This is a genomic window from Pseudomonas sp. RC4D1 (assembly GCF_018390395.1).
Taxonomy (GTDB): Bacteria; Pseudomonadota; Gammaproteobacteria; order Pseudomonadales; family Pseudomonadaceae; genus Aquipseudomonas; species Aquipseudomonas danubii.
On record NZ_JAHBAW010000002.1, the window covers coordinates 1,961,382 to 2,055,454 of the forward strand.

At 63.2% G+C, this 94,073-nt stretch carries 89 protein-coding genes, 2 tRNA genes and 2 pseudogenes (1 of these 93 only partly in view); 63 read left to right on the top strand and 30 right to left on the bottom strand.

Annotated features, from left to right (window positions below):
* The 12 genes from KHO49_RS24610 to KHO49_RS24665 all read left to right on the top strand — a co-directional run.
* Positions 1-179 carry the final stretch of an NAD(P)/FAD-dependent oxidoreductase gene (locus KHO49_RS24610; protein ID WP_102880897.1) on the top strand. The gene continues 808 nt to the left of window position 1, outside the view, so 179 of the gene's 987 nt are visible here — the last part of the coding sequence; the start codon falls outside the window, past its left edge; its stop codon occupies positions 177-179.
* Complete coding sequence (locus KHO49_RS24615) at positions 176-391, top strand: TIGR02450 family Trp-rich protein (protein WP_102860270.1); 216 nt, start codon at positions 176-178, stop codon at positions 389-391. Before KHO49_RS24610 ends, KHO49_RS24615 begins: the two co-directional genes overlap by 4 nt.
* 120 nt (positions 392-511) lie before the next feature.
* Entirely contained in the window at positions 512-1,462 is a 951-nt protein-coding gene (locus KHO49_RS24620; RefSeq protein ID WP_213665937.1) for a YbgA family protein, read from the top strand.
* 3 nt (positions 1,463-1,465) lie between these two features.
* Positions 1,466-2,398 (top strand): MerR family transcriptional regulator, encoded by a 933-nt coding sequence (locus tag KHO49_RS24625; RefSeq protein WP_110652232.1) that lies wholly within the window; start codon positions 1,466-1,468, stop codon positions 2,396-2,398.
* A gap of 13 nt (positions 2,399-2,411) precedes the next feature.
* Complete coding sequence (gene phrB / locus KHO49_RS24630) at positions 2,412-3,857, top strand: deoxyribodipyrimidine photo-lyase (protein WP_110652231.1); 1,446 nt, start codon at positions 2,412-2,414, stop codon at positions 3,855-3,857.
* Positions 3,850-4,275 carry a nuclear transport factor 2 family protein gene (locus KHO49_RS24635; RefSeq protein ID WP_102860266.1) on the top strand — a complete coding sequence of 142 codons (426 nt, stop codon included), beginning with the start codon at positions 3,850-3,852 and terminating at the stop codon, positions 4,273-4,275. Before phrB ends, KHO49_RS24635 begins: the two co-directional genes overlap by 8 nt.
* Positions 4,272-5,042, top strand: coding sequence for an SDR family NAD(P)-dependent oxidoreductase (locus KHO49_RS24640; RefSeq protein WP_110652230.1), 771 nt, complete (start codon positions 4,272-4,274; stop codon positions 5,040-5,042). The genes KHO49_RS24635 and KHO49_RS24640 overlap by 4 nt, the downstream gene beginning before the upstream one ends.
* Entirely contained in the window at positions 5,039-6,286 is a 1,248-nt protein-coding gene (locus tag KHO49_RS24645; RefSeq protein WP_102880903.1) for an NAD(P)/FAD-dependent oxidoreductase, read from the top strand. The genes KHO49_RS24640 and KHO49_RS24645 overlap by 4 nt, the downstream gene beginning before the upstream one ends.
* Positions 6,283-7,098, top strand: coding sequence for a DUF1365 domain-containing protein (locus tag KHO49_RS24650; protein WP_110652229.1), 816 nt, complete (start codon positions 6,283-6,285; stop codon positions 7,096-7,098). Before KHO49_RS24645 ends, KHO49_RS24650 begins: the two co-directional genes overlap by 4 nt.
* The gene (locus KHO49_RS24655) at positions 7,085-8,356 is read left to right on the top strand and encodes an SAM-dependent methyltransferase (RefSeq protein ID WP_102880905.1); all 1,272 of its coding nucleotides are present in this window, start codon (positions 7,085-7,087) and stop codon (positions 8,354-8,356) included. The genes KHO49_RS24650 and KHO49_RS24655 overlap by 14 nt, the downstream gene beginning before the upstream one ends.
* On the top strand, positions 8,349-8,864 hold the full coding sequence (locus tag KHO49_RS24660) for a DUF2878 domain-containing protein (protein ID WP_110652228.1): 516 nt from the start codon (positions 8,349-8,351) through the stop codon (positions 8,862-8,864). The genes KHO49_RS24655 and KHO49_RS24660 overlap by 8 nt, the downstream gene beginning before the upstream one ends.
* Positions 8,865-8,918: 54 nt before the next feature.
* Positions 8,919-9,224: a YkgJ family cysteine cluster protein gene (locus KHO49_RS24665; RefSeq protein WP_102880907.1), complete on the top strand. Its 306-nt coding sequence runs from the start codon at positions 8,919-8,921 to the stop codon at positions 9,222-9,224.
* Positions 9,225-9,234: 10 nt separating this feature from the next.
* On the opposite strand, the gene murI is transcribed toward KHO49_RS24665, so the two are convergent.
* The 5 genes from murI to hemA are packed head-to-tail and all read right to left on the bottom strand — an operon-like array spanning position 9,235 to position 13,955.
* A complete protein-coding gene (gene murI / locus KHO49_RS24670; protein WP_102880908.1) occupies positions 9,235-10,026 on the bottom strand; it encodes a glutamate racemase in 792 nt (263 codons plus the stop codon).
* Positions 10,019-10,774, bottom strand: coding sequence for a molybdopterin-synthase adenylyltransferase MoeB (locus KHO49_RS24675; protein ID WP_110652290.1), 756 nt, complete (start codon positions 10,772-10,774; stop codon positions 10,019-10,021). The genes murI and KHO49_RS24675 overlap by 8 nt, the downstream gene beginning before the upstream one ends.
* Complete coding sequence (prmC, locus tag KHO49_RS24680) at positions 10,768-11,598, bottom strand: peptide chain release factor N(5)-glutamine methyltransferase (protein ID WP_110596332.1); 831 nt, start codon at positions 11,596-11,598, stop codon at positions 10,768-10,770. The genes KHO49_RS24675 and prmC overlap by 7 nt, the downstream gene beginning before the upstream one ends.
* On the bottom strand, positions 11,599-12,681 hold the full coding sequence (gene prfA, locus KHO49_RS24685) for a peptide chain release factor 1 (protein WP_102860257.1): 1,083 nt from the start codon (positions 12,679-12,681) through the stop codon (positions 11,599-11,601).
* The gene (gene hemA / locus KHO49_RS24690) at positions 12,681-13,955 is read right to left on the bottom strand and encodes a glutamyl-tRNA reductase (protein ID WP_102880910.1); all 1,275 of its coding nucleotides are present in this window, start codon (positions 13,953-13,955) and stop codon (positions 12,681-12,683) included. Before hemA ends, prfA begins: the two co-directional genes overlap by 1 nt.
* A 183-nt stretch (positions 13,956-14,138) precedes the next feature.
* On the opposite strand from hemA, the gene KHO49_RS24695 reads away from it, so the two are divergent.
* From KHO49_RS24695 to ychF, 8 genes are all read left to right on the top strand, one after another.
* A complete protein-coding gene (locus KHO49_RS24695) occupies positions 14,139-15,863 on the top strand; it encodes a tetratricopeptide repeat protein (RefSeq protein WP_102860254.1) in 1,725 nt (574 codons plus the stop codon).
* Between the two features lie 4 nt (positions 15,864-15,867).
* A complete protein-coding gene (lolB, locus tag KHO49_RS24700; protein ID WP_170001508.1) occupies positions 15,868-16,485 on the top strand; it encodes a lipoprotein insertase outer membrane protein LolB in 618 nt (205 codons plus the stop codon).
* A 1-nt stretch (position 16,486) separates the two neighbouring features.
* Positions 16,487-17,338 (top strand): 4-(cytidine 5'-diphospho)-2-C-methyl-D-erythritol kinase, encoded by an 852-nt coding sequence (ispE, locus tag KHO49_RS24705; RefSeq protein ID WP_102880912.1) that lies wholly within the window; start codon positions 16,487-16,489, stop codon positions 17,336-17,338.
* A gap of 36 nt (positions 17,339-17,374) precedes the next feature.
* Positions 17,375-17,449: transfer RNA gene (locus tag KHO49_RS24710), tRNA-Gln, on the top strand.
* A gap of 48 nt (positions 17,450-17,497) precedes the next feature.
* Complete coding sequence (locus KHO49_RS24715) at positions 17,498-18,439, top strand: ribose-phosphate pyrophosphokinase (protein ID WP_003171603.1); 942 nt, start codon at positions 17,498-17,500, stop codon at positions 18,437-18,439.
* Positions 18,440-18,578: 139 nt separating this feature from the next.
* Positions 18,579-19,178: a 50S ribosomal protein L25/general stress protein Ctc gene (locus KHO49_RS24720; protein WP_102880913.1), complete on the top strand. Its 600-nt coding sequence runs from the start codon at positions 18,579-18,581 to the stop codon at positions 19,176-19,178.
* Between the two features lie 168 nt (positions 19,179-19,346).
* A complete protein-coding gene (gene pth, locus KHO49_RS24725; protein WP_213665938.1) occupies positions 19,347-19,931 on the top strand; it encodes an aminoacyl-tRNA hydrolase in 585 nt (194 codons plus the stop codon).
* A 23-nt stretch (positions 19,932-19,954) separates the two neighbouring features.
* On the top strand, positions 19,955-21,055 hold the full coding sequence (ychF, locus tag KHO49_RS24730) for a redox-regulated ATPase YchF (protein WP_102880915.1): 1,101 nt from the start codon (positions 19,955-19,957) through the stop codon (positions 21,053-21,055).
* A gap of 58 nt (positions 21,056-21,113) precedes the next feature.
* Here the strand turns inward: ychF and KHO49_RS24735 are convergent, their stop codons facing one another.
* On the bottom strand, positions 21,114-23,168 hold the full coding sequence (locus KHO49_RS24735; protein ID WP_110652226.1) for a TonB-dependent receptor domain-containing protein: 2,055 nt from the start codon (positions 23,166-23,168) through the stop codon (positions 21,114-21,116).
* 201 nt (positions 23,169-23,369) lie between these two features.
* Positions 23,370-24,557: a 4-hydroxybenzoate 3-monooxygenase gene (pobA, locus tag KHO49_RS24740; protein WP_213665939.1), complete on the bottom strand. Its 1,188-nt coding sequence runs from the start codon at positions 24,555-24,557 to the stop codon at positions 23,370-23,372.
* A 191-nt stretch (positions 24,558-24,748) separates the two neighbouring features.
* Here pobA and KHO49_RS24745 point away from each other — a divergent pair, with 191 nt between their 5' ends.
* Both KHO49_RS24745 and KHO49_RS24750 read left to right on the top strand, forming a co-directional pair.
* Positions 24,749-25,639 (top strand): helix-turn-helix domain-containing protein, encoded by an 891-nt coding sequence (locus KHO49_RS24745; protein ID WP_102880918.1) that lies wholly within the window; start codon positions 24,749-24,751, stop codon positions 25,637-25,639.
* A 219-nt stretch (positions 25,640-25,858) separates the two neighbouring features.
* Complete coding sequence (locus KHO49_RS24750) at positions 25,859-26,794, top strand: SphA family protein (protein ID WP_213665940.1); 936 nt, start codon at positions 25,859-25,861, stop codon at positions 26,792-26,794.
* A 49-nt stretch (positions 26,795-26,843) separates the two neighbouring features.
* Here the strand turns inward: KHO49_RS24750 and KHO49_RS24755 are convergent, their stop codons facing one another.
* Positions 26,844-28,679, bottom strand: coding sequence for a sigma-54-dependent Fis family transcriptional regulator (locus KHO49_RS24755; RefSeq protein WP_213665941.1), 1,836 nt, complete (start codon positions 28,677-28,679; stop codon positions 26,844-26,846).
* A gap of 519 nt (positions 28,680-29,198) precedes the next feature.
* Here KHO49_RS24755 and KHO49_RS24760 point away from each other — a divergent pair.
* Genes KHO49_RS24760 through KHO49_RS24780 form a run of 5 tightly spaced genes read left to right on the top strand, consistent with a single transcriptional unit; the run spans position 29,199 to position 33,771 of the window.
* Complete coding sequence (locus KHO49_RS24760; protein ID WP_110596326.1) at positions 29,199-30,674, top strand: aldehyde dehydrogenase family protein; 1,476 nt, start codon at positions 29,199-29,201, stop codon at positions 30,672-30,674.
* Between the two features lie 48 nt (positions 30,675-30,722).
* The gene (locus tag KHO49_RS24765; RefSeq protein WP_102880922.1) at positions 30,723-31,058 is read left to right on the top strand and encodes a c-type cytochrome; all 336 of its coding nucleotides are present in this window, start codon (positions 30,723-30,725) and stop codon (positions 31,056-31,058) included.
* A gap of 10 nt (positions 31,059-31,068) precedes the next feature.
* Positions 31,069-31,758, top strand: coding sequence for a hypothetical protein (locus tag KHO49_RS24770; RefSeq protein ID WP_110652221.1), 690 nt, complete (start codon positions 31,069-31,071; stop codon positions 31,756-31,758).
* Positions 31,759-31,771: 13 nt separating this feature from the next.
* Complete coding sequence (locus KHO49_RS24775) at positions 31,772-33,340, top strand: FAD-binding oxidoreductase (protein WP_102880924.1); 1,569 nt, start codon at positions 31,772-31,774, stop codon at positions 33,338-33,340.
* Between the two features lie 59 nt (positions 33,341-33,399).
* On the top strand, positions 33,400-33,771 hold the full coding sequence (locus KHO49_RS24780) for a c-type cytochrome (RefSeq protein ID WP_110596324.1): 372 nt from the start codon (positions 33,400-33,402) through the stop codon (positions 33,769-33,771).
* 96 nt (positions 33,772-33,867) lie between these two features.
* Here KHO49_RS24780 and KHO49_RS24785 read toward each other — a convergent pair whose 3' ends face one another.
* Together KHO49_RS24785 and KHO49_RS24790 are read right to left on the bottom strand one after the other, a co-directional pair.
* Positions 33,868-35,085 carry an MFS transporter gene (locus KHO49_RS24785; protein ID WP_102860240.1) on the bottom strand — a complete coding sequence of 406 codons (1,218 nt, stop codon included), beginning with the start codon at positions 35,083-35,085 and terminating at the stop codon, positions 33,868-33,870.
* Between the two features lie 87 nt (positions 35,086-35,172).
* Positions 35,173-36,081 carry a LysR substrate-binding domain-containing protein gene (locus tag KHO49_RS24790; RefSeq protein WP_102880927.1) on the bottom strand — a complete coding sequence of 303 codons (909 nt, stop codon included), beginning with the start codon at positions 36,079-36,081 and terminating at the stop codon, positions 35,173-35,175.
* A 226-nt stretch (positions 36,082-36,307) separates the two neighbouring features.
* On the opposite strand from KHO49_RS24790, the gene KHO49_RS24795 reads away from it, so the two are divergent.
* The 7 genes from KHO49_RS24795 (at position 36,308) to KHO49_RS24825 (ending at position 42,939) form a co-directional block, all read left to right on the top strand.
* The gene (locus KHO49_RS24795) at positions 36,308-37,426 is read left to right on the top strand and encodes an ABC transporter ATP-binding protein (RefSeq protein WP_110596323.1); all 1,119 of its coding nucleotides are present in this window, start codon (positions 36,308-36,310) and stop codon (positions 37,424-37,426) included.
* A gap of 15 nt (positions 37,427-37,441) precedes the next feature.
* Entirely contained in the window at positions 37,442-38,362 is a 921-nt protein-coding gene (locus tag KHO49_RS24800) for an ABC transporter permease (protein WP_102880929.1), read from the top strand.
* The gene (locus KHO49_RS24805; RefSeq protein WP_110596322.1) at positions 38,359-39,168 is read left to right on the top strand and encodes an ABC transporter permease; all 810 of its coding nucleotides are present in this window, start codon (positions 38,359-38,361) and stop codon (positions 39,166-39,168) included. The genes KHO49_RS24800 and KHO49_RS24805 overlap by 4 nt, the downstream gene beginning before the upstream one ends.
* Before the next feature lie 27 nt (positions 39,169-39,195).
* The gene (locus KHO49_RS24810) at positions 39,196-40,230 is read left to right on the top strand and encodes an ABC transporter substrate-binding protein (RefSeq protein WP_213665942.1); all 1,035 of its coding nucleotides are present in this window, start codon (positions 39,196-39,198) and stop codon (positions 40,228-40,230) included.
* 71 nt (positions 40,231-40,301) lie between these two features.
* Positions 40,302-41,765: an amidase gene (locus KHO49_RS24815; protein ID WP_213665943.1), complete on the top strand. Its 1,464-nt coding sequence runs from the start codon at positions 40,302-40,304 to the stop codon at positions 41,763-41,765.
* 77 nt (positions 41,766-41,842) lie between these two features.
* Positions 41,843-41,919: transfer RNA gene (locus tag KHO49_RS24820), tRNA-Met, on the top strand.
* A 180-nt stretch (positions 41,920-42,099) separates the two neighbouring features.
* On the top strand, positions 42,100-42,939 hold the full coding sequence (locus tag KHO49_RS24825) for a 5'-nucleotidase, lipoprotein e(P4) family (RefSeq protein WP_213665944.1): 840 nt from the start codon (positions 42,100-42,102) through the stop codon (positions 42,937-42,939).
* A 58-nt stretch (positions 42,940-42,997) separates the two neighbouring features.
* Here KHO49_RS24825 and KHO49_RS24830 read toward each other — a convergent pair whose 3' ends face one another.
* From KHO49_RS24830 to KHO49_RS24845, 4 genes are all read right to left on the bottom strand, one after another.
* Positions 42,998-45,478, bottom strand: coding sequence for a TonB-dependent siderophore receptor (locus tag KHO49_RS24830; protein ID WP_213665945.1), 2,481 nt, complete (start codon positions 45,476-45,478; stop codon positions 42,998-43,000).
* A 119-nt stretch (positions 45,479-45,597) separates the two neighbouring features.
* On the bottom strand, positions 45,598-46,539 hold the full coding sequence (locus tag KHO49_RS24835) for a FecR domain-containing protein (protein WP_253085007.1): 942 nt from the start codon (positions 46,537-46,539) through the stop codon (positions 45,598-45,600).
* 2 nt (positions 46,540-46,541) lie between these two features.
* Positions 46,542-47,054, bottom strand: coding sequence for a sigma-70 family RNA polymerase sigma factor (locus tag KHO49_RS24840; protein WP_213665947.1), 513 nt, complete (start codon positions 47,052-47,054; stop codon positions 46,542-46,544).
* Between the two features lie 144 nt (positions 47,055-47,198).
* The gene (locus KHO49_RS24845) at positions 47,199-48,167 is read right to left on the bottom strand and encodes a cytochrome-c peroxidase (protein WP_306408978.1); all 969 of its coding nucleotides are present in this window, start codon (positions 48,165-48,167) and stop codon (positions 47,199-47,201) included.
* Between the two features lie 271 nt (positions 48,168-48,438).
* On the opposite strand from KHO49_RS24845, the gene ggt reads away from it, so the two are divergent.
* The 9 genes from ggt to KHO49_RS24890 all read left to right on the top strand — a co-directional run bounded on the left by ggt (position 48,439) and on the right by KHO49_RS24890 (position 55,333).
* The gene (gene ggt / locus KHO49_RS24850) at positions 48,439-50,274 is read left to right on the top strand and encodes a gamma-glutamyltransferase (RefSeq protein ID WP_213665948.1); all 1,836 of its coding nucleotides are present in this window, start codon (positions 48,439-48,441) and stop codon (positions 50,272-50,274) included.
* A gap of 156 nt (positions 50,275-50,430) precedes the next feature.
* On the top strand, positions 50,431-50,871 hold the full coding sequence (locus tag KHO49_RS24855) for a GNAT family N-acetyltransferase (RefSeq protein WP_213665949.1): 441 nt from the start codon (positions 50,431-50,433) through the stop codon (positions 50,869-50,871).
* A gap of 463 nt (positions 50,872-51,334) precedes the next feature.
* Complete coding sequence (locus tag KHO49_RS24860; protein ID WP_213665950.1) at positions 51,335-51,601, top strand: DUF3077 domain-containing protein; 267 nt, start codon at positions 51,335-51,337, stop codon at positions 51,599-51,601.
* A 115-nt stretch (positions 51,602-51,716) separates the two neighbouring features.
* Positions 51,717-52,028, top strand: coding sequence for a type II toxin-antitoxin system HigB family toxin (locus KHO49_RS24865; RefSeq protein ID WP_072450953.1), 312 nt, complete (start codon positions 51,717-51,719; stop codon positions 52,026-52,028).
* Positions 52,025-52,396 (top strand): helix-turn-helix domain-containing protein, encoded by a 372-nt coding sequence (locus KHO49_RS24870; protein WP_102880946.1) that lies wholly within the window; start codon positions 52,025-52,027, stop codon positions 52,394-52,396. Before KHO49_RS24865 ends, KHO49_RS24870 begins: the two co-directional genes overlap by 4 nt.
* Positions 52,397-52,543: 147 nt before the next feature.
* Positions 52,544-53,356 (top strand): MerR family transcriptional regulator, encoded by an 813-nt coding sequence (locus KHO49_RS24875; RefSeq protein WP_110596313.1) that lies wholly within the window; start codon positions 52,544-52,546, stop codon positions 53,354-53,356.
* 133 nt (positions 53,357-53,489) lie between these two features.
* On the top strand, positions 53,490-54,206 hold the full coding sequence (locus KHO49_RS24880; protein WP_123393937.1) for a purine nucleoside phosphorylase YfiH/LACC1 family protein: 717 nt from the start codon (positions 53,490-53,492) through the stop codon (positions 54,204-54,206).
* A complete protein-coding gene (locus tag KHO49_RS24885) occupies positions 54,203-54,691 on the top strand; it encodes a GNAT family N-acetyltransferase (protein ID WP_213665951.1) in 489 nt (162 codons plus the stop codon). The genes KHO49_RS24880 and KHO49_RS24885 overlap by 4 nt, the downstream gene beginning before the upstream one ends.
* Before the next feature lie 60 nt (positions 54,692-54,751).
* A complete protein-coding gene (locus KHO49_RS24890) occupies positions 54,752-55,333 on the top strand; it encodes a DUF4234 domain-containing protein (protein ID WP_110652209.1) in 582 nt (193 codons plus the stop codon).
* 8 nt (positions 55,334-55,341) lie between these two features.
* On the opposite strand, the gene KHO49_RS24895 is transcribed toward KHO49_RS24890, so the two are convergent.
* The 3 genes from KHO49_RS24895 to KHO49_RS24905 are packed head-to-tail and all read right to left on the bottom strand — an operon-like array spanning position 55,342 to position 57,346.
* Positions 55,342-55,695, bottom strand: a complete 354-nt coding sequence (locus tag KHO49_RS24895) for a gamma-glutamylcyclotransferase family protein (protein ID WP_213665952.1) — start codon at positions 55,693-55,695, stop codon at positions 55,342-55,344.
* Between the two features lie 31 nt (positions 55,696-55,726).
* Positions 55,727-56,821, bottom strand: a complete 1,095-nt coding sequence (ddlA, locus tag KHO49_RS24900; protein ID WP_213665953.1) for a D-alanine--D-alanine ligase — start codon at positions 56,819-56,821, stop codon at positions 55,727-55,729.
* 45 nt (positions 56,822-56,866) lie between these two features.
* On the bottom strand, positions 56,867-57,346 hold the full coding sequence (locus KHO49_RS24905) for a GNAT family N-acetyltransferase (RefSeq protein ID WP_123393932.1): 480 nt from the start codon (positions 57,344-57,346) through the stop codon (positions 56,867-56,869).
* Between the two features lie 196 nt (positions 57,347-57,542).
* Here KHO49_RS24905 and KHO49_RS24910 point away from each other — a divergent pair, with 196 nt between their 5' ends.
* The 4 genes from KHO49_RS24910 (at position 57,543) to KHO49_RS24925 (ending at position 61,928) form a co-directional block, all read left to right on the top strand.
* Positions 57,543-58,352, top strand: a complete 810-nt coding sequence (locus KHO49_RS24910) for an AraC family transcriptional regulator (protein WP_213665954.1) — start codon at positions 57,543-57,545, stop codon at positions 58,350-58,352.
* Positions 58,353-58,432: 80 nt separating this feature from the next.
* On the top strand, positions 58,433-58,819 hold the full coding sequence (locus KHO49_RS24915) for a cupin domain-containing protein (RefSeq protein ID WP_102880955.1): 387 nt from the start codon (positions 58,433-58,435) through the stop codon (positions 58,817-58,819).
* A gap of 257 nt (positions 58,820-59,076) precedes the next feature.
* Positions 59,077-59,691: a biliverdin-producing heme oxygenase gene (locus KHO49_RS24920; protein WP_213665955.1), complete on the top strand. Its 615-nt coding sequence runs from the start codon at positions 59,077-59,079 to the stop codon at positions 59,689-59,691.
* A complete protein-coding gene (locus KHO49_RS24925) occupies positions 59,688-61,928 on the top strand; it encodes an ATP-binding protein (protein WP_213665956.1) in 2,241 nt (746 codons plus the stop codon). Before KHO49_RS24920 ends, KHO49_RS24925 begins: the two co-directional genes overlap by 4 nt.
* A 35-nt stretch (positions 61,929-61,963) precedes the next feature.
* Here KHO49_RS24925 and KHO49_RS24930 read toward each other — a convergent pair whose 3' ends face one another.
* The gene (locus KHO49_RS24930; RefSeq protein WP_102880958.1) at positions 61,964-62,863 is read right to left on the bottom strand and encodes a LysR substrate-binding domain-containing protein; all 900 of its coding nucleotides are present in this window, start codon (positions 62,861-62,863) and stop codon (positions 61,964-61,966) included.
* A gap of 102 nt (positions 62,864-62,965) precedes the next feature.
* Between KHO49_RS24930 and KHO49_RS24935 the strand changes: the two genes are divergently transcribed.
* Positions 62,966-63,895: a DMT family transporter gene (locus tag KHO49_RS24935; RefSeq protein WP_213665957.1), complete on the top strand. Its 930-nt coding sequence runs from the start codon at positions 62,966-62,968 to the stop codon at positions 63,893-63,895.
* Between the two features lie 7 nt (positions 63,896-63,902).
* Here KHO49_RS24935 and KHO49_RS24940 read toward each other — a convergent pair whose 3' ends face one another.
* A complete protein-coding gene (locus tag KHO49_RS24940; protein WP_102880959.1) occupies positions 63,903-65,309 on the bottom strand; it encodes an MFS transporter in 1,407 nt (468 codons plus the stop codon).
* 96 nt (positions 65,310-65,405) lie between these two features.
* Here KHO49_RS24940 and KHO49_RS24945 point away from each other — a divergent pair, with 96 nt between their 5' ends.
* Positions 65,406-66,290, top strand: a complete 885-nt coding sequence (locus KHO49_RS24945) for a LysR family transcriptional regulator (protein ID WP_102880960.1) — start codon at positions 65,406-65,408, stop codon at positions 66,288-66,290.
* 66 nt (positions 66,291-66,356) lie between these two features.
* Here KHO49_RS24945 and KHO49_RS24950 read toward each other — a convergent pair whose 3' ends face one another.
* Complete coding sequence (locus KHO49_RS24950; protein WP_213665958.1) at positions 66,357-66,962, bottom strand: flavin reductase family protein; 606 nt, start codon at positions 66,960-66,962, stop codon at positions 66,357-66,359.
* Between the two features lie 161 nt (positions 66,963-67,123).
* Between KHO49_RS24950 and KHO49_RS24955 the strand changes: the two genes are divergently transcribed.
* From KHO49_RS24955 to KHO49_RS24965, 3 genes are all read left to right on the top strand, one after another.
* Positions 67,124-67,897 carry an SDR family oxidoreductase gene (locus KHO49_RS24955; RefSeq protein WP_102860213.1) on the top strand — a complete coding sequence of 258 codons (774 nt, stop codon included), beginning with the start codon at positions 67,124-67,126 and terminating at the stop codon, positions 67,895-67,897.
* 110 nt (positions 67,898-68,007) lie between these two features.
* Entirely contained in the window at positions 68,008-68,913 is a 906-nt protein-coding gene (locus KHO49_RS24960) for a LysR family transcriptional regulator (RefSeq protein ID WP_102880962.1), read from the top strand.
* Positions 68,914-68,970: 57 nt separating this feature from the next.
* The gene (locus tag KHO49_RS24965) at positions 68,971-69,498 is read left to right on the top strand and encodes a GNAT family N-acetyltransferase (protein WP_102880963.1); all 528 of its coding nucleotides are present in this window, start codon (positions 68,971-68,973) and stop codon (positions 69,496-69,498) included.
* A 56-nt stretch (positions 69,499-69,554) separates the two neighbouring features.
* Here the strand turns inward: KHO49_RS24965 and KHO49_RS31615 are convergent, their stop codons facing one another.
* From KHO49_RS31615 to KHO49_RS31630, 4 genes and pseudogenes are all read right to left on the bottom strand, one after another.
* Complete coding sequence (locus tag KHO49_RS31615) at positions 69,555-70,100, bottom strand: methyl-accepting chemotaxis protein (protein WP_258010339.1); 546 nt, start codon at positions 70,098-70,100, stop codon at positions 69,555-69,557.
* Positions 70,098-70,871 (bottom strand): annotated as a pseudogene (locus KHO49_RS31620) (PAS domain-containing protein); the annotation flags it as partial. The pseudogene KHO49_RS31620 and the gene KHO49_RS31615, both read right to left, overlap by 3 nt.
* Positions 70,872-71,061: 190 nt before the next feature.
* Positions 71,062-71,595: a methyl-accepting chemotaxis protein gene (locus tag KHO49_RS31625; protein WP_240322062.1), complete on the bottom strand. Its 534-nt coding sequence runs from the start codon at positions 71,593-71,595 to the stop codon at positions 71,062-71,064.
* 12 nt (positions 71,596-71,607) lie between these two features.
* A pseudogene (locus KHO49_RS31630) lies at positions 71,608-72,378 on the bottom strand (PAS domain-containing protein); the annotation flags it as partial.
* A gap of 222 nt (positions 72,379-72,600) precedes the next feature.
* Here KHO49_RS31630 and KHO49_RS24980 point away from each other — a divergent pair.
* Positions 72,601-73,095 carry a RidA family protein gene (locus tag KHO49_RS24980; RefSeq protein ID WP_102860208.1) on the top strand — a complete coding sequence of 165 codons (495 nt, stop codon included), beginning with the start codon at positions 72,601-72,603 and terminating at the stop codon, positions 73,093-73,095.
* Positions 73,096-73,111: 16 nt separating this feature from the next.
* Here the strand turns inward: KHO49_RS24980 and KHO49_RS24985 are convergent, their stop codons facing one another.
* Complete coding sequence (locus KHO49_RS24985) at positions 73,112-73,444, bottom strand: DUF2790 domain-containing protein (protein WP_102860207.1); 333 nt, start codon at positions 73,442-73,444, stop codon at positions 73,112-73,114.
* A 329-nt stretch (positions 73,445-73,773) separates the two neighbouring features.
* On the opposite strand from KHO49_RS24985, the gene KHO49_RS24990 reads away from it, so the two are divergent.
* The 3 genes from KHO49_RS24990 (at position 73,774) to KHO49_RS25000 (ending at position 76,299) form a co-directional block, all read left to right on the top strand.
* On the top strand, positions 73,774-75,102 hold the full coding sequence (locus KHO49_RS24990) for an OprD family porin (RefSeq protein ID WP_102880966.1): 1,329 nt from the start codon (positions 73,774-73,776) through the stop codon (positions 75,100-75,102).
* Between the two features lie 177 nt (positions 75,103-75,279).
* Positions 75,280-75,498 (top strand): hypothetical protein, encoded by a 219-nt coding sequence (locus KHO49_RS24995; RefSeq protein WP_213665959.1) that lies wholly within the window; start codon positions 75,280-75,282, stop codon positions 75,496-75,498.
* A gap of 342 nt (positions 75,499-75,840) precedes the next feature.
* Complete coding sequence (locus KHO49_RS25000; RefSeq protein ID WP_102880968.1) at positions 75,841-76,299, top strand: REP-associated tyrosine transposase; 459 nt, start codon at positions 75,841-75,843, stop codon at positions 76,297-76,299.
* 326 nt (positions 76,300-76,625) lie between these two features.
* On the opposite strand, the gene KHO49_RS25005 is transcribed toward KHO49_RS25000, so the two are convergent.
* The 3 genes from KHO49_RS25005 to KHO49_RS25015 all read right to left on the bottom strand — a co-directional run bounded on the left by KHO49_RS25005 (position 76,626) and on the right by KHO49_RS25015 (position 82,416).
* Positions 76,626-79,763, bottom strand: a complete 3,138-nt coding sequence (locus KHO49_RS25005) for a CusA/CzcA family heavy metal efflux RND transporter (RefSeq protein WP_213665960.1) — start codon at positions 79,761-79,763, stop codon at positions 76,626-76,628.
* Between the two features lie 26 nt (positions 79,764-79,789).
* Positions 79,790-80,968: an efflux RND transporter periplasmic adaptor subunit gene (locus KHO49_RS25010; RefSeq protein WP_170004415.1), complete on the bottom strand. Its 1,179-nt coding sequence runs from the start codon at positions 80,966-80,968 to the stop codon at positions 79,790-79,792.
* Between the two features lie 197 nt (positions 80,969-81,165).
* Positions 81,166-82,416: a TolC family protein gene (locus tag KHO49_RS25015; protein ID WP_213665961.1), complete on the bottom strand. Its 1,251-nt coding sequence runs from the start codon at positions 82,414-82,416 to the stop codon at positions 81,166-81,168.
* A gap of 384 nt (positions 82,417-82,800) precedes the next feature.
* Between KHO49_RS25015 and KHO49_RS25020 the strand changes: the two genes are divergently transcribed.
* Positions 82,801-83,475 carry a heavy metal response regulator transcription factor gene (locus KHO49_RS25020; protein WP_102860200.1) on the top strand — a complete coding sequence of 225 codons (675 nt, stop codon included), beginning with the start codon at positions 82,801-82,803 and terminating at the stop codon, positions 83,473-83,475.
* 177 nt (positions 83,476-83,652) lie between these two features.
* The gene (locus KHO49_RS25025) at positions 83,653-84,069 is read left to right on the top strand and encodes a lysozyme inhibitor LprI family protein (RefSeq protein WP_102880972.1); all 417 of its coding nucleotides are present in this window, start codon (positions 83,653-83,655) and stop codon (positions 84,067-84,069) included.
* A 32-nt stretch (positions 84,070-84,101) separates the two neighbouring features.
* On the opposite strand, the gene KHO49_RS25030 is transcribed toward KHO49_RS25025, so the two are convergent.
* Both KHO49_RS25030 and KHO49_RS25035 read right to left on the bottom strand, forming a co-directional pair.
* On the bottom strand, positions 84,102-85,421 hold the full coding sequence (locus tag KHO49_RS25030) for an MFS transporter (protein ID WP_102880973.1): 1,320 nt from the start codon (positions 85,419-85,421) through the stop codon (positions 84,102-84,104).
* A 70-nt stretch (positions 85,422-85,491) separates the two neighbouring features.
* Entirely contained in the window at positions 85,492-85,749 is a 258-nt protein-coding gene (locus tag KHO49_RS25035; protein WP_213665962.1) for a helix-hairpin-helix domain-containing protein, read from the bottom strand.
* Positions 85,750-85,863: 114 nt separating this feature from the next.
* Here KHO49_RS25035 and KHO49_RS25040 point away from each other — a divergent pair, with 114 nt between their 5' ends.
* The 5 genes from KHO49_RS25040 (at position 85,864) to KHO49_RS25060 (ending at position 93,978) form a co-directional block, all read left to right on the top strand.
* Positions 85,864-87,282, top strand: a complete 1,419-nt coding sequence (locus tag KHO49_RS25040) for a short-chain fatty acid transporter (RefSeq protein ID WP_102880975.1) — start codon at positions 85,864-85,866, stop codon at positions 87,280-87,282.
* Positions 87,283-87,477: 195 nt separating this feature from the next.
* Positions 87,478-89,178 carry an acid phosphatase gene (locus KHO49_RS25045; RefSeq protein ID WP_110652195.1) on the top strand — a complete coding sequence of 567 codons (1,701 nt, stop codon included), beginning with the start codon at positions 87,478-87,480 and terminating at the stop codon, positions 89,176-89,178.
* A 192-nt stretch (positions 89,179-89,370) separates the two neighbouring features.
* Positions 89,371-91,068 carry a molecular chaperone HscC gene (locus KHO49_RS25050; protein WP_170004423.1) on the top strand — a complete coding sequence of 566 codons (1,698 nt, stop codon included), beginning with the start codon at positions 89,371-89,373 and terminating at the stop codon, positions 91,066-91,068.
* 11 nt (positions 91,069-91,079) lie between these two features.
* Positions 91,080-92,696: a J domain-containing protein gene (locus KHO49_RS25055; protein WP_213665963.1), complete on the top strand. Its 1,617-nt coding sequence runs from the start codon at positions 91,080-91,082 to the stop codon at positions 92,694-92,696.
* Positions 92,697-92,805: 109 nt separating this feature from the next.
* Entirely contained in the window at positions 92,806-93,978 is a 1,173-nt protein-coding gene (locus tag KHO49_RS25060) for a hypothetical protein (protein WP_102880979.1), read from the top strand.
* Positions 93,979-94,073 lie beyond the last annotated feature (95 nt).

Sequence of the window (94,073 nt, forward strand, 5' to 3'; positions counted from 1 at the left end):
TTAGCCTGGCCCATCGCTGGCTCTACGCCAGACCGGCCGCCAGCCATGAATGGGGTGCCCTGGCCGATGCCGACCTGGGGCTGTACGTATGTGGCGACTGGTGCCTGTCCGGCCGGGTCGAAGGCGCTTGGCTCAGTGGCCAGGAAGCCGCACGCCGTTTGCACGAGAGCCTGCAGTGAATCGACTCAACCCGCGCAAACTGCTGCTGTCGAAATGGACAGCAGCCCACCCGCAACACCGCGAGAAACACTTTCTAGTCACTGAGCTTTTCTGCGACGAAGAAGGCACCGTGCTGGACATCGAACTGCAAGCCGTACTCACCCGGCGCAGCCAGCGCCTAAGCTGGCAAACCCTGCTCAACGACAGCGACTGGCGAATGGGCTGGCAGTAATTCGACAACCTGCCGGGCAATACCTGTACAAATAAATTGACTTGTACAACTTTAATTCTATGATGAAGACAAGTTGTACAACGTTTCGTTTTTGTACAGGTAAACCCCGGAGGTTGCATCATGTCCGCCAAGCCGAAAATTGCCATCAGCGCCTGCCTGATGGGCGTCGAGGTCCGCTACAACGGTGGGCACAAGGAGTCTCGCCTGTGCAGCCGAGTACTCAGCGACTACTTCGATTTCGTGCCCCTGTGCCCGGAAGTCGCAATCGGCATGGGCACCCCCCGCGAACCTATTCGGCTGGTCGGCGACCCTGAGCAACCCCGGGCCGTAGGCACCGTGGACGCCAGCCTGGATGTCACCTTGCCCCTGGCGGAATACGGCGAGCGCATGGCGGCCCAGGTAAATGACATCTGTGGCTACATCTTCATGCAGAACTCGCCATCCTGTGGTCTGGAGCGGGTCAAGGTGTACCAGGTCAATGGCATTCCCCATAGAAACGGCGGCCGGGGCATCTACGCCCAGGCATTCTGCGCACAGCACCCCGATCTGCCGGTGGAAGAAGCCGGACGCCTGAACGACCCGGTCCTGCGGGAAAACTTCCTGACCCGGGTCTACGTCTATCGCGACTGGCAGGCACTGCTCAAGCAAGGCTTGACCCGCCGCGCCCTCACCGACTTCCACTCGCGCTGCAAATACCTGCTGATGGCTCACCATCCCGTGCAGTACAAGACCCTGGGCAATCTGCTGGGCAGCATGGGCAAGGGCGATCCGAACCTGATCGGCCCGCGCTATTTCAGCGAACTGATGGCGGCCTTGAGCAAATGCGCGACCCGGGGCACCCACAGCAATGTGCTGCAGCACCTGAGCGGCTATCTCAAGCAGTCCATCAGCCCCGAAGACAAGCAGGAAGTGCAACACGTGATCGGCCAGTACCGCCACGGCATCGTGCCTCTAGTCGTGCCGCTGACCCTGCTCAAGCACCACTTTCGCCAGCACCCCGATCCCTACATCGCCCAGCAGCTGTACCTGCAGCCACACCCGGAAAACCTCAGCCTGCGCAACGCGATCTGAGCCATGAAACAACCCGCTCAAGAAGCCGACAACAGCGCCCAGTACCGCAGCGCCCTGGATCAGGGTTGGCTGCCGATTCGCGAAGTGGCGCGCCAGACCGGGGTCAACGCCGTGACCCTGCGGGCCTGGGAGCGCCGCTACGGATTGATCGTGCCCTTGCGTACGCCCAAGGGTCATCGCCTGTATTCCCAGGATCAGGTGCTAGAGATCCAGACCATCCTTACCTGGCTCAATCGCGGGGTCGCGGTCAGCCAGGTCAAGCACCTGCTGGACAGTGCCCCCACCGCCAGCACACCGGCCGAGAATGACTGGCAGCGCCTGCGTCAGACCCTGAGCCTGGCCATCAGCCAATTGGCCGAACGCAAGGTCGACGACACCTTCAACCAAGCCATGGCGCTGTACCCACCCCGCACACTGTGCGAACACCTGCTGATGCCGCTGCTGGCGGAGCTGGAGCAACACTGGCAGGGCCAGTTCGGCAGCCAGATGGAACAGGTGTTTTTCTACTCCTGGCTGCGCAGCAAGCTGGGCGCGCGGATCTACCACAACAACCGCCAACTGCAGGGCCCACCGCTGCTGCTGGTCAACCAGTCGGACCTGGCCCTGGAACCCCATCTATGGCTGACCGCCTGGCTGGCCAGCAGTGCCGACTGCCCGGTGGAGGTCTTCGACTGGCCGCTGCCCGGCGCCGAACTGGCCCTGGCCATCGAACGCCTGCAAGCCCGCGGCCTGCTGCTGTATTCCAGCAAGGCGCTCAATCCTGCGCTGTTGCCCAGGCTGCTCAACGGCATTGCCTGCAAAAAAATCATCGCCGGACCCGCGGTGTGCATCCACCCCGACGACTGGTCCGTATGTATCACTGAAATCGCTGATCTGTACCTGGCCCAGGACCCGATCTCGGCCTGCCAGGCGCTGCTTGAGCGAGGACTCTTTTGAACCGGGAATCAGCATGCAATTGATCTGGCTGCGCAGCGACCTGCGCCTACATGACAACACCGCCCTCTGCGCCGCCACCCAGCGTGGCCCCACCGTGGCCGTGTACCTGCTGAGCCCGGAACAATGGCAAGCCCATGACGATGCCCCCTGCAAGGTCGACTTCTGGCTGCGCAACCTGCAGCACCTGAGCACTGCCCTGGGCCGGCTGAACATTCCTCTGCTGATTCGCAGCGCAGCCACCTGGGACCAGGCGCCCCACGTCCTGCTGGAACTGTGCCGGCAACTGCAGGTACGCATGCTGCACTTCAACCAGGAGTACGGCATTCACGAGAGCCGCCGCGATGCCGCCGTGACCAGGGTCCTGGAAGAAGCCGACATCAGCGTCCAGGGTTACCTCGATCAGTTACTGTTCCAGCCCGGCAGCGTGCTGACCCAGAGCGGCGGCTACTTCCAGGTGTTCAGCCAGTTCCGCAAGGTCTGCTACAGCCGCTTGCACAGCGCGCTGCCAGCCCTGGTCGCCAGCCCCAAGGCGCAATCGCCGCTGTCGATCCAAGCCGATCCTGTACCCCGCCATATCGATGGCTTCCCACGCCCCAGCCAGTCACTGCGTGATCTGTGGCCGGCAGGTGAAGATCAAGCCCTGGGCCGTCTGCAACAGTTCACCGACGAGCAGATCGACTACTACCAGAGCGAACGCGACTTCCCGGCCAAGCCCGGCACCAGTCAGCTTTCACCCTACCTCGCCGCCGGGGTGATCTCGCCCCGCCAGTGCTTGCACGCTGCTTTGCGCTGTAACCAGGGAGAGTTCGAAAGCGGTAATCCCGGGGCCGTCACCTGGATCAACGAACTGCTGTGGCGCGAGTTCTACAAACACATCCTGGTGGGCTACCCACGGGTTTCCCGGCACCGTGCCTTTCGCCCGGAAACCGAAGCTGTGGCCTGGCGCGACGCCCCTGAGGAACTCGCCGCCTGGCAGGAAGGCCGCACCGGCCTGCCGATCATCGACGCCGCCATGCGCCAACTGCTGGAAACCGGCTGGATGCACAATCGCCTGCGGATGGTGGTGGCCATGTTCCTGACCAAGAATCTGTTGATCGACTGGCGCGAGGGCGAGCGTTTCTTCATGCGCCACCTGATCGACGGCGACCTGGCAGCGAACAATGGCGGCTGGCAGTGGAGCTCCTCCACCGGCACCGACGCCGCGCCCTACTTCCGCATCTTCAACCCTGTAAGCCAGTCGGAACGCTTCGACGCCGAAGGACGCTTCATCAAGCACTGGCTGCCACAACTGGCGGGGTTGAACAAAAAAGATATCCACAACCCCGGAGCCATGGGCGGCCTGTTCGCTGTCGCCGATTACCCGGCGCCTATGGTCAACCTGTCGATGTCCCGGGATCGGGCATTGGCGGCGTTCAAGGCGCTGCCTTCGCGCCAGGATGTGGGAGGCGCCCATGAGTGACTTCCTCGACCGCTTCGCCCGGGATTTCGCCAGCCTCGACAAGCACAGCCTGCAACGCCTGGACCAGCTCTACAGCGAGGACATCCAGTTCACCGACCCGCTGCACGAGGTCAATGGTCTGCCACGCTTGCGGCATTACTTTGCAGAGCTGTACGCCAATGTCAGCGAACTGCGCTTCGAATTCCACGGTGTCGACACCTGCACCGAAGGCCAAGGCTATCTGCGCTGGACCATGAGCTACCGCCACCCGCGCCTCAAGGGCGGCCAGATGATCCGGGTCCCCGGCTGCTCGCACCTGCACTGGCGCGACGGCAAGGTCTACCGTCATCGGGACTATTTCGACGCCGGTGCCTTGCTCTATGAACATCTGCCGCTACTCGGTGCGGTGATTGCCTGGTTGAAAAGGAGGCTCGGATGAACCCTGCAATGCCACGGCGGATCTGGCTCACCGGCGCCAGTAGCGGCATCGGTGCGGCGCTGGCCGAAGAACTGCTCAAGACTGGCGCCCAATTGGCCGTCAGCGCTCGCTCGCGCGAGCCCCTGGAAGCGCTGGCCCTGCGTTATCCGGGCCGAGTGCTGGTGGTGCCCGGCGATCTCACCGACGCCCTGCAGGTGCGCGAGATCGGCAAGCGTATCGCCCAGGCCTGGGGCGCACTGGACACCGCGATCCTCAATGCCGGGACCTGTGAATACATCGAGGTGCAGCAATTTGACGCGACGCTGATCGAGCGCGTGCTGAGCAGCAACCTGCTGTCCGCCAGCTATTGCATCGAGGCTGCTCTACCGCTGTTGCGCGCCGGCAATCGCCCGCATCTGATAGGGGTGGCCAGCTCCGTGACCTACCTGCCGCTGCCTCGGGCCGGCGCCTATGGCGCTTCCAAGGCAGCCTTGCGCTATCTGCTGCAATCCTTGCGCATCGACCTGGCTGCCGAGGGCATTGACGTCACCGTGGTCAGTCCGGGCTTCGTCGATACCCCGCTCACCGCGCGCAATGACTTTGCCATGCCCATGAGCTGGCCCGCCGCCAAGGCTGCGCGGCATATCCACAAACGCCTGTCACACCGGGATCTGGAGATCGCTTTCCCCGCCCCGTTCATCTTCGGCCTCAAGCTGCTGTCCTGGCTGCCCGGCCGCCTGCAACTGGCCATCGCCAAACGCCTGGCCCGCACAGGGAGTGCATCGTGAAAATCGCCATTATCGGTAGCGGCATTGCCGGCCTGACCTGCGCCTACGTCCTGAACCGTCGCCATGACATTCGGGTTTATGAGGCCGGCAGCTGGATCGGCGGTCACACCCATACCGTGGATGTCAGCCTGAACGGCGAGACCCAGTCTGTGGACACCGGTTTCATCGTCTTCAACGACTGGACTTACCCCAACTTCATCCGCCTGCTGGGACAGATCGGGGTCAAGTTCAAACCCACCGAGATGAGTTTCTCGGTGTGCGATCCCGCCTCGGGCCTGGAATACAACGGCAACAACCTCAACAGTCTGTTCGCCCAGCGACGCAATCTGCTATCGCCCGGGTTCTGGGGCATGCTGCGGGACATCCTGCGCTTTAACAAAGCGTCGCTGCTCGATTTGCAGCAACAGCGGATCGCCGCCGACACCACACTCGGCGACTACCTGAAAAGCCAGGGCTACGGCGAGCGTTTCATCCAGCACTACATCGTGCCCATGGGCTCGGCGATCTGGTCGATGTCACGGGTGCAGATGTTGGGCTTTCCCCTGCAGTTCTTTGTGCGCTTCTTCAAGAACCATGGCTTGCTGTCGGTGAATAACCGTCCGCAGTGGTGCGTGATCGAAGGTGGCTCAAGCCGCTACATCGAACCGCTGACCGCCTCGTTCCGCCAGCACATCCGCCTCGACTGCCCGGTGCAACGAGTCGAGCGCGACGAGGCTGGCGTGCTGATCCACAGCGCCGCCGGCAGCGAGCGCTTCGACAAGGTAGTGTTCGCCTGTCACAGCGACCAGGCCCTGCAACTGCTGGCCAGCCCCAGCCAGGCCGAGCGAGAGATTCTCCAGGCCCTGCCCTACGCCGACAACGACGTGGTGCTGCACACCGATACCCGGCTGCTGCCCCGCCGGCGCCTGGCCTGGGCCAGCTGGAACTACCGCCTGGACGCCAGCGGCGAGAAAGCCGCCGCCGTCACCTACGACATGAACATCCTGCAAGGCCTGAAGAGCGACACCACCTTCTGCGTCAGCCTCAACCAGACCGCAGCCATCGATCCGACGCAGATCCTGGCCCGCTTCACTTACGCCCACCCGCAATACAGCCTCGATGCGGTGGCGGCCCAAGGCCGCTGGAATGAACTGCAAGGCGCCCAGCACAGCTTCTACTGCGGCGCCTACTGGGCCAACGGCTTCCACGAAGACGGCGTGGTCAGCGCCTTGCGCGTGGCCCAGGCCTTTGGTGAACAACTGTGAACAGTGCCCTGTACAGCGGCTGGATCAGCCACCGGCGCTTTGCCCCCAAGGGCCATGCCTTCCGCTATCGCATCGGCCTGCTGTACCTGGACCTGGATGAGCAGGACAGGGTGCTGGGGCTTTCGCCCCTGGCAGGCCAGAGTCGCTTCGCGCCGTTCGCCTTCCGTGAAAGCGACTACCTGACGTCCTTCACCGGCCAGGGCATGCGCCTGATCGACGCGGTACGCCAGCAAGTGGCGCAGGCGATAGGTCATGTGCCCGGGGGCGCAGTTCGCCTGCTGACCCAGGTACGCAGCTGGGGCCTGGCGTTCAACCCGGTGAGTTTCTTCTACTGCTTCGAGGCCGACGGGCAACTGGCAGCGATACTCTGCGAGGTCACCAACACCCCCTGGCGCGAGCGCTACCACTATGTACTGCCGGCCCGCCCAGGCAGTGCCACGGCTCCCGAGCACCAGCACTTCGCCGTGGCCAAGGCCTTTCACGTGTCACCGTTCCTGCCCCGGGACCTTGAGTACCGCATGAGCTTCAGCCCACCAGCCGAGCGGCTCGGGGTGCACATGGCCGACTGGCAGGGCGAGTCCAAGGTGTTCGACGCCACCCTCAGCCTGCAACGCCAGCCCCTGGATCGCCGCAGCCTGCACCGGTATCTGCTGCGCTTTCCGTGGATGACCGCCAAGACCTGCCTGGCCATCTACTGGCAGGCCCTGCGCCTGGCCGGCAAAGGCATCAAGTTCTTTCCTCACGAGGCCGCCGACGGCGCCTATCGCACAGCCGCTGTACAACCCAAGGATCGCCGCCATGAAATCCTCTAGCGTATCGGCCAGAACTACCCTGTTCAGCACCCACAGCCTCACTGCCAGCCTGCTGCGCCGTGGCGTACTGCGACAATTGGCGCAACTCAAGCACGGACAACTGCTGATCATCGAAGACGGCGAGCGCCTGGTCTTTGGCAGCGACAGCGCGACCCTGATCGGGGAAATCCATATTCATGACAGCAGCGCCTGGGGGCTGGTAGCCAGCAGCGGTTCGATCGGCGCCGGTGAGGCCTTTATCCACGGCTACTGGAGCACCCCGGATCTGACGGCAGTCATCCGTGTATTCGTCAGCAACCTTGAGGTACTGGACGCCATGGAAGGCGGCCTGGCGCGACTCGGTCGGCCCCTGGTGCGCGGCCTGCACTGGCTCAATCGCAACACCCGCAAAGGCTCGCAGAAAAACATCGCCGCCCATTACGACCTTGGCAACGAGCTGTTCGAGCAGTTTCTCGACCCCACCATGATGTATTCCGCCGCACAGTTTCGCAGCGATGAAGACAGCCTGGAGCAGGCCCAGTTGAACAAGCTGGAACGCATCTGCCAGAAACTCGCCTTGCAGCCCGAGGATCACCTGCTGGAGATCGGCACCGGCTGGGGCAGCATGGCGCTGTATGCGGCCCAGCATTACGGCTGCCGCGTGACCACCACCACCCTGTCCAAGGAGCAGTTCGCCTTTACCCGGCAACGCATCGACGCCGCCGGCCTGCAGGATCGGATCACCCTGCTGCTGGAGGACTATCGCGACCTCACCGGGCAATACGACAAGCTGGTGTCCATCGAGATGATCGAAGCCGTGGGCCATCGCTTCCTGCCCACCTACTTCAAGCAGTGCGCGCAGTTGCTGAAAAGCAACGGCCTGATGCTGCTGCAAGCCATCACCATCCGCGACCAGCGTTATGAACAGGCGAAGAACGGCGTGGACTTCATCCAACGCTACATCTTCCCTGGCGGCGCCCTGCCCAGCGTGCAAAAGATGCTCGAAGTGGTCGGTCGCGACACCGACATGAATCTGCTGCACATGGAGGACTTCGGCCTGCACTACGCTCGGACCCTGCGTCTGTGGCATGAGAACTTCCGTCGCGCCCACAGCCGCCTGAGCGAGCTGGGCTATGACCAGTACTTCCTGCGGCTGTGGGAGTTCTACCTGTGCTACTGCGAAGGCGGCTTCCTGGAGCGCAGCATCGGCACCGCGCAGATGCTCCTGGCCAAACCCTCGGCAGTGCCACAACCTTTGCTGGGCCGTTTCGATGCGTAAGCAACTGGCCAACGCCCTGCTGTTCCAGCTGGGCTGGTTCATCTGCGTGCTGTCTGGCGACAGCGCCTGGCTGCTGCTGGGGGTGGCGATCCTGCTGGCGCATTTTCGCTGGATCGGCAGTTGGGCCGGGGAAAGTCGGATGATTGTCGGCGTCGCCCTGATCGGCATCACCCTGGACAGCTTCCTGCACTGGCTGGGGGTGTTTCAGTTCCAGCAAGTAAGCCTGCTGATTCCCCTATGGCTGATGCTGCTCTGGATCTTGCTGGGCACCACCCTGCGCCACTGCCTGGCATGGACGGCACGTCCCTGGTGGCTGGCCAGTATCCTCGGGGCGCTGTGCGGACCACTGTCCTATTACGCCGGCGGCCGCTTGGCCGGAGTGACCTTTGCCTATGGCCTGTGGCCTACCTTGCTGGGGCTGGGCCTGCTCTGGGGAGTACTGCTGCCGCTGTTTCACGTGCTTGCGCGTCCCACCGAAGAAGCACCGCAACCGGCCCCTCAGGACTGAGCGTCCGTCAGGGCTCTCACACAGCCCTGGCCCACTGCCTTACACTGCGCGCCTATGACTAACATCCCCGTTACCCCCATCCCCGAACCGGCCATCAGTTGCTCGACCTGCGCCGCTTGCTGCTGCCAGCTGGAAGTGATGCTGATCACTGACACCGGGGTGCCCGAGCGCTTTATAGAAACCGATGACTGGGGGGGCGAAGTCATGCGCCGCCTGGACGACGGCTGGTGCGCAGCACTGGATCGCGACAGCATGCGCTGCACTATCTATGAGTTGCGGCCGCTGATCTGCCGCGAGTTCGAACTGGGAGAGGCGGACTGCCTGAGCGAACGCCGGGGAATCGCCACGGCATATCGCTGAACCGTTTTTTTCACGACTCGAAACGCTGAACGCTACCAGGACTTTTCCACAGCAGAGGAAGCACCTGGGCAAAGTGCGTGACATCGCCACTGGTCCAGAAGCGCGCCTCACGGGCGACTCCTCGCGCACGCAGGTCACTCTCGTCTAGCAGGCGCTGCAACTGCCGGGCAACCGCCGCACCGGTGTCGATCAGGCTGATGTGGGCAGGCAGCATCTGCGCCAGCACCGGCTTGAGAAACGGGTAATGGGTGCAGCCCAGGATGATGGTGTCGCAACCGGCGGCCAGCAGCGGTTCGACATAGCCCTGCAACAGCTGGCACAGAGCGCTGCTGTTGAGGTCGCCGTTTTCGATCATTTCCACCAAGCCGGGGCAGGGCTGGGTGACCACCTTCACATCAGCGGCAAAGCGATCGAGTAAGGCGGCGAACTTGGCGCTCTGCAAGGTGCCGGTGGTCGCCAGCACGCCGACCACGCCGCTGCGGGTCGCGGCCGCTGCGGGCTTGACCGCAGGTTCCATGCCGACGATGGGCCAGTCCGGGAAGTCCCGGCGCAGCTCGGCGACCGCGGCCACGGTCGCCGTGTTACAGGCCAGTACCAGCGCCTTGGCGCCCTGCTCGCGGAAAAAGCGCGCCATCAGAGCACAACGCTGGCGAATGAACTCGGGAGTCTTTTCACCGTAGGGGATATAACCGCAGTCCCCCAGGTAGAGCAGCGACTCTTGAGGCAGCAGTTGCTGTATTTCCGCCAGCACCGAGAGGCCGCCGACACCGGAATCGAAGACTGCTACCGGAGCCTCACCCATGGCGACTACCACAAACGGTGCAGCCCGGATCGCGCTTGACCCGCAGCTCACGGAAACGCGTGCCCAGGGCATCGATCAATAACAGTCGACCCACCAGAGGCTCACCAAATCCGGCCAGCAGCTTCAGGGCTTCCAGCGCTTGCAGACTGCCCACGGTGCCCACCAGCGGGCCAAGTACCCCGGCTTCACTGCAGGTCAGCTCGGCTTCGCTGCCATGCCCGTACAAGCAGTGGTAGCAAGGGCTTTCCGGGTGCCGCGGGTCGAACACCGACAACTGCCCTTCCAGGCGAATGGCCGCGCCGCTGACCAGAGGCTTGCCGGCGGCCACGCAGGCAGCGTTCACCGCCTCGCGAGTGCCGAAGTTGTCACAGCAATCGAGGACCAGATCCACCGCAGCCACCGCAGCGGCCAAGGTGTCTTCATCCAGTGCCACGGGGTGAGGCACCAGGCGGATTTCCGGATTGAGGGCGGACAGCCGGCGCATGGCCGAGTCCACCTTGCTGACCCCGACACTGGCGCTGTCATGAATGATCTGGCGTTGCAGATTGGTCACATCCACCGTGTCGAAGTCCGCCAGGTGCAGTTCACCGATACCGGCAGCGGCCAGGTACAAGGCTGCGGGGGCACCCAGGCCGCCGAGACCGACGATCAGTACCCGGCTTTGCTTGAGGCGCAGTTGGCCGTCGATATCGACGTGCTGCAACAGAATCTGCCGGCTATAACGCAGCAGCTCCTGATCCGTCAGCACGGCAAGCACCCAAGGCTGATGCGCTCATGCCCACCCAGGTCGACGCGACTGTGGACCTCGATAAAACCCTGGGCCGTCAACAATTCACGCACGGCTGCTGCCTGGTCGTAGCCGTGCTCCAGCATCAGCCAGCCGCCGCCTTCCAGATGTTGCGGAGCCTGGGTGACGATCAGGCGCAGGTCGTCCAGGCCATCCTTGCCCGCCACCAGGGCACTTTCGGGTTCGAACCGCACATCGCCGGCCACCAGATGGGGATCGGCCTCGGCAATATAAGGAGGGTTGCTGACGATCAACTGGAAGCGCTGGGACTCGACGGCGCTGAACCAGTGACTGCTGAGCACGGTGACGTTGTCCAGTTGCAGGCGCTGGCGGTTGCGCTCGGCCAGGGCCACGGCTTCCAGCACCCGGTCCACAGCCGTGACCTTCCAGGCTGGACGTTCGCTGGCCAAGGCCAGGGCGATGGCGCCGCTGCCGGTCCCCAGGTCGAGGACCTTGGCCGGAGTCGCTGGCAGCAGTTCCAACGCCGCCTCCACCAGCAGCTCCGTGTCGGGACGCGGGATCAGGGTGTGCGGTGCCACTTCAAGATCCAGTTTCCAGAAGCCCTGCTGGCCGAGGATGTAGGCCACCGGTTCGCCGGAACGGCGTCGTTGCAGGTATTCAGTGAACAGCAACACGGCCTCGCTGGGAACGATGCGCTCAGGCCAGGTATGGAGAAAACTCCGCGGCTTGCCCAGGGCCGCTGCCAGGAGCAGTTCGGCATCCAGGCGCGGCGTCGGCGAATCGGGTAATTGGGCTGCGCGCAGCAGGCTGGCGATGATGGTCATTTACTCACCCAATGCCGCAAGTTGATCGGCCTGATACTCAGCCAGCAGCGGTTCAATCACGGCCTCGACGCCCCCGGCGAGGATTTCGTCCAGGGAATACAGGGTCAGGTTGATCCGGTGATCGGTGACCCGGCCCTGAGGGAAATTGTAGGTACGAATACGCTCGGAGCGATCCCCCGAGCCCACCAGCAGCTTGCGCTCGCTGGCGATGGCATTGGCCGCGGCGCTGGTCTGCTGGTCGTTGAGCTTGGCCGACAGCCAGGACATGGCCCGGGCCCGGTTCTTGTGCTGGGAGCGCTCTTCCTGGCACTCCACCACGATGCCCGAAGGAATGTGGGTGATGCGGATCGCCGAGTCGGTCTTGTTCACGTGCTGACCGCCGGCGCCCGAAGAGCGGTAGGTATCGATGCGCAGGTCCGCCGGGTTGATCTCGATGGCTTCCTGTTCGTCCGGCTCGGGCAGCACCGCCACGGTGCACGCCGAGGTGTGGATGCGACCCTGTGATTCGGTGGCCGGTACCCGCTGCACACGGTGCGCGCCGGACTCGAACTTGAGCTTGCCGTAGACGTTCTCGCCTTCGACCCGGGCAATGACTTCTTTATAGCCGCCGTGCTCACCCTCGTTTTCCGAGAGGATCTCCAGCCGCCAGCCACGCCGCTCGGCGTAGCGCGAATACATGCGGAACAGGTCGCCGGAAAAGATCGCCGCTTCGTCACCGCCGGTGCCGGCGCGGATTTCCAGGAACACGTTACGCCCGTCGTTGGGGTCCTTGGGCAGCAGCATGCGTTGCAAGGCGCTTTCCAGTTCGGCCAATTGCTCCTTGGCCTCGCGCACTTCCTCGGCGGCCATTTCCCGCAGGTCCGGGTCATTGTCCTTGAGCAGCGCCTGGGCACCCTCGAGGTCGGCCTGGACCTTGAGCACCTGTTTGTAGGAGGCGACGATCGGCTCGACTTCCGCGTATTCCTTGGAATAGGCGCGGAACTTGGCCTGATCGGAAATGACCTCAGCATCGCCGAGCAAGGCGGTCAGTTCCTCGAAACGATCCTGGAGAATGTCCAGCTTACTGAGCAGTGACGCTTTCATTACGGGGTTTTATCCGATGAGCCCTCACCGAGGGCAAAGAGTTCTTGAGCCATGGCCAACGCATCGAGGCGGCCTTCGGCGGACAGCTTTTTCAGCTGCACGCTCGGCGCGTGCAGCAGTTTGTTGGTCAGGCCACGGGCCAGTTGGGCCAGTACATCCTCGGCGCTGGAGCCATTGCTCAGCAGGCGCAGAGCCTTCTGCAGTTCTTCATCACGCAGGCGCTCGCTCTGCTGACGATAGGCCTTGAGCACATCAACCGCCGCCAATTCACGCAGGCGCACCATGAAATCCTCGGCGCCGATGTTCACCAGCTCCTCGGCTGCCTGGGCCGCGCCCTGACGGCTCTTGAGGTTTTCCGCGACCACTTCGTGCAGGTCATCGACGGTGTAGAGGTAAACGTCGTCCAATTCGCCGACTTCAGGTTCGATATCCCGGGGAACGGCGATATCCACCATGAAAATCGGCTTGTGCTTACGCAGCTTCAGCGCGCTTTCCACCGCCCCCTTGCCAAGGATCGGCAACTGGCTGGCAGTGGAACTGATCACGATATCGCTGTGCACCAGCTCTTGGGGAATGTCCGACAACAGCACCGCGTGGGCGCCGAACTGCTCGGCCAGGAGGCTGGCCCGCTCCAGGGTGCGGTTGGCCACGACGATGCGCTTGACCCCAAGGTCGTGCAGATGGCGGGCCACCAGGGTAATGGTCTCACCGGCACCGATCAGCAACGCCTGACTGCGCTGCAGATCGCTGAAAATCTGTTTCGCCAGGCTCACCGCAGCAAAGGCCACGGACACCGGGTTCTCACCAATGGCGGTATCGGTGCGTACTTGCTTGGCGGCACTGAAGGTAGCCTGGAACAGCCGGCCCAGCAGCGGGCCGACGGTGCCGGCCTCACGGGCCACGGCGTAGGCGGACTTCATCTGCCCGAGAATCTGCGGCTCGCCCAGCACCAGCGAATCCAGCCCCGACGCCACCCGCATCATGTGACGAACTGCCGCATCATCTTCATGCACATAGGCACTGGCACGAAGCTCGTCTAGGCTCAGGTGGTGATATTCCGCCAGCCAGCGCAGCACCACATCCGCAGAAAGATGATCCTGTTCTACATAAAGCTCACTGCGATTGCAGGTGGAGAGGATCGCAGCTTCGCGGCTGTCGGTGAGTCGGCAGAGCTGCTGCAAGGCCTCAACCAACTGCTCAGGGGTAAAGGCCACGCGCTCGCGGACGTCTACAGAAGCAGTCTTGTGGTTAATACCGAGTGCAAGGAAGGCCATTCAAGGTCGCTGATGATGTCGAGAAGCCGGCAATTGTCCTACTTCGACCGACGCAGAACAACTACCGCCGACTATTGTCCTAATAGACTGCCTCTGTTCTGGCATCCCGTTGAGTCTCGGTTATGTTTGACCGAAGGCTTGTGTCATGATGATCCGACCGCAGGTTAGTCGCCCTCTTCCTATATGAATAGATCTTCCGCGTTGCTCCTCGCCTTTGTCTTCCTCAGTGGTTGCCAGTCACTGGCCCCCGTTTCATCGGACGCTACGTCGCCGGTGGAAGACAGCACCCCCGCCCCTGAAAAGCCCAAGGTCTATTCATCGTTCAGCGAAGACACCATCTTCAGCCTGCTGAGCGCTGAACTGGCGGGCCAGCGCAATCGTTTCGACATTGCCCTGGACAACTACGTGACCCAGGCCATCAACACCCAGGATCCGGGCATCTCCGAGCGCGCCTTTCGCATTGCCGAGTACCTGGGAGCCGACCAGGCAGCCCTGGACACTTCGCTGATCTGGGCCAAGAACGCTCCAGACGATCTGGAAGCACAACGGGCTGCCGCCATCCAGCTGGCCCGCGCCGGTCGTTATGACGACTCCATGCTCTATATGGAGAAAGTTCTGCAGGGCAAGGGCGACACCCATTTCGACTTTCTTGCGCTGTCGGCTGCCGATACCGACCAGGACACCCGCAATGGCCTGATGAAAAGCTTCGATCGCCTGCTGCAGAAGCACCCGCACAACAGTCAACTGATCTTCGGCAAGGCCCTGTTGATGCAGCAGGATGGCGACGCCAAGGATGCCCTGAGCTTGCTGGAGCAGAATCCGCCGGAAGACGGCGAGGTGGCGCCGCTGCTGTTGCGCGCCCGTCTGTTGCAGAGCCTGAACCGCGGCAAGGAAGCCCTGCCGCTGCTGGAAAAAAGCATCCGCAAATACCCGGACGACAAGCGTCTGCGCCTGACCTACGCCCGCATGCTGGTGGAACAGGACCGCATGGAGGACGCCAAGACCCAGTTCTCCAGCCTGGTTCAGCAGTACCCGGAAGACGATGAACTGCGCTATTCACTGGCGCTGGTGTGCCTGGAGGCCAAGGCCTGGGAAGAGGCCAAGGGTTACCTGGAAGACCTGATCGCCCGGGAAAGCCACGAAGACTCCGCACACCTGAACCTGGGACGAATCGCCGAAGAACTCAATGATCCGCAAGGCGCCCTGATCGAATACGCCCAGGTCGGACCGGGTAACGATTACCTGCCAGCGCAACTGCGTCAGGCCGATATCCTGATGAACAACGGCCGTACCGACGAGGCGCAAAAGCGCCTGGTGGCAGCCCGCGATGCCCAGCCCGACTACGCCATCCAGCTGTATCTGGTCGAAGTCGAAACCCTGTCGGCGAACAATCAGGGCGATCGCGCCTGGAACGTTATTCAGCAGGCGCTGCAACAGTATCCCGATGACGTGAACCTGCTCTATACCCGTGCCATGCAGGCGGAAAAACGCAATGACCTGGCACAGCTGGAAAAAGACCTGCGCCTGATCATCCAGCGCGAGCCGGATAACGCCATGGCCTTGAATGCCCTGGGCTACACCTTGTCGGACCGCACGACCCGCTACACCGAAGCCAAGGCACTGATCGAGCAAGCCCACCAACTGACCCCGGAAGACCCGGCGGTGCTGGACAGCCTGGGCTGGGTAAACTTCCGCCTGGGCAACCTCGACGAGGCCGAGCGCCTGCTGCGCCAGGCCCTTGAGCGCTTCCCCGACCAGGAAGTCGCGGCGCATCTGGGCGAAGTGCTGTGGAACAACGGCAAGCAGCGCGAGGCCAAACAGATCTGGAGCAAGTTCATCAAGGATCAGCCCGATAGCCCCGTATTGCGCGACACCATCAAACGCCTGACCGGATCAGAGACTCTTTAAGACTATGTTTTTGCGCCACGTAATTGTTTTCAGCCTTATCGCCCTGCTTGCCGGCTGTGCCGGTTTTGGCGCCCGCGAGTCAGTCCAGGGCCAGGGCAACGCTGCCCAATGGCGTCAGCACAAGGAACTGCTGACCGGCCTCGATGGCTGGCAGATCAACGGCAAAATCGGTATTCGCGCGCCCAAGGATTCCGGCAGCGGCACGCTGTTCTGGCTGCAACGCCAGGACTATTACGACATTCGACTGTCCGGTCCGCTGGGTCGTGGTGCTGCACGCCTGACCGGTCGCCCCGGCCAGGTCAGCCTGGAAGTGGCCAATCAGGGTCGTTACGAAGCGGCCAGCCCGGAAACTCTGCTTGAAGAGCAGATGGGCTGGAAACTGCCGGTCTCCCACCTGGCCTGGTGGGTTCGCGGTCTGCCTGCCCCAGACAGCAAAAGCCGCCTGACCCTGGATGGCGACAGCCACCTGGCGAGCCTGGAACAGGATGGCTGGCAAGTGGAATACAGCAGTTACTCCGAACAGAACGGCTACTGGCTGCCCGAGCGCATCAAACTGCATGGCAGCAACCTTGACGTCACCCTGGTGATCAAGGAATGGCTGCCACGCAAGCTGGGGCAATGACATGTCCTTGGAAAAGCTGACCCTGCCCTCCCCGGCCAAACTTAATCTGATGCTGCACATTCTGGGTCGCCGTGAAGACGGCTACCACGAGTTGCAGACGCTGTTTCAATTTCTTGACTATGGCGATGAAATCACCTTCGCTCTCCGCGATGACGCAGAGATTCGCCTGCACACCGAGTTCGACGGCGTGCCTCACGACAGCAATCTGATCGTCAAGGCGGCGAAAAAGCTCCAGGAACAGTCCGGCTGCACCCAGGGCATCGATATCTGGATCGACAAGATCCTGCCCATGGGCGGCGGCATCGGCGGCGGCAGTTCCAATGCCGCCACTACCCTGCTGGGCCTCAATCATCTCTGGCAACTGGGCTGGGATGAAGATCGACTGGCTGCATTGGGGCTGACCCTGGGGGCCGACGTTCCAGTTTTCGTACGTGGGCACGCTGCGTTCGCTGAGGGCGTGGGTGAAAAACTCACCCCCGAATACCCCGAAGAACCCTGGTACCTGGTGCTGGTCCCGCAAGTGTCTGTAAGTACAGCAGAAATTTTTTCCGATCCGCTGTTGACACGTGACACTCCGCCCATTAAAGTGCGCCCCGTTCCCAAGGGAAACAGCAGAAATGACTGCCTTCCGGTAGTCGCAAGGCGTTATCCAGAAGTACGTAACGCATTGAATTTGCTAGGTAAATTTACCGAAGCAAAACTGACTGGAACTGGAAGTTGTGTGTTTGGGGGCTTCCCAAGCAAAGCTGAAGCTGATAAAGTCTCGGCCCTTCTTACAGAGACCCTTACAGGGTTTGTAGCAAAAGGAAGCAACGTTTCGATGTTGCATCGCAAGCTGCAAGGTCTGCTCTAAAGGAATCGAGTATCAGGTACTCGAAGCAACAGATACAGGGGCGTCGCCAAGCGGTAAGGCAGCAGGTTTTGATCCTGCCATGCGTTGGTTCGAATCCAGCCGCCCCTGCCATTTTCCTTATACTCATCCAGGTATACCCTCAGCCTTCAGGTACTGCGCGTGTCCAAGATGATGGTCTTTACGGGGAACGCTAACCCCGATCTGGCTCGGCGTGTAGTACGTCAGCTGCATATCCCTCTCGGTGACATCTCTGTTGGAAAATTCTCCGACGGCGAAATTACTGCCGAGATCAATGAAAATGTCCGCGGTAAAGACGTCTTCATTATTCAGCCGACTTGCGCTCCGACCAACGATAACCTGATGGAACTCGTCGTGATGGCTGATGCCTTCCGCCGCTCCTCAGCGACTCGTATCACTGCTGTTATTCCTTATTTTGGTTATGCCCGTCAGGATCGCCGTCCGCGTTCCGCACGTGTGGCTATCAGCGCGAAAGTCGTGGCTGACATGCTCACCGTAGTCGGCATCGACCGTGTTCTCACGGTTGATCTGCATGCTGACCAGATTCAGGGTTTCTTCGATATCCCGGTAGATAACATCTACGGCTCCCCGGTTCTGGTGGATGACATCGAAGACCAGCGTTTCGAAAACCTGATGATCGTGTCCCCGGACATTGGCGGCGTCGTGCGTGCACGTGCCGTGGCCAAGTCGCTGGGCGTGGATCTCGGGATCATCGACAAGCGTCGTGAGAAAGCCAATCACTCCGAAGTGATGCATATCATCGGCGACGTCGAAGGACGCACCTGCATTCTGGTCGATGACATGGTCGATACCGCCGGCACCCTGTGCCACGCGGCCAAGGCCCTGAAAGAGCATGGCGCAGCCAAGGTCTTTGCCTACTGCACACACCCTGTGCTGTCGGGTCGAGCCATCGAGAACATTGAAAATTCCGTGCTGGACGAGCTGGTGGTGACCAACACCATCCCGCTGTCCGCTGCAGCACAAGCCTGTGCGCGTATCCGCCAACTGGATATCGCACCGGTAGTTGCCGAGGCGGTCCGCCGCATCAGCAATGAAGAATCGATCAGCGCGATGTTCCGCTAAGGGCTAGTCCCTGGCAAAACATCCCGATGACGAAAAGCGCCCCGTCCCAACCTGTGTTGGGACGGGGCTTTTTTGCCCATATCGCCTTTAGCGCTGGTCGCAAACGCTGGGGCGAGTGTGGTTATTTTGGAGATACAACATGAACGATTTTACTCTGAATGCTGAACTGCGTTCCGACCTGGGGAAAGGTGCGAGCCGCCGCCTGCGTCGTCTCGCAAGCCTGGTTCCAGCTGTAGTTTACGGTGGCGACAAAGCCCCTGAATCCATCAGCATGCTGGCCAAAGAAGTGGCCAAGCTGCTGGAAAACGAAGCTGCCTACAGCCACATCATCGAACTGAACGTTGGTGGCACCAAGCAGAACGTCGTGATCAAGGCCCTGCAACGTCACCCGGCCAAAGGCCACGTGATGCACGCTGACTTCGTTCGCGTAGTTGCTGGTCAGAAACTGACCGCCATGGTTCCAGTGCACCTGATCAACGAAGCTGCACCGATCAAGAAAGGCGGCGAGATCTTCCGCGCAGCCACCGAGATCGAAGTTTCCTGCCTGCCGAAAGACCTGCCTGAGTTCATCGAAGTCGACATGGCTGAGACCGACATCGGCACCGTGATCCACCTGTCCAACCTCACCGCTCCTAAAGGCGTTGAGTTTGTTGCTCTGGCACACGGCAACGACCTGGCAGTCGCCAACGTCTACGCACCACGTGTTGCTTCTGAGAAAGAAGAAGGCGCTGCAGAGTAATTCACTCTGACGCCGGAGTTGAGCGGAACACATCGCGGACTGGAACGTAGCGAGAAAGCGGGCGAGAACGCGAAGTTTGCCGCAAGGCAACCAAGCTTTTGTCGTCCCCTTTCGCCGTAGCACCGGTTGCGGCGATGTTATCCACCACTCCAAAGAAGGGCCCCTATCGTGACTGCCATCAAACTGATCGTTGGCCTGGGTAATCCAGGCGCCGAATACGAACAGACCCGGCATAACGCAGGGGCCCTTTTTGTTGAGCGCATCGCCGAGAAACAAGGTGTCAGCCTTGTCGCCGATCGCAAATATTTCGGCCTGACCGGGCGCTTCAGTCACCAGGGTCAGGACATTCGTCTGTTGATTCCCACCACCTACATGAACCGCAGCGGCCAGGCCGTGGCGGCGCTTGCCGGCTTCTTCCGCATCAACCCGGAAGAGATCCTGGTGGCCCACGACGAACTCGACTTGCCACCCGGCGTTGCCAAGCTCAAGACCGGCGGCGGGCATGGCGGGCACAACGGACTGCGGGACATCATCGCGCAGCTCGGCAATCAGAATACCTTTCACCGCCTGCGGCTCGGCATCGGCCACCCGGGTGTTGCCAGTATGGTTTCAAACTTTGTCCTGGGTCGTGCGCCACGCGCCGAACAGGAAAAACTCGATGCCAGCATCGATTTTGCCCTCGGCGTGCTGCCGGATATCTTCGCCGGTGAATGGAACCGCGCGATGAAAAACCTGCACAGCCAGAAGGCCTGACTCTACTCCTCGGGGAATACACCATGGGATTCAATTGCGGCATCGTCGGCCTGCCTAACGTCGGCAAGTCCACCCTGTTCAACGCCCTGACCAAATCCGGGATCGCGGCCGAGAACTTCCCCTTCTGCACCATCGAGCCCAACAGCGGCATCGTGCCGATGCCCGACCCGCGCCTGGACGCCCTGGCCGCCATCGTCGTGCCGGAGCGCGTGCTGCCGACCACCATGGAGTTCGTCGACATCGCCGGCCTGGTGGCCGGTGCCTCGAAAGGTGAAGGCCTGGGTAACAAGTTCCTGGCCAACATCCGCGAAACCGATGCCATCGCCCACGTGGTCCGCTGCTTCGAAGACGACAACGTGATCCACGTGTCCAACAGCGTCGATCCCAAGCGTGACATCGAGATCATCGATCTGGAACTGATCTTTGCCGACCTCGACAGCTGCGAAAAACAGCTGCAGAAAGTCGCCCGCAACGCCAAGGGCGGTGACAAGGATGCCGTGGCCCAGAAAGCCCTGCTGGAGCAGTTGATCGCCCACTTCACCGAAGGCAAGCCGGCTCGCAGCCTGATGAAGGACATGAGCGCCGACGAGAAGCTGATCATCCGCGGCTTCCACCTGCTGACCACCAAGCCGGTGATGTACATCGCCAACGTTGCCGAAGACGGCTTCGAGAACAACCCGCTGCTGGACGTGGTCAAGGCCATCGCCGAAGAAGAAGGCGCGATCGTGGTGCCGGTGTGCAACAAGATCGAAGCGGAAATCGCCGAGCTTGAAGACGGCGAAGAAAAGGACATGTTCCTCGAGGCCCTGGGCCTGGAAGAGCCTGGCCTGAACCGGGTGATCCGCGCCGGCTACGAAATGCTCAACCTGCAGACCTACTTCACTGCAGGTGTGAAGGAAGTTCGTGCCTGGACCGTACGTGTCGGCGCCACCGCGCCACAAGCGGCCGCCGTGATCCACACCGACTTCGAAAAAGGCTTTATCCGCGCCGAGGTCATCGCCTACAACGACTTCATCCAGTTCAAGGGTGAAGCCGGTGCCAAGGAAGCCGGTAAATGGCGCCTGGAAGGCAAGGAATACATCGTCAAGGACGGCGACGTGATGCACTTCCGCTTCAACGTGTGATCCCCTTCAGCCCCATTGCCTGGCAATGGGGCTGATTCCCCCGCTACATCCAGCGGCCTCAGAAGTAAGTGGTCGCCCCCGCGAAGAATGCCCGTCCGGGCACGTAGAAGTTGGTCGATCCGTCCCGCAGGTCCTTGTCCATCAGGTTCTGCACCCCACCGTTCAACGTCAGCCATTTGGTCAACGCCAGGTTCGCCGTCAGGTCATAGGTGGTGTAGGACTGCACGAAATCATTGCCCAGGCCCCGCTGCTTGCCGACGTGCTGCGCCGACAGTTCGGTGCTCAAACGGTCATTGATCTGCCAGTCCAACGCGCTGAATGCCGACAGTTTGGGTGAGCTGATCAGATCTTCGCCCGTGCTCAGGTTCCGGCTTTCCAGCATGTAGGTGGCGTTGGTACGCCACGTCACAGAGTCGCCCAACGGAACCCGAGTGGTGCCTTCCCAACCACGGGTGCGGGCCTTGTCGACGTTTTCCAGCATGGTCCACCAACGGCCCTGGTACTGACCCAGCGGGCCGTATTCGATCTTGTCGGTGAAGTCGGTGTGGAAGTAGGTCAGGCCCGCCTCCCAACCGTCATGATCGAACGACAGGCCGATTTCCTTGTTGGTGCTGGTTTCCGGCATCAGGTTCGGATTGCCGGCCATCCAGCAACTGCCGGTGACATAACCCAACGGACGCAACGAACCACAACCACGGCCTCCGGACTCGGTCGCTGCTCCCGCACTGCCTTCCTTCAGGCTCGGCGCACGAAAGCCCTTGGAAACACCCCCTCGCACGGTCCAGTCCGGATGCGGGTGGTAGACCACATAAGCCCGTGGACTGTTGTGGTTGCCGTACTTGTCGCTGTGATCGAAGCGGTTGCCCAGGGTCAGGGACAGGTTGTCCAGCAGGAACAACTCATCCTCGATGAAGGCCGCCGAGTAATCGCCCTTCAAGGTCGAGCCGCTAACCGGAGTACCTTGGTAATCCACCGGTACGGTGCCGAGGGTATTGGTGTTGGTCAGTTCTTCACGCTTCCATTGCCCACCCAGCGTCAGGCGCTGATCCACCAGCAGTTCGAAGGGCAGATTGAGACTGCCCTCGACAATCTTCTCCTCGGAGTTGGCTTTGCCCATATCCAGATCGTTGCGGTACTTGTTCAGGTAGGCATCGAGCTTCGTGGTACCAAAGCTCCAGTCACCGGTGTGGGACAGGATGTAGCTGTCGCGAGTCAGTCGGCTGGGACCAAAGGCGCCACCAACGGTATCGCCCCAATCACCAAAGGTTTTCTTTGATGCCCAGGAACGCTCAACGCCATGCACCGCCTCGAAGGACAAGCTCTGTTCTTCGTTGATCTGCCAGTCCAGCAGCGCATTTACGCTTTGATTCTTGGAACCGCCTGCACCGTCGTCGTACATGAAATCGCCTTGGGCATCGCGCCGCACCTCGACTTCATCCGCTGCCCGACGCGTGACGTTGGCCCCCAGGCGTAATCCCAGGGACTCGGTCAACGGCCCCGAAGCATTCGCGCTGTACTGAGTGGTCTGGCCGCGATCGGAGTCCTTGGGCACGGTGATGTGGGTGCTGGCCGAACCGGTCCAGGTCCGCGAGACCTTGCGGGTGATGATGTTGATCACCCCGCCCATGGCGTCCGAGCCGTAGAGCGACGACATCGGCCCACGGACGATCTCGATGCGCTCGATCATGTTCGGCGAGATCCAGTTCAAGTCCTGACGCGCCAAGTCACGACGATAACTCAGGTCAGCGGAGCTACCGACACGCTTGCCGTCCACCAGAATCAGCGTGTACTTGTCGTCCAGGCCCCGCAGCTTGATCTTCGACTGCTCGCCCACCGGGCCGAAACCACCGGTCACCCCCGGCACCCGACGCAACAGGGTGTTGAGGTCGTAGACCGGCTGGCGCTCGATTTCCTCACGGGTGATGACGCTGACGCTGGCTGGGGCATCCTTGAGGTCCGTGGCGCCGCCGGTAGCGGTGACAAACGCGGTGTCCAGTTCCAACGGCGCCGGTTTGACCTCTTCTGAGGCCTCGCCGGCCTGCGCCAGCGGAGCCAGCAGGCCGACACCGGCACTGAGCAGAAGCGAATTGAACAGGCAGGAGCTGACTTTCATTACAAACGATCCTTGTCGATTCAGTGCACCTTGGTGGTGCGCCAGGGAGAGGGGATCGAAGTGTAATGCTAATAAATATCATTTAGAAATAGGAATGTTTCTTGACCGATACCTTTCGGCCCGTGCCCATGTGCAAACACGGCCCCGCAACCACCCCCGTTCGCGAGCGGTTCCAAGGCCGATGCTTCCAATGCCGAAGGCTCAGCAGATTTCCTCGTACGGCAGGCCCACATAGTTCTCGGCAATATTCACCAGGCCCGCGTGGGAGTTGAGGAAATACTCGCGGTCCGCCTGCTGCATCTTGTGGTCCCAGGCATCCTGCTGGTCGCCGAAATCGTGTAGCAGGTTGGTCATGAACCAGCTAAAGCGTTCGCCCTTCCACACCCGGCGCAAGGCCAGCTCGGAGTACTTGTCCAGCAGTTCGGTACGCCCCTCGCGGTAGACCTGGACCAAGATCCGGTACAGGTAACACACGTCGGAAGCCGCAAGATTCAGGCCCTTGGCCCCGGTGGGCGGCACGATGTGCGCAGCGTCTCCCACCAGGAACAGCTTGCCGTACTGCATGGGCTCGACCACATAGCTGCGCAGCGGCGCGATGCTTTTCTCCAGCGCCGGCCCGGTGACCAGATCCGCCGCCACCTCCGCCGGCAGACGGGCCTTGAGTTCGCTCCAGAAACGTTCGTCGGACCAGTCTTCGACCTTGTCACTCAGTGGCACTTGCAGGTAGTAGCGGCTGCGGGTCAGGGAACGCTGGCTGCACAGCACAAAGCCGCGCTCATGCTGGCCATAGATCAGCTCGTGGTTGACCGGCGGGGTATCGGACAGCAGGCCCAGCCAGCCGAAGGGGTACTCGCGCTCATAGTGGGTCAGTACCTGCTCGGGAATGCTCTTGCGCGCCACGCCATGAAAACCATCGCAACCGGCGATGTAGTCGCAATCGATGCGGTGCTGCTGGCCGTCCTTTTCATAGGTGATGTAGGGCTGCGCGCCCTTCATGTCGTGGGGCTGCACCCGGTCCGCCGAGTAGATGATCGGTGCCCCGCTGGCAGCGCGGGCTTCCATCAGGTCGCGGGTGACTTCGGTCTGGCCGTAGACCATCACCGTCTTGCCCCCGGTCAGGGCCTTGAGGTCGATGCGCACGCGCTTGCCGCCCATCAACAGCTCCACCCCTTCGTGAACCAGGCCTTCGGCGTCCATGCGCTGCGCCACTCCAGCCTCGCGCAACATGTCCACGGTGCCCTGTTCCAGCACCCCGGCGCGGATGCGGCCGAGTACGTATTCCGGGGTCTGGCGCTCGACAATCACTGTGTCGATGCCGGCCTTGTGCAGCAGTTGGCCCAGCAGCAGGCCGGAAGGTCCGGCACCGATAATCGCAACCTGAGTTTTCATTATTGTCGTCTCATTAGGGCATTCCAGTGGGCCGACAGGCGCAGACTGGAATTTATGGTTATTGTTGTACCCCTGCATTTTTGCCGACAGAAACGCGGAAAAATGGTGATAAGCCACGCTAAAAATGCACTTTTGAAAACAACGTTCGATTATCGAGCACTCCAGCCAAGCCCTTGCCAAGGTCGCGTCCGATGAAAGCCAGCCGCTCCAGCATCCCGGTGTTCAAGCTCTATGGGGAAAACCAGGCCTGGCCGACTCCGGACCTGCTGCACTGCGAATCCATCCCCAAGCGCAGCAGCCTGCACCACTGGGAGATCAAGCCACACCGTCACGCCGACCTCTATCAACTGCTCTACGTGCAACGCGGCCAGGCCCTGGTGGAGGTCGAGGGACGGCGCCAGGACGTGCGCGAGGCGACGATCCAGGTGGTGCCGCCGCTGATGGTCCACGGCTTCCAGTTCTCGGAAAACATTCAGGGTTACGTGCTGACCCTGGGCGCGCCCCTGGTAGCCCAGCTGGAAGCGCAACTGGGTGCGCCGCTGGCGGTGCTGGCCAGCGCCGGCTGCTACCCCGTGGGCCGCGACCGCCACAGCCTCAACACCCTGTTCAAGGCGCTGATGGACGAATACGAAGGCAGCGCCGCCGCTCGCGATTTGTTGCTGCACTCGCTGGTCAACGTGCTAGTGGTGTGGATCAGTCGCCGCGGCCAGCAGAACACCCCGCCGAGCAATCGCGGCGAGCGCAATCAGCAGCTGTTGGGGCACTTCATCAAGCTGGTGGAGCGCCACTATCAGGAACACCCCACGGTGGAATCCCTGGCCCACCGCATCGGTCTGTCCAGCGTGCACCTCAACACCCTGTGCCGGGAGCTGGCCGGGCAGAGCGCACTGCAGATCCTGCACCAGCGCCTGATGCTGGAAGCCAAGCGCGGCCTGATCTACACCAACATCAGCATCAGCCAGCTGTCGGACAACCTGGGGTTCAGCGACCCCACCTACTTCTCACGCTTCTTCAAGCGCCTCAGCGGCCAGTCACCCAACGCCTTCCGCCAGAGTGCCGGGCAAGACGCCAACAGCCCCTGAGGCGCCACGAGTTTTGTGCAGGTAGCCGATTTCTCTTAACAAATCTCGCCACGCGCTCGCCGGGGCGGCGGTCCTGCGGGCCGCGCCACATATCCATCCTATTGATTCAAAAAGAAAATATTCGAATAAAAGGTTTGGCACGCTAGTTGAGAAGCTCAGCCGGCGCGCCAGGAGCCACCTCCTGCCAGCGCCCCCCATAACAATAAGGCAGACCTTCTCATGCACCCGACCTCCTCGCGCCTGCGCGCCCTTGCACTCACTTCAAGCCTGCTGTTGACCGCCCACGCCCCCTGGCTCCAGGCCAGCGAAGGCGGCGTTTCCTCCTGGCCCATGGGCATCGAACTCTACGGCATGGGCATCCTGCCGCCGCCCGGCACCTACGCCCAGGTCTTCGTCGGCAACTACCTGGCCGACAGCCTGCGGGACGACGCCGGCCGCCGCACCGCCCGCATCGATTTGCGCGTCACCAGCGTGGTGCCACGCTTTGTCTGGGTCACCGAGCAACAGGTGCTGGGGGCCCAACTCGGTTTCCACGCCCTGCTGCCGCTGAACGACATACGCCTGAACATCCAGAACGGCCCCCACGATCACAAGCGCGGCATCGGTGACGCGCACCTCGGCCCGGTGCTGGGCTTTCATCACAGCGACAAATTCCACAGTGCCCTTGGGGTCGATTTCGTCCTGCCCAGCGGCGGCGAATACGACAAGAACGACCTGATCAACCTGGGTAACCACTACTACACCGTGCAGGCGGTGTATGCCATGACCTACACCGACCCGCAGGGGTTCAACGCCGATGTTCGCCTGATGCACGACTACAACTTCGAAAACCGCGCCACCCACTATCAGTCCGGACGCGAGCTGCACGCTGACTACAGCCTCGGTTGGGGCGTGGGCAATGGTTGGGTGATCGGCGTCGGCGGGCACGCCTATCAGCAGATCAGCGACGACAAGTGCAACGTCACCGATTGCGCCGCCGCGGCCCAGGTGCAGGCCGGCGACGGCCATCGCGGCCGCTCGTTCTCCATTGGTCCGGCAGTGCAGTTCAGCAGCAAACAGGGCTGGTCGCTGAGCGCCAAATGGCAGGATGAATCGGCGGTGCGCAATCGCGCTGAAGGCCAGACCTACTGGCTGAAATTCACCAGCGCACTCTGAACCGCCGAGTGGCGGGCCAACTCGTGCCCAAGCGCAGGAGAGGGCCCGCTCAGCGGCCCTTGAGGCGATAGCTGACCTGGGCCCGGCTCATGCCGAGCATCTGCGCCGCCGCGGTGATATTGCCCCCGGAGCGCTCCAGGGCCAGACGCACCAGGCGCCGTTCGATCTCTTCCAGCGAAGTGCCCAGGGCCGGTGCCCGCCCGGTGAGAAACGCTTGCAGGCTGGCCAGTTCCGGCTCTTCGACCGGGGCTTCATCTGCCCGGGCCGGGGCCACGGGCTGGGCCGCTTCCCGTAGCGCCGCTGGCGACAGGCGGCCGTCGGCGTTGAGGCCGATGGCGGCGCCCGCCAGCGGCGTCCCCGCCTCGCTCAGATGCACCACGTCCATGACTTCGCCGTCGCTGGCGGCGATCACGCCCCGCTCGATCAGGTTCTGCAACTCGCGGATATTGCCCGGGAAGCGATAGGTCAGCAGCGCATTCACCAGCCGCGTGCTGAAACCCGCCAACTGACGGCCGTGACGCTGGCTGAAGCGATGCAGGAAGTAACTCATCAACAGCGGAATGTCTTCGCGTCGCTCACGCAGGGGCGGCAGGTGAATGGGAAACACATTCAGTCGATAGAACAGGTCCTCACGAAAGCGTCCGGCTTCCACCTCGCGCCGCAGGTCGAGGTTGGTCGCGGCAATGACCCGCACATCCACCTGCATCGGCTCAGTACCGCCCACCCGCTCGATCTCGCCTTCCTGCAAGGCACGCAGGATCTTGCTCTGGGCCGAGAGGCTGAGGGTGGCGATCTCATCGAGGAACAGGGTGCCGCCATGGGCCCGCTCAAAACGTCCGGGCCGCGAACGATCGGCGCCGGTAAAGGCCCCCCGCTCCACCCCGAACAGTTCGGCCTCCACCAGGTTTTCCGGCAGGGTCGCGCAGTTCAGCGCCACCAGCGGCTTGTGCCGGCGGGCGCTGGCCTGGTGCAGATGGCGCGCGAACAACTCCTTGCCCACCCCCGACTCCCCGGTCAGCAGCACCGTGGCCTGGGTCGGCGCCACCCGCTGCAACAACTGGCTGGCGGCCACGAACGCCGCCGAGATGCCCACTCGTTGCCCCTCGCCCAACGGCGCCGGCAGCTCGGCGACCTGAGTCTCCTGCCCCGTGGCATAGGCACTGCGGCTGAGAAAATCCCCAGGGTCGAGGTACATCAGGTCGATATCGATGTCGTCCCACTGCTGGGCCGGTTTGCCGACAATCCGGCAGGCCGGTTGGCCCATCGAGCGGCACTCCAGTTCGCGAAACACCACCAGCCGCCCCAACAGCGACGAAGCGTAGCCGCTGGCATAGCCGATCTCCATCCAGCAGGCCGGCTCGCCGCCCAGGCCATAGGCGGCGATATGCTCGTCATCCTCCAGCGAGTTGTGCCACAGAAACTCCGAATAGAAATGCCCGATGCTGGAGTCGATCTCGAAGCGCACCACCTCGACATTGACCATGCCTTCGAGCATGTGCAGGCGCGGCCCGGCGCTGTAGAGGCTGGCGTGGTCGCCATCCGGCCACTGCTCGCTGACCTGGGCCGCGTCCCGGGCGCCGGCCTGCCAGCCGATGCGGGTGATCAGGCCACGGGCTTTGTCCAAGCCCAGGGCTTCGATCAATTCGCGCCGGATGGAGCCGAACGCCGAACCCTGCATCAGCATCATCCGCTGCCCGCACAGCCAGATGCTGCCGTCCTGGGGCGCAAAGGCCACGGTCTCGGCCAGTTGCTCGGCCGAAGGCAGGCCGCTGGCCTCGAACTGGCTGGCGCGATCGACGATCAAGCGCTTGTGCCGCCCCAGCATCTGCTTGAGGAAATCTTCATCCGCAGGACGGCCGGGCTGGCTGGAAGGAGAACGGGTCATGGGCAATCAACAGGCAGTTCAGGGGCCTTGCAGTATGCCCCGGCGCTTTTCCGGGTCAATCGCCATCCCCCGTCGCCGTCGGTGCTGCGCAAGTTCTGGCCGATAACCGCACAGTTTCCACGAGCGCCCATGGAGTGCCGAGCTTTCGACAACCTCGCGACTTCTCTGCATAAATTTCCGCAGCCCGCGCCTGATGCCGCGTGGCGGGCTCGCTCAAAAATCCGAAACAAACAAATAAATAATTGTTTTTAAAGGATATTTTTCAAAACAAAGCGCGTGGCACGATAGTTGTTATGCACAGGCAGATGCTCATCCATAACAACACAACAGGTGACCTTGCCATGCCTTCCGCCCGCCTTGCGCCTCCTCTGCCCTACCCCGCTGCCCTGGACGAGCGCTCCTTGCGCAACCTTGCCCGCCTCGGCTGAGACGCCGTCGTAACGGCCCCATCCCCACCCTCATGCGCCATCGGCTTGATTGCTGACAGCCGAGCCATGGCCACGAACCAGAGAGAACCCCATGACTGCGACTCGACCTGCCTATCAACACCTGGAACTGCAACCCATCGCCGCAGACTGGCGAGCCGGCAGCAGCGGCCGGGAGCTACCCGTCTACGACCCGTTCACCGGGCAATGCCTGCTGCAGATCAGCCTGGCCAACCGCCAGGACCTGGATCAGGCCTATGCCAAGGCCCGCCAGACCCAAGGCCAATGGGCCGCCAGCAGCCCGGCGCAACGCAGCGAGGTATTGCTCAACGCCGCGCGGATCTTCGATGAACGCCGTGAAGAAATCATCGGTTGGCTGATCCGCGAATCCGGCAGCACGCGGATCAAGGCGCAGATCGAATGGGGCGCGGCCCGCGCCATCATCGTCGAGGCCGCCAGCCTGCCCAGCCGGGTGCACGGGCGGATCGTCGCCTCCAACGTCCCCGGCAAGGAAAGCCGCGTCTACCGCAAGCCGCTGGGGGTGATCGGGGTGATCAGCCCGTGGAACTTCCCCCTGCACCTGAGCGCCCGCTCCCTGGCCCCGGCGCTGGCCCTGGGCAACGCGGTGGTGGTCAAGCCGGCCAGCGACACCCCGGTGACTGGCGGCCTGCTGCTGGCGCGGATCTTCGAGGAAGCCGGGCTGCCCGCCGGGGTGCTCAGCGTGGTGGTCGGTGCCGGGGCGGAAATCGGCGATGCCTTTGTCGAGCACCCGGTCCCGGCGTTCATTTCCTTTACCGGCTCGACCCAGGTCGGCCGCAACATCGGGCGCATCGCCAGCGGCGGCGAGCACCTCAAGCACGTGGCCCTGGAGCTGGGGGGCAACAGCCCGTTCGTGGTCCTGGCCGATGCCGACCTGGAGCAAGCGGTGAACGCCGCGGTGGTGGGCAAGTTCCTGCATCAGGGGCAAATCTGCATGGCGATCAACCGCATCATCGTCGAGCAGCCGGTATTGCAGGCCTTTACCCAGCGCTTTGTCGAACGGGTCAAGGCCCTGCCCTACGGCGACCCGAGTCTGGCGGCCACGGTGGTCGGCCCGGTGATCAACAGCAAACAGCTGGCCGGTCTGCAGGACAAGATCCGCCTGGCCCTGGCCGAAGGCGCGACCTTGCTGGCGGGTGGCCCGGCTTCGGGCAATGTGCTGCCGCCCCACGTGTTCGGCGACGTGCACGCTGACATGGAAATCGCCCGCGAAGAAATCTTCGGCCCCCTGGTGGGCATCCAGAGCGCGCGGGATGCCGAGCACGCCCTGGAGCTGGCCAATGCCAGTGAATACGGGCTGTCCAGCGCGGTCTTCAGCGCCAACCCCGAGCGCGGCGTGCAGTTCGCCCAGCGCCTTCAAGCGGGGATGAGCCACGTCAACGACATGCCGGTCAACGATGAGCCCAACGCGCCCTTTGGCGGCGAGAAGAACTCCGGCCTGGGCCGTTTCAACGGCGACTGGGCAATCGACGAATTCACCACCGACCACTGGATCACCCTGCAACACACACCACGTCCCTATCCCTTCTGAGCTGGGCGCTTATCAACCGAGTCACCCCATAACAATACGGAGTACGCAATGTCCTCGCTCCTCAACAGCCCCGCTGCACAGCGGACCCTTGCCTTGTGCCTGGCCCTGCCCCTGATGGTGCTGGCCGGTCCGGCCGCCGCCGATGGCGACGGCGTCTGGAAAAACGGTGAAAACGTCTACGCCAAGGTCTGCGGCCACTGCCACGAAAAGCAGGTCGGCCCGCAGATCAAGGGGCGCCAACTGCCGCCGCCCTACATCACCGCGGTGGTGCGCAACGGCTTTCGCGCGATGCCGGCCTTCCCGGCATCGTTCATCGACGACAACGCCTTGCAGCAGGTCGCCGAGTACATCTCCAACGCCCCGGCCCCGGCCGCCCAACCTTGAGGAGACGCCCATGAACATTGAACGTCGCTCACTGCTCAAGGGCATGGCCCTGGGCGGCCTGGCCAGCGTCGCGGTGACCGGCCCCGGCCTGGGCCTGGCCAACAGCGTGCTGGGCCCGTCCACCGGCCCACGGCTACCGACCCTGGCCCTGGTCAGCCCCGCCGTCGCCGACTCGGCTTTCGTCCAGGGGATCAACGCCAGCTCGGTAGCGCGCCAGGTCAGCGTGCAGCGCTGGGAGGGCAACCTGGCGTCGCTCCAGGCGCTGCAGCAGCGCCTGGGCAGCGGCCGGCCACAACGCCTGATCGGCCTGCTGGACGACGCCAGCGCCGCCCTGGTGCTGGACCAGGCCCGTAGCGCCGGGGCCCGGGTGCAATGGCTCGGCCAGCACCACAGCGATGCCCGGAGCTCGCGCCACCAACTGCTGGGCACCGCCGCCGCCCATGGCTGCGCCTTGCAACTGGGCCTGCAACTGAACGCCTGTGGCGCCGGTTTCAGCCTCAGCGAACAACGCCTGCTGGCACAGCCGGCGTTCCAGGCCGGCGCTCGCGCCCGCGATCCGCGCAGCGCCGAACAATGGGCCGCCATCCTCGGCTACAGCCTGGCCGAACTGACCCGCGGCCGCCTCGGCCAGGCACCTTTGGCCAGCCCACGGGCCACGCCGCTGAGCGGCCATTTCGTTTCGTTTTCGATCGAGGCTTGAAGGAGCTGATCCCATGACTGAGCAAACCCAGAAGCCACTGCTGCCCCGGGGCGTGAATGCGGCCCACTTCAATAAAGCCATCGCCCAGTTCCGAGCATTGCTGGGGGACGAGAACGTCCTGGTCAAGGACGACCAACTGGTGCCCTACAGCAAGATCATGATGGCGGTGGACACCGCCGAGCACATGCCTTCGGCCGCGGTCACCGCCACCAGCGTCGAGCAGGTGCAGGGGGTGGTGAAGATCTGCAACGAACACAAGATCCCGGTCTGGACCATCTCCACCGGACGCAACTTCGGCTACGGTTCGGCCGCCCCCGGCCAGCGCGGCCAGGTGATTCTCGACCTGAAGAAAATGAACAAGATCCTCCACGTCGACCCGCAGCTGTGCACCGCACTGGTGGAGCCCGGGGTCACCTACCAGCAGCTCTACGACTACATCCAGGAGCACAACCTGCCGCTGATGCTGTCCTTCTCGGCGCCCTCGGCCATCGCCGGTCCCCTGGGCAACACCATGGACCGCGGCGTGGGCTACACCCCCTACGGCGAACACTTCCTCATGCAGTGCGGCATGGAAGTGGTGCTGGCCAACGGCGACGTCTATCGCACCGGCATGGGCGGGGTCAAAGGCGACAACGCCTGGCAAGTGTTCAAGTGGGGCTACGGCCCGACCCTGGATGGCATGTTCACCCAGGCCAACTACGGCATCTGCACCAAGATGGGCTTCTGGCTGATGCCCAAGCCGCCGGTGTTCAAACCGTTCGAGATCAAGTTCGAGAACGAGTCGGACATTGCCGAGATCGTCGAATTCATCCGCCCGCTGCGCATCGCCCAGGTGATTCCCAACTCGGTGGTGATCGCCGGCGTACTGTGGGAAGCGGCCACCTGCAACACCCGCCGCTCCGACTACACCAGCGAGCCGGGGGCCACCTCCGAGGCCATCCTCAAGCAGATCCAGAAGGACAAGAACCTCGGTGCCTGGAACGTCTACGCCGCCCTGTACGGCACCCAGGAGCAAGTGGACGTCAACTGGAAGATCGTCAACCAGGCCCTCAAGGCCCTGGGCAAGGGACGCATCGTCACCCAGGAAGAAGCGGGCAACACACAACCGTTCCTGTACCGCTCGCAACTGATGTCCGGGGTGCCCAACCTGCAGGAGTTCGGCCTGTACAACTGGCGCGGCGGCGGTGGCTCGATGTGGTTCGCCCCGGTGAGCCAGGCCCGCGGCAGCGAGTGCAACAAACAGCAGGCCCTGGCCAAGCAGGTCCTCAACAAGCACGGCCTGGACTATGTCGGCGAATTCATCGTCGGCTGGCGCGACATGCACCACGTGATCGACGTGCTGTACGACCGCAGCAACCCGGAGGAAACCCTGCGCGCCCACGCCTGCTTCGCCGAACTGCTGGATGTGTTCGAGCAGCACGGTTATGCCGTGTACCGGGTCAACACCGCCTTCCAGGAGCGGGTGGCGCAGAGCTACGGCCCGGTCAAGCGCAAGGTCGAGCACGCCATCAAGCGCGCCCTGGACCCGAACAACATCCTCGCCCCGGGCAAGTCCGGGATCGATCTGGCCAACCCCTTCTAAATCGCACACACGCCCCGTCGGCCTGGCGCCACGGGGCCCTTTGAAGCACAGGAAAATCCATGAAGTACACCCCACTGCTCGCAGCTCACGCCCTGTTGCTGGCTGCCCCCCTGGCCCTGGCCGACGGCGATGCGGTCCTCGGCAAGACTCTGTTCAGCGCTCAATGCGGCTTCTGCCACAGCGTCGAGAACGGCAAGCACCTGATGGGCCCCAGCCTGCAAGGCGTGTTCGGCCGGGCCAGCGGCCAGGCCCAGGGCTTCAGCTATTCCAGTGCCCTGCAAGGCGCAGGCCTGCACTGGAACGACGCCGCGCTGGAGCGCTGGTTGAGCAACCCGGCGACCCTGGTACCGGGCAACAAGATGATGTTTCCCGGCCAGGCCGACCCGCAGAGCCGCCAACACCTGATTGCCTACCTGAAAAGCCTGCACTGAGGCCGCAGGCAGCGACGCCTCAACTAGCACTACGCTGAAACGAAAACGCCCGGAGCATGGCCCCGGGCGTTTTTTTACGCGTCGAACAACCGCGCGTCAGGCTTTGCGGGTACGCGGCAGGAAGATCGCCAGCACTCCGAACAGCGGCAGGAACGAGCACAGGAAGTACACGTACTCGATGCCATGGATGTCCGCCAGGTGCCCCAGCAGCGCCGCGCCGATCCCGCCGAAACCGAACATCAAACCGAAGAATACCCCGGCGATCATGCCGACGTTGCCCGGCACCAGTTCCTGGGCGTAGACCACGATGGCGGAGAACGCCGAGGCCAGGATGAAGCCGATCACCACACTGAGGACACTGGTCCAGAACAGGTCGACATGGGGCAGCAGCAGGGTGAACGGCGCCACCCCGAGGATCGAGAACCAGATCACCGCCTTGCGCCCGATCTTGTCGCCGATCGGCCCACCGAAGAAGGTCCCCGCCGCCACCGCGCCGAGAAACAAGAACAGGTGCAGTTGCGAACTGGCCACCGACAGGTCGAATTTCTCGATCAGGTAGAAGGTGAAATAGCTGGTGAAGCTGGCCATGTAGAAATACTTGGAGAACACCAGCAGCCCGAGGACCACCAGGGCGCTGATCACCCGGTTCCTCGACAGACCATGGGTCGCCGCCTGGCCCTGCTTGAGCTTGTGCAGGCGCAGATGGTTGGCGTACCAGCGGCTGATGGCGTAGAGCACCACCAGGGCAAACAGCGCGAACAGACCGAACCAGGCCACATTGCCCTGGCCGTAGGGAATGATGATCGCCGCGGCCAGCAAGGGGCCGAACGCGGTGCCGGCGTTGCCGCCCACCTGGAAGCTCGACTGCGCCAGGCCATAGCGCCCACCGGAAGCCAGCCGGGCGACCCGCGAAGCTTCCGGGTGGAAGGTCGAGGAGCCAATGCCGATCAATGCAGCCGCCAGCAGGATCAAGGCAAAGCTGCCGACCTGGGACATCATCAAAATGCCGATCAGGGTGCAGATCATGCCCGCTGGCAACAGGAACGGCAGAGGCCGTCGATCGGTGTAAAAACCAACCCAAGGTTGCAGCAGGGAAGCGGTGAGCTGAAAGGTCAGGGTGATCAGGCCGACCTGGGTGAAGGTCAGGCCGTAGTTGTCCTTGAGCATCGGGTAGATCGCCGGCAGCACCGCCTGGATCAGGTCGTTGATCAAGTGGGCCAGGGCCACCGCACCAATGATGCGCAAGACCAGTGGACTGCTTTGCGAAGCGGGAGATGCCGTCGTTGCGACGGTCTGAGGGTTGCTGCTAGCCATAGGATTTTCCGTACAACGGGTGGGTGCACAGGGGCAGGTGCGCCAATGTGCCATTTTTTGCTGCGCACACGCCATCCCATTAGCTTGCTAACGACCCACTATCCGCGCCTCGGGGAAGTCCGCTTCAAGCTCGGCCTTGAGCCATTGGATGAACCACTCCACGTCCTGCGACCATTCAGTGGCCGGGGTCAGCACCCGGTAGCTTTCCAGCTTCACCTGATCCTCCAGCACCCGTACCAGGGTGCCGGCCTTGAGCTCCTCGCGCACCAGCACTTCATTGGCCAGGGCAATGCCGCCGCCGCTTTCGGCCACCGACAGGGCGTGGTCGTTGTTCACATAGATCAGGTCGGAGCTGAGCTGGATATCCAGGCCATTGGCGGCAAACCACAGGTTCCACCACTCACCGTCATCGAAATGGATCAACTCGTGGCGGGCCAGATCCGCCGGGCCCTTGATCGGCTCGATGCCGGCCAGGTAAGCCGGGGTGCAAATCGGAAACACCCGAGGGCAGATCAGGCTGACCCGGGACTCGGCATATTGCCCGTCCAGGCCATAGGCGATCCCCAGGTCGGCGCTCTTGGCGTCGACTTCGGTGAAGGTGGAGTTCGGCTCGATGGCGAACTTCAAACCCGGACGCACATGGCGCAGCGCCTCCAGGCGCGGGGTCAGCCAGCGCTTGGCAAAACCCGGCACCACCATGATCCGCAACCAGCGCTCGGCGGCCTTGGGCTGGGCTTCACGACCGGCCTCGATGATCAGTTGCAGGGCGGCGGCGATCTTGCGGTGGTACTTCTCCCCCGCCGGGGTCAGGATCACCCCGCGCGAGGTGCGTTCGAACAACTGCACCCCGAGCCAATCCTCCAGCAACTTCACATGGCGGCCGATGGCCGGCTGGGTGACATGCAGCGACTTGGAGGCTTCGACATAGCTGCCCAGGCGGGCCGCGGCATCAAAAGCCCGCACCGCATTCAACGGTGGCAAACGCTGTTCGGCCATGGTTTTGCACGCTCTCTGCTATTAAATTATTTAACATCTGGTATGTTAAAATTGATGTTTCGCCCCCGCAACCCCTCACTGATAATCAGCCCCAGCAGAACAATAAGAACCCGCGCAAAGCCCGTAAAAACAGGCTTTTCACGCATCCGAACACATCTCGATCCTGCCCAAGAAAAACAATATCCATGGCCTGCGCGACAGCCCATGGGGGAATCGGAGGTAAGGCATGAATGCCCTGCATGCGCTGCAAACACTGGCGGTGTCCATCCGCTCGGTGCGCAAGGTCTACGGCGATCCACACAGTGGCCCGGTGGCCCTGAAGCACATCGACCTGGACATCCGCGACAACGAATTCTTCACCCTCCTCGGCCCCTCTGGCTGCGGCAAGACCACCCTGTTGCGGATGATCGCCGGGTTCGAATTTCCGACCCAGGGCGAGATCCTCCTCTACGGCGAGAACATCGCCGAGCGGCCGCCCTTCGAGCGCCCGGTGAACACCGTGTTCCAGCATTACGCCCTGTTCCCCCACATGACCCTGGCCGAGAACCTGGCCTTCGGCCTGGAATCGCGGCCCATGGGCCAGGTGCTGAGCAAGGCGCAGATCGCCGAGCGGGTGCGCGAGATGCTGGCCCTGGTGCAGATGGAACGCTTCGCCGGGCGCAAGCCCAACCAGCTCTCCGGCGGCCAGCAGCAACGCATCGCCCTGGCCCGGGCCCTGGCGCCCCACCCCAAGGTGTTGTTGCTGGACGAACCGCTGTCGGCCCTGGACCTCAAGCTGCGCCAGGCCATGCGCGAAGAACTCAAGGCGATCCAGGCCAAGACCGGCATCACCTTCATCTTCGTCACCCATGACCAGGAAGAGGCCCTGACCCTGTCCGACCGCATCGCCGTGCTCTCCGAAGGCGAAGTGCAGCAAGTGGGTCGCCCGGAAGAGATCTACGAGCAACCGCGTAATCGCTTCGTCGCCGACTTCATCGGTGAAACCAACTTCATCCAGGCCACCGTCAGCCGCGTCGAAGCCGGCCTGGCCTGGTTTAGCGGTCCCGCCGGAGAGGCACTGCCGGCGCAACCCTGCAACACGGTCAAAGTCGGCCAGCAGGTCACCCTGTCCGTGCGCCCGGAGCGCCTGCACCTGCGTAGCGACGCCGTGGAAGGCGCCCTGGCGTGCCGCATCGAGGCGCAGATCTACCTGGGCACCGACCTGCAATACCAGGTCAGCCTTGGCGACGGCATGCGCCTCACCGTGCGTGCGCCCAACAGCCTCGAACACCATCCGCGCCTGAGCGTGGGCAGCCACGCCGGGCTGGTGTTCGAACGCGGCAGCGCCAGCGTCCTGCTGGATTGACCACGAGGATTCGCCATGCACGCCTCATCGATTTCCCAGCACCTGGAACGGCGCAAGGCCTTGCGCAGCGTTCTCGGAGTCAGCCCGGCGCTGATTGCCATCGGCCTGTTCCTGATCGTGCCGATCCTGATCGTCATCGGTTACTCGCTGATGGAAGCCAACCCCTACGGCGGGGTGAACCAGGTCTTCAGCAGCGACGCCTACACCTCCCTGCTGTTCGAACGGCAGCTGGATGACAGCCTGGCCTTCGCCGACTCCTACCTGCTGATCGCCCTGCGCTCCATCGGCATTGCCGGGCTGACCACCCTCATCACCCTGCTGATCGGTTTTCCGGTGGCGGTGTGGCTAGCCATGCAACCAGTGCAGCGCCGGGGCTTGCTGATCTTCCTGATCACCGTGCCGTTCTGGGCCAACCTGCTGATCCGCACCTACGCCTGGATTCTGCTGCTGCGCAACACCGGGGTGATCAACAACAGCCTGATGGGCCTGGGGGTCATCCACGAGCCGTTGCAGTTGCTGTACACCGACGGCGCGGTGCTGCTGGGGCTGGTCTACACCTACGCGCCCTTCGTGGTGCTGCCGATCTACGCCACCCTGGAAAAGATGGACATCCGCCTGTTGGAGGCGGCCCAGGACCTCTACGCCGGACGCTGGCGCACCTTGCGCAAAGTGGTGCTGCCAATCGCCAAGCCGGGGATTTTCGCCGGGGCGATCCTGACTTTTGTGCCCTGCCTGGGGGCGATGATCGCCCCTGAACTGCTCGGCGGCGGCACCCGGATGATGCTCGGCAACCTGATTTTCCGGCAGTTCAGCGACGCCCGTAACTGGCCCTTCGGCGCGGCCCTGTCCCTGGTGCTGATGGCCGCAGTGATGCTGGTACTGACCGTCTACGCCTTGCGCGCCCAGCGCCAGCGAACCCTTCAGGAGGGCGCATGATGATCCGCCTGTTCAAACGCAACGGCCTCGGCGTCCAGGACTTTCCCGGCTTCGGCGGCTTCAGCTTCCTGTTCTACCTGTACCTCTACGCGCCGATCCTGGTGCTGGTGGTGTTCTCCTTCAACGCCAACCAGTCGGCCACTGTGTGGAGCGGCTTCAGCCTCGACTGGTACCGCGCGGCGTTTGCCAACCAGGCCCTGCGCCAGGCGGCGGGCAACAGCCTGCTGATCGCCGTGTGCGCCAGCATGGCGGCCACCGCCATCGCCACCCTGGCCGCCCTGGGCACCTCACGCGGGGCGAAGTTCAAGGGCCTGCAACTGTCCATGGGCGCCATCATGCTGCCCCTGGTGCTGCCGGAAATCGTCGTCGGCGTGGCCACCCTGGCGCTGTTCTCGACGCTGGGGCTGTCCCTGGGCTACGGCAACCTGATCATCGCCCACACGGTGTTCTGCATCCCCTTCGCCTACTTGCCGATCCGCGCCCGCCTCAACGACATGGACCTGTCCCTGGAGCATGCCGCGGCGGACCTGTACGCCGGCCCCTGGCGCACCTTTCGCAAGGTGACCCTGCCGCTGCTGATGCCGGGGATCGTCTCCGGGCTGATGCTGGCCTTCATCGTCTCCCTGGATAACTTCGTGATCTCGATGATGGTGTCCCAGGCCGGCACCACCACCCTGCCGATCTTCATCTTCGGCCTGTTGCGCATGGGCGTGACACCCGACGTCAACGCCGTGTCGACGCTGATCCTCGGCGTCTCGGTGCTGTTCGTCAGCCTCTCTTACCTGTTGAGCAAGAAACACCCTTGAACCGTCCACTGACCTTGGGGAAATGCCATGAGCAAGTTGATCGCAAGTCTGGGAACCTCGCTGCTGCTGAGCCTGCCACTGGCGGTACAGGCCGCCGAGAAACTCAACGTCGTGAGCTGGAGCGGCTATTTTTCGCCGGAAATTCTCGCCAAGTTCCAGAAGCAGACCGGCATCGAGGTCACGGTGGACTCCTACGATTCCAACGAAACCCTGCTGGCCAAGCTGAAACAGGGCGGCACCGGTTATGACGTGGCGATCCCGTCCCACCAGTTCATTCCGATCCTGATCCAGGAGCAGTTGCTGGAACGCTTCGATCCGGCCCAGCAGCCCTACTACGCCGGTGTGGTCGACAACCTGAAAAAGCCCACCTGGGACCCTGAAGGCGCCTACTCGGTGCCCTTCATCTGGGGCACCACCAGCGTGGTGCTCAACGGCGAACGCTACACAGGCCCGAGCGACAGCTACAAGGTGCTCTACGAACCGCCAGCGGAGCTGCAGGGGCGGATCAACATGTTCGACTCGGTGAGCGAAGTGATCGACATGGCCAGCCTGTACCTGAACATTCCGCTGTGCAGCGAAGACCCCAAGCAGATGCAGCAGATCCTTGGCCTGCTCAAGGCGCAGAAGCCCTTCGTCAAGACCTACAGCTCCAAGGCCGGGGCGATCCGCGAGAACCTGGCGGCCGGGGAAATCGACATGTCGATGTTCTGGGGCGGCTCGTCGATGCGTGCCCGGGAGATGAAGCCCGGCCTGAAGTACCTCTATCCCAAAGAAGGCGTGCTGGCCTGGGTGGACAACATGGTCATCCCCAAGGGCAGCAAGCACCCGGCGAACGCCAAGGCCTTCATCGCCTTCCTCAGCCAGCCTGAGAACGCCGCCATGACCCAGAACTTCCTCAAGCACCAGAGCCCGATCAAGGGCGTCGAACCCTTCCTCGACTCCGGGTTGAAGGATGCCCCCGAGCTGCACATTCCCGAGGGCACCAAGGTGGTCTTCAGCCAGACCTGCGGCGAAGGCGCGATCCGCCTCGCCGACCGCCTGTGGACCAACCTGATGCGCTGAGCTGCGTTGACTTCTGCCGCCCCGGCCTGGATGCCGGGGCGTTTCTAAAGCCGTTTGAAAGGCCCCCTGCCATGAACGCCAATCCCCCCAGCGAACTGGTCCTGCTCCAGGCCCATGAACTCGCCGAGCGTATCCGCCTGCGTCAGGTTTCCTGTCGGGAAGTGATGCAGACCTACCTTGCCCACATCGAACGCTATAACCCCAAGGTCAATGCCCTGGTCAGCCTGCAACCGGCCGACAGCCTGCTGGCCCAGGCCGAGCAGCGCGACGCCGAACTGGCCCGTGGCGACTATCGCGGCTGGATGCACGGCCTACCCCACGCGATCAAGGACCTGTCCCTGACCCAGGGCATCCGCACCACCCTGGGTTCGCCGCTGTACCGGGACTTCATCCCCGAGCGCGACGGCATCATGGTGGAACGGATCAAGGCTGCCGGGGCGATCATTATCGGCAAGAGCAACACCCCGGAATTCGGCCTCGGCTCGCAGACCTACAACCCGCTGTTCGGCGCCACCGGCTGTGCCTATGACCCGAGCAAGACCGCTGGCGGCAGCAGTGGCGCCGCCGCCGCAGCCCTGGCCCTGCACCTGGTGCCGGTGGCCGACGGCAGCGACATGATGGGCTCGCTGCGCAACCCGGCGGCCTTCAACAACATCTTCGGCTTCCGACCGTCCCAGGGCCGGGTGCCGTTCGACGACAGCAGCGACCTGTTCATCGACCAGCTCGGCTACGAAGGCCCCATGGCCCGCAGCGTGCGCGACGCGGCCCTGCTGTTATCGGTGCAGGCCGGCGGTGACGCCCGAGCACCGCTGTCCATCGCCGAATCCGGCCAGGGCTTCGCCGCGCCACTGGAGCGCGACTTCAAGGGCACGCGCCTGGGTTGGCTGGGGGACTTCAACGGTTACCTGCCGATGGAAAAGGGCCTGCTGCAACTCTGCGAAAAAGCCTTGGGCGATTTCCGCAGCCTGGGCTGCAGCGTCGAACCGGCCAGCCCGAACTTCGCCCCCGAGCGCCTGTGGAGCAGTTGGCGCACCCTACGCCACTGGATGGTCGCCGGGTCCCTGGGCAGCACCTATGCCGATCCACAGAAACGCACACAGCTCAAGGACGAGGCCATCTGGGAAGTGGAAAACGGCCTCAAGCTGTCCGCGAGCCAGGTCTTCGACGCCTCGGTGATCCGCAGCGACTGGTACCGCGCCATTTCAAAGCTGTTCGAGCGCTTCGACTACCTGCTGCTGCCCAGCGCCCAGGTCTTCCCCTTCGACAAGCACACCCCCTGGCCGCGCAGCATCGAAGGCGTGGCCATGGACACCTATCACCGCTGGATGGAGGTGGTGATTCCCGGCACCTTGTCCGGCTGTCCGGTGGCCAGTGTCCAGGCCGGCTTCAATGCCGAAGGCCTGCCCATGGGCTTGCAGATCATCGGCAAACACCAGGCCGACTTCGCCGTCCTGCAACTGGCCCACGCCTACGAACAGGCCAGCCGCTGGTTCCAGCGCTGCCCGTCGCCGCTGATTTCGAGGGGGAAGGGATAAACGGTTGATAGCGTAGATAATTTTTTTATAAAAACGCTTGACGCATTGTCGTTCTGCGCGAATAATGCGCGCCACTTGGCTACATAGCTCAGTTGGTTAGAGCATAGCATTCATAATGCTGGGGTCCGGGGTTCAAGTCCCTGTGTAGCCACCAAGTACTAAAAACGGCTTACCGCAAGGTAAGCCGTTTTTTTATGCCCGCAGAAAAGTGCCGGAGATTACGCCGCATTGATCCACAAACGCGACACCTGCATTGAGCCCCCGCCCGGGGTGAGATAGAACACCGGGGCAGTGTGTGTGAGAGCTGCGCAATCCTCACTTCAAGGGCTCGATAATGACAATAAAAAACCACAGGACTTCAGTCGCCCCCTGGCTGTTCTCGCTCCTGGCAATCACCTGTATCCCAGCCTTCGCCGAACAGGCCTCTACCCCGCCCTCCAATCTGCTGACCGCCGCCGTCGCCTGGAAACAGACCGCCGCCGAATTCGAGGCGCTGTACTACCAGGGCTTCAACATTGCCCGCCTGCAACTGGACCGCGCCCTGCAAGAACACAAGGCCGGCGACCGGCCGCTGGCGATCATCAGCGACGTCGACGACACCGTGCTCAGCAGCAACAGCTACTGGGGCTACATGATCAATTCGGGCAAAGAGTTCTTCGATGACGAGGCCTGGGACAAGTGGGTCGCGGACAATGGCCCTGTGGCCACTCCGGGGGCGGTGGAATTCCTCAAGTACGCCCAATCCAAAGGCGTCGAGGTGTTCTACGTCACCAGCCGCGACCAGGGCGAAAAGACATACGAATACGCCCTGGCCAACCTGCGCAAGAACCAACTGCCCTATGCCGATGAGCAGCACCTGACGGTGTACCGCGACAGCTCCAACAAAGAGCCGCGGCAGCAGGAAATCGCCAAGGACCACAACGTGGTGCTGATGTTGGGTGACAACCTCAACGACTTCAAACGCAAGTACTACGTGGCCGACGTCAAACAGCGCAGCAGCCTGATGACCGATGACAAGGAACAATTCGGGCGCAAGTTCATCCTCTTCCCCAACCCCACCGACGGCCACTGGCTGAAAGCGATCTTCGGCGATTCCGAACCGCCAGCCACCGCGGAAAACCGCGCCAAGTTCAAGGCCGCGGCCGGAGCTAACGCCTGGCAGGTGAAAGACTAACCACGCAACACACAGCCCCGCATAGGGGCGGTCATGGCTCCATTCGAGCCATGGCCCGCTACAGCGACCATCGCACCGTCACCATGGCATTGCGCGGTTCACCATAGATGTCATTGCCGTAGTAGGTATTGGTGCTGATGCTCTGGTAGTACTTCTTGTCGAAGACGTTGTTCAGGTTAAGCCGAAACTCAAGATGTTCGGACGCCCGATAGCGAGTCATTAGGTCCACCAGGGCATAGCCTTTCTGTTCGACGTACATCGGCGTACCCGAGTCGTAGAAATTCACATCCTTGTTGTAGATCCGGTTCTGGCTATAGAGCCCCCCGCCCACAGTCCAACGATGCAAATCTCCCGGCAGTTGGTAAGTGGTAAAGGCCTTGAACACGTGACGTGGAATATCGGTGTCGAACAGGCGGCCGACATTGTCCTCGTTGCCATCCTTGCGATACTTGGCCTGGGCATAGGTGTAGCCCGCCCCCAGCTCCCAGCCCGGCGCCAGCTTACCGTTGACCTCAAGCTCGATACCTTCGCTGCGCACCTCGCCGCTGGCTTCGTAGCACTGCAGGCTGGAGCACTGAGCGCTGACCACCTGCTTGGCGCGATTCACCTGGTCGATCCTGAACACCGCAGCGCTGGCGGTCAGGGCCCCTTCGAAGTATTCGCCCTTGATGCCCGTCTCGTAGTTCTTGCCGACTACGGGCTTGATCAAGCCACCGGAGCTGTCCACTTCCGCTTGTGGGCTAAAGACATCGGTGTAGCTGGCATACACCGAGTGATGGGCGTCAAGGTCATAGACCATGCCGGCATAGCGGGTGAGGTTGCGGGTGACCTTGTAGTCGGTGCTGGAGGCGGTGCGCACCCCGGCAAAACGCGTATCCACATCGTAGTCGTACCAGTCCAGGCGCCCACCCAGAATCAGGGTCAGGGGCTCGGCGAGGCTAAAACGTGAGGTGAGGTAGAAACTTTTCAGCTCGGAGTTGCGCTCCTGGCGCCAGTAATCCAGGTCCATCTCCGGCTTGGGCACGCTATGGGGGTCGGGACGGTAGATGTTGGTCCGCGTCTCGTTGTCCTGGAAATTGCCCTTGCCGCGAAAGGCCAACTCACGCTGACTGGCCCCCACCACCAGCTCATGCTCACGCCCGAACAGGGCAAACGGCCCGGAAGCGAAGAGGTCGTAGCTGTCTTGCTGATCCTTGTAGTGGTACTGACCGACGTACTGGCCGAACTCGTCGAAATCGGCGCCGAAACGCTCGGTCATCGAACCGAGCATCTGCAAGTCGGACCAGGACTTGCTGGCCGACAGCAACAATTTCCAGCCGTTGTCGAAGCGGTACTCCAGGCGACCAAAGGCCGTGACGTTGTTCTGGTCCCAGTACTCCCAGTCACTGCCCAGGTAGGCCGAGCGCGACAGGTGCAGGTGCCGGCCGTCAATCGCCGCAGGCAGCCCGCCCCAGGTCGTGGTGTTATGCGACGCCTGATTGGTAGCACCCACGGTCAGCGTGGTGTTGTCATTCAAGTCGGCCTCGGCAATGCCGTAGAACACCGAACGCTCGGCATCGGCCACGTCCTGGAAACTGTTCTTGCTCTGGTAGGCAGTCACCAGGCGCCCACGCAACGTGCCACTGTCATTGAGGGCACTGGAGGCATCAATTTCGCTGCGATAATTGTCCCAACTGCCGGCACTTGCCGTGATGCTCAGGCGCGGGGCGGCAGTGGGCCGCTTGCGCACCATGTTGATCGCCGCCGAAGGGCTGCCCGTCCCCTGCATCAGGCCGGCGGCGCCACGCATGACCTCGACCCGATCGAAGATCGCAGTGTCGGCCGAAGTGCTCATGTCCCGGCTCAGGTAATGGGACATATCGTTGGCCAGGCCATCGACCATGAGGTTCTGCACGGCAAAACCCCGCGAATAGAAAATCGGTCGCTGTGGTCCGTCCTTGGTGATGGAAATGCCCGGGGTACTCTTGAGCACATCCTCCAGGCTTTGCATGTTCTGATCGTCCATGCGCTGGCGGGTGACCACGGTCACCGACTGTGGAGTCTCGCGAATCGACAGGGCCAGCTTGGTAGCCGTCTGCATGGCGCCGGTGGTATAGGAGCCGGTGTCTTCGGTGGTAGTGCCCAGAGACGCGCCGGTGATCTGGGTCGGCCCCAGATGCAGCGCCGCCCCCGTCGGCAACTTGACCAGGGTATAGCGCGCCGGGCCTTCCTGGCGCAGCTGCAAGCCACTGCCGGCCAGCAGCTGCGCCACGCCCTGACTGAAGGAATAATGGCCCTTGAGCCCCTGGGTAACCAGCCCCTGGGTCTGGCTGGAGCCAAAGGACAGAGTAACCCCGCTGGCCGCGGCAAACTCACTGAGTGCAGTCCCCAGTGCCCCTGGCGCAATGTTGAATTCCTGTGCTTCGCCCACCGCCTCCTGGGCCAGGGCAAACGGCGCAACACAGGTGGCCGCCAGCAGCGTGCCAAGGGTGATGCTCAACGCCGTGCGATTGAAACTGCGCCGCAGGGCGGCCTGGGTGAAACGACTCCGGTGGCTCATGTACGCGTCCTATGCCATAGCAGTAAAGGCGGCTGATTGACCGCTCTACTGATGAGCCGAACGCCAGGCGGAATCGGCAAGGCGCATTGACGATTTTTCTTCAAGCGACCATTCGCCCGTCACGCTTGCACACGCACCCAGTACCTGGAAAACCGGCGCACCCTCACCGGCAACGACAATGGCAGGTTGGCCAGCACCCCATCGATATCATCCAGGCGGAAGGCGCCGCTGATCCGCAGTTGCGCAACTTCATCCGCACACCCCAGGTAGCCAGGGCGGTAACGGCCCAGCTCACGGATGAAATCCGCCAGTCGCCAGTCAAGCGCCACCATCTGGCCCCGGACCCAGGCACTCTCGGCATTGTCCGCCACCCGCAGGGCACCCATCTGCCCGGAGCCAAAGGTCAGCGACTGGCCTTCGGCGACCCTCTGGGCATGTTGCGGATCATCGTTCAGGCGCACCTCCACAGCATGTTGCTGAACCGAGACTCGGCTGAAGGCCGGGTCCAGGCGCACATCGAAACGGGTGCCCAGGGCCCGGATGCGGCCATGGGCGGTTACCACCAGCAAAGGCCGCGCCGGGGCCCGGTCTGCGGCAGTAGTGACCTGGATCTCGCCCTGACGCAGGAAGATCAGCCGTTCTTCATGGCTGTAGGCAACGTCGACCCGAGTATCGGTATTGAGGTGCAGCCGCGTACCGTCGGCCAGCAGTTCTTCCCGGCGCTGGCCGGTGCGCGTGGCGAAGTCGGCGCTATAGGGAGACAGCCGATAGCCGCCCAGCAACGCCGAGCCGCCAGCCATCAGCAGCAGTACCTTGAGGCCCTGGCGACGCTGGATGCCCATTTCCGACAAGACCGGCAAGGCAATATCCTGCGGGACCCCACGCAGCTGCTGTTGCAGCCTTTGCACCCGGGCCCAGGCTCGCGCATGTTGCGCATCGGCGCCAAGCCACTGCTGCCAGGCCTGTTGCTGCGCCGCGCTGACCTGTTGATCGTTGAGGATCAGGTACCAGTCCACCGCTGCCTGCAGGTGGGCCTTGTCCAGGAGAGGAGGCGACGGCACGTTCAATCGTCCATCAGTTGTATGCATTGCAGCAGTGCCTTGCCCAGATGATTCTTGACGGTGGTCACCGACACTCCCAACTGCCGCCCGACCTGCACATAGCTCAGGCCATCCAGCTGCACCATGAGGAAAATCTGCCGGGTGCGCGTGCCCAGCCCATCGAGCAAGGCATCGATGGCCAGCAATGACTCGATGATCAAATGATGGGTTTCAGGAGAAATGTCCTGGGGCTCCGGACGTGCCGCCAAAGCCTCCAGATAGGCCTGTTCCAGAACTCTGCGGCGCACCTTGTCGATCAGCAGGCCGCGGGCGATGGTCGCCAGGTAATGACGGGGCTCTCGCAGTACCGGCAACTGGCGCAGCGACAGCATCCGCACGAAGGTGTCCTGGGCCAGGTCTGCTGCATCGGCACAGTTGCCGGTGCGGCTGCGCAACCAGCCCTTCAACCAGCCGTGGTGGGCGCCATACAGATCTTCGATCTCCAGCGATATTGAAGCCTTGACCCCTGCGTCCATGATCGACCGTCGCTAATGATAATATCTCTCATTATTATCCAGCCGTTTTTTCATGACAACAGAGTCCCCTTCCCGGCAGACCTGAATGCCGCATACTAGGCCTTTCCGGAAAAACCGCAGCACGCTGCGGTTTTTCCACCCAGGTCAGTTGAACGGCTGCGGACGCGGTGTCTGCGCCGAGGACGGCGGCAGCATCGGCAATTTGAAGTCCGGCTGATCGCCGGTCAGCGTCTCGAGGAAAGCCACAATCTGCTGGATCTCCTCATCACCCAGCTTGCGCCCCAATTGCAGCCTGGCCATCACGTCAACCGCCTCCTCTAGCTTCCAATAAGCACCATCGTGGAAGTAGGGATAGGTCAGCGCCACGTTGCGCAGGGTCGGCACCTTGAACAGCATCCGGTCGGCGTCCTTGCCGGTCAGCCCGGCCACGCCCTGGGCCGGGTTCTGGGTGACGTAGGGTTCGATCATGCCCATTTTCTGAAACGAGCCGCCGCCCACCGCCTCGCCGTTGTGGCAGGCCACGCAGCCGATGGACTTGAACAGTTGGTAGCCCTTGAGCGCAGTCGGGCTGATGGCCGCCTTGTCGCCCTTGAGCCAGCGGTCGAACGGCGCGTTGGGCGTCACCAGGGTGTCTTCGAAGGCGGCAATGGCGTTGGTGGCGTCTTCGAACCTGATCTCATCGTTGCCATACACACGCTTGAACGAAGCCCGGTACTGGGGAATGGAACGCAGTACGTCCACCGCCAGGTCATGGGTAAAGCCCATCTCCCCCGGGTTGGTGATCGGGCCGCTGGCCTGCTCCTGCAGCGTCGCCGCACGGCCATCCCAGTACTGGGCAAAACTCAGGCCGGAGTTGAGCACCGTGGGCGAGTTGATCGGCCCCTGGTGCCAGTTGTGGCCGATGGAGGTGGGCAGGTTGTCGCTGCCACCCATGCTCAGGTTGTGACAGGAGTTGCAGGAAATGAAACCGGATTTGGACAAGCGCGGGTCGAAGAACAGCTGCTTGCCCAACTCCACCTTGGCCACATCGCTGATCTTCGCCGGCTGCACCGGCAGGATCGGCTCGCTCGGCGTCTCCCCCCGCGCCTCGCTCCCCAGCAGCAATCCGAACACAAGTAACCACTTACAACCGTGCATGGCGTCCTCTCATCAGGCTTATGGTTTGCTGCACCATGTGCCCAACCTCCCCCAGCCGCCCTGACTCAGATCAATCGGTGGCCGGGTGCACGCCTGCCTGCGACCCTATGTACAGGGCCGCTGTCTAGCGTCTTGCCACTGGCCCAGCGCACGGTCATGGCCACCTGCCGGCCCTGCTGGCGGCGCCACTGCTGTACATTCCCCTCCACGGACGACACCTCATTTCCCAGTGAACGGAGCTCAACGCGTGTTCTCGATATTCCCTCCCCGTCACCCCTCACTCCTCAGCCTCGGCCTGCTGGCCGCCGTCCTCAGCCTCAGCGCCTGTAACAACCCGCCCTCTTCCACCGCCCTGCCTGCCGCTCCGGAAATCGCTTCGGGCTACCGCACCGACATGCAAACCCGGCATGCCGACAAACACATGGCGGCCGCCGCCAACCCGCTGGCCGCCGAGGCCGGGCGCGAGATGCTGCGCAAAGGCGGCTCGGCCATTGATGCGGCGATTGCCATGCAAGCGGTGCTGACCCTGGTGGAGCCGCAGTCCTCGGGGATTGGCGGCGGCGCGATGATCGTGCTCTGGGACGGCAAGGCCGTGCGCACTTATGACGGTCGGGAAACAGCGCCGGCCGGCGCCACCGAGAAGCTCTTCCTGCAGGCGGACGGCAAGCCGATGCCCTTCCCTCAGGCGCAGATCGGCGGCCGCTCGGTGGGCACCCCAGGCGTGCTGCGGGCCCTGGAAATGGCCCACCAGAAACACGGGCGCCTGCCTTGGGCGCAATTGTTCGAACCGGCGATCCGCCTGGCCGAGCAAGGCTTCGCCATCTCGCCACGGCTGCACAGCATGATAAGCGCCGACCCGTTCCTGGCGCGCTCGCCGGACATGGCCGCGTACTTCCTGAATGCCGACGGCACGCCGAAAGCCGTGGGCACCTTGCTGAAAAATCCACAGCTGGCCGCCGTGCTCAAACGCATCGCCCAGGAAGGCCCGGACGCCCTGTACACAGGCCCGGTGGCCGCGGAAATCGTCGCCAAGGTCCAGGGCCACGCCAACCCCGGCAGCCTGTCGCTCAACGACCTGCAAGGCTACCGCGCCAAGGAACGCGCGCCGCTGTGCAGCGACTACAAGCGCTGGCAGGTGTGCGGCATGCCGCCGCCTTCATCGGGCGGTGTGGCGGTGGCGCAGATCCTCGGTACCCTGCAGGCCCTGGAACAACACGACCCGCGCTACACCCTGGCCAACCTCAAGCCGCAGAAAACCAACCTGCTCGCCGGCCTTGAGCCAGCGCCACAAGCGGTACACCTGATCGCCGAAGCCGAACGCCTGGCCTATGCCGACCGTGGCCTGTACGTGGCCGACAGCGACTTTGTGCCAGTACCGGTGGCCGGCCTGATCGCCCCGGACTACCTGGCCAAACGCGCTGCGCTGATTGGCGAACGCAGCCTGGGCAAGGCCGAACCGGGCAAGCCTCAGGGCATCCAGGTGGCTTACGCACCGGACCGTTCGCCAATGCGCATCTCCACCTCGCAAGTGGTGGCGGTGGATGACTTAGGCGGCGCGGTGTCCATGACCACCACGGTGGAAGCGGCCTTTGGTTCGCACCTGATGGTCCAGGGCTTCATGCTCAACAACCAGCTGACCGACTTCTCCTTCATCCCCGAGGAAAACGGCCAGAAGGTGGCCAACCGCGTCGAACCGGGCAAGCGCCCGCGCTCGTCCATGGCGCCGACCCTGGTCTTCGACCGCGCCAGCGGCGAACTGCTGGCCAGCGTCGGCTCCCCCGGCGGCTCGCAGATCATCGAGTACGTGGCCAAGTCGCTGGTGGGCATGCTCGACTGGAACCTCGACCCGCAAGCCGCCGTCGGCCTGCCCAACTTCGGCAGCCGCAACGGCCCTACCGAACTGGAGAAGGGCCAGTTCAGCCCGGCGCTGAAACAGGCGCTGAGAGCCCAGGGTCATGAACTGAACGAGATCGACATGACCAGCGGCACCCAAGCCATCGTTCGCGTGCGTGATGCCCAGGGCAAGACCTCCTGGGCCGGCGGCGCCGATCCACGGCGCGAAGGGGAAGCGCTGGGGGATTGAGGGTTATCGGATGAACCCGAGGGCTGGCCGTGAGGCTGGCCCTTTTTTTTGTGGGCGGGGAACACGGGCACTGTATGCAAGATTTTGCGGCGGTCTGTGTCTGACCCGGCCTGGGGATCTGCCCTAGCATCGTCCCTGCCCACCGAGGAACCGACGATGAACAAGATTGCAGCCGACCTTGATATTCCGGGCCTGAGCCCACGACACCTGACGCCCCAGGACCTTGAATTGATCTGCCGCCATCGCCAGGCGATGTTTCTCGATGCGGGTAAGGACCTCTCCACCTTGCAGGTGATGACCGAGCACTTTCGCCCCTGGTTGCGCGAACGCCTGGAGGACGGCCGCTACTACGGCTTCGCCCTGATGGACGCCGAGCAGAGCGTGGCCAGCATCGGCCTGATGAACATCGACTGGCCGCCCCACCCTTCCCATCCAACTCAGGACCAGCGCGGCTACGTGCTCAACGTCTACGTCGAACCGGCCTACCGGCGCCGCGGCCTGGCGTCGGCGCTGATGAAACTGGCAGAGGCCGAGTTCAGCCAGCGCGGGCTGGGTTGGGCCGCGACCAGTGAGATGGCGAAACAGGGCTTTCTGTAGCCGCTGCCGCAGGCTGCGACAAGGACCGAAGGGCCTTCGGCGCCTGGGAGATCGCTGCGACCGTTCCGGTCGTTCGCAGCCTGCGGCAGCGGCTACAGGGTTGGTTCACAAAATGTCGCAGTAATGCCGTTGCGACGCCCCCTACTCCAACCTATGGTTCGACCGTCGCTGCAAAATCAGCGAACAGGCTTGGCGGCCTGATAGAATCGAGGCGCAACAGCGCCCCACCCACATGCGGGCGCTTTTTTTGCGCCCGCATACCTGCGTTATGGCGGGTTGCGTGGGAGAACCTTCGGGTTCGCCGGTTCCTTGATTCCCGGTCCGCCAATCCTGCGCAATCCGCCACCCTGATCTGCTTGGCGGCAGACGGTGACGGTCCTTCGAATCAAGGAGTCGTGACCATGAACTGCTTCTGCAATCTGTTTCTCCATTACCTCCCGTCACAAAAAGCCGGAGGTGCCCGATGACCACTCAATCGCCCCTGACCACCCTCGGTGAAATCCGCTTTTCCCAGTGCGGCGAACACCTGCATCCGCTGTTTCGGGTGAATGCCGACGTGCCGATCAACGACGCCCTGGAACACGCCTCTGCGCTGTTGCATCTGGCAAAGCAATTCACCCTGGAGGCCGCCATGGAGCCCCGGTGCGACCACTATGCTTGGGCGGCACACTACCTGGCAGAGATGGGCAAGGCACTGATGGACGACGTGCACGCCACGCTCTCTGCATGACCTGATCGTCCCTGAGCCGACGTTGCCTGCGCGGGCAGATCCAGCGATCTGCCCGTACATCGCTTGACGCACTCAGCGACTTGTTTAAGTCCCAGGACGGGACTAGGATCACGCCATGAGAATTATTGCAGTCAGTCAGTTGAAGGCCTTCTGGGAGAAGTACCCGGACGCAGAACAGCCCTTGCTGGCCTGGGTCGATGAAGCAAGGAAAGCCGAGTGGTCCAACCCTGCGCAGATCAAGGACCAGTATCGCAACGCGAGCATTCTCAAAAGCCGCAGGGTGGTCTTCAACATCAAGGGGAATGAGTATCGACTGATCGTTGCCGTGGCCTATCGCTTCGGCGCGCTCTACATCAAGTTCGTAGGTACCCACCAGCAGTACGATGCCATTGACGCCGACAGCGTAGACATGGAGCAACCCGCATGAACATCCGCCCTATCCACACCGACCAGGATTACCGCGCCGCGCTCAAAAGCGTCTCGCCCCTGTTCGACAACGAGCCGCAGCCCGGGACACCTGAAGGCGACTACTTCGACGTCATGATCACCCTGATCGAGGCGTACGAAGCCAAGCAGTTTCCCCTGGACCTGCCCAACCCGATCGAGGCAATCAAGTTCCGCATGGAACAGTCCGGCTTGTCCGCCGCCGACCTGGCGCCCGCCATCGGCCGTACCAACCGCGTCTATGAAGTACTCAATGGCAAGCGCGCGCTGACCCTGCCCATGATCTGGAAACTGCACCGCCTGTTCGGCATCCCTGCCGAAAGCCTGATCAAGCCGCCCAAGTCGTCCTGAGCCTGGCCCTCAGCGCTGGGGTCTGCATGACAGGTTGCAACAAGACCAGATTGGGGGGACACATTGCCGGCGTTGAACCAAGGCTTGAGCTTGCCCTTGGGTAAAGGCTCAACCTGCCTGGCAGCCCAACCACACCAAGGACGTTCCATGCTCACCATCGGCCAAATGGCTCGCTGCCACAGCCTCACCACCAAGACCCTGCGCCATTACGACAGCATCGGCCTGTTCACCCCGGCCCTCACCGGCCGTGACAACGGCTATCGCTACTACAGCCCGGAACAGATCGTGACCCTGGGCCGCATCGTCTGGCTGCGGCAACTGGGCATGTCCCTGGAAGACATCCGCACGCTGGCGGACCAGGGCGGCCTGGACAGCGTGTTGCACATGCAGCAATCACTGCAGGACCACGCCCGGCAGCTGGAAAGCGAGATTGCCCGCAGCCAGAAAGTGCTCGGTCATCTGCAGCGCTATCTGGCGCAGCCGCAACGCCAGATTCCTGCGCCGCAAAGGCCGGAAAAAGTGCTCCTGGCGCCGCTGCGAATCATCGGCATGGCCTGGCAGCAGAATGATCCCGGCTCCATCGCCGAACTCTGGCAGCGCTTCGAACCCCGGGAGCAGGAGATCCAGCGACTGGCCGACCCTGTTGGCACTTACGGTATCTGCCAACCTCTGGAGGACGGCCATTGGCGCTACATCGCCGGCTTGCCGGTGGCGGCCGACGCGCCCTTGGTGCCGGGCATGGTGGAACTGGAAATCCCCGGCCGCCACTACGCCCGGGTCGAGCATCACGGCACGGTGCAAACCCTGCCGGAAACCTTCCGCGCCGCCTACAGCGAATGGCTGCCCGCGGCCGGGCTGCTGCCCATCGAAGCCCTGGAGTTCGAGTACAGCGGCGAACGCTTTCTGGGCCCCATGAATCCCCACAGCGTGGTGGAGTTGTATATCCCGTTGAACGCCTGAAACGCCCGGCAGACGGGCCCGTACTGGGAAGACCGCTGGTCTGGGAGCCTGTCCGGGCCAGCCGTTGTCAGCAAAAGTACCGCGGATGCCGTTATGCTCTGCAACCATTCCCAGGTAACCGAGCGAAGGCCCGATGAGTTTCCAGGCAGGTGTGTTGCAGCAGATAACCGGCATCCGTCATGACTTTTCCAACGTGGGCGCTGCCCTGCCAGCCAATCTGTTCTTCTGCTCCCAGGTCCACAGCGGCGAAGTGGTGGAAGCCAGTACCACCCTGCCCAGCGGCATCATTCGTGGCGACGCGGTACTGACCCGCTCGGCCCGGCCGATTGCGGTGGTCACCGCCGATTGCCTGCCGATGTTGATCAGCAGCCACGACGGCGCCTGGGTAGCAGCGGTGCATGGCGGCTGGAAAGGCCTGCACGGCGGGATCATTGCCCATGTGCTGGAGCACTTCGCCGCCCGGGGCATCGGCGTACATCAGTTGCGCGTAGCCATTGGCCCGTCGATCAAGCCTTGCTGCTATGAAGTCAGTGCGGATTTCGTCAACCACCTGTCCGCCAGCCAAAGTCATCTGTGGCCAGCAGCGCAGGCCCCCTGGAGCCGTCAGCAACCGGCCCCCTTGCTGCCGCCCGAGATCACCCCGCCGCAACCGACCCAGGAAGGCTCGCTGTGGTTCGACCTGAGCCGCTATGCCCTGTACTTGCTGCGTGCGGCCGGGATGAATGATGAACAGGTCGAGTTCAGCCCACTGTGCACCTACTGCTCGACCCCGAAGCTGGCCAGCTACCGGCGCCGGGGCCATCGCGGTGACGAGAAGGCCTTTCAATACTCCTGGATAGCCCGCACATGAGCCCGGCGCTTGCATTGCAAGCCACCACCGCAAACGATCTGGAAACCCTAGTCAACATGCGTATAACGGCGATGCGCGACAGCCTGGAACGCATCGGACGCTTCGACCCGCAGCGCGCCCGAGAACGCTTTGTGGCAAGTTTTGCTTGCGAACGATGCCAATTCATCTGTCTCGACGGACAGCATGTAGGCTTCATTCAGAGCCAAGCCTATAGCGATCATTTGCTTTTGCAGCACCTGTACGTCATGCCTGATTTTCAGGGGCAGGGCATCGGCGAGAAGGCCTTGAAACCGCTGATTGATCGATCAACCCTGGAACAGTTGCCGATCCGCCTGGATGCCCTGCGTGGCAGTGACTCGAATCGTTTTTATCGACGCCTGGGTTTTGTTCAGGTCAGTGAAAGCGAATGGGATATTCATTACCTTCGCCCGGCAGATCCGCTGCGTCGTGAGTCATCCTGCGCAGACCTGCCTGAATGCCAGTAGGCGTCCCACCCCAAGCGGCGCTAACGTTGCCGCTTCTTCAGACCCAACCAAGGAGTGCCCGTGTCTGACAACCTCTATGCCCCGCCCAAGGCGGAACTGGTCGCGCCGTCCCCCCAAGCGCAGCTGCAACCGTTCTATGTGGTGTCCCGGGCCAAGTTCATCACCCTGTACATCGTCACTTTCGGCATCTACCAGCTGTATTGGGCCTACAAGCACTGGCATCAATTCAGGCATGCCAGCGGCCAGGAGCTGTGGCCCGTGGCCCGGGCGTTTTTTGCGATTTTCTTCACCCACGCGCTGTACCGCGAAGCCGATGCACAGCTCAAGCGCGACGGCCGCAGCCATGACTGGCGGCCCGGTGAACTGGCAACCCTGTTTGTGGTGGGGCTGATCGTCAACAACGTGGTGGATGCCCTGTCACGCAAGAACATCGGCTACCCGGTGACCGACATCGCCAGCCTGGCGCTGCTGCCAGTGCTGGCATGGGTCACCTGGCTGGGCCAGCGGGGTCTGAATGCTGCTGCGGGTGATCCCGAGGGTCGCAGCAACGCCCGCTTCACACCCATCAACTACGTGTTCATCGTGCTTGGGTCGCTGTTGCTGGCGCTGGCCTGCATCGGGCTGATGCTGCCGCCGGAATGAGCCCGGAATCAGGCGCTGACGTAGACCCAGGCTTGGATCCCGGAAGCCAGGGTCACGCTGACCCGCTTGTAGTCCGAGACTTCATAGCTGTCGGCCGCCGCCAGCTCCTTGGGCGTGATGCGAAACACCGTGCCGGGGATCGGCACGCTGTCTGCCGAACCCGGGCGCAGGATCGGGTGATGGGTCTTGCCGCTGGCGGCCAGGACTTCGGGGACGGTGATTTCCACCCAGCTCTGCTCGTAACCAAGCATCGCGTCCTTGCTGCCTTGTAGCTCACGGCCGAAGTTGGCCAGTTGAACCGCCTTGTCCTGCAAGGTGCCGTAGGAAAAAAGAAAAACCGATGCCTCTGTTACCACGTTCATCCGTTACTTCCCTAGTCAATGGAGACTCGCCTTAGCGGGTGATTTTCAAGGTTTGGCGCTCGCCGTGACGCTCCAGGGCCAGCTCGATCAGCCGGCTGACCAGCTCGCTGTAGCTCATGCCGGCGGCCTGCCATAGTTTGGGGTACATGCTGATACGCGTGAACCCTGGCAGGGAGTTGATTTCATTGATCAGCACTTCGCCACTGTCAGTGAGGAACACATCGACCCGGGCCAGCCCGGAGCAACCCAGTACCTGGAATGCCTCGATGGCCAGGGCCTGAATCCGCTCGCTATCAGCCGGACTGATCGCCGCCGGTACCACCACCTGAGCCGCCTGTTCGTCGATGTACTTGCTGTCGTAGGAATAGAAGCCCTGGCTGACCACGATCTCGCCACAGCCACTGGCAAGCGGCTGGTCATTGCCCAGCACCGCGCATTCGATTTCCCGCCCCCGCACTGCCGACTCCACCAGCACCTTGTGGCCAAAGCTCAGGGCCAGTTCCACGGCAGCCAGATAATCGGCTTCGCTTTCGACCTTGCTCACCCCCACCGACGAGCCCTGGTTCGCCGGTTTGACGAACAGCGGCAAGCCGAGTTTCTCCCGGGCCTGGGCAAAACCGTAGCGACCACGAGTGGCACGGGTCAGGGTGATAAACGGCGTCACCGCCAGCCCGGCATCGCGCAGCAAGCGCTTGCTGATGTCCTTGTCCATGCATACCGCCGAGCCCAGTACATCGGAGCCGACAAAGGGCAGGTCGGCCATGCGCAACAAGCCCTGCAGGCAGCCATCTTCCCCCAGGGTGCCGTGGACGATGGGGAAGATCACATCGACATGGCCCAGCAGTTCCTGGCTGGAGGTTTCCACCAGTTGCTGACTGGCCTTGCCCGGTACCACCGCCAGTTCGCGGTTGGACTGGTTGAGGGCAATCAGCGCAGGGTTTTCCTGGTTGATCAGAAAGTTCGAGGTGTCATTGAGGTGCCAGTGGCCCTGCTTGTCGATGCCGATCAGCACCGGCTCGAAGCGCGAGCGATCCAGGGCATCGACGATGTTGCGCGCCGACTGCAACGACACTTCGTGTTCGGCCGAACGGCCACCAAAAATAATTCCGACCCGCAACTTGCTCATGAATGATTTCCGTTAAAAAAATGATCGCTGACGCTTCTCTTGGTTTCAGCTGGGGCTGTAGCGCAAATGGATCAACGCCACCCGCTCCTGCTCCTTGTTCTTGCGCTCTTCGATGGCGAACGGCACGAAGCCCAGCTTCGGATAGAACAGCAACCCCGCCACATTGCTGTTGAAGCAGGACAGCGTCACCTCGCTGGCCTGGTGCTTACTGCGAGCGATATGGATCATCTGCCCGATCAGTTGTGCTCCCAGGCCCGCGCCGCGCACCTCTGGGTCGACGATGACATTGCCGATGGTGCAGGTGCCGCCACTGGCCCAGCGATAGAAGTTGGCAAAGCCCACTACCTGCCCATCCAACTCGATCACTGTCGAGTCGCTGCGCTGGGCGATGGAGTCGCGCAGCTGTTCGTGGGTCAGCGGCCAGGTGGCAGCGGGAAAAAAGAAATACAACTCTTGGGGACTGCCCACGAAACTGCAGATCCGCGCAATGTCGGCGTCCGCTACCGGGCGAAAAACAACAGCCATGTTCAGTCTCCTGATACGGGGACATAACGTCCGTGTTGAGGGGCAATCGTGCCTGCAGATTAGTCACCAGCCACCGGGGCAATAGCAAGAGGCAGTTGCAGCACAGAGGCATGCGTTATCGGCTCAGGCCTTGCAGACAAACTCCAAGCCCCTGAGTTAATGTGCGGCTCTTGTGATTGCTCACCAGGACCGTCCAATGGCCAAACCCACCGCTGTCACCGACTGGGTTCACCGCGCGCCGCCCGCCCGGGGCCTGGAGCGCATCGAGGCGTATTTCGCCGGCCATGGTTATGACATGCACCGCCACGACACCTACGCTATCGGCCGCACCCTGCGCGGGGTGCAGAGCTTCCAGTACCGCGGCGGCTGGCGCCATAGCCTGCCTGGGGCCACCATGGTCCTGCACCCCGACGAGCCCCACGACGGCGAGGCCGGCACCCACGACGGTTTTCACTACCGCATGCTGTATGTCGAGCCGGCGCTGATCCAGCAGATCCTCGGCGGCCAGCCACTGCCCTTCATTGCCGGCGGCCTGTCCAATGACCCGCGGCTGTTCGCCGCCACCGAGACCCTGCTGCGCAGCGTCGACGGCCCCCTCGATCCGCTGGAACAGGAAGACGCGCTGTTCGACCTGGCCCACGCCTTGAACAGCGTGTCCGGAGTCCCGCGGTCCCGCCAACGCTTCGACTACGTAGCGGCAGAACGCGCCCGCGAGTACATCCACAGCGCCCTGGACCGGACCCTCACCCTGGAGGAGTTGGCCGCTCATAGCGAACGCGACCGCTGGAGCCTGTCCCGGGACTTTCGCCTGCTGTTCGGCACCAGCCCCTATCGCTACCTGAGCATGCGCCGCCTGGACCTGGTCCGCGCCCTGCTGGTGCAGGGCCAGTCCCTGGCCAATGCGGCGCTGATGGCGGGTTTCTCCGACCAGAGCCACATGACCCGACAGTTTCGCCAGACCTACGGCCTGCCTCCCGCTCGCTGGCTGAAGATGCTCGACCGCTGAGCCACACACGATCGTTCAAGAAGCCCGCGCCCCTAGCTGTTTACCCTCAGTGCTCATTCATCACTGAGGTGGACCGCAACATGCAAAACCCTGCCCCGCAAGACGCCTACCAAAGCATCAACTTCGCCAACAAACTCGGCCTGTTCAGCGAACACTGGACCCCCAAGGTGATCGCCGAGATGAATGACTACCAGTTCAAGATCTCCAAGCTGCAAGGGGAATTCGTCTGGCACAGCCACGCCGACACCGACGAAACCTTCATCGTGCTCGACGGCCTGCTGCACATCGACTTCCGTGACGGCCAGGTGTCCATCGCCAGCGGCGAGATGTTCGTGGTGCCCAAGGGCGTCGAACACAAACCCTGGGCCGAGCAGGAGGTCAAACTGCTGTTGATCGAGCCCAAGGGCGTGCTCAACACCGGCGATCAAGGCGGCGAACGTACGGCACAGAACGACGTCTGGATCTGACCCCGGCCCGAATCTGCAAAGTGGAAAAGGGAATTTCCACCGCACCGGCGGGGTCAGACGCTTTGACACGCCACTCAATCAACGCTGCTGACCGACCGACGGTGTGACAAAACCCCTACGTCGAGGGAAAAAGCACGGGTAAAGTGACGCGCCGATTTTTTCTGTGCGATGGCTCTATCGCGGGGATGCCAGCCTGGTCCCGGCTTTTGATGACGCCCATGGCGCGTCCACTACCTGTTGCGACCCCTGATCCCTGCATGCCGACACCGCACCAAGCCAGCACCACGCCCACCCTGCTTCAAGACCTGCGCACCGGCACCGCGACCTTGCACGTTGCCCTGGAGAAACGCCTGCCGTTCTTCTGTGAGCGGCTTGATGCGCCCTGGTATCGACGCCTGATCCAGGCCTATTACGGCTTCTATCAGCCCCTGGAAGCGGCCCTGCAGAACAGCGGCCTGATCCCTGCGGGCTATGACCTGAGCCAACGCCTGAAGACCCCGACCCTGTTCGGGGATCTGCGTGCCCTGGGCTTGGATGTCGCCAGCATCGAGGCCCTGCCCCGCTGTGAGCAACTGCCGCCTCTGCACAGCGCCGGAGCCTGCCTGGGCACCCTCTACGTACTGGAAGGCGCGACCCTGGGCGGACAGATTCTGCGCCGGGAAATGGCCCGGCGCCTGGATCTCGATGCCGACAACGGCGGCGCCTTTCTCGACGTCTACGGCACTGCCACCGGGCGGCGCTGGAAGGACTTTCTCGACTACCTGGGGCGCATGCCCGAAGACGCGAGCACACGCCGACACCTGGTCAGCGCCGCGCAATCCACATTTGCCTGTTTCGAACGCTGGCTCGACCGCCGCGAGGTGCTGCTATGACCCCCCAAGATTCCCAAACCTTCGAACAGTTGCTGGCCAATTGCGCCAACGAACCCATCCACTCCCCGGGAGCGATCCAGCCCCACGGTGTGTTGCTGACCCTGTGCGAACCGCAACTGCGCATCCAGCAGATCAGTGCCAACGTCGAGACCCTACTGGGCCGGCCCGCCGATTCGCTGCTGGGGCACCCCCTGGAGCAGTTGCTGGGAGAAACAGACGCTCAACGCATCCGTGAAGTGCTGCAACAGGATCAGCTGTTCGATGCTCCGCCGCTGCACCTGTCACTCAACGGAACACCTTTCGAAGCCCTGCTGCATCGCCATCAAGGGGTGCTGATGCTGGAGCTGGAAATCCAGCCCGATCAGCCGCAGCACCAGCACCTCAAGCAGCAGACCGAGAATCTCGGGCGCCTGCTGCGACGCCTGCAAGCGGCCAGGACCCTGCACGAGCTGTACGCCATCAGCGTCAGCGAGATCCAGGCCATGACCGGCTACGACCGGGTGCTGATCTACCGCTTCGAGGAGGAAGGCCACGGCCAGGTGATCGCCGAAGCCACCCGCCCCGACATGGAGGAGTTCAACGGCCTGTTCTTCCCCGCCTCGGACATTCCCCAGCAGGCCCGCGAGCTGTATCGCAGCAACTGGCTGCGGATCATTCCCAACGCCGACTACCAACCGGTGCCGCTGCTGCCGACCCTGCGCCCGGACACCCAGCAGCCCCTGGACCTGAGTTTCGCCACCCTGCGCAGCGTGTCGCCGATTCACTGCCAGTACATGAAGAACATGGGCGTGCTGTCGTCCATGAGTATTTCCCTGCTCAAGGACGATCAGCTCTGGGGCCTGATCAGCTGCGGCAACCGCCAGCCGCTGCTGGTGCCCCACGAACTGCGCATTGCCTGCCAGACCATTGGCCAGGTGCTGTCGTTGCAGATCAGCGCCATGCAAGCCCTGGACCTGAGCCGCCAGCGGGAAGAGAAACTCACCGCCCTGGCAAGCCTCGACCAGGCCATGCGCGACGCCTGCGGCAGTGTTTTCGACGGCTTGACCCAGGCGCCGCAGGTGCTGCTGGACCTGACGCAAGCCGGCGGCGTGGCGATCATCGAGGACAAACAGTTGCACTGCTTCGGCCAGTGCCCGCCCCAGGACGAAATCCGCGCGCTGCATCGCTGGCTGCAAGGCACGGGGGAAGCGGTGTTTGCCAGTCATCACCTGGCCAGCGTGTACCCGCCGGCGGCGAGTTATCAACAGGTCGCCAGCGGCGTCCTGGCCATGAGCCTGCCCAAACCTGTGGATAACGGCGTGCTGTGGTTCCGCCCCGAAGTGAAGGAAAACATCCACTGGAGCGGCAACCCGCAAAAACCCCTGGACCTGGAAAACTCCGAAGCCGGCCTGCGCCTGCGACCGCGTACCTCGTTCGAGATCTGGAAGGTGGAAATGGCCGGGATCTCCAGCAAGTGGAGCCACGGCGACCGCTTCGCCGCCAACGACCTGCGGCGCTCGGCCCTGGAACACGACCTGGCGCGCCAGGTCCTGCGTGAACAACAGGCCGTGCGCGCCCGGGACGAGCTGGTGGCGGTGGTGTCCCACGACCTGCGCAACCCGATGACCGTGATTTCCATGCTCTGCGGCATGCTGCAAAAGGCCTTCAGCTCTGACGGCCCGCATACGTCACGACGCATTTCCTCGGCCATCGACACCATGCAACAGGCCGCCAGCCGCATGAACAACCTGCTGGAGGACTTGCTCGACACCTCGAAGATCGAAGCCGGGCGCTACAGCATCGCGCCACAGCCGCTGGAGGTGAGCCAGATCTTTGAAGAGGCCTATTCGCTGCTGGCCCCCTTGGCCCTGGACAAGGCCATCGACATCAGCTTCCACGCCGAGCCCGAGCTGACCATCAATGCCGATCCCGAGCGGTTGTTCCAGGTGTTGTCGAACCTGGTGGGCAACGCCATCAAGTTCACCCCCAAGCAAGGCAAGGTCGGGGTGGTGGCGATGTCCGACGGCGAGCAGATCGTCTTCAGCGTCCGCGACACCGGGGAAGGCATTCCCGCCGACCAGCTGCCGTTCATCTTCGATCGCTACTGGACCCTGAAGGAAGGCAACCCCAACGGCACCGGCCTGGGGTTGTACATCACCCAGGGCATCATCCAGGCCCACGGCGGCAAGATCGAGGCCCACAGCGAACCGGGCAAGGGCAGCGAGTTCCGCTTCAGCGTGCCCCGCGCCAGCCTCTGATCCAGGCAGCGGGGCTGGCACACCGCCCCGGGCGCTCATTCACTCGCCTGCGCCACCAGCCAGTCGCGAAACAACTGGCCGCTGGCAGACAGGCGCTTGTGCCGCACATGCACCAGAAAGTCTGCCTGCCCGGTGCGAAACGCCCACTGGCCGACGCGCTGCAACTCGCCCTGGGCCACCAACTCGCTGGCCATGAAATCCCAGCCCAGGCCCACCCCCATGCCCTGCTGCACGGCGCTGAACATCAGCGTCAATTGGTTGAAGCCCATGGCCCCTGGGGGCGCGCTGTAGTCCAGGCCGAAATGCCGGAACCAGTCGCGCCAGTCGATGCAGTTCCAGGCCGAGGCATCCAGCTGGATCAAGGGCAGCTCGGCCAGTTGCGCCAGCGCGTCAATGGCCGGCAACTCCAGGCGCCGGCTGGCGATGGGATAGACAATCTCGGCGAACAACGGCGTGGCGGTCAGGGACGACCAATGCCCGGCGCCGTAGAGAATGGCGAAGTCGTGCTCGGCCACGCTGGACTCGTCCATGTCGTTGTTGGCGTGGATGCTCACGGTGATGTCCGGGTGTTGTTTGTTGAACGCCAGCAAGCGCGGAAACAGCCAGAACTGCGCCACCGCATGGGTGCATTGCACGGTAACGGTGTTGGCATCGCGCCCGGCCCGCAGGCGACTGACGCTGCGCAGTAACGCCTCCAACTGAGTGCTGACCTCGGCGAACAGCGAGGCACCGCTGGCGGTGAGTTTCACCCCCCGGGCCTGGCGCTCGAACAGTTCGGTCTTGAGCGACAGCTCCAGGGCACGGATCTGCTTGCTCACTGCGCTCTGAGTCAGGCACAGCTCGGTGGCGGCGCGGGTGAAGCTGGCGTTGCGCCCCACCGCCTCGAAGGTCACCAGGGTTTCCAATGGTGGCAAATGACGGGCAAAGCGGCTCATGAGGCATTCCCCAGAAGAATAGGTAGGTGCCTATATATCCTTTGTCCACTCGGTCAGCAATGACTAGGCTGCGCGCTTTGATGAATCGCTGCGAGTGTGTGCATGAAACGCGGAGTTGCTTACGCCGCCCTGGCCGGTGCGGTCTGGGGCCTGGCCATTGTGGTGCCCAGCCTGTTGCCGGAGTTCAGTCCGCTGATGCTCAGCTGTGCCCGCTTCACCCTGTACGGTGCATTCTCCCTGCTCCTGGCTTCGCCCCAGGCCCGGGAGCTCTTGCAACGCCTGACCTGGAGCGATGCCGGGTTGCTGGTGAAGCTGGCGCTGACCGGCAACCTGATCTATTTCATGCTCCTGGCCAGCGCCATCCAGTGGGCCGGGGTGGCCAGCACCGCGCTGATCGTCGGCCTGTTGCCGCTGACCATTACCCTGGCCGGACGCGGCGACGCCGACGCCGTGCCCTTGCGCCGCCTGCGCTGGCCGCTGCTGCTGGTGTTCGCCGGCATCTGCTGCATCAACCTCGACACCCTGCTGACCGCGCCTGGCGATTCACCCGAGCTGGGCCAGCGCGCCCTGGGCCTGCTCTGCGCCTTTGGCGCCCTGCTGTGCTGGACCTGGTTCGCCACCGACAACGCCCGCTACCTCAAGGGCAGCCGTTTCAACAGCAGCCAGTGGTCGACGTTGTGGGGCATCACCACCGGCCTGATGAGCGCCCTGATCTGGCTGCTGGCGGAGGCTTTCTCCCTGCCGGGCACCCAGGTCGAGGCCAGCGAGCAACGCTGGATGCTGTTCTGGGGCCTGAGCCTGTCCAGTGCAGTGCTGGGTTCCTGGTTCGGCAATCGCATGTGGAACGCCTCGACCCGGCGCTTGCCCCTGACCCTCAGCGGCCAACTGATCGTGTTCGAGACCCTGTTTGCCCTGCTGTACGGTTTTATCTGCCTGCAACACCTGCCGAGCCTGCTGCAAAGCTCGGCGGCCCTGCTGTTGCTGGCCGGGGTGCTGTGGGCCGTGCGCCGCCACTTGCCCCAGCCCCACTGAACGCGCCTCAGCCCTGGGCCACGGAACAGGCCGGCAAGGCTGGTGACGCCCGAGGCAAACGCAGCGCCAGGAGAGCCCCGAGCAAGGCCAGCAGGGCGCTGGCCGCAGTGGCCATTTCAATGCCATGAGCCTGATTGCCCTCAGGGCTCAAGGTATTGGCCAGGGACACCAGCAGCGCCAGCCCCAGGGCCCCGCCGATTTGCTGACTGGTAGAGGCCACCCCCGCTGCCACCCCTTGCTCGGACGCTGCGATACCCTGCCCGGCCGAGACCCACATCGAAGTCCAGGTCATGCCCTGGCCGATGCTCATCACCACAATCCCTGGTAACAGGCCGACAAAACCCAGGCTACCGGGCAAGGCCAGGTACATCATGCCGATGCCCAGCGCCCCAAGCAGCAAGCCGCTGACCAGGGTCGCCCGCAAGCCGATACGCAGCAGCGCCCGTTCCGCCACCCAGATTCCGGCCGTGCACAGCAGGGTCGAAGGCAGGAACGCCAAGCCGCTCTGCAACACGCTGAACTGGTAGACCTGTTGGAAATACAGGCTGAGAAAGTAGTACTGCACGCCGAAGCTGCTCATGAACAATGCAGTAATCACCATGGCCATGCGCAGTTGTGGATAACCCAGCAAACGCAGCGGCATCAGCGGGTCCGGGCTGCGCTGCTCCAGTCGGACAAACAGCCAGAGCAACGCCAGGGACAGCATCAGGCAAGCCAGGGTCGCCGGCGCGGTCCAGCCCCACTCCGGCCCCTGAACAATGGAAAACACCAGCAAGGTGCCCCCCAGGGTCACGGTCAGGGCACCGCGCAGATCGAACTGACGGCCACGCTGGCGCGCCGGGTCGGCGGGAATCCAGCGCCGGGCCATCAGTGCGCAGGCACCGGCCAGGGGCACGTTGACCAGGAACACCGCTTCCCAGCCCCAGTACTGGGTCAACACCCCGCCCAGCAAGGCCCCCAGGGCCAGCCCCGCCGCCGAGGCCGCGCTCCACACCGCAAAGGCGCGGTTACGTGCCGGGCCTTCGGCGTACCAGGTGTTGATCAGGGCCAGGGTGGCCGGGAACAGCATCGCCCCGCCCACGCCCTGCACGGCCCGGGCCAGCACCAGCAACAGGGCGCTGCCGCCCAGGCCGCCGGCCAGGGACGCCAGGGCGTACAGGGACTGGCCAATGATGTAGAAACGCCGCTTGCCCAACAGGTCCGCCGCACGCCCGCCCAGTAGCAGGAAGCCGCCAAAGGCCACACTGTAGGCGCTGACCACCCACTGCAATTGCTGGGCGGAGAACCCCAGACGCTGGCCAATGTCCGGCAGGGCAACAAAGACGATGGTGGCGTCCAGGGCGATGATCAACTGCGCGGTGGCCAGCAGTAACAGCATCCAGCCCGACGGCTTGGCTAACGGGGTCGCGGACATCGCGAAAATCCTTGTCTGAAATAAGCGGCGCCCAGTGTCATCGATGCCGTTTAAATGATAAATACGCCACTTCCTCTTTCAGTAATGACTTTAATCATGGATCTGAACGCCCTTCGCCTGCTGGTCCGGGTGGCCGAGACCCGCAGTTTCACCCGGGCCGCCGGCGACCTGGGGCTGACCCAATCCGGCCTGTCCCGGGCCATTTCCCGCCTGGAACAGCAACTGGGCGTGCGCCTGCTGCAACGCAATACCCGCAGTGTCAGCCTGACCCCGGACGGCCAGGTTCTGGTGGACCGGGCCGGACCGCTGCTGGCAGAACTGGCCCATACCGAGCACTTGCTGCTGGACCGCCGGGACTCTCCCACCGGAGCGCTGAAGATCAGCACCCCTTCACTGTTCGGGCGCAAGGTGGTGATGCCGGTCATTGGCGAGCTGACCACCCGCTATCGCGAGTTGAGCATCGAGGCGGTGATGACCGATCGGGTGGTGGACATCATCGACGAAGGCTTCGACGCGGTGCTGCGTACCGGGGTGATCAACGACCAGCGCCTGATCGCCCGCCCCCTGGCGCCCCTGCGCTGGGTAACGGTGGCGGCGCCGGCTTATCTGCAGCGCCATGGCACGCCCCGGCAATTGGCGGACTTGCAGCAGCACAACTGCCTCACCGTGCGCAACCTGCGCAGCGGCCGCCTGGTGGACTGGCAGTTCATGGACCAGGGCAAGCCTCTGGACCTGGCGGTGCAGGGGCGGCTGATCTTCGACATCGGCGATGCCCTGGTGGATGCGGTGCTGGGCGGCTTCGGCATCGCCCAGTTGATGGAGTTCGCCGTGCGCGATGCCCTCGACGCAGGCCATCTGGTGCCGATTCTCCAGGCCCATGACGGGCGCTGCCGGGAACTGTCCCTGGTCTACCCGCCCTCACGCCAATGCTCGCCGAAACTCAACGCCTTCGCCGACGCCCTGGGCCAGGTGAGCTGGTAGCCAAGACCCAGTCGGCGGCAGAGCGCTGGACTTGCAGGTGCTGGATCACGCCCAGCAGACGTTGACTCAAACCTCACCGGCCTGGGGCAACTGACGACCGTCAACGGCGTCGCCAATGGTCAGGAAATGCCCACCCGCTACATGGTGCAGGGTGCGCAGCGAGTCCTGACCCTCGAAGTGCCAACGCCCTTCGCTGAACACTCGGGTATCGGCCTGGGCCGCAATCACCTCACCGAGGAACAGGTCGTACTGCTGGTGATTGTGGGGCTCGGGCAACAGCCGGCATTCCAGCCAGGCCACGCAACCTTCCAGCAGCGGAGCCTCAAGGGCCTGGCCGGCAAAGGTCGATAAACCATAGGCGCAAAACTTGTCGCGCCCGGCGTGGTGCAGCTCCAGTCCGGAGCTGTTGCCCAGGCTCTGCACAATGTCCACTTGAGCGGCGCAGGGCACGTTGAGGACGAAGGTGCCCGAAGCCTCCAGCAGCTGCCGGGTCCAGGTGGACTTGTCGAGCACCACGGCAACTTTCGGCGGCTCGAAATCCAGGGGCATCGCCCAGGCCGCGGCCATGATATTGCGCTGGCCACCATGGGCCGCGCTGACCAGCACCGTAGGGCCGTGATTGAGCAGGCGGTAGGCTTTTTCCAATGGCACCGGACGACGAAATGCAGGCATGGCAGGCTCCTGAAAAAAATCCGATTGTAGCCCTATCCAGCCCTCGGGCAGACCGCGGCATTGGATGGATTTTCTGGATAATCCGTCCAGCCGCCGACGGCTTATCCACGCCCTTCCAAAGACTAGACTCAGCCTTCACCAACCGTCGAAGGAGCCGCACCATGGCCGATCATTCCCTGAACAACAAAGTCGTGTTGATTGCCGGAGGGGTGAAAAACCTCGGCGGCCTGATTGCCCGTGATCTTGCCAGCCACGGGGCCAAAGCCGTGGCCGTGCACTACAACAGCAGCGCCAGCCAGGCCGACGCCGAGCGCACCCTGGCGGCGCTCAAGGACCTGGGGGTCGAGGCCCACGCCTGGCAGGCCGACCTCACCAGCGCCAGTGCCGTGGAGCGTCTGTTCAGCGAGGTCAAGGCGCGTTTCGGCAAGATCGACATCGCCATCAACACCGTGGGCAAGGTGCTGAAAAAACCCATAGTCGACATCAGCGAAGACGAGTACGACCAGATGTTTGCGGTCAATGCCAAGAGCGCGTTCTTCTTTATCAAGGAAGCCGGCAAACACCTGGAGGACAACGGCAAGCTGGTGACCCTGGTGACGTCGCTGCTGGGAGCCTTCACCCCGTTCTATGCCGCCTATGGCGGTTCCAAGGCACCGGTGGAACACTTCACCCGGGCCGCAGCCAAGGAGTTCGGCGCCCGCGGCATCTCGGTCACCGCTGTAGGGCCAGGCCCCATGGATACGCCGTTCTTCTACCCTGCCGAAGGGGACGACGCGGTGGCCTACCACAAGAGCGCCGCGGCCCTGTCGCCTTCGAGCAAGACCGGACTCACTGATATCGAGGATGTGGTGCCCTTCATTCGTCACCTGGTGACCGAGGGTTGGTGGATCACCGGTCAGACCTTACTGATCAACGGCGGCTACACCACCAAGTAATCCTGGCGCCCAAGGGGTAAATTGGCCTGCCGAGCCGCTGCATCGATCGCCTCGGACGATGCCGCGATCCATTGCCGCTCGGTGTCCCCCGAACCAGGATCGTTCATACGATGGATAAGCTTGAACAATACCGCGTGTTCATCCAGGTGGCCGACATGGGCAGCTTCATCAAGGCCGCCCATGTCCTGGAACTGCCACGGGCTACCGTCTCCTCCGCCGTGCAGCAACTGGAAACCGGCCTCGGCACGCGCCTGCTGCACCGCACGACCCGGCATGTGCAATTGACCGCCGACGGCGCCATCCTTCTGGAGCGAGCCCGGCGTCTGCTGGCGGATGCATCCGAACTCAGCCAACTGTTCCAGCATCGCCAGGTGGATGTCAGTGGACGTCTGAACATCGACGTACCCAGCCGCATCGCCCGGCGCCTGATCGTGCCCGCCCTGCCCCAATGGCTGGCGCAATACCCCGACCTGCAACTGGCGCTGGGGGCCTGCGATCGCAGCATCGACCTGGTCCAGGAAGGCATCGACTGCGCGATCCGCGTCGGCAGCCTGGCGGACAGCAGCCTGATCGCCCGTCCCCTGGGACGCCTGGCGCTGATCAACTGCGCCAGCCCCGCCTACCTCGCCGAACATGGCGAGCCTCGAAGCCACCAGGACCTGCAGAACGGCCAGTGGATGGTGGGCTACGCCTCCCCGGACACGGGTCGAGAGCAGCCCTGGGAATACCTGCAGGAAGGTCGCGAGCACCTGCTGGGCCTGCCCAGTCGGGTGATCGTCAACAACGTCGAGAACTACATTGCCTGCTGTCGCCAGGGCCTGGGGCTGATCCAGGTGCCGCGCTTCGATGTGCAGCATCTACTGGAGCGCGGCGAACTGGTGCAGGTGCTTCATGAACTGCCGGTGGCGCCCATGGAAATCAGCGCACTGTACCCCGACCGCCGCCATCGCTCGCGCCGTCTCAATGTGTTCATCGAATGGTTTGCCGAACTGATCAAACCGCACCTGGAGGCTTGAAGTCGACCTGCAGAACGTGAGATGAAAGCGCCTTCAACGGATTGAGGCCACCGGACCATGACGCACCTGTACATCACCGCCCCGCAGCCTGACGACGTGCATGAACTGCTAGCTTTTGAACAAGAGAACCGCGTTTTTTTCGAGGCCTCGATCAACGCCCGACCCGCCGCGTACTACTGTGCCGAAGGCGTCGCCGAAGCCATCGCCCAGGCTCGACAGGACGCCGAAGCGGATCGCGGCTATCAATTCCTGATCCGTGAAAACTCACAGCTGGTGGGACGCATCAACCTGCACCGGGTACAGCGCGCCTACTTCAATTGCGCCGAACTGGGCTATCGAGTGGGCGCCCGTTTCAACGGCCGCGGCATCGCCAAGGCGGCGGTGGAGCAAGTCCGGCAACGGGCCTTCGGGGAGTTGCAACTGAGCCGCATCGAAGCCAACGCCCGCCCGGAGAACCTCGGCTCGGTGCGGGTACTGGAGGCGTCAGGGTTCTCCCGCTACGGCCATTCACGCCGCAGCTTCCTGCTGCACGGGCAGTGGTTCGACCGTTTGCATTACGAATGCCATGGGCCGTTGCAACACTGAAACCTCCGCGTCCGCTGGGCCAGGCGGACGCGAAACTTGAACCCTCAGCGTGACACTCAGCTGGACAGCTGACTGGCGAACTGCCCCACCGCGCCCACCACTTTCTGCGCACCGTCCTGGATCTCGACGATCACCGCGCCGGCCTCCGCCGCCAGGGTCAGGCCCTGCTCGGCTTGCTGGCGACCTTCGGCCATCAGTTCCACCGCCGAGCGGGCCATGTCCTGGTTGTGCCGGACCACGCCGACGATTTCGTCGGTGGCGTTGCTGGTACGCGAGGCCAGTTGTCGGACCTCGTCGGCGACCACGGCGAAACCGCGCCCCTGTTCACCGGCCCGAGCGGCCTCGATCGCCGCATTGAGGGCCAGCAGGTTGGTCTGCTCGGCAATCCCGCTGATGGTCTTGACGATGCTGCCAATCACCAGGGACTGCTCGTTCAGGGCTTCAATACCGTCACCGGCGTCTTGCATGCACTTGGCCAGGTCACGCATCACGTCCAGGGTTTGGGTGACCACCGCCGAGCCGCGCTGGGCGCTGGTATCGGTTTGGCGGGAGATGCTGTAGGCGATGTCGGCGGCCTCGGCCACCGAGCGTTCCTGGTTCACCTGATCGGTGATCAGGGTGGCGAACTTCACCACTTTGTACAGCTGGCCGTTGGCATCCAGCACCGGGTTGTAGGAGGCGTCGAGCCACACGACACGCCCCTGGCTGTCGATACGCTTGAAGCGGTCGGCGACATACTCGCCAGCGTTCAGGCGCGCCCAGAACTCCTGGTACGACGGCCCCTCATATTCCTGGGGTTCGCAAAACAGACGGTGGTTCTGGCCCTGGACTTCATCGAGGCGGTAACCCATGCAGGCCAGAAAACGCGGGTTGGCGGTCAGCACCCGGCCTTGCAGATCGAACTCGATCACCGCAGTGGAACGCAGCAACGCCGCCATCAGGTTTTCATGCTCGCAGGCGCTTTCCACCGACGCCGTCTGGTCGCTGCAGATCAGCGAGTAGTGGTCCAGGCGCCCGGCGCTGTCATGGACCGGCTGCACGCAGGTATGCAACCAGGCGTCACGGCCGTCGCCCCGCTGCAGGCGCAACTGGCCGATGTAGCCTTCGTTGCGCCCCAGGGCCGCCTGGAAAGTGCGATACAACTGCGTCGCCTGGGTGTGGCGCGACACAATCTGCTCCAGGGGCTGCCCACAGAGCTGTTGGCCATCAAGGCCCAAGGTGCGTGTGAAGTTCTGGTTGACCCGACGGATCACCCCCTCGCCGTCCAGTTCGATGCTGAGCACCTGGGTTTCCAGACAGGCCTTGAATTGCTGCAGAGCATTCAGCTCGTCGCTCAAGGTGGCAAGCTGTTGCTTCAAACGTTTGTTGAACATGGATACACCGACAGACTAAGAGTGGATACAGCGACCCTCTTGCCATCGGCGCTGCGTGACCTTTCTCCAAGCCGTGCGCAGCGTTTCAGAATATTCTTAAGACCTCTTCGGAAATTTCCTCAAGGCCATCGTGGCCGGCGAACGCCGTGCCGAGAGGATGAGCGGTGCCCCGGCACCGGGGCCCCACGACTCAGGTCGACAGTTGATTGGCGAACTGACCCACCGCGCTCACCACTTTCTGTGCGCCGTCCTGGATCTCGACGATCACCGTGCCGGCTTCTGCGGCCAGGGCCAGGCCCTGCTCGGCCTGCAGCTTGCCTTCGGCCATCAACTCCACGGCTTCACGGGCCATGTCCTGGTTCTGCCGGACCACGCCGACGATTTCTTCGGTGGCCTTGCTGGTACGCGAGGCCAGTTGCCGGACCTCATCGGCGACCACGGCAAAACCCCGTCCCTGCTCACCGGCACGGGCTGCCTCGATCGCCGCATTGAGCGCCAGCAGGTTGGTCTGCTCGGCAATGCCGCTGATGGTCTTGACGATGCTGCCAATCACCAGGGATTGCTCGTTCAGGGCGCCGATACCTTCGCCGGCCTCCTGCATGTGTTTGGCCAGATCACGCATGACGTTCACCGCCTCGGTGACCACCGTGGTGCCGCGCTGGGCGCTGTTGTCGGTCTGCAACGAGGTGCTGTAGGCAATGTTCGCCGCTTCGGCCACGGCCATTTCCTGATTCACCTGATCGGTGATCACCGTGGCGAACTTCACCACCTTGTAGAGCTTGTTGTTGGCGTCCAGCACCGGGTTGTAGGACGCCTCCAGCCAGACCACCCGGCCGTGGGCATCGATCCGCTTGAAGCGTTCAGCGATGAATTCCCCGGCATTCAGGCGTCTCCAGAACGCCTGGTAGGCCGCGCTGTTGTACTCCTCCGGCTCACAGAACATGCGGTGATGCTTGCCCTTGATCTGCGCCAGGCTGTAACCCATCCCGGCCAGGAAACGGTCATTGGCGGTCAGCACATGGCCATTGAGATCGAACTCGATCAGCGCGGTGGAACGCATCAGCGCGCCGATCAGGTTCTCGTGCTCGCGGGAGGCCTCGATGGTGCGGGTCAGGTCGCTGGAAAAGATCGCGAAGTACTTGATCCGGCCCTCTGAGTCGCGAATCGGCTGGGAAATGGCGCGCAGCCAGGCTTCCTCACCGTTGCCCCGCAACAAGCGCACCGCCCCGGCAAAATGCTCGCCCCGGGCCAGGGTCGCCTTGAAGCGCTGATGGAACTCGTCGCGCTTGACGTGTTCCGGGACGATGTCCTCCAGGGCACGCCCCACCAGATCGCCTCCCTTGTAGAGCATTTCCTGGGCGAAGTTGTGGTTGACCGATTGAATCCGTCCATCGGCGCTCAAATTGATCACGAGCATCTCGCTTTCAAGACTTTCCTTCACTTGCTGAAGGCTCGAGAGTTCTTCACGAAGCGCCGACAACTCTTGCTTCAAGCGTTTATTGAACATGAGGATGCACCGGGGACGGGGGGACTGAAAAAAATGGGCTGCTTTGGGCCTAACATCGGCCCTGAAAGTATTTTCTTAATAGCAACTGCGACTTGTCCGACCAAAAAAATTCAACGGCAGGCAAAGCCCGTCGATACGGGGCTTTCGCCGAAGATTCATCGCCGCGTTGGAGCGCGTATAGTCGGCTTCTGGAAATTCCACGGCGATCGACGGAGTTGGACTATGGACGCAACACGCAAGGCACTTTTCCAGCAGGCGGCAGCCCGGATCGGCCACAGTTTCGAAGGCGAGATGCGCATTGGCGGCAACTATGTGCCGGCGGTGCGTAACGGTGATGAGGTCTATGTCAGCGGGCAGATCCCGCGCATCGACAACACGGTGATGGTGGTCGGCCGGGTGGGTGCCGAGACGTCCCTGGAGCAGGCCCGGCACGGGGCACAGATTTGTACCCTGCGAGCCCTGGCGATCCTGGAACAGATGCTCGGCGACCTGCAGCGGATCAAGCGCATTCTGCGAATCAACGTCTATGTGCAGAGCGCGGCGGACTTCACCCAGCAGAGCGAAGTGGCGGATGGCGCCTCAGAGATCCTGTATTCGGTGTTTGCCGAGGCCGGCGTGCACACACGCACTTCGCTGGGGGTCTATCAGTTGCCGAAAAACGCCTCGGTGGAAGTCGACATGATCGTTGCCCTGCACCCCGAGCCAGGCGACGCCTGAGGGCACGACACCGGAGTCAGCTGCCGTTGTTGCGGCACTGACCCACCACCTGATATTCGATGGTCTTGAGCTGACCGGCGGAGTCTTCATACGTCATGCGCGAGGGCACCACCTCGCAGGACTTGGCCGCAGGCGTCACATTGACCACCCTGGCGATATCCAGCGCCATGCCATAGCGGTAGCTCTGCACCACCGGGGCCGGTTTGCCCTGGCTTGCGGCATAGCGCTCCATGGCCTTCTGGTTCTCCAGCATGGCGCGAGTAAAGGTGCGATCACCACCGCCCTCGGCCAGGGCCAGGGCAGAAATGGACAGCAGCAACGCGGCGATACTCAAGTTGAACAGCTTCATGACAGTTTCCTCGTCCAGTTGACTCCAGCGAGGATAAGGAACCGACCCTGTCAGAATGATCGCGGGCACATTACTTATCTGTAATGCCCCTTAAGGCAACTTCCCTCCCATTGCCATCGCCCCTGTTCATGGGGGTTTCAGAGGCTTTGGCCGAGCGCTACCAGCGTCCTTTCTTGCACAATTGTAATCACCGGGTCACCTCGCCGTTATCGACTGTTTGCAACTATCGACAGCGACTTTCAGGGCGCTTCTGCGCCGGTCAGTCCCCCCAATAAGAACGCCTCTGGCGATATAAAAGTTGATAGCTGCCAACACTCAGGAGCGACCCCATGCGAATCAATCCCCCTCTGTCCCTGTCCGTGCTTGCCGCGGTACTGGGGCTGTGTCCCGTGGCGGCGGTAACCGCCGAGGAACGACCCGAAGGCTTTGTCGAAGGCAGCCGCCTCGACCTGTTGCTGCGCAACTACTACTTCAACCGCGATGATCGCAAGGGCCAGTCCAGCCCCACCGGCAACGGTTACTCCGAAGCCTGGGCCCAGGGCCTGATCGGCAAGTTCGAGTCCGGCTTCACCCAGGGCACGGTCGGCTTCGGCATCGATGCCTTCGCCATGTACGGCCTCAAGCTCGACTCCGGCAGCGGGCGCAGCGGCGGCCGTGGCTCCTTCGGCATGCTGCCGGTGAACCACGACAACGAGCCCGCCGACGGCTATGGCAAGGCCGGCGGCGCGGTGAAACTGCGAGCCCTGGACACCGTGGTGAAAGTCGGCGACGTGTTCCCCAAGACGCCGGTGGTGCACTACGGCGACTCGCGTCTGCTGCCGGAAAGCTTTCGCGGGGTGACCCTGGAAAACACCAGCCTCGACGGTCTCAACCTGCAGGGCGGGCGCCTGCACGCCATGAGCCAGCCCGACAGCAGCGGCATGCGCGACGGCTTCGCCACCTTCTACGCGGGCAAGGTCGACTCGCCCTGGGTCGGCTACTTCGGTGGCGACTACAAGTTCAACCCCAACCTCAGTTTCAGCCTCTACAGCAGCCGCCTGAAAGACGCCTGGGATCAGTACTACTTCGGCACGGCGGTGAACTACCCGGTGTCCGACGACCTGACCCTGTTCAGCGGCTTCAACTATTACAAGGCTGTGGACGAGGGCAAGAAACTGCTGGGCGAATTCGACAACAACATCTGGAGCGCCAAGGTCGGCGCCACCTATGGCGCCCACACCCTGGCCCTGTCGCACCAGCGCAACAACGGCAACGACGACTTCGACTACCTGCGCCAGTCGGACTCGATCTTCCTCGACAACTCGATCCAGTACAGCGACTTCAACTCGCCCAAGGAGCGTTCGTGGATGGTCCGCTACGACCTCGACATGCAGACCTTCGGCATCCCCGGTCTGTCGTTCATGACCCGCTACGCCCGCGGCAGCGACGCCGACTACAGCCATGCCAACTCGGTGTACATGCGCCGCGACGCGGCGGGTGATCCGCTGACCGATCAGCGTCGCTGGGAGCGGGACATCGAAGCCAAGTACGTGTTCCAGGGCGGCACGCTCAAGGACCTGTCCCTGCGCATCCGCCAGGCGACCATCCGCTCCAGTCAGTTCGAGTCCGACCTGGAAGAATTCCGACTGATCGTCGAGTACCCCCTGGCCCTGCTCTGATGTACCTGGCCGGGCAGGTTGACGCCTGCCCGGTGTTAAAACTTCTTCACAGACGCATGGCTTTCAGAACTGTAATATCGGCCTCACCTTCTCGTTAGGTTGGCCTCCATATACTCCTGAACACACTCGAATCCGCCGTGATTCCCCCCGGCCGGCGAGCTTGTCAGGAGAAACACCATGGGTCCCACCCGACTATTGTTGATCGGCCTTCTGGCCACTACCGGCTCCGCCGTCTGGGCATCTGATGGCAGCGAACGCCCACGGCAGGTCCGCGACACCTTCCTCGCCAGCCAGGAACAGATTCACGGCAACGCCAGTCAGCAAACAGCCGCGGCTGGCACCGGCACTTCCCCTCGCGACGCTGGCGCATCCGCTACGACCGAGGAAGATATTTAACGGCGATGGCCTACCGAGCACATTCATCTCTTGAAGCGTTTTTTTGATGCTCCTTTGGAAAGAGATGAATTTTTAGCGTCCCGCATGGGACGCTTTTTTTTGCCCGAGAATTACCGGCCATGCTGGGCTTTTTCAGCCGCTGCCGCAGGCTGCGAACACCTGCGCAGGAGGCGCCGTTCTTTACCGCGCTGAAGGTCCTGCGGACCTTTGCGCAGCTTCGCCTTGGCTCAGCAGCGGCTACAGGGATGCAAGAGAGACACAGGTGTTAACGAGATACATCTGTTAACAGGCCGAGCCAGGACTAGCGTGAAGGGATCGTTCCAGCACAGGGAGAGCCGGGTAATGCAATTCCGATCCAATGGTTATCGCCTGCTCAAAGGACGACACACACAGATCGGTAGAATCTACGCGATAACCGCCGTGACCGAACAGCGACGCCCGATGTTCAGCGACTTCTACCTGGGGCGGCTGGTGGTCGAACAAATCAGGGCCCAACACGAAGCGGGACTCATCCACTCCCTGGCCTGGGTGGTCATGCCTGATCACATTCACTGGTTGTTCCAACTGCAGAAATGCTCACTGGAAGAGTCCTTGTGCCGGCTCAAGTCACGAAGCGGGCGCAACATCAACCAGCGCCTTAACCAGCGTGATCGACTGTGGCAAAAAGGGTATTACGAACGGGCCATCCGTCGCGAAGCAGACCTCAAGGCGCTTGCCCGCTACATCATCTACAACCCGGTTCGAGCGGGACTGGTCCAGCGCGTAGGCGACTATCCCCTCTGGGATGCCGCCTGGCTCTAACCCACCCGCCCTGTAGCCGCTGCTGAGCCATGGCGAAGCTGCGCAAAGGTCCGCAGGACCTTGCCTGACCATCTCCCGCCAAACCCGCAGCGGCCTCAAGAACGCCGCGGCCCTTCGTGCCGTTCGCAGCCTGCGGCAGCGGCCACACAAATCCCCGATCGGCACTGGCCCTGTAGCCGCTGCTGAGCCACGGCGAAGCTGCGCAAAGGTCCGCAGGACCTTGCCTGACGATCCCCCGCCAACCCCGCAGCGGCCTCAAGACCGCCGCGTCCCTTCGACGGAGTGCCGCCCAGCCCGCTCACAGCCTGCGGCAGCGGCGACAGGCGCTAATCCTCTTCCTTGCGGTGCGCCCATTGGTACAGCGCCGGCAGAACCAGCAAGGTGAGGATGGTGGACGACAGGATGCCGCCAATCACCACGGTCGCCAGGGGCCGTTGTACTTCGGCGCCGGTGCCGGTGGCCAGGGCCATGGGGATAAACCCCAGGGACGCCACCAGCGCGGTCATCAGCACCGGACGCAAACGGGTCAGGGCGCCTTCGTGAATGGCCGTGGACAAGGGGCGCCCTTCCTCGCGCAGGTTACGGATAAAGGCAATCATCACCAGGCCGTTGAGTACAGCGACACCGGAAAGTGCAATAAACCCCACCCCCGCCGAGATCGACAGCGGAATATCCCGCAACCACAGGGCCATGATCCCGCCGGTCAGGGCAAAGGGAATGCCGGTGAACACCAGCAGGCCGTCCTTGAGGTTGTTGAACATCATGAACAACAACCCGAACACCAGCAGCAGCGCCACCGGCACCACCACTTGCAGGCGCTGGGACGCCTCCTGCAATTGCTCGAACTGGCCGCCCCAGGTGGTCCAGTACCCCGCCGGGACCTTGACCTTCTCGCCAATCAACGCCGTGGCTTCCTCGACAAATGAACCGATATCCCGCCCGCGAACGTTGGCGCTGACGATCACCAGGCGCTTGCCGTTCTCGCGGCTGACCTGATTGGGGCCCAACACCAGATCGAGGCTGGCCACTTCCGACAGGGCGATAAAACCGATCTGCCCGTTGGACGTGCCCGCGGTCGCCGGGATCGGGATCAGCAGCCGCGAAAGGCCGTCAATGTCGGTACGCAGTTGGTCCGAGAGACGCACCACCATGTCGAAACGCCGGTCGCCTTCATACAGGGTGCCGGCCTGACGCCCGCCCACCGCCACCGCAATGGTGTCTTGCACATCGCCCACATTCAGGCCGAATCGCGCCGCCTTGTCGCGGTCGATATTGATGGTCAGCACCGGCAGGCCGGAGGTCTGCTCGACCTTGACTTCCGAGGCACCGGACAAGCCCTGCAGGGCCGTGGCGATTTCATTGGCGGTCTTGTTCAGCACGGTCATGTCGTCACCGAACACCTTGACCGCCACATCGCTGCGCACCCCGGAAATCAGCTCGTTGAAACGCAGTTGGATCGGCTGCGACAGTTCATAGGCGCTCCCCGGCACCAGGGCGCTGGCGCGCTGGATATCAGCAATCAATGCCTCCCGGGACTTGCCCGGGTCCGGCCATTGCGCCTTGGGCTTGAGCATCACGTAACTGTCGGAAATATTCGGCGGCATCGGGTCCGAGGCGATCTCCGCGGTGCCGGTGCGGGCAAACACCCGCTCGATCTCCGGCACCTGCGCCAGCAGGGTTTTCTCCAGGCGCTGCTGCATGTCCACCGACTGCGTGAGGCTGGTGCCGGGCACCCGCAGAGCCTGTTGGGCGAAGTCGCCTTCGCTGAGGCTGGGAATGAATTCACTGCCCATGCGGCTGGCCAGCACACCGCTGCCCAGCAGGATCGCCGCGGCCGCCGCGAAGGTCGTCGCACGATGGCCCATGACCCAGTCCAGCACCGGGGCGTAGCCACGCTTGGCGCTGCGCACCAGCAGGTTTTCCTCTTCCTTGACCTTGCCGGTGACGAACAGCGCAATGGCCGCCGGGACGAAGGTCACCGAGAGGATCATCGCCCCCAGCAGGGCCATGACCACGGTGAAGGCCATGGGGTGGAACATCTTCCCGGCCACCCCGGTCAGGGCGAAGATCGGCAGGTACACCACCATGATGATCAACTGGCCGAAGATCAGCGCACGCCGGGCCTCCTTGGCCGCGGCAAAGACTTCATGCAGGCGTTCGGAGCGAGTCAACATGCGGCCGTGGTGCTGCTGGGCATGGGCCAGGCGGCGGATGGCGTTCTCCACAATCACCACCGCGCCGTCGACGATGATGCCGAAGTCCAGGGCGCCGAGGCTCATCAGGTTGGCGCTGACCTTGTTGCTGAACATGCCGGTGAAGGTGAACAGCATCGACAGTGGAATCACCAGGGCAGTGATCAGCGCGGCGCGAATATTGCCCAGGAACAGGAACAGAATCACGATCACCAGCAACGCGCCTTCGAAGAGGTTCTTCTTCACCGTGGCGATGGCTTTTTCCACCAGGTTGGTGCGGTCGTACACCGTGACCGCCACCACCCCTTCGGGCAGCGAGCGGTTGATCTCTTCGAGCTTTTTCGCCACAGCCTGGGACACGCTGCGGCTGTTCTCGCCGATCAGCATGAACACCGTCCCCAGCACCACTTCCCGGCCGTTCTCGGTGGCCGCGCCCGTACGCAGTTCGCGACCGATCTGCACCTGGGCGACATTGCGCACGCGGATCGGCGTGCCGTCGCTGCTGCTGATGACGATGTTGGCGATGTCCTCGATGGACGCCAGTTGCCCCGGCGCACGGATCAGCAACTGCTCGCCGCTGCGCTCGATGTAGCCGGCGCCGACGTTGGCGTTGTTGCGCTCCAGGGACGTCACCAGATCATTCAGGGTCAGCTTGTAGGCCGCCAGGCGCTTGGGGTCCGGAGCGATCTGGTACTCCTTGGCGAAGCCACCGATGGTGTTGATCTCCGCCACGCCCTGCACGTTGCGCAGTTGCGGCTTGATGATCCAGTCCTGGATCACCCGCAAGTCGGTGGGGGTGTAGGGCGTGCCATCTTCCTTGCGCGCACCGTCCTCGGCCTCCACGGTCCAGAGGAAGATTTCCCCCAGCCCGGTGGAGATCGGCCCCATCACCGCCTCCACGCCTTCGGGCAGTTGCTCCCGAGCCACTTGCAGGCGCTCGTTGACCAGTTGCCGGGCGAAGAACAGGTCGGTGCCGTCCTTGAAGATCACCGTCACCTGGGACAGGCCCGAGCGCGACAGCGAGCGGGTCTGCTGCAACCCCGGCAAGCCGGCCATGGCGGTCTCGATGGGAAAGGTGATGCGCTGCTCGGTTTCCAGCGGCGAAAACCCTGGCGCTGCGGAGTTGATCTGCACCTGGACGTTGGTGATATCGGGGACCGCGTCGATCGGCAGCTTCTGGTAGCTGGCGATGCCGACCCCGGCCATCAGCAGCACCGCCAACAGGACGATGATGCGCTGCTCGATGGCGAATTGAATGAGGCGCTCAAACATGGGAAATCACTCTGTGCTGTGACCGATCAATGGCCATGGTCGGCCGAGCCTTTGCCCAGCTCGGACTTGAGGGTGAAGCTGCCACGGGTGGCGACCCGGGCACCGGCGGCCAGGCCTTCGCGGATCTCGACGAAACCGTCCTGAGTGGCCCCGGTGACCACCGGCGTGGCCTGGAAGCCCTCGGCCACCCGGACAAACACCGAAGGCCGGTCTTCCACGGTCTGGATCGCCGTCTGCGGCACGCTGACCGGCGCTTCGAAGGCCTCGGTGGCCACTTGCACCGAGACGAACAGCCCCGGGCGCCAGGCGTCATCGGGGTTGGCCAGGGTCACCCGCACGGTGGCGGTCCGGGTCTGCTCCCCCAGCAAGTTGCCGACGTAGGCCACCTGGCCCTGGACCTGGGTCCCCAGCTCACTGGAGCTGACATTCACCGCCTGACCGACCCGGACTTTGTCCAGGTCCTTGGGAAACACCCCGAAGGTGGCCCAGACCCGGGACAGGTCCGACAGGGTGAAAGCGGCGCTGGTTTCGCTCACCACTTCGCCGACGCTGAGGTGTTTCTCCACCACCACGCCATCGAACGGCGCGCGCATTTCATAGCGATTGCCCCCCACCAACTGCGCACTGCCACTCAGTGCATTCATCTTCTGCCGGGCATTGTCGAGGGCGATTTGCGCTTCTTGCAGGGTCTGCCGCGCCAGCAGGTAATCCTGCTCGGCGGAGATCTGGTCGACCCACAACTGGCGTTCACGCTCGAAAGTGGTACGGGCCAGTTCCACCCGCCGCCCGGCAGCCGCCAATTCACTGCGCAGGTCAGACACCTGCTGGCTGGCAATGACCGCCAGCAACTCGCCACGCTTGACCGCCTGACCGAGATTGACCTGCACCGACTCCACCACGCCGGCAGCCCGGGGCACGATGTGGGAGGTGCGATCCTCGTCAAAGCGGATTTCCCCCGGCAGGCTGAGCAGGCGGTTGAGGCGCCGGGGCCCGGCCTCGGCCAGCTCGATACCGGCCGCCTGGATCTGCTCGGGGCTGAGCTCCAGATGCCCTTCAGGTTCGTCTTCGCCATGCCCGGCCGGCTCTGCCACTGCAGGTGCCTGGGTGCGGGCGGGGGTAGCGAACAGGTCCGGCAGCAGCAAGGCCGCCGCTCCCAGGCCGACCACCGCTGAAATGGCCATGACAAGGCTGCGTTTTTTATCCATGGGTGCTCCTGACAATCGATGTTCGGCAGCGCGAGAAGCGCCTTACGAGGTAGGCGGAAAGAAAAGTTCGTCGAGAGCCCGGTGCCATTCATGGACGCACCAGTGCCGGGGCGGCTCATCCGGCGGCGCCAGCGGTGCACCGCTGCAATCGCTGACCAGCAGGGCGGCCAGGCACGCGAGGCCCCTCAACCAGGCTTTCACCAACGGCTGAGGTCGCCGTAGATGCGTTCGATCCGCACCCAGGCATCGGTGGTTTGCGCCACGGCGGCAAGGTACTGGCTGCGGGCGCTGATCAAGGTGCGCTGGGCATCCAGTACTTCGAGGAAGCTGAACTTGCCCATCTCGAAGCCCCGGGTGGCACTGTCCACTGCGCGCTGGGCCGCAGGCAGGATGATCTGGTTGAACGACTGCACCTCGCCCCTGGCGGTGCTCCACTGCTCCAGGGCCTGGCGGGTTTCGCTGCGCAGGCGCAGCTCGGTGGCGTTGCGCAGGTCCCGGGCCTGATCGGCGCGCCGGGCGGCGGACAGCACATTGCCCTGGTTGCGGTTGAACAGCGGCAGCGGCATCGACAGGCCCACCAGGTTCACCCGCTCGCGGGCACTGGCGTCGTACTGACTGCCAACGCTGACGTCGAGGTCGGGAATGCGCTGGGCTTTTTCCAGGCCCAGGGACGCCTCGCGCTGGACAATCTCCTGCTCCGCCAGACGCAGCTCCGCGGTCTCCTGCAACCGATTCAGCAATTGCGCCGAAGCCGGCGGAGTGACCACCGCCAGCGAGGGCTCCTGCACGGCGGCAAAGTCCGTGGTGGCAGCGCCTGTGATCCTGGCCAACTGCCGATAGGCATTGTCCTGCTCCATCTGGCCACGATTGAGTTCCAGGCGAACTTCTGCCAACTGCACCTGGGCCCGGGTGGCTTCCACCGGCGAGGCCTTGCCGGCATTGACCCGCCCCTGGGCCACCGTGACACCGCGCTCGGCCAGGGCCAGGGAACGCCCGGCCAGTTGCGTGCGCTCCTGGGCCCGCAGGGCGGCGTAGAAAGCCTCCAGGACATCGGCCCGCAGCTGGTTGCCCCGTCGCTCCAGTTCCAGGGCCGCCAGCGCCTGGCCGCGGCTGGCCAGCTCCACCCGAGCGCCGCGCTTGCCTCCCAGTTCCAGCGCCTGGCTGAGTTTGACCGAGGTGGTGCGGGTATCCCTGCGGGTGTCCTCGGCATCCACCGACAGCACCGGGTTGGGCATCAGCCCGGCCTGTTGGCGAGCGCCCTGGGCGATCTCGATCTCCCAGCGTGCGGCGGCCAGTTCGGGGTTGTTGGCAAAGGCATTGGCCAAGGCGCTATCCAGGCTCAGCGCGGGTGGCTCGGCAGCACTCGGAGACTGCGCCAGCAGCGCCAGCAGCAGCGCCGCAGAGCAGCGCCAGGCTGCCCGGGGAAGTGTTCTCGGGAAAGTCGGCATAACAGGTTCCGGCCCCTATAGAGGCAACGTTTCTGCGAAAGTGCAGCGGAACATATCGGTGGTTATTCAACAGCGCCCTGGCCGATATGGAACTGCAACAGTTCGCCCATTGACTGGGAGAGTTTCAATATCGACCAAGGGTAACTTTCGCTGCTTATCAGCAGGGTGGCGCAAAGATTACAAATCCGTTAGCAAAGGCTCTGCATCAACGTTCTGTATTAACATTCCGCCATCCAAAGACAATGCCAGACGCACTTTAAAACGCTCCAAACAAAGTTAAAGGCGTCTCAAGCTGCCTGCATGAAAGTGCACTTTTAAATTATTAATCCCGTCATTTACAGCAACTTTCTTTTACTGCCCCTTATCGCCGAGAACCTCATCAGCATGCGTATCCTGGTTATCGAAGACGAACTTAAAACTGCCGACTACCTGCATCAGGGACTGACTGAAAGTGGATATGTGGTGGATTGTGCCAATACCGGCGCAGATGGCCTGCACCTGACCCGCCAGCACGCCTACGACCTGGTGATCCTGGACGTCAACCTGCCGCAGATCGACGGCTGGGGCGTGCTGTGCCAGATCCGCCAGGACAGCAACACCCGGGTAATGATGCTCACGGCCCAGGGACGGCTGGCGGACAAGATCCGAGGGCTGGACCTGGGGGCCGATGACTACCTGGTCAAGCCGTTCGAGTTCCCCGAACTGCTGGCCCGGGTCCGCACCCTGATGCGCCGCAGCGAACAGGCAGCGGTGCCCGACGTACTCAGGGTCGCCGACCTGGAACTGGACCAGGGCCGGCACCGGGCCTTTCGCGGTAAACAACGCATCGATCTGACCACCAAGGAATTCGCCCTGCTGCACCTGCTGATGCGTCAGAGCGGCGTAGTGCTGTCCCGGACCCAGATCATCTCCTTTGTCTGGGACATGAACTTCGATTGCGACACCAACGTGGTGGAAGTCTCGATCCGCCGCTTGCGAGCGAAGATCGACGACCCTTTCGAGCGCAAACTGATCCACACCCTGCGGGGCGTGGGCTACGTACTCGAAGAGCGCGACTGAGCCGCACGATCGCCTCGCCGGCCAGACCACCTTTTTGCTCATGCATCTGCTGATGCCCCGCCGGCTCCACCTGCTCGACCTCGATCCCGTCCGGCACGCCTTGCAGGAGCAGGTACATGCTCTCCCTGGCAACAGCTCTGTAGAATGCCTGCTCCATTCTCAGCGCAAGGGACCGACATGCCTCATCAGCCTTGGATCTTTGGCCTTGTCATCGCCGTACTCGCCAGTACCGCTGGCTGGGCGCCTGCCCAGGCCGCAGCACTGGACTGCGAGCACATCAGCGTCAGCGAACAGATCGATCGCTGCGCCCGGCAGGACAAGGATCGCGCCGACGCTGCGCTCAACCAGAGCTATCAGGCACTGCTGGTGCGGGTCCACAACCTGTACCCCAGCAGCCTGCTGCAAGAACAGGAATACCTCGGCAAATTGAAGAATGCCCAGCGTGCCTGGATCAAATACCGCGACAGCAGCTGCGTGCTGGAGGCCTTCGAAGTGGAACCGGGCAAGCCGGCCCACGTCACCCTGATCAACCGCTGCGTGACCCGCCTGAGCAACGAGCGCACCCGCTACCTGGACCAACTGCTACCCAAATAATCACACCCGCTGAAGAAAATTCGCGAAGCTGATCAGTAGCCCCCATCAGGTTGCGCCGATGCGTGCCGAGCCTCACCCACGCGCCCACCAAAGTAGCCGGCACTGGCCACCCCCACCGCCCCCATCACCGCGCAATAGATCACGCAGATCCATGGGCTCCAGGGCATCAGGGCAATCAGCAACAACGGCGTGGTGCTGGCCCAGAGGGCATAGGCGATGTTGTAGGTGAAGGAAATGCCCGAGACGCGAATCCGCGGTGGAAACAGGCTGACCATCACCGATGGCACCGCCCCCACCACCCCGCAGCCCAGGCCGGCGATGGCGTAGGCCAGGCCGATCCACTCACCGCCGCTGATCAGGCAGCCATAGAGCACGGCGATGCCCAGGGGCAGCAGCAGGCTGTAGAGCATCACCGTGCGCCAGGCGCCGAGGCGGTCGACGATCAGCCCGGCCAGGATGCAGCCGATGTTGAGGAAAACGATGCCCAGGCTACTCAGGGCAAAGGTATGGCTGGCGCTCATGCCGAAGCTCTTCTGCATCATGGTCGGGGTGATGACCACGAACACCACCACCGCCGAGGTCAGCACGCAGGTGAGGATCAGCGCCGGCAGGATCGCCAGCCGGTGCTCGCGCAGCACGGTGCGCAGGGGCAATTCGCCGGCGCTGTCGCGTTGGTTCTGCAGGGCCACGAACACCGGGGTTTCACTCAGCCAACGGCGCAGCCAAACGCCGATCACGCCAAACACCCCGCCCAGCAGGAAAGGGTAGCGCCAGGCATGATCGAGGATTTCCTCGGGGCTGAAGACCCGCGCCAGCAGGGTCGCGGTCAGCGCGCCCAACAGGTAGCCGAAGGTCAGCCCGGCCTGGAGAAAACCCAGGGCATAGCCGCGATGGGCCCGTGGCGCGTGCTCGGCGACAAATACCCAGGCACTGGGCACTTCGCCCCCCACGGCGGCACCTTGCAGCACGCGCAGCGCCAACAGCAACAATGGCGCGAAGTAACCGATCTGGGCATAGGTGGGCATGATGCCGATCAGCAGGCAAGGCAGCGCCATCATCAGGATGCTCAGGCTGAAGACCTTCTTGCGCCCCAGCCGGTCGGCGAAGTGGGCCATTAGAATGCCCCCCAGGGGCCGGGCCAGGTAGCCGGTGACGAAGATCCCGAAGCTTTGCAGCAGGCGCAGCCATTCGGGCATTTCCGGAGGGAAGAACAGCTGGCTCAGGGTCAGGGCGAAAAATACGAAGATGATGAAATCGTAGATTTCCAGGGCGCCGCCCAGGGCGGCCAGGCCCAGGGTCTTGTAGTCGGCGCGGGAAAAGCGCGCCGGCGACGACTCAGTGGAAGGGGTCATAAAAGCAACTCGGAGGGTGGCAATCAGCAAGGCTGCACATGGTCTATGCAATCGTCCCGAGGAACAACCATCAGTCGTTGGCGACCCGGGCTATAGACGAGCCCTTGGCCATGGCAATGGCCGCCTGGATCGCGGCGCGGGCCTGGGGGCTGTTTTTCCAGCAGCTGGAGCCCACCAGGGCCGAGGCCTGGGAGACGATGTCCAGGGCATCGGCGGCGGCCAACTGGCTCAGGGAAATGATCCCCAGTTGCTCCAGGCGACCCACCACTGTGGGCCCGACACCCTTGACCTTGAGCAGTGCGGCGCGTTCTTCGGGGGAAAATGACATCGGCTTTGAGTCCTTTGCAGTCCGTGGCAATTGCCGCATTCTTGCACAGTTCTCGGCCGCCTCAGCCTGGGGCGGCCGTCTTCCTTATAAACATAAGAAATCCGAGGTACTGACGTGGCCGCTGATATTCAAGATAGCCGCTCCGCCCGCTTTGCCCTGCGCTGTTCGAACTGGGCTGAACGCTGGTTTCCCGATTCCTGGGTGTTCGCCGCACTGGCGGTGATCATCGTCACCCTGGCCACCCTGGCCATGGGCGCCAAACCCACCGATGCCGCCAGGGCCTTCGGTGACGGCTTCTGGAGCCTGATTCCCTTCACCATGCAAATGGCCTTCGTGGTCATCGGCGGCTATGTGGTGGCCAGCTCGCCGCCAGCGGTGAAGCTGATCGACAAGCTGGCACGCATCCCCAAGAACGGCCGCTCGGCGGTGGCCTGGGTGGCGCTGATTTCCATGGTCGCCTCTTTGCTCAACTGGGGCCTGTCCCTGGTGTTCGGCGGCCTGCTGGTACGGGCCCTGGCCCGACGCACCGAACTGCGCATGGATTACCGCGCCGCCGGGGCGGCCGCCTACCTGGGCCTGGGCGCTGTCTGGGCCCTGGGGCTGTCGTCCTCGGCCGCGCAGTTGCAGGCCAACCCCGGCAGCCTGCCGCCGTCGATCCTGGCCATCACCGGGGTGATTCCTTTCACCCAGACCATCTTTCTCTGGCAGTCGGGGGTGTTGTTGCTGGCCCTGATCGTCGTCTCGCTGATCGTCGCCTACGCCACCGCCCCGGGGCCCAACAGTGCCCGGGATGCCCAGGCCTGCGGGGTCGACCCGAGCTTCAGCATGCCCAAGCCGCAACCGCGGACCCGCCCCGGCGAGTGGCTGGAGTACAGCCCGTTGCTGACCATTCTCCTGGCGCTGCTGGCCGCCGGCTGGCTGTATCACGAGTTCGCCACCAAACCGGCGATCACCGCGATCTCCGGGCTCAACACCTACAACTTCCTGTTCCTGATGGCCGGCGCCCTGCTGCACTGGCGCCCACGCAGCTTCCTCGATGCCGTGGCCCGGGCGGTGCCCACCACCACCGGGGTGCTGATCCAGTTCCCGCTTTACGGTTCCATCGCCGCGCTGATGACGGTGGTCAAGGGCGTGGACGGCCAGACCCTGGCCCACCACATCTCGACCTTCTTCGTGCAGATCGCTTCCCACGACACCTATGCCCTGCTGATGGGCCTGTACTCGGCGGTACTGGGCTTCTTCATTCCGTCGGGCGGCGGCAAGTGGATCATCGAAGCGCCTTATGTGATGCAGGTGGCCAATGACCTGCAATACCACCTGGGTTGGGCCGTGCAGATCTACAACGCCGCCGAGGCCTTGCCGAACCTGATCAACCCCTTCTACATGCTGCCGCTGCTGGGAGTACTGGGCTTGAAGGCCCGGGACCTGATCGGTTTCTCCTTCGTCCAGTTGCTGGTGCACACCCCTCTGGTGCTGGTCCTGCTCTGGGCCCTGGGCACCACCTTGGCCTACTTGCCGCCCGTGATCCCCTGAAGGCTTGCCGAGCCCGCTCCGCCAAGACGGAGCGGGCCTGTGGATAAGTCTTTTTCGACGCGGATTTCAGACTTTTCAGAGGCCATCGCAGTGGACTCCTGAAGCATTCCTGTAGTCTTTGCGTCATATTCGGTTGTTACCGTGCCACCGAAATAGTTTGTAACGAATTTCCAGATCGACGTGCAAGGAGCCGACATGAGCGACGATACCGACCAGCGCGACACCCCCGAAACCAACGCCGACCAACCCACCGACACCAGCCGCCGCCGCTTCCTTGGCGGCGTTGCCGTTCTTGGGGTCGGCGCCACCCTGAGCGCCTGTAGCAAGCCCGGCGAACCCACAGGCAAACCGGATGCACGTCCGCTCTCCCCTACTGAGCTGGACAAGGCGCTGCGCGATCAGGTGAAGAACGTGGTGGTGCTGTTCGCCGAGAACCGCAGCTTCAACAACCTGTTCGCCAACTTCCCCGGCGTGGAAAAACCGCTGTCGGCCCTCAAGCCCGAAGCGTTCCAGCAACGGGACCGCGATGGCAGCCTGCTGTCGAAACTGCCGCCCATCTGGGGCGGCATCCTGCAAGTGGGGCCACAGACCCTGGACGGCATCACCTACCCGGTGGAAACCCAGTTCCAGGAAAACCTGCCCAATGCGCCGTTCGCCCTCAAAGGCCCCAGCGGCGAGGACCTGCCCCTGGGCCTGGTGACCCGCGACCTGTGGCACGTGTTCTACCAGAACCAGATGCAGATCAACGGCGGCAAGAACGATGGCTTCGTGGCCTGGGCCGACTCCGGTGCCCTGACCATGGGTCACTACGCCCAGACCCGTTACTCCCTGCGCCTGTGGGATGTGGCGCGAGAGTTCGTGCTTTGTGACAACTTCTTCCAGGGCGCCTTCGGCGGCTCCTTCCTCAACCACCAATACCTGATCAGCGCCAAGGTGCCGTTCTACCCCGACGCGGCCAACTCGGTGGCCAAGTCGCAGATCGCTACCTTGCAGGGCGACGACCCCAAGGGCACGCGCCTCAAGCCCCTGGACAAGTCCCCGGCCAGTGCCATGGACGGTGCGCCGCAGTTCGGCCCCAGCGCCCTGACCCCGGACGGTTACGCGGTCAATACCATGGCCCCGCCCTACTGGCCGACCTGGATTCGCGACCCGGAGCGCCCGGACTACGCCAAGCCCGATCTGCCCAGCGTGCTGGTGCCCCAGACCCACGAGCACATCGGCGACAAGCTGTCGAAGAAGAACGTCGACTGGGCCTGGTACGGCGGTGCCTGGCAGGCGACCCTGGAGCAATTCAAGGATTCCGGCGGGATTCCCAAGATCCCCAACTTCCAGTACCACCACCAGCCGTTCAACTACTTTGTGCGCCAGGGCCCGGAGAATCCGGCCGAGCGTGCCAAGCGCCTGCGCGACGGCGGCCTGGGAGACGAGTCGAGCACCAACAAGTTCTTCGCCGACGCCGAGGCCGGCAAGCTACCGGCGGTGACCTTCTACAAACCCCAGGGCAACCTCAACCTGCACGCCGGCTATGCCGACGTAGCCGCCGGCGACCGGCATATCGACCGGGCCCTGAAAGTGCTGCGGGAAAGCCCGCAATGGAAAAACATGGTGGTGATCGTCACCGTCGACGAAAACGGCGGCTGGTGGGACCACGTGGCGCCGCCCCAGGGTGATCGCTGGGGCCCGGGCACGCGGATTCCAGCGCTGGTGGTGTCGCCGTTCGCCCGCAAGGGCACGGTGGATCACACGGTGTATGACACGGCCTCGATCCTGCGGCTGATCACCCGGGTGTTCCAGCTGGAAACCCTGGACGGCATCAAGGAGCGTGACGAGGCCATGATTGCCCGGGGCCAGAAACCCATGGGCGATCTGACCAACGCCCTGCACTTCAGCGTCTGACCCCGGCGGGGCCCGCAACAGGCCCACCAGCCACCGCAGAACCGAAGCTCAAGATCCGCTTCGGCTCTGCGGCAACGACGCCAATAATAGCCATGTGACATCACGCACTTTACCCATCCACCCGACGGGTAATATCCTGCGCGCCACCTATTTGTTTCATCAGTTTTCCGATTGGAAAGGGAGTTCGTCGTCATGATCGTAGGCATCGACCTGGGGACCACCAACAGCCTGGTGGCGGTCTGGCGCGACACCGCCAGTGAGCTGGTGCCCAACGCCCTGGGCCAGCTCCTGACCCCCAGCGTGGTGGGCCTGGACGATGAGGGCCGGGTGCTGGTGGGCCAGGCCGCCCGGGAACGCCTGCACACCCATCCGCAACTGACCACCGCACTGTTCAAGCGCTACATGGGCAGCGCCACCGAAGTGCGTCTGGGGGATCGTCTGTTTCGCCCGGAAGAACTCTCGGCCCTGGTGCTCAAGAGCCTCAAGGAGGATGTCGAACGCACCTACGGCGAGCCGGTGGAAGAAGCGGTGATCAGCGTGCCGGCCTACTTCAGCGACGCCCAGCGCAAGGCCACGCGGATCGCCGGCGAGCTGGCCGGGCTCAAGGTGGAAAAGCTGATCAACGAACCCACTGCCGCGGCCCTGGCCTACGGCCTGCACCAGCGCGACAAGGAAACCTCGTTCCTGGTCTTCGACCTCGGTGGCGGCACCTTCGACGTGTCGATCCTGGAGCTGTTCGACGGGGTCATGGAAGTCCGCGCCAGCGCCGGCGACAACTTCCTCGGCGGCGAAGATTTCGACAGCCTGCTGCTGGAGCACTTCATCGAACAGCAAGGCCAGGCGGCGGACTTTCCCGAGCGCCAGAGCGTGCTCCAGGCCCTGCGCCGGGAAGCCGAACGGGTACGCCGTGCCCTGGGCCAGGAACCCAGCGCCGAGTTCAGCCTGCGCGTCGATGGCCGGCAATGGACCCAGACCATCACCCAGGCGCAGTTGGCCAACCTCTACACGCCCCTGCTGGAACGCCTGCGGGCCCCCATCGAGCGGGCCCTGCGCGATGCGCGAATCCGCGTCAGCGACCTGGATGAAATCCTCCTGGTGGGCGGCGCCACCCGCATGCCCCTGGTACGCAAGCTGGCGGCCGGATTGTTCGGGCGTTTTCCGTCCATCAGCCTCGACCCCGACGAAGTGGTGGCCCAAGGCGCGGCGGTCCAGGCCGCCCTCAAGGCACGCTCCGCGGCCCTGGAAGAAGTGGTCCTGACCGACGTCTGCTCCTACACCCTGGGCATCGAAACCTCCCAGCAGTACGGCAACCAGATCGAGGGCGGGCATTACCTGCCGATCATCGAGCGCAACAGCGTGGTGCCGGTGAGCCGGGTCAAGACCGTGCAAACCTTGCACGACAACCAGGAGCAGGTGCTGCTGAAGATTTTCCAGGGCGAGAGCCGCCTGGTGCGCGACAACGTCGCCCTGGGCCAACTGGAAATGCAGGTGCCCAAGCGCCCGGCCGGTGAAGTCTCGCTGGACGTGCGCTTCACCTACGACATCAACGGCCTGCTGGAAGCCCAGGTGAGCATTCCCCTGACCGGTGAGAGCCGTTCCCTGGTGATCGAGAACAACCCCGGGGTGCTGACCCCGGAAGAAATCCAGCAGCGCCTCAAGGCCCTGGAGCAACTGAAGGTTCATCCCCGCGACCAGCAGGTCAACACCCTGCTCAGCGCCCGGCTGGAACGTCTGTATCAGGAAAGCCTGGGGGAATTGCGCGAACAGATCGGCTATTGGGCCGGGCAATTCCAGCAAGTGCTGGACACCCAGGACGAGCGCAAGATCCGCGAAGTGCGCAACCAACTCAGTGAACAACTGCAGAGACTGGAAAACGGCCACTGGCACTGAGGAGCGGCGACATGGACTGTTGGACCCTGCTGGAACTGCCGGACGATGCCGATGAGCGCAGCATCAAGCGCAGCTACGCCAAACGCCTGAAAACCACCCGTCCCGATGAGGATGCCGAAGGCTTCCAGCGTCTGCGCGAGGCCTACGAGCGGGCGCTGCAACTGGCTCGCTGGCGGGAAGAGGAAACCGACGACTGTTCCCCCGAGCCCATCGCCTCTGCTCTGCCTGCGGACAACCTGCAGGCCTGGTCGGGCCTGGTAGAGATGAGCCCGAGCCTGGCCCCCATGCCAACAGCCGCTGTCACGCCAACACCGGCACAGAGCCTACTCAAGGGCCTGACCCTGGAGAACCTGCCGCAACGCTGGCCAGAGGCCCAGGCCCAGGCCCAACAATGTGCCCAGGACTTCCAGAACCTGCTGCTGGAGCACTGCTGCAACCACCCCGAACAGCGCGCGCCCCTGGTTGAGTGGGCGGTTCAACATCTGGAATGGCTGACGCCCTGGCAAAGCCTGTCGATGAGCGACGCGCAACAACGCTCGCTGGTGGGAGCCCTGCTGGGCTATTACCGCCAGACCCTAAAAGACCAGTTGCAAGCCAACCAGGAACGGGCGTTCCTCGCGCAACTGACGCACTACAGCGAACAGCTCTGGCTGCAGATTTTCGATCACCGTCTGCAATGGCAAAGCGCGGTACTGATGCTGCTCAACGAGCAACAGTGGAGCGTTCCCCTGTTCGAACGGGTCTGCCAAGTGTTCGGCTGGGATGAACAACGCGGCGCGATCCCGGAACCGGCCTGGGTCTGGCAACACCTGGTCCAGCGCTGTCAGCAGGAAACCTTCTATCAGGACTTGCAAAACAAGCTGCAGCAGGAACACAGCTGGGCACCGGAGGTACTGGCGGCACAGTTGCTCGCCAAGCCGCTGTCACCGCGCCAGCAGCGCAACCTCACCCGCGGCTTTACCCAGAATGAATGGCAAGCTTGCCAGGAGTTGGCACAGACCCTGACCTGGCGCTTCCCTCAACTGATCGAGCGCCTGCCCCAGCGTGACGTGTTCTATTGGCAGAAATTCATGCCGCAACCCTCCACCACAGGGGAAACATGGGTCCGGGCCTGGGCCGGCATCGGGCTGGCATTCACCCTCTTTTTCATTCAGGAACGCCAGGACCCGCCGTTGCTTGCAGCCGCCATGGCGGCCTTTTGCGGCTGGCTGGCGGCGGTGCTCGGACTTTTGGCACTGACCGCCTGGAACGCCCTGGCGTTGCGCCTGCTGGATCTGGACCTGTGGCTGAGCGAACGCCTAATACCGAAAGCGCTGCGCAAGCCTCCTGATCCAAGACTGCTGCGGCACGGCGTGCCCTTCCTGGCCTTGCTGGCGCTGTTCGCCAGCCTGCTCGGCCTGCTGGGGATGCTGGCGTACCTGGGTTTTACCCTGATTGGCGCCCTGCACCACAAACGCGTCGGCCATGTGAGCGAAACCTTCCGACTCAAGCATCCCTGGCTGAGCGTCTTGCACTGGTCGAACTTCAGCCCCTGGCAATCGGTCTTCTTGTTGCTAATGGTGGGGGTTATCCGGGCGTGCCAAGTGTTCTACCCGGCCTTCCCGCTGACCCGGCTGATACCGGGCTGAAGCCTGTACATGGGGGACAGATTTTTTCTCCGCTGTCTTTCTCTATCCACGGCTGTGTTCCAGTATGAGCAGCCCCCGTGGAGGGGTTCACGCTGAAAAGGATCTGAGCATGTTCAAATTCGCAGGAATCTCCCTGGCCCTGGCGGCCGCCGCGTTGAGCACCAGCGTCATGGCCGATGTCGAGGTCGATCTGGGCAGTCCGCAACGTGTCACCCAACTCTTCGCCTACCCCAACAACTGCAACGTGATCTGCTATCGCAACTGGACCCTGGAGCAGACGGTGGAGCACTACCTGACCCAGAGCGTGCAGCGCGATGGCTACAGCGCGGCCAAGGTCAGCGTGAAAACCGCCAACGACAAGGTTGTCGCCTCCATCAGCGGCGTGCCCGAGGGCTACGACAAGCCGTTGAGCGCCCTGCTCGATGCCGGCGACCTGGCCTATAAAGGCGCCAGCCAGCTCAATGCCGATGGCAAATGGGCCTACAGCTGGTACCTGTTCCTGCCTCTGGGCATGGCCCTGGAAAACCGCAAGAGCGTCGAGCTGCTGCACTTCCCGCCGGACTATTCATTGACCCAGGCCCAGGACTATCTGGAGTCGGCCACCACCGACCGCTGGGCCACCCTGCTCACCGTCAACGGCATTGCCGCAGAGCAAACGCCGGCGTACCAGACCATTGTCGACATCGCACCGATCGCCGCGCCATCGAGTGCCGGCAAGGACCTGGAAGGGGTCTACAGCTACTTCAACAACTACCAGACCACCATGGTCAAGCAGGTCAGCCAGAACGCCAGCGGCGCGGCCCTGCCGATGGTGGCTTTCGGTGCGCCCGTGCGTAACTGGCTCAAGCAGCAATATGGGGTCACGGTGAATGTGCTGGGCCTGGCGCAAATCAGCCCCAGCGAAGGCGTGAAGGTGCCGGTACTGGGCTCCAACCACCCGAGCTACATCTGGTACGCGGCGGACCCGGACAACTATGACAACGACGAGGCCAAGGCCGACGCCGCAGGGCTGAAAGTCATGGGACAGGATTTGAGTGCGGCCTGCTGGCAGGCCGGTATGGGCAGCAAGCCGGGGACGGACCCGAGCACCCTGCTCAGCAGTTGCACCCAGACCTGGCAGGTGACGCAAAAAGAGCAGACCTGCGAGTTGTTCTACACCTCGGTACGCAAGCTGACCGAGCAACAGGCCGCGGCCAAGTGCAGCAGCGCACCGGTCACGACCCAGCTCAAGCAGCTCAAGGCACCGGCACCGGCGCCAAGCACCGAGGTGCCGCACCTCTGAAGTCCGCCGCTGGCCGCTGCGCCTTCACGCAGCGGCCAGCCCGCATTCAGACGGCGCCGAGGGGACGCAGGCGATATTGCGGTGGCAGTTGTTCG

Excerpts from the sequence above, each read along its gene's own strand:
- KHO49_RS24765 (WP_102880922.1), top strand. The coding sequence starts at position 30,723 with ATGTCCTCGCTCCTCAACAGCCCCGCTGCACAGCGGACCCTTGCCTTG.
- KHO49_RS24915 (WP_102880955.1), top strand. The coding sequence starts at position 58,433 with ATGCAAAACCCTGCCCCGCAAGACGCCTACCAAAGCATCAACTTCGCC.
- pobA (WP_213665939.1), bottom strand. The coding sequence starts at position 24,557 with ATGAAAACTCAGGTTGCGATTATCGGTGCCGGACCTTCCGGCCTGCTG.
- prfA (WP_102860257.1), bottom strand. The coding sequence starts at position 12,681 with ATGAAAGCGTCACTGCTCAGTAAGCTGGACATTCTCCAGGATCGTTTC.
- KHO49_RS24855 (WP_213665949.1), top strand. The coding sequence starts at position 50,431 with ATGAACAAGATTGCAGCCGACCTTGATATTCCGGGCCTGAGCCCACGA.
- KHO49_RS24910 (WP_213665954.1), top strand. The coding sequence starts at position 57,543 with ATGGCCAAACCCACCGCTGTCACCGACTGGGTTCACCGCGCGCCGCCC.
- KHO49_RS24815 (WP_213665943.1), top strand. The coding sequence starts at position 40,302 with ATGAACGCCAATCCCCCCAGCGAACTGGTCCTGCTCCAGGCCCATGAA.
- KHO49_RS24780 (WP_110596324.1), top strand. The coding sequence starts at position 33,400 with ATGAAGTACACCCCACTGCTCGCAGCTCACGCCCTGTTGCTGGCTGCC.
- murI (WP_102880908.1), bottom strand. The coding sequence starts at position 10,026 with ATGGGTGAGGCTCCGGTAGCAGTCTTCGATTCCGGTGTCGGCGGCCTC.
- KHO49_RS24795 (WP_110596323.1), top strand. The coding sequence starts at position 36,308 with ATGAATGCCCTGCATGCGCTGCAAACACTGGCGGTGTCCATCCGCTCG.
- KHO49_RS24840 (WP_213665947.1), bottom strand. The coding sequence starts at position 47,054 with ATGGACGCAGGGGTCAAGGCTTCAATATCGCTGGAGATCGAAGATCTG.
- ispE (WP_102880912.1), top strand. The coding sequence starts at position 16,487 with ATGTCCTTGGAAAAGCTGACCCTGCCCTCCCCGGCCAAACTTAATCTG.
- KHO49_RS25020 (WP_102860200.1), top strand. The coding sequence starts at position 82,801 with ATGCGTATCCTGGTTATCGAAGACGAACTTAAAACTGCCGACTACCTG.
- KHO49_RS31625 (WP_240322062.1), bottom strand. The coding sequence starts at position 71,595 with ATGGCCGTGGCCGAAGCGGCGAACATTGCCTACAGCACCTCGTTGCAG.
- KHO49_RS24640 (WP_110652230.1), top strand. The coding sequence starts at position 4,272 with ATGAACCCTGCAATGCCACGGCGGATCTGGCTCACCGGCGCCAGTAGC.
- KHO49_RS24665 (WP_102880907.1), top strand. The coding sequence starts at position 8,919 with ATGACTAACATCCCCGTTACCCCCATCCCCGAACCGGCCATCAGTTGC.
- KHO49_RS24875 (WP_110596313.1), top strand. The coding sequence starts at position 52,544 with ATGCTCACCATCGGCCAAATGGCTCGCTGCCACAGCCTCACCACCAAG.
- KHO49_RS25035 (WP_213665962.1), bottom strand. The coding sequence starts at position 85,749 with ATGTCATTTTCCCCCGAAGAACGCGCCGCACTGCTCAAGGTCAAGGGT.
- KHO49_RS24985 (WP_102860207.1), bottom strand. The coding sequence starts at position 73,444 with ATGAAGCTGTTCAACTTGAGTATCGCCGCGTTGCTGCTGTCCATTTCT.
- KHO49_RS25060 (WP_102880979.1), top strand. The coding sequence starts at position 92,806 with ATGTTCAAATTCGCAGGAATCTCCCTGGCCCTGGCGGCCGCCGCGTTG.
- KHO49_RS24950 (WP_213665958.1), bottom strand. The coding sequence starts at position 66,962 with ATGCCTGCATTTCGTCGTCCGGTGCCATTGGAAAAAGCCTACCGCCTG.
- KHO49_RS24785 (WP_102860240.1), bottom strand. The coding sequence starts at position 35,085 with ATGGCTAGCAGCAACCCTCAGACCGTCGCAACGACGGCATCTCCCGCT.
- KHO49_RS25055 (WP_213665963.1), top strand. The coding sequence starts at position 91,080 with ATGGACTGTTGGACCCTGCTGGAACTGCCGGACGATGCCGATGAGCGC.
- KHO49_RS24745 (WP_102880918.1), top strand. The coding sequence starts at position 24,749 with ATGAAAGCCAGCCGCTCCAGCATCCCGGTGTTCAAGCTCTATGGGGAA.
- ychF (WP_102880915.1), top strand. The coding sequence starts at position 19,955 with ATGGGATTCAATTGCGGCATCGTCGGCCTGCCTAACGTCGGCAAGTCC.
- KHO49_RS24965 (WP_102880963.1), top strand. The coding sequence starts at position 68,971 with ATGACGCACCTGTACATCACCGCCCCGCAGCCTGACGACGTGCATGAA.
- KHO49_RS24810 (WP_213665942.1), top strand. The coding sequence starts at position 39,196 with ATGAGCAAGTTGATCGCAAGTCTGGGAACCTCGCTGCTGCTGAGCCTG.
- KHO49_RS24990 (WP_102880966.1), top strand. The coding sequence starts at position 73,774 with ATGCGAATCAATCCCCCTCTGTCCCTGTCCGTGCTTGCCGCGGTACTG.
- KHO49_RS24660 (WP_110652228.1), top strand. The coding sequence starts at position 8,349 with ATGCGTAAGCAACTGGCCAACGCCCTGCTGTTCCAGCTGGGCTGGTTC.
- lolB (WP_170001508.1), top strand. The coding sequence starts at position 15,868 with ATGTTTTTGCGCCACGTAATTGTTTTCAGCCTTATCGCCCTGCTTGCC.
- KHO49_RS24755 (WP_213665941.1), bottom strand. The coding sequence starts at position 28,679 with ATGACCCGTTCTCCTTCCAGCCAGCCCGGCCGTCCTGCGGATGAAGAT.
- KHO49_RS24925 (WP_213665956.1), top strand. The coding sequence starts at position 59,688 with ATGACCCCCCAAGATTCCCAAACCTTCGAACAGTTGCTGGCCAATTGC.
- KHO49_RS24620 (WP_213665937.1), top strand. The coding sequence starts at position 512 with ATGTCCGCCAAGCCGAAAATTGCCATCAGCGCCTGCCTGATGGGCGTC.
- KHO49_RS24865 (WP_072450953.1), top strand. The coding sequence starts at position 51,717 with ATGAGAATTATTGCAGTCAGTCAGTTGAAGGCCTTCTGGGAGAAGTAC.
- KHO49_RS24885 (WP_213665951.1), top strand. The coding sequence starts at position 54,203 with ATGAGCCCGGCGCTTGCATTGCAAGCCACCACCGCAAACGATCTGGAA.
- KHO49_RS24960 (WP_102880962.1), top strand. The coding sequence starts at position 68,008 with ATGGATAAGCTTGAACAATACCGCGTGTTCATCCAGGTGGCCGACATG.
- KHO49_RS24760 (WP_110596326.1), top strand. The coding sequence starts at position 29,199 with ATGACTGCGACTCGACCTGCCTATCAACACCTGGAACTGCAACCCATC.
- KHO49_RS25030 (WP_102880973.1), bottom strand. The coding sequence starts at position 85,421 with ATGACCCCTTCCACTGAGTCGTCGCCGGCGCGCTTTTCCCGCGCCGAC.
- KHO49_RS25005 (WP_213665960.1), bottom strand. The coding sequence starts at position 79,763 with ATGTTTGAGCGCCTCATTCAATTCGCCATCGAGCAGCGCATCATCGTC.
- KHO49_RS24825 (WP_213665944.1), top strand. The coding sequence starts at position 42,100 with ATGACAATAAAAAACCACAGGACTTCAGTCGCCCCCTGGCTGTTCTCG.
- KHO49_RS25015 (WP_213665961.1), bottom strand. The coding sequence starts at position 82,416 with ATGCCGACTTTCCCGAGAACACTTCCCCGGGCAGCCTGGCGCTGCTCT.
- KHO49_RS24940 (WP_102880959.1), bottom strand. The coding sequence starts at position 65,309 with ATGTCCGCGACCCCGTTAGCCAAGCCGTCGGGCTGGATGCTGTTACTG.
- KHO49_RS24935 (WP_213665957.1), top strand. The coding sequence starts at position 62,966 with ATGAAACGCGGAGTTGCTTACGCCGCCCTGGCCGGTGCGGTCTGGGGC.
- KHO49_RS24995 (WP_213665959.1), top strand. The coding sequence starts at position 75,280 with ATGGGTCCCACCCGACTATTGTTGATCGGCCTTCTGGCCACTACCGGC.
- KHO49_RS25050 (WP_170004423.1), top strand. The coding sequence starts at position 89,371 with ATGATCGTAGGCATCGACCTGGGGACCACCAACAGCCTGGTGGCGGTC.
- KHO49_RS24790 (WP_102880927.1), bottom strand. The coding sequence starts at position 36,081 with ATGGCCGAACAGCGTTTGCCACCGTTGAATGCGGTGCGGGCTTTTGAT.
- KHO49_RS24775 (WP_102880924.1), top strand. The coding sequence starts at position 31,772 with ATGACTGAGCAAACCCAGAAGCCACTGCTGCCCCGGGGCGTGAATGCG.
- hemA (WP_102880910.1), bottom strand. The coding sequence starts at position 13,955 with ATGGCCTTCCTTGCACTCGGTATTAACCACAAGACTGCTTCTGTAGAC.
- KHO49_RS24830 (WP_213665945.1), bottom strand. The coding sequence starts at position 45,478 with ATGAGCCACCGGAGTCGTTTCACCCAGGCCGCCCTGCGGCGCAGTTTC.
- KHO49_RS25000 (WP_102880968.1), top strand. The coding sequence starts at position 75,841 with ATGCAATTCCGATCCAATGGTTATCGCCTGCTCAAAGGACGACACACA.
- KHO49_RS24955 (WP_102860213.1), top strand. The coding sequence starts at position 67,124 with ATGGCCGATCATTCCCTGAACAACAAAGTCGTGTTGATTGCCGGAGGG.
- KHO49_RS24655 (WP_102880905.1), top strand. The coding sequence starts at position 7,085 with ATGAAATCCTCTAGCGTATCGGCCAGAACTACCCTGTTCAGCACCCAC.
- KHO49_RS24750 (WP_213665940.1), top strand. The coding sequence starts at position 25,859 with ATGCACCCGACCTCCTCGCGCCTGCGCGCCCTTGCACTCACTTCAAGC.
- KHO49_RS24635 (WP_102860266.1), top strand. The coding sequence starts at position 3,850 with ATGAGTGACTTCCTCGACCGCTTCGCCCGGGATTTCGCCAGCCTCGAC.
- KHO49_RS24905 (WP_123393932.1), bottom strand. The coding sequence starts at position 57,346 with ATGGCTGTTGTTTTTCGCCCGGTAGCGGACGCCGACATTGCGCGGATC.
- KHO49_RS24870 (WP_102880946.1), top strand. The coding sequence starts at position 52,025 with ATGAACATCCGCCCTATCCACACCGACCAGGATTACCGCGCCGCGCTC.
- KHO49_RS24980 (WP_102860208.1), top strand. The coding sequence starts at position 72,601 with ATGGACGCAACACGCAAGGCACTTTTCCAGCAGGCGGCAGCCCGGATC.
- KHO49_RS24735 (WP_110652226.1), bottom strand. The coding sequence starts at position 23,168 with ATGAAAGTCAGCTCCTGCCTGTTCAATTCGCTTCTGCTCAGTGCCGGT.
- KHO49_RS24695 (WP_102860254.1), top strand. The coding sequence starts at position 14,139 with ATGAATAGATCTTCCGCGTTGCTCCTCGCCTTTGTCTTCCTCAGTGGT.
- KHO49_RS24880 (WP_123393937.1), top strand. The coding sequence starts at position 53,490 with ATGAGTTTCCAGGCAGGTGTGTTGCAGCAGATAACCGGCATCCGTCAT.
- KHO49_RS24720 (WP_102880913.1), top strand. The coding sequence starts at position 18,579 with ATGAACGATTTTACTCTGAATGCTGAACTGCGTTCCGACCTGGGGAAA.
- KHO49_RS24945 (WP_102880960.1), top strand. The coding sequence starts at position 65,406 with ATGGATCTGAACGCCCTTCGCCTGCTGGTCCGGGTGGCCGAGACCCGC.
- KHO49_RS25045 (WP_110652195.1), top strand. The coding sequence starts at position 87,478 with ATGAGCGACGATACCGACCAGCGCGACACCCCCGAAACCAACGCCGAC.
- KHO49_RS24920 (WP_213665955.1), top strand. The coding sequence starts at position 59,077 with ATGCCGACACCGCACCAAGCCAGCACCACGCCCACCCTGCTTCAAGAC.
- KHO49_RS24800 (WP_102880929.1), top strand. The coding sequence starts at position 37,442 with ATGCACGCCTCATCGATTTCCCAGCACCTGGAACGGCGCAAGGCCTTG.
- KHO49_RS24770 (WP_110652221.1), top strand. The coding sequence starts at position 31,069 with ATGAACATTGAACGTCGCTCACTGCTCAAGGGCATGGCCCTGGGCGGC.
- prmC (WP_110596332.1), bottom strand. The coding sequence starts at position 11,598 with ATGACCATCATCGCCAGCCTGCTGCGCGCAGCCCAATTACCCGATTCG.
- ddlA (WP_213665953.1), bottom strand. The coding sequence starts at position 56,821 with ATGAGCAAGTTGCGGGTCGGAATTATTTTTGGTGGCCGTTCGGCCGAA.
- KHO49_RS25025 (WP_102880972.1), top strand. The coding sequence starts at position 83,653 with ATGCCTCATCAGCCTTGGATCTTTGGCCTTGTCATCGCCGTACTCGCC.
- KHO49_RS24860 (WP_213665950.1), top strand. The coding sequence starts at position 51,335 with ATGACCACTCAATCGCCCCTGACCACCCTCGGTGAAATCCGCTTTTCC.
- KHO49_RS24930 (WP_102880958.1), bottom strand. The coding sequence starts at position 62,863 with ATGAGCCGCTTTGCCCGTCATTTGCCACCATTGGAAACCCTGGTGACC.
- KHO49_RS24895 (WP_213665952.1), bottom strand. The coding sequence starts at position 55,695 with ATGAACGTGGTAACAGAGGCATCGGTTTTTCTTTTTTCCTACGGCACC.
- KHO49_RS24805 (WP_110596322.1), top strand. The coding sequence starts at position 38,359 with ATGATGATCCGCCTGTTCAAACGCAACGGCCTCGGCGTCCAGGACTTT.
- KHO49_RS24625 (WP_110652232.1), top strand. The coding sequence starts at position 1,466 with ATGAAACAACCCGCTCAAGAAGCCGACAACAGCGCCCAGTACCGCAGC.
- phrB (WP_110652231.1), top strand. The coding sequence starts at position 2,412 with ATGCAATTGATCTGGCTGCGCAGCGACCTGCGCCTACATGACAACACC.
- KHO49_RS25010 (WP_170004415.1), bottom strand. The coding sequence starts at position 80,968 with ATGGATAAAAAACGCAGCCTTGTCATGGCCATTTCAGCGGTGGTCGGC.